General features: G+C 34.1%; 127 protein-coding genes, 7 tRNA genes, 1 rRNA gene and 1 pseudogene (2 of these 136 only partly in view). 54 read left to right on the top strand and 82 right to left on the bottom strand.

Annotated elements, in window-relative coordinates; all coding sequences use genetic code 11:
• Together R1F52_05135 and R1F52_05130 are read right to left on the bottom strand one after the other, a co-directional pair.
• Positions 1–283 (bottom strand): annotated as a pseudogene (locus R1F52_05135) (DDE-type integrase/transposase/recombinase) (it extends 185 nt beyond the left edge of the window).
• A gap of 284 nt (positions 284–567) precedes the next feature.
• A complete protein-coding gene (locus R1F52_05130) occupies positions 568–939 on the bottom strand; it encodes a hypothetical protein (GenBank protein WOV92500.1) in 372 nt (123 codons plus the stop codon).
• Positions 940–1,138: 199 nt separating this feature from the next.
• Between R1F52_05130 and R1F52_05125 the strand changes: the two genes are divergently transcribed.
• Genes R1F52_05125 through R1F52_05110 form a run of 4 tightly spaced genes read left to right on the top strand, consistent with a single transcriptional unit; the run spans position 1,139 to position 3,624 of the window.
• Positions 1,139–1,564, top strand: coding sequence for a hypothetical protein (locus tag R1F52_05125; protein WOV92499.1), 426 nt, complete (start codon positions 1,139–1,141; stop codon positions 1,562–1,564).
• Positions 1,565–1,571: 7 nt separating this feature from the next.
• Entirely contained in the window at positions 1,572–1,880 is a 309-nt protein-coding gene (locus R1F52_05120) for a hypothetical protein (protein ID WOV92498.1), read from the top strand.
• A gap of 18 nt (positions 1,881–1,898) precedes the next feature.
• Complete coding sequence (locus tag R1F52_05115; GenBank protein WOV92497.1) at positions 1,899–3,218, top strand: cation:proton antiporter; 1,320 nt, start codon at positions 1,899–1,901, stop codon at positions 3,216–3,218.
• The gene (locus R1F52_05110; protein WOV92496.1) at positions 3,172–3,624 is read left to right on the top strand and encodes a hypothetical protein; all 453 of its coding nucleotides are present in this window, start codon (positions 3,172–3,174) and stop codon (positions 3,622–3,624) included. The genes R1F52_05115 and R1F52_05110 overlap by 47 nt, the downstream gene beginning before the upstream one ends.
• A 2-nt stretch (positions 3,625–3,626) precedes the next feature.
• Here R1F52_05110 and R1F52_05105 read toward each other — a convergent pair.
• Both R1F52_05105 and R1F52_05100 read right to left on the bottom strand, forming a co-directional pair.
• Positions 3,627–3,700 (bottom strand) — tRNA-Gly (locus R1F52_05105).
• Between the two features lie 53 nt (positions 3,701–3,753).
• Positions 3,754–4,260 (bottom strand): 50S ribosomal protein L16, encoded by a 507-nt coding sequence (locus R1F52_05100; protein WOV93871.1) that lies wholly within the window; start codon positions 4,258–4,260, stop codon positions 3,754–3,756.
• A gap of 84 nt (positions 4,261–4,344) precedes the next feature.
• On the opposite strand from R1F52_05100, the gene endA reads away from it, so the two are divergent.
• Positions 4,345–4,887, top strand: coding sequence for a tRNA-intron lyase (gene endA / locus R1F52_05095; protein ID WOV92495.1), 543 nt, complete (start codon positions 4,345–4,347; stop codon positions 4,885–4,887).
• Between the two features lie 15 nt (positions 4,888–4,902).
• Here the strand turns inward: endA and R1F52_05090 are convergent, their stop codons facing one another.
• On the bottom strand, positions 4,903–5,574 hold the full coding sequence (locus R1F52_05090) for a DNA repair helicase (protein ID WOV92494.1): 672 nt from the start codon (positions 5,572–5,574) through the stop codon (positions 4,903–4,905).
• Positions 5,575–5,933: 359 nt separating this feature from the next.
• Here R1F52_05090 and R1F52_05085 point away from each other — a divergent pair, with 359 nt between their 5' ends.
• A complete protein-coding gene (locus R1F52_05085; GenBank protein ID WOV92493.1) occupies positions 5,934–6,563 on the top strand; it encodes an SIMPL domain-containing protein in 630 nt (209 codons plus the stop codon).
• A 4-nt stretch (positions 6,564–6,567) separates the two neighbouring features.
• Here the strand turns inward: R1F52_05085 and R1F52_05080 are convergent.
• Positions 6,568–6,643, bottom strand: a tRNA-Glu gene (locus R1F52_05080).
• 79 nt (positions 6,644–6,722) lie between these two features.
• Between R1F52_05080 and R1F52_05075 the strand changes: the two genes are divergently transcribed.
• Together R1F52_05075 and R1F52_05070 are read left to right on the top strand one after the other, a co-directional pair.
• Positions 6,723–8,156: a hypothetical protein gene (locus R1F52_05075; protein WOV92492.1), complete on the top strand. Its 1,434-nt coding sequence runs from the start codon at positions 6,723–6,725 to the stop codon at positions 8,154–8,156.
• Positions 8,157–8,949: 793 nt separating this feature from the next.
• Positions 8,950–9,258 (top strand): hypothetical protein, encoded by a 309-nt coding sequence (locus tag R1F52_05070; protein WOV92491.1) that lies wholly within the window; start codon positions 8,950–8,952, stop codon positions 9,256–9,258.
• Here the strand turns inward: R1F52_05070 and R1F52_05065 are convergent.
• A complete protein-coding gene (locus tag R1F52_05065; GenBank protein ID WOV92490.1) occupies positions 9,255–9,896 on the bottom strand; it encodes a phosphatase PAP2 family protein in 642 nt (213 codons plus the stop codon). The two genes, R1F52_05070 and R1F52_05065, sit on opposite strands and share 4 nt — an antisense overlap.
• Positions 9,897–9,989: 93 nt before the next feature.
• Between R1F52_05065 and pgk the strand changes: the two genes are divergently transcribed.
• A complete protein-coding gene (pgk, locus tag R1F52_05060) occupies positions 9,990–11,198 on the top strand; it encodes a phosphoglycerate kinase (GenBank protein WOV92489.1) in 1,209 nt (402 codons plus the stop codon).
• Here the strand turns inward: pgk and R1F52_05055 are convergent.
• From R1F52_05055 to hemL, 9 genes are read right to left on the bottom strand one after another with little or no spacing between them, the layout of a single operon-like run.
• Positions 11,188–11,529: a hypothetical protein gene (locus tag R1F52_05055; GenBank protein WOV92488.1), complete on the bottom strand. Its 342-nt coding sequence runs from the start codon at positions 11,527–11,529 to the stop codon at positions 11,188–11,190. The two genes, pgk and R1F52_05055, sit on opposite strands and share 11 nt — an antisense overlap.
• 1 nt (position 11,530) lies before the next feature.
• Complete coding sequence (locus R1F52_05050; protein ID WOV92487.1) at positions 11,531–11,962, bottom strand: iron-sulfur cluster assembly scaffold protein; 432 nt, start codon at positions 11,960–11,962, stop codon at positions 11,531–11,533.
• A complete protein-coding gene (locus tag R1F52_05045) occupies positions 11,959–13,200 on the bottom strand; it encodes a cysteine desulfurase (protein ID WOV92486.1) in 1,242 nt (413 codons plus the stop codon). Before R1F52_05045 ends, R1F52_05050 begins: the two co-directional genes overlap by 4 nt.
• A gap of 9 nt (positions 13,201–13,209) precedes the next feature.
• A complete protein-coding gene (sufD, locus tag R1F52_05040; GenBank protein ID WOV92485.1) occupies positions 13,210–14,370 on the bottom strand; it encodes a Fe-S cluster assembly protein SufD in 1,161 nt (386 codons plus the stop codon).
• A 3-nt stretch (positions 14,371–14,373) separates the two neighbouring features.
• Complete coding sequence (locus tag R1F52_05035) at positions 14,374–14,610, bottom strand: hypothetical protein (GenBank protein ID WOV92484.1); 237 nt, start codon at positions 14,608–14,610, stop codon at positions 14,374–14,376.
• A 51-nt stretch (positions 14,611–14,661) separates the two neighbouring features.
• Positions 14,662–16,026, bottom strand: coding sequence for a Fe-S cluster assembly protein SufB (sufB, locus tag R1F52_05030; protein ID WOV92483.1), 1,365 nt, complete (start codon positions 16,024–16,026; stop codon positions 14,662–14,664).
• Positions 16,027–16,080: 54 nt separating this feature from the next.
• A complete protein-coding gene (locus tag R1F52_05025) occupies positions 16,081–16,875 on the bottom strand; it encodes a uroporphyrinogen-III synthase (protein ID WOV92482.1) in 795 nt (264 codons plus the stop codon).
• Positions 16,865–18,541: a hydroxymethylbilane synthase gene (gene hemC / locus R1F52_05020; protein WOV92481.1), complete on the bottom strand. Its 1,677-nt coding sequence runs from the start codon at positions 18,539–18,541 to the stop codon at positions 16,865–16,867. The genes R1F52_05025 and hemC overlap by 11 nt, the downstream gene beginning before the upstream one ends.
• Complete coding sequence (hemL, locus tag R1F52_05015) at positions 18,538–19,812, bottom strand: glutamate-1-semialdehyde 2,1-aminomutase (protein WOV92480.1); 1,275 nt, start codon at positions 19,810–19,812, stop codon at positions 18,538–18,540. The genes hemC and hemL overlap by 4 nt, the downstream gene beginning before the upstream one ends.
• A 440-nt stretch (positions 19,813–20,252) precedes the next feature.
• Between hemL and R1F52_05010 the strand changes: the two genes are divergently transcribed.
• From R1F52_05010 to R1F52_04985, 6 genes are all read left to right on the top strand, one after another.
• The gene (locus tag R1F52_05010; protein WOV92479.1) at positions 20,253–20,447 is read left to right on the top strand and encodes a hypothetical protein; all 195 of its coding nucleotides are present in this window, start codon (positions 20,253–20,255) and stop codon (positions 20,445–20,447) included.
• A gap of 55 nt (positions 20,448–20,502) precedes the next feature.
• Positions 20,503–20,775, top strand: a complete 273-nt coding sequence (locus tag R1F52_05005; protein ID WOV92478.1) for a hypothetical protein — start codon at positions 20,503–20,505, stop codon at positions 20,773–20,775.
• 373 nt (positions 20,776–21,148) lie between these two features.
• On the top strand, positions 21,149–22,603 hold the full coding sequence (locus R1F52_05000) for a phenylalanine--tRNA ligase subunit alpha (GenBank protein WOV92477.1): 1,455 nt from the start codon (positions 21,149–21,151) through the stop codon (positions 22,601–22,603).
• Complete coding sequence (gene pheT, locus R1F52_04995) at positions 22,591–24,216, top strand: phenylalanine--tRNA ligase subunit beta (protein WOV92476.1); 1,626 nt, start codon at positions 22,591–22,593, stop codon at positions 24,214–24,216. The genes R1F52_05000 and pheT overlap by 13 nt, the downstream gene beginning before the upstream one ends.
• A 246-nt stretch (positions 24,217–24,462) precedes the next feature.
• The gene (locus R1F52_04990) at positions 24,463–24,882 is read left to right on the top strand and encodes an EVE domain-containing protein (protein WOV92475.1); all 420 of its coding nucleotides are present in this window, start codon (positions 24,463–24,465) and stop codon (positions 24,880–24,882) included.
• A 35-nt stretch (positions 24,883–24,917) separates the two neighbouring features.
• Positions 24,918–25,463 carry a hypothetical protein gene (locus R1F52_04985; protein WOV92474.1) on the top strand — a complete coding sequence of 182 codons (546 nt, stop codon included), beginning with the start codon at positions 24,918–24,920 and terminating at the stop codon, positions 25,461–25,463.
• Here the strand turns inward: R1F52_04985 and R1F52_04980 are convergent.
• Entirely contained in the window at positions 25,447–26,079 is a 633-nt protein-coding gene (locus R1F52_04980) for a hypothetical protein (GenBank protein WOV92473.1), read from the bottom strand. The two genes, R1F52_04985 and R1F52_04980, sit on opposite strands and share 17 nt — an antisense overlap.
• A 97-nt stretch (positions 26,080–26,176) precedes the next feature.
• On the opposite strand from R1F52_04980, the gene R1F52_04975 reads away from it, so the two are divergent.
• Positions 26,177–28,441 carry an aconitate hydratase gene (locus R1F52_04975; GenBank protein WOV92472.1) on the top strand — a complete coding sequence of 755 codons (2,265 nt, stop codon included), beginning with the start codon at positions 26,177–26,179 and terminating at the stop codon, positions 28,439–28,441.
• Positions 28,442–28,448: 7 nt separating this feature from the next.
• Here R1F52_04975 and R1F52_04970 read toward each other — a convergent pair.
• Positions 28,449–28,598, bottom strand: a tRNA-Trp gene (locus R1F52_04970).
• 88 nt (positions 28,599–28,686) lie between these two features.
• Here R1F52_04970 and R1F52_04965 point away from each other — a divergent pair.
• From R1F52_04965 to pdxT, 3 genes are all read left to right on the top strand, one after another.
• The gene (locus R1F52_04965; protein WOV92471.1) at positions 28,687–29,217 is read left to right on the top strand and encodes a hypothetical protein; all 531 of its coding nucleotides are present in this window, start codon (positions 28,687–28,689) and stop codon (positions 29,215–29,217) included.
• 103 nt (positions 29,218–29,320) lie between these two features.
• The gene (pdxS, locus tag R1F52_04960) at positions 29,321–30,292 is read left to right on the top strand and encodes a pyridoxal 5'-phosphate synthase lyase subunit PdxS (GenBank protein WOV92470.1); all 972 of its coding nucleotides are present in this window, start codon (positions 29,321–29,323) and stop codon (positions 30,290–30,292) included.
• The gene (pdxT, locus tag R1F52_04955; GenBank protein ID WOV92469.1) at positions 30,285–30,899 is read left to right on the top strand and encodes a pyridoxal 5'-phosphate synthase glutaminase subunit PdxT; all 615 of its coding nucleotides are present in this window, start codon (positions 30,285–30,287) and stop codon (positions 30,897–30,899) included. The genes pdxS and pdxT overlap by 8 nt, the downstream gene beginning before the upstream one ends.
• Here the strand turns inward: pdxT and R1F52_04950 are convergent.
• From R1F52_04950 to R1F52_04935, 4 genes are read right to left on the bottom strand one after another with little or no spacing between them, the layout of a single operon-like run.
• A complete protein-coding gene (locus tag R1F52_04950; GenBank protein ID WOV92468.1) occupies positions 30,896–33,271 on the bottom strand; it encodes a valine--tRNA ligase in 2,376 nt (791 codons plus the stop codon). The genes pdxT and R1F52_04950 overlap by 4 nt on opposite strands.
• Complete coding sequence (locus tag R1F52_04945) at positions 33,219–34,034, bottom strand: 6-carboxytetrahydropterin synthase (protein ID WOV92467.1); 816 nt, start codon at positions 34,032–34,034, stop codon at positions 33,219–33,221. Before R1F52_04945 ends, R1F52_04950 begins: the two co-directional genes overlap by 53 nt.
• Before the next feature lie 31 nt (positions 34,035–34,065).
• Positions 34,066–34,353 (bottom strand): 4a-hydroxytetrahydrobiopterin dehydratase, encoded by a 288-nt coding sequence (locus tag R1F52_04940; GenBank protein WOV92466.1) that lies wholly within the window; start codon positions 34,351–34,353, stop codon positions 34,066–34,068.
• Positions 34,354–34,362: 9 nt separating this feature from the next.
• Positions 34,363–34,872 carry a hypothetical protein gene (locus tag R1F52_04935; protein ID WOV92465.1) on the bottom strand — a complete coding sequence of 170 codons (510 nt, stop codon included), beginning with the start codon at positions 34,870–34,872 and terminating at the stop codon, positions 34,363–34,365.
• A 273-nt stretch (positions 34,873–35,145) separates the two neighbouring features.
• Here R1F52_04935 and R1F52_04930 point away from each other — a divergent pair.
• The 3 genes from R1F52_04930 to R1F52_04920 all read left to right on the top strand — a co-directional run bounded on the left by R1F52_04930 (position 35,146) and on the right by R1F52_04920 (position 36,554).
• Positions 35,146–35,219 (top strand) — tRNA-Ala (locus tag R1F52_04930).
• A gap of 46 nt (positions 35,220–35,265) precedes the next feature.
• Entirely contained in the window at positions 35,266–36,246 is a 981-nt protein-coding gene (gene hemB, locus R1F52_04925) for a porphobilinogen synthase (protein ID WOV92464.1), read from the top strand.
• Positions 36,243–36,554: a hypothetical protein gene (locus R1F52_04920; GenBank protein ID WOV92463.1), complete on the top strand. Its 312-nt coding sequence runs from the start codon at positions 36,243–36,245 to the stop codon at positions 36,552–36,554. The genes hemB and R1F52_04920 overlap by 4 nt, the downstream gene beginning before the upstream one ends.
• On the opposite strand, the gene R1F52_04915 is transcribed toward R1F52_04920, so the two are convergent.
• Entirely contained in the window at positions 36,555–37,175 is a 621-nt protein-coding gene (locus R1F52_04915) for a hypothetical protein (protein WOV92462.1), read from the bottom strand.
• A 101-nt stretch (positions 37,176–37,276) separates the two neighbouring features.
• Between R1F52_04915 and R1F52_04910 the strand changes: the two genes are divergently transcribed.
• Together R1F52_04910 and R1F52_04905 are read left to right on the top strand one after the other, a co-directional pair.
• Positions 37,277–38,386, top strand: a complete 1,110-nt coding sequence (locus R1F52_04910) for a tryptophan--tRNA ligase (protein ID WOV92461.1) — start codon at positions 37,277–37,279, stop codon at positions 38,384–38,386.
• Positions 38,387–38,388: 2 nt separating this feature from the next.
• Positions 38,389–38,667, top strand: coding sequence for a hypothetical protein (locus R1F52_04905; protein ID WOV92460.1), 279 nt, complete (start codon positions 38,389–38,391; stop codon positions 38,665–38,667).
• Here the strand turns inward: R1F52_04905 and R1F52_04900 are convergent, their stop codons facing one another.
• The 9 genes from R1F52_04900 to R1F52_04860 all read right to left on the bottom strand — a co-directional run bounded on the left by R1F52_04900 (position 38,668) and on the right by R1F52_04860 (position 45,146).
• Positions 38,668–38,997 (bottom strand): hypothetical protein, encoded by a 330-nt coding sequence (locus R1F52_04900; protein WOV92459.1) that lies wholly within the window; start codon positions 38,995–38,997, stop codon positions 38,668–38,670.
• Between the two features lie 77 nt (positions 38,998–39,074).
• Complete coding sequence (locus R1F52_04895; protein WOV92458.1) at positions 39,075–39,536, bottom strand: pantetheine-phosphate adenylyltransferase; 462 nt, start codon at positions 39,534–39,536, stop codon at positions 39,075–39,077.
• A 38-nt stretch (positions 39,537–39,574) separates the two neighbouring features.
• Positions 39,575–40,597 carry a hypothetical protein gene (locus R1F52_04890; GenBank protein WOV92457.1) on the bottom strand — a complete coding sequence of 341 codons (1,023 nt, stop codon included), beginning with the start codon at positions 40,595–40,597 and terminating at the stop codon, positions 39,575–39,577.
• Between the two features lie 441 nt (positions 40,598–41,038).
• The gene (hemA, locus tag R1F52_04885; protein ID WOV92456.1) at positions 41,039–42,304 is read right to left on the bottom strand and encodes a glutamyl-tRNA reductase; all 1,266 of its coding nucleotides are present in this window, start codon (positions 42,302–42,304) and stop codon (positions 41,039–41,041) included.
• Positions 42,301–42,951: a bifunctional precorrin-2 dehydrogenase/sirohydrochlorin ferrochelatase gene (locus R1F52_04880; protein ID WOV93870.1), complete on the bottom strand. Its 651-nt coding sequence runs from the start codon at positions 42,949–42,951 to the stop codon at positions 42,301–42,303. Before R1F52_04880 ends, hemA begins: the two co-directional genes overlap by 4 nt.
• A gap of 168 nt (positions 42,952–43,119) precedes the next feature.
• Positions 43,120–43,347: a hypothetical protein gene (locus tag R1F52_04875; protein ID WOV92455.1), complete on the bottom strand. Its 228-nt coding sequence runs from the start codon at positions 43,345–43,347 to the stop codon at positions 43,120–43,122.
• Between the two features lie 150 nt (positions 43,348–43,497).
• On the bottom strand, positions 43,498–43,620 hold the full coding sequence (locus R1F52_04870) for a hypothetical protein (protein WOV92454.1): 123 nt from the start codon (positions 43,618–43,620) through the stop codon (positions 43,498–43,500).
• Between the two features lie 95 nt (positions 43,621–43,715).
• Positions 43,716–44,687 (bottom strand): hypothetical protein, encoded by a 972-nt coding sequence (locus R1F52_04865; GenBank protein ID WOV92453.1) that lies wholly within the window; start codon positions 44,685–44,687, stop codon positions 43,716–43,718.
• A gap of 207 nt (positions 44,688–44,894) precedes the next feature.
• The gene (locus tag R1F52_04860; protein ID WOV92452.1) at positions 44,895–45,146 is read right to left on the bottom strand and encodes a hypothetical protein; all 252 of its coding nucleotides are present in this window, start codon (positions 45,144–45,146) and stop codon (positions 44,895–44,897) included.
• Between the two features lie 549 nt (positions 45,147–45,695).
• Between R1F52_04860 and R1F52_04855 the strand changes: the two genes are divergently transcribed.
• Positions 45,696–46,697 carry an Lrp/AsnC family transcriptional regulator gene (locus R1F52_04855; GenBank protein WOV92451.1) on the top strand — a complete coding sequence of 334 codons (1,002 nt, stop codon included), beginning with the start codon at positions 45,696–45,698 and terminating at the stop codon, positions 46,695–46,697.
• On the opposite strand, the gene R1F52_04850 is transcribed toward R1F52_04855, so the two are convergent.
• From R1F52_04850 to R1F52_04820, 7 genes are all read right to left on the bottom strand, one after another.
• The gene (locus tag R1F52_04850; protein WOV92450.1) at positions 46,690–47,682 is read right to left on the bottom strand and encodes an aldo/keto reductase; all 993 of its coding nucleotides are present in this window, start codon (positions 47,680–47,682) and stop codon (positions 46,690–46,692) included. The two genes, R1F52_04855 and R1F52_04850, sit on opposite strands and share 8 nt — an antisense overlap.
• Complete coding sequence (locus R1F52_04845) at positions 47,679–48,212, bottom strand: DUF1802 family protein (protein WOV92449.1); 534 nt, start codon at positions 48,210–48,212, stop codon at positions 47,679–47,681. The genes R1F52_04850 and R1F52_04845 overlap by 4 nt, the downstream gene beginning before the upstream one ends.
• A gap of 6 nt (positions 48,213–48,218) precedes the next feature.
• Positions 48,219–48,890 (bottom strand): chlorite dismutase family protein, encoded by a 672-nt coding sequence (locus tag R1F52_04840; protein ID WOV92448.1) that lies wholly within the window; start codon positions 48,888–48,890, stop codon positions 48,219–48,221.
• 31 nt (positions 48,891–48,921) lie between these two features.
• Positions 48,922–49,689, bottom strand: coding sequence for a Fe-S cluster assembly ATPase SufC (gene sufC, locus R1F52_04835; protein ID WOV92447.1), 768 nt, complete (start codon positions 49,687–49,689; stop codon positions 48,922–48,924).
• A gap of 62 nt (positions 49,690–49,751) precedes the next feature.
• Positions 49,752–50,684: a transcription factor IIB gene (locus R1F52_04830; GenBank protein WOV92446.1), complete on the bottom strand. Its 933-nt coding sequence runs from the start codon at positions 50,682–50,684 to the stop codon at positions 49,752–49,754.
• A gap of 148 nt (positions 50,685–50,832) precedes the next feature.
• Positions 50,833–51,120, bottom strand: coding sequence for a signal recognition particle subunit SRP19/SEC65 family protein (locus tag R1F52_04825; GenBank protein WOV92445.1), 288 nt, complete (start codon positions 51,118–51,120; stop codon positions 50,833–50,835).
• A 7-nt stretch (positions 51,121–51,127) separates the two neighbouring features.
• Positions 51,128–51,502, bottom strand: a complete 375-nt coding sequence (locus R1F52_04820; protein WOV92444.1) for a 30S ribosomal protein S8e — start codon at positions 51,500–51,502, stop codon at positions 51,128–51,130.
• A gap of 140 nt (positions 51,503–51,642) precedes the next feature.
• Here R1F52_04820 and R1F52_04815 point away from each other — a divergent pair, with 140 nt between their 5' ends.
• Together R1F52_04815 and R1F52_04810 are read left to right on the top strand one after the other, a co-directional pair.
• Complete coding sequence (locus R1F52_04815) at positions 51,643–52,635, top strand: homoserine dehydrogenase (protein WOV92443.1); 993 nt, start codon at positions 51,643–51,645, stop codon at positions 52,633–52,635.
• Entirely contained in the window at positions 52,632–53,111 is a 480-nt protein-coding gene (locus R1F52_04810) for a PUA domain-containing protein (GenBank protein ID WOV92442.1), read from the top strand. Before R1F52_04815 ends, R1F52_04810 begins: the two co-directional genes overlap by 4 nt.
• Here R1F52_04810 and R1F52_04805 read toward each other — a convergent pair.
• Positions 53,108–53,704 carry a proteasome subunit beta gene (locus R1F52_04805; protein ID WOV92441.1) on the bottom strand — a complete coding sequence of 199 codons (597 nt, stop codon included), beginning with the start codon at positions 53,702–53,704 and terminating at the stop codon, positions 53,108–53,110. The genes R1F52_04810 and R1F52_04805 overlap by 4 nt on opposite strands.
• A gap of 159 nt (positions 53,705–53,863) precedes the next feature.
• Here R1F52_04805 and R1F52_04800 point away from each other — a divergent pair.
• Positions 53,864–53,971, top strand: a tRNA-Gln gene (locus R1F52_04800).
• A 2-nt stretch (positions 53,972–53,973) separates the two neighbouring features.
• Here R1F52_04800 and R1F52_04795 read toward each other — a convergent pair.
• The 8 genes from R1F52_04795 to R1F52_04760 all read right to left on the bottom strand — a co-directional run bounded on the left by R1F52_04795 (position 53,974) and on the right by R1F52_04760 (position 63,296).
• Positions 53,974–54,561, bottom strand: a complete 588-nt coding sequence (locus R1F52_04795; GenBank protein ID WOV92440.1) for a 30S ribosomal protein S7 — start codon at positions 54,559–54,561, stop codon at positions 53,974–53,976.
• A complete protein-coding gene (locus R1F52_04790) occupies positions 54,558–54,995 on the bottom strand; it encodes a 30S ribosomal protein S12 (protein WOV92439.1) in 438 nt (145 codons plus the stop codon). Before R1F52_04790 ends, R1F52_04795 begins: the two co-directional genes overlap by 4 nt.
• Complete coding sequence (locus R1F52_04785; protein WOV92438.1) at positions 54,995–55,462, bottom strand: NusA-like transcription termination signal-binding factor; 468 nt, start codon at positions 55,460–55,462, stop codon at positions 54,995–54,997. The genes R1F52_04790 and R1F52_04785 overlap by 1 nt, the downstream gene beginning before the upstream one ends.
• A 36-nt stretch (positions 55,463–55,498) precedes the next feature.
• Entirely contained in the window at positions 55,499–55,807 is a 309-nt protein-coding gene (locus R1F52_04780) for a ribosomal L7Ae/L30e/S12e/Gadd45 family protein (protein ID WOV92437.1), read from the bottom strand.
• An 81-nt stretch (positions 55,808–55,888) separates the two neighbouring features.
• The gene (locus tag R1F52_04775; protein ID WOV92436.1) at positions 55,889–57,478 is read right to left on the bottom strand and encodes a hypothetical protein; all 1,590 of its coding nucleotides are present in this window, start codon (positions 57,476–57,478) and stop codon (positions 55,889–55,891) included.
• Positions 57,479–57,481: 3 nt separating this feature from the next.
• The gene (locus R1F52_04770) at positions 57,482–59,683 is read right to left on the bottom strand and encodes a DNA-directed RNA polymerase subunit A' (protein WOV92435.1); all 2,202 of its coding nucleotides are present in this window, start codon (positions 59,681–59,683) and stop codon (positions 57,482–57,484) included.
• Positions 59,683–63,033 (bottom strand): DNA-directed RNA polymerase subunit B, encoded by a 3,351-nt coding sequence (locus tag R1F52_04765; protein WOV92434.1) that lies wholly within the window; start codon positions 63,031–63,033, stop codon positions 59,683–59,685. The genes R1F52_04770 and R1F52_04765 overlap by 1 nt, the downstream gene beginning before the upstream one ends.
• On the bottom strand, positions 63,030–63,296 hold the full coding sequence (locus R1F52_04760) for a DNA-directed RNA polymerase subunit H (protein ID WOV92433.1): 267 nt from the start codon (positions 63,294–63,296) through the stop codon (positions 63,030–63,032). Before R1F52_04760 ends, R1F52_04765 begins: the two co-directional genes overlap by 4 nt.
• Before the next feature lie 253 nt (positions 63,297–63,549).
• Between R1F52_04760 and R1F52_04755 the strand changes: the two genes are divergently transcribed.
• The 4 genes from R1F52_04755 (at position 63,550) to R1F52_04740 (ending at position 65,251) form a co-directional block, all read left to right on the top strand.
• Positions 63,550–63,684 (top strand): hypothetical protein, encoded by a 135-nt coding sequence (locus R1F52_04755; GenBank protein ID WOV92432.1) that lies wholly within the window; start codon positions 63,550–63,552, stop codon positions 63,682–63,684.
• A gap of 37 nt (positions 63,685–63,721) precedes the next feature.
• Positions 63,722–64,144, top strand: coding sequence for a hypothetical protein (locus R1F52_04750; GenBank protein ID WOV92431.1), 423 nt, complete (start codon positions 63,722–63,724; stop codon positions 64,142–64,144).
• A gap of 93 nt (positions 64,145–64,237) precedes the next feature.
• Positions 64,238–64,405, top strand: coding sequence for a hypothetical protein (locus R1F52_04745; protein ID WOV92430.1), 168 nt, complete (start codon positions 64,238–64,240; stop codon positions 64,403–64,405).
• Between the two features lie 60 nt (positions 64,406–64,465).
• A complete protein-coding gene (locus tag R1F52_04740) occupies positions 64,466–65,251 on the top strand; it encodes a hypothetical protein (GenBank protein ID WOV92429.1) in 786 nt (261 codons plus the stop codon).
• Here the strand turns inward: R1F52_04740 and R1F52_04735 are convergent.
• Genes R1F52_04735 through larC form a run of 3 tightly spaced genes read right to left on the bottom strand, consistent with a single transcriptional unit; the run spans position 65,248 to position 68,396 of the window.
• Positions 65,248–66,402, bottom strand: a complete 1,155-nt coding sequence (locus R1F52_04735; GenBank protein WOV92428.1) for a cysteine desulfurase family protein — start codon at positions 66,400–66,402, stop codon at positions 65,248–65,250. The two genes, R1F52_04740 and R1F52_04735, sit on opposite strands and share 4 nt — an antisense overlap.
• A gap of 2 nt (positions 66,403–66,404) precedes the next feature.
• Positions 66,405–67,196, bottom strand: coding sequence for an ATP-dependent sacrificial sulfur transferase LarE (gene larE, locus R1F52_04730; protein WOV92427.1), 792 nt, complete (start codon positions 67,194–67,196; stop codon positions 66,405–66,407).
• Positions 67,197–68,396, bottom strand: a complete 1,200-nt coding sequence (gene larC, locus R1F52_04725) for a nickel pincer cofactor biosynthesis protein LarC (protein WOV92426.1) — start codon at positions 68,394–68,396, stop codon at positions 67,197–67,199.
• Positions 68,397–68,514: 118 nt separating this feature from the next.
• Between larC and R1F52_04720 the strand changes: the two genes are divergently transcribed.
• Positions 68,515–69,429 (top strand): malate dehydrogenase, encoded by a 915-nt coding sequence (locus tag R1F52_04720; GenBank protein ID WOV92425.1) that lies wholly within the window; start codon positions 68,515–68,517, stop codon positions 69,427–69,429.
• A 31-nt stretch (positions 69,430–69,460) separates the two neighbouring features.
• Complete coding sequence (larB, locus tag R1F52_04715; GenBank protein WOV92424.1) at positions 69,461–70,225, top strand: nickel pincer cofactor biosynthesis protein LarB; 765 nt, start codon at positions 69,461–69,463, stop codon at positions 70,223–70,225.
• On the opposite strand, the gene R1F52_04710 is transcribed toward larB, so the two are convergent.
• On the bottom strand, positions 70,217–70,939 hold the full coding sequence (locus tag R1F52_04710; GenBank protein ID WOV92423.1) for a VIT1/CCC1 transporter family protein: 723 nt from the start codon (positions 70,937–70,939) through the stop codon (positions 70,217–70,219). The two genes, larB and R1F52_04710, sit on opposite strands and share 9 nt — an antisense overlap.
• Before the next feature lie 53 nt (positions 70,940–70,992).
• Between R1F52_04710 and R1F52_04705 the strand changes: the two genes are divergently transcribed.
• The gene (locus R1F52_04705; protein WOV92422.1) at positions 70,993–71,223 is read left to right on the top strand and encodes a hypothetical protein; all 231 of its coding nucleotides are present in this window, start codon (positions 70,993–70,995) and stop codon (positions 71,221–71,223) included.
• 42 nt (positions 71,224–71,265) lie between these two features.
• Entirely contained in the window at positions 71,266–72,570 is a 1,305-nt protein-coding gene (locus R1F52_04700) for a radical SAM protein (GenBank protein WOV92421.1), read from the top strand.
• Positions 72,571–72,635: 65 nt separating this feature from the next.
• Here R1F52_04700 and R1F52_04695 read toward each other — a convergent pair whose 3' ends face one another.
• Positions 72,636–73,454, bottom strand: coding sequence for a PEFG-CTERM sorting domain-containing protein (locus R1F52_04695; GenBank protein ID WOV92420.1), 819 nt, complete (start codon positions 73,452–73,454; stop codon positions 72,636–72,638).
• Positions 73,455–73,564: 110 nt separating this feature from the next.
• On the opposite strand from R1F52_04695, the gene R1F52_04690 reads away from it, so the two are divergent.
• The 7 genes from R1F52_04690 to R1F52_04660 all read left to right on the top strand — a co-directional run bounded on the left by R1F52_04690 (position 73,565) and on the right by R1F52_04660 (position 79,706).
• Positions 73,565–74,176, top strand: coding sequence for a 30S ribosomal protein S3ae (locus tag R1F52_04690; GenBank protein WOV92419.1), 612 nt, complete (start codon positions 73,565–73,567; stop codon positions 74,174–74,176).
• Positions 74,177–74,181: 5 nt separating this feature from the next.
• Positions 74,182–74,604: an RNA-binding domain-containing protein gene (locus R1F52_04685; protein ID WOV92418.1), complete on the top strand. Its 423-nt coding sequence runs from the start codon at positions 74,182–74,184 to the stop codon at positions 74,602–74,604.
• A gap of 162 nt (positions 74,605–74,766) precedes the next feature.
• Positions 74,767–76,215, top strand: a complete 1,449-nt coding sequence (locus R1F52_04680; GenBank protein ID WOV92417.1) for an NAD(P)/FAD-dependent oxidoreductase — start codon at positions 74,767–74,769, stop codon at positions 76,213–76,215.
• Positions 76,216–76,254: 39 nt separating this feature from the next.
• Positions 76,255–77,052 (top strand): MoxR family ATPase, encoded by a 798-nt coding sequence (locus R1F52_04675; GenBank protein ID WOV92416.1) that lies wholly within the window; start codon positions 76,255–76,257, stop codon positions 77,050–77,052.
• Positions 77,053–78,618 (top strand): VWA domain-containing protein, encoded by a 1,566-nt coding sequence (locus R1F52_04670; protein WOV92415.1) that lies wholly within the window; start codon positions 77,053–77,055, stop codon positions 78,616–78,618.
• A gap of 32 nt (positions 78,619–78,650) precedes the next feature.
• The gene (locus R1F52_04665; GenBank protein ID WOV93869.1) at positions 78,651–79,067 is read left to right on the top strand and encodes an ACP synthase; all 417 of its coding nucleotides are present in this window, start codon (positions 78,651–78,653) and stop codon (positions 79,065–79,067) included.
• A gap of 75 nt (positions 79,068–79,142) precedes the next feature.
• A complete protein-coding gene (locus tag R1F52_04660) occupies positions 79,143–79,706 on the top strand; it encodes a TATA-box-binding protein (protein WOV92414.1) in 564 nt (187 codons plus the stop codon).
• On the opposite strand, the gene R1F52_04655 is transcribed toward R1F52_04660, so the two are convergent.
• The 4 genes from R1F52_04655 to R1F52_04640 form a co-directional block, all read right to left on the bottom strand.
• Positions 79,703–80,395, bottom strand: a complete 693-nt coding sequence (locus tag R1F52_04655; protein WOV92413.1) for a hypothetical protein — start codon at positions 80,393–80,395, stop codon at positions 79,703–79,705. The genes R1F52_04660 and R1F52_04655 overlap by 4 nt on opposite strands.
• 296 nt (positions 80,396–80,691) lie before the next feature.
• Positions 80,692–81,342 carry a fructose-6-phosphate aldolase gene (fsa, locus tag R1F52_04650; GenBank protein WOV92412.1) on the bottom strand — a complete coding sequence of 217 codons (651 nt, stop codon included), beginning with the start codon at positions 81,340–81,342 and terminating at the stop codon, positions 80,692–80,694.
• A complete protein-coding gene (locus R1F52_04645) occupies positions 81,339–82,313 on the bottom strand; it encodes a transketolase family protein (GenBank protein WOV92411.1) in 975 nt (324 codons plus the stop codon). Before R1F52_04645 ends, fsa begins: the two co-directional genes overlap by 4 nt.
• A 2-nt stretch (positions 82,314–82,315) precedes the next feature.
• Positions 82,316–83,974 carry a ribulose-phosphate 3-epimerase gene (locus tag R1F52_04640; protein WOV92410.1) on the bottom strand — a complete coding sequence of 553 codons (1,659 nt, stop codon included), beginning with the start codon at positions 83,972–83,974 and terminating at the stop codon, positions 82,316–82,318.
• A 99-nt stretch (positions 83,975–84,073) separates the two neighbouring features.
• Between R1F52_04640 and R1F52_04635 the strand changes: the two genes are divergently transcribed.
• Complete coding sequence (locus R1F52_04635) at positions 84,074–84,433, top strand: hypothetical protein (GenBank protein WOV92409.1); 360 nt, start codon at positions 84,074–84,076, stop codon at positions 84,431–84,433.
• Between the two features lie 43 nt (positions 84,434–84,476).
• The gene (locus R1F52_04630) at positions 84,477–85,913 is read left to right on the top strand and encodes a leucyl aminopeptidase (GenBank protein ID WOV92408.1); all 1,437 of its coding nucleotides are present in this window, start codon (positions 84,477–84,479) and stop codon (positions 85,911–85,913) included.
• A 169-nt stretch (positions 85,914–86,082) separates the two neighbouring features.
• Here R1F52_04630 and rrf read toward each other — a convergent pair.
• The 3 genes from rrf to R1F52_04615 form a co-directional block, all read right to left on the bottom strand.
• Positions 86,083–86,202 (bottom strand): 5S ribosomal RNA (rrf, locus tag R1F52_04625).
• 87 nt (positions 86,203–86,289) lie between these two features.
• The gene (locus R1F52_04620; protein ID WOV92407.1) at positions 86,290–87,444 is read right to left on the bottom strand and encodes a divalent cation transporter; all 1,155 of its coding nucleotides are present in this window, start codon (positions 87,442–87,444) and stop codon (positions 86,290–86,292) included.
• Complete coding sequence (locus R1F52_04615; protein WOV93868.1) at positions 87,434–88,453, bottom strand: multicopper oxidase domain-containing protein; 1,020 nt, start codon at positions 88,451–88,453, stop codon at positions 87,434–87,436. The genes R1F52_04620 and R1F52_04615 overlap by 11 nt, the downstream gene beginning before the upstream one ends.
• A 128-nt stretch (positions 88,454–88,581) precedes the next feature.
• Between R1F52_04615 and R1F52_04610 the strand changes: the two genes are divergently transcribed.
• Positions 88,582–89,082, top strand: coding sequence for a hypothetical protein (locus R1F52_04610; GenBank protein WOV92406.1), 501 nt, complete (start codon positions 88,582–88,584; stop codon positions 89,080–89,082).
• Here the strand turns inward: R1F52_04610 and R1F52_04605 are convergent.
• Complete coding sequence (locus tag R1F52_04605) at positions 89,079–89,375, bottom strand: hypothetical protein (protein WOV92405.1); 297 nt, start codon at positions 89,373–89,375, stop codon at positions 89,079–89,081. The genes R1F52_04610 and R1F52_04605 overlap by 4 nt on opposite strands.
• A gap of 117 nt (positions 89,376–89,492) precedes the next feature.
• Here R1F52_04605 and R1F52_04600 point away from each other — a divergent pair, with 117 nt between their 5' ends.
• Together R1F52_04600 and R1F52_04595 are read left to right on the top strand one after the other, a co-directional pair.
• Positions 89,493–90,161: a 30S ribosomal protein S13 gene (locus tag R1F52_04600; protein WOV92404.1), complete on the top strand. Its 669-nt coding sequence runs from the start codon at positions 89,493–89,495 to the stop codon at positions 90,159–90,161.
• Positions 90,107–90,937 carry a 30S ribosomal protein S4 gene (locus R1F52_04595; GenBank protein WOV92403.1) on the top strand — a complete coding sequence of 277 codons (831 nt, stop codon included), beginning with the start codon at positions 90,107–90,109 and terminating at the stop codon, positions 90,935–90,937. Before R1F52_04600 ends, R1F52_04595 begins: the two co-directional genes overlap by 55 nt.
• 14 nt (positions 90,938–90,951) lie before the next feature.
• Here R1F52_04595 and R1F52_04590 read toward each other — a convergent pair whose 3' ends face one another.
• The 10 genes from R1F52_04590 to R1F52_04545 form a co-directional block, all read right to left on the bottom strand.
• Entirely contained in the window at positions 90,952–91,464 is a 513-nt protein-coding gene (locus tag R1F52_04590; protein ID WOV93867.1) for an acetyl-CoA carboxylase biotin carboxyl carrier protein subunit, read from the bottom strand.
• On the bottom strand, positions 91,464–92,942 hold the full coding sequence (locus R1F52_04585) for a biotin carboxylase N-terminal domain-containing protein (GenBank protein ID WOV92402.1): 1,479 nt from the start codon (positions 92,940–92,942) through the stop codon (positions 91,464–91,466). Before R1F52_04585 ends, R1F52_04590 begins: the two co-directional genes overlap by 1 nt.
• 6 nt (positions 92,943–92,948) lie before the next feature.
• Complete coding sequence (locus R1F52_04580) at positions 92,949–94,496, bottom strand: acyl-CoA carboxylase subunit beta (protein ID WOV92401.1); 1,548 nt, start codon at positions 94,494–94,496, stop codon at positions 92,949–92,951.
• 33 nt (positions 94,497–94,529) lie between these two features.
• The gene (locus R1F52_04575; GenBank protein WOV92400.1) at positions 94,530–94,964 is read right to left on the bottom strand and encodes a hypothetical protein; all 435 of its coding nucleotides are present in this window, start codon (positions 94,962–94,964) and stop codon (positions 94,530–94,532) included.
• A gap of 37 nt (positions 94,965–95,001) precedes the next feature.
• A complete protein-coding gene (locus R1F52_04570) occupies positions 95,002–95,418 on the bottom strand; it encodes a DoxX family protein (GenBank protein WOV92399.1) in 417 nt (138 codons plus the stop codon).
• 127 nt (positions 95,419–95,545) lie between these two features.
• Entirely contained in the window at positions 95,546–96,073 is a 528-nt protein-coding gene (locus R1F52_04565) for a GNAT family N-acetyltransferase (GenBank protein ID WOV92398.1), read from the bottom strand.
• Positions 96,060–96,230 carry a hypothetical protein gene (locus R1F52_04560; GenBank protein WOV92397.1) on the bottom strand — a complete coding sequence of 57 codons (171 nt, stop codon included), beginning with the start codon at positions 96,228–96,230 and terminating at the stop codon, positions 96,060–96,062. The genes R1F52_04565 and R1F52_04560 overlap by 14 nt, the downstream gene beginning before the upstream one ends.
• A 147-nt stretch (positions 96,231–96,377) precedes the next feature.
• Complete coding sequence (locus R1F52_04555) at positions 96,378–96,545, bottom strand: hypothetical protein (GenBank protein ID WOV92396.1); 168 nt, start codon at positions 96,543–96,545, stop codon at positions 96,378–96,380.
• Positions 96,546–96,595: 50 nt separating this feature from the next.
• Entirely contained in the window at positions 96,596–98,056 is a 1,461-nt protein-coding gene (locus R1F52_04550) for an AAA family ATPase (GenBank protein WOV92395.1), read from the bottom strand.
• A 4-nt stretch (positions 98,057–98,060) separates the two neighbouring features.
• Positions 98,061–99,170, bottom strand: coding sequence for a hypothetical protein (locus R1F52_04545; GenBank protein ID WOV92394.1), 1,110 nt, complete (start codon positions 99,168–99,170; stop codon positions 98,061–98,063).
• A gap of 104 nt (positions 99,171–99,274) precedes the next feature.
• Between R1F52_04545 and R1F52_04540 the strand changes: the two genes are divergently transcribed.
• Positions 99,275–100,069 carry an inositol monophosphatase family protein gene (locus tag R1F52_04540; GenBank protein ID WOV92393.1) on the top strand — a complete coding sequence of 265 codons (795 nt, stop codon included), beginning with the start codon at positions 99,275–99,277 and terminating at the stop codon, positions 100,067–100,069.
• Here R1F52_04540 and R1F52_04535 read toward each other — a convergent pair.
• Together R1F52_04535 and R1F52_04530 are read right to left on the bottom strand one after the other, a co-directional pair.
• Complete coding sequence (locus tag R1F52_04535; protein WOV92392.1) at positions 100,062–101,930, bottom strand: FAD-dependent oxidoreductase; 1,869 nt, start codon at positions 101,928–101,930, stop codon at positions 100,062–100,064. The genes R1F52_04540 and R1F52_04535 overlap by 8 nt on opposite strands.
• 83 nt (positions 101,931–102,013) lie before the next feature.
• Positions 102,014–102,091: transfer RNA gene (locus tag R1F52_04530), tRNA-Asp, on the bottom strand.
• Positions 102,092–102,244: 153 nt separating this feature from the next.
• Here R1F52_04530 and R1F52_04525 point away from each other — a divergent pair.
• The 3 genes from R1F52_04525 (at position 102,245) to R1F52_04515 (ending at position 104,252) form a co-directional block, all read left to right on the top strand.
• Positions 102,245–102,318: transfer RNA gene (locus R1F52_04525), tRNA-Lys, on the top strand.
• A gap of 189 nt (positions 102,319–102,507) precedes the next feature.
• Entirely contained in the window at positions 102,508–103,377 is an 870-nt protein-coding gene (locus tag R1F52_04520; protein ID WOV92391.1) for a DNA methyltransferase, read from the top strand.
• Positions 103,374–104,252, top strand: a complete 879-nt coding sequence (locus R1F52_04515) for a DNA adenine methylase (GenBank protein WOV92390.1) — start codon at positions 103,374–103,376, stop codon at positions 104,250–104,252. The genes R1F52_04520 and R1F52_04515 overlap by 4 nt, the downstream gene beginning before the upstream one ends.
• Before the next feature lie 153 nt (positions 104,253–104,405).
• Here the strand turns inward: R1F52_04515 and R1F52_04510 are convergent, their stop codons facing one another.
• From R1F52_04510 to R1F52_04485, 6 genes are all read right to left on the bottom strand, one after another.
• The gene (locus R1F52_04510; GenBank protein ID WOV92389.1) at positions 104,406–105,740 is read right to left on the bottom strand and encodes a hypothetical protein; all 1,335 of its coding nucleotides are present in this window, start codon (positions 105,738–105,740) and stop codon (positions 104,406–104,408) included.
• 676 nt (positions 105,741–106,416) lie between these two features.
• Positions 106,417–106,584, bottom strand: a complete 168-nt coding sequence (locus R1F52_04505; protein WOV92388.1) for a hypothetical protein — start codon at positions 106,582–106,584, stop codon at positions 106,417–106,419.
• Between the two features lie 287 nt (positions 106,585–106,871).
• Positions 106,872–108,914, bottom strand: coding sequence for a DUF262 domain-containing HNH endonuclease family protein (locus R1F52_04500; protein WOV92387.1), 2,043 nt, complete (start codon positions 108,912–108,914; stop codon positions 106,872–106,874).
• Positions 108,915–109,184: 270 nt separating this feature from the next.
• Entirely contained in the window at positions 109,185–109,355 is a 171-nt protein-coding gene (locus tag R1F52_04495; protein ID WOV92386.1) for a hypothetical protein, read from the bottom strand.
• 388 nt (positions 109,356–109,743) lie between these two features.
• On the bottom strand, positions 109,744–110,769 hold the full coding sequence (locus R1F52_04490; GenBank protein ID WOV92385.1) for a hypothetical protein: 1,026 nt from the start codon (positions 110,767–110,769) through the stop codon (positions 109,744–109,746).
• 503 nt (positions 110,770–111,272) lie between these two features.
• Entirely contained in the window at positions 111,273–112,082 is an 810-nt protein-coding gene (locus R1F52_04485; GenBank protein WOV92384.1) for a type IV toxin-antitoxin system AbiEi family antitoxin, read from the bottom strand.
• Positions 112,083–112,314: 232 nt separating this feature from the next.
• Between R1F52_04485 and R1F52_04480 the strand changes: the two genes are divergently transcribed.
• Entirely contained in the window at positions 112,315–113,526 is a 1,212-nt protein-coding gene (locus R1F52_04480; protein ID WOV92383.1) for a PQQ-dependent sugar dehydrogenase, read from the top strand.
• Positions 113,527–113,694: 168 nt separating this feature from the next.
• Here R1F52_04480 and R1F52_04475 read toward each other — a convergent pair whose 3' ends face one another.
• Positions 113,695–113,871, bottom strand: coding sequence for an AbrB/MazE/SpoVT family DNA-binding domain-containing protein (locus tag R1F52_04475; protein WOV92382.1), 177 nt, complete (start codon positions 113,869–113,871; stop codon positions 113,695–113,697).
• Positions 113,872–114,036: 165 nt separating this feature from the next.
• Here R1F52_04475 and R1F52_04470 point away from each other — a divergent pair, with 165 nt between their 5' ends.
• A complete protein-coding gene (locus R1F52_04470; protein WOV92381.1) occupies positions 114,037–114,180 on the top strand; it encodes a hypothetical protein in 144 nt (47 codons plus the stop codon).
• Positions 114,181–114,223: 43 nt separating this feature from the next.
• Here the strand turns inward: R1F52_04470 and R1F52_04465 are convergent, their stop codons facing one another.
• Together R1F52_04465 and R1F52_04460 are read right to left on the bottom strand one after the other, a co-directional pair.
• Entirely contained in the window at positions 114,224–114,592 is a 369-nt protein-coding gene (locus tag R1F52_04465; GenBank protein ID WOV92380.1) for a hypothetical protein, read from the bottom strand.
• A 222-nt stretch (positions 114,593–114,814) separates the two neighbouring features.
• Positions 114,815–115,343 carry the 3' portion of an AbiV family abortive infection protein gene (locus R1F52_04460; GenBank protein WOV92379.1) on the bottom strand. 245 nt of this gene lie beyond the right edge of the window, so 529 of the gene's 774 nt are visible here — the last part of the coding sequence; its start codon lies off the right edge, out of view; the stop codon is at positions 114,815–114,817.

Here is a 115,343-nt window from a genome sequence, read left to right as displayed (position 1 = left end):
TAATTTCACGATCTCTAAATGTTCCGTTAAATCGTTCCGTCTTGTTATTATTCATATCGTGTTTAAGGTGTATATGTCTATGATGTTTTATATCTTTACTAGATACACATTTAGATGATTTAGAGTATGCATGGAATCCATCTGTAATAAAATGTTCGGGAGATTTACCTATTGCACTTTTAGTCTTTGATAAAAGAATGTCTGCATTATGTCTAAACTTGGTTTTTGCCATATCAAATACTAACCAATATCTAGTTTGATCATCAATGGAAGTAAACAAGTAATGTTTTCTGCCTTATACTTTAAGCCAAACCTCATTAGCTCTAATAATAGTACGATTATCAGTTCTAGGAACTATGTCTTTGAGATATTTAAATCCCATATTGGAATAATCAATAATCCATCTGTATATGGTCATGTGGCTAACTTAACTCCCATCATCTCATAATGATTAGATATATCTCTTATACCCATACCTGTAAAACACATTTGAATAGCACCTGTCATAGTAGAGTTATCATACAGTTTTTTCTCAAAGCCAAAATTAGCAATAAATCTACGAGTGCGTTAAAGACACTTGAATCGTTGTTGTTTGCCTTGTTTAGTAGTATGATAACTATCTTTTCTCATATTGCCTGAACTACAATATTTACATAGGTTTAGTTTTGATCGTTCCATAATTTTGAACTCGTTGTTTTTATAACCTCTGTTTATCTTTATCATATCTAGTATAACATGAATATGCTTACAATTTGATTTACGATAAAGATGATCTAAACAAGTGCAAATCAGACCATTACCTGTCCTGGATACTGTATAGACCTTGTTTGAGTCTGTTTGAGATTTAACCTTGAACATCATCGTATCAATCTGTGAAGCATAGTTAGGCTCTACCATTATTTGTTTGGCTTGTTGTTTTCGTGTTGGTATTGTATCCATATATCTCTCTATCCCTATATCTTACTAACCTTTTTAATCTCTAAATCTATATATAGAGATATATAACCACACTAATTATGGGTAAAATGAATGTTGTATTAACTGATGACTTGGAAGAGAGATTTAGAAAAGCTGTGTTTAAAGCACATGGAATGAAAAAAGGGAACATTTCATTATCATTGGANAGAGCTTTGAATGAATGGATAAAAGCAAAAGGGAAAAAATAATGTCAGATACTTATGAATATCAGAGAGAAAAATATCTGCCAGATACTTTAAAAGAATATTTTAAAACAGAAAAAGAAAATTTAAAAAAATCCAGAGATATTATAGAATCATTCACAGCTCCAACAGGATCGAGTATTGGCGAGCAAGCCTTAATGAAAATGTTTAAAAGTTTGGCAAAAGCCGTTTTTTCAGATATTAATATAGATACTTTTGAAAAATTTGCTGTTTCTCATTGGTATTTAAAAGATAAATATGTAAAAAATATACTAAAAACATTAGATGGTACGGGTTCAGACATTAATCAATTAAAAGAAATAGCTATGAATTATAAAGAGAGAGAGCCCATTTTGGATTGGGTAGACAAATATGTAAATCATGTCAAAACCACAGAGGAGTAGATAGAATATGGAACGTAATTATGTAATATTTAAACAACTAGAAAAAATTATGAATGTGAATAGAGATATAAGTGATCATTTTGAGGGATCAATTCGTCAATTATTTGAATATGGTAAAAAACACAATATTATGATTCCTCAAAAAGAATCCCTAGCACAGATATTATATAATTTACAATTTCTTTGTAAGGAAGAATCCAGAATGATTGACGAATTTAACAATACGACTAGATACATAAATCAAAATCCTACAAAAACGATTATGACAAAACACCCAAAGATGTTAGAACCGATTAAATCAACTCTTTTAAATTAAGATAAAGAGTAAAAGTGAATGCAAAATTTTCTACTGCAAACACAAAGTGAAATTTCCAGTACAGTTACCTCAGTGTTTGGCAATATAGTAGAACAGTTGCAGCCAGAGTTACCCCACACAGGATTTGTAACAAATCTAGCAGTAATTATGATAGTTGCAGCAATCACTACATTAGCATTTTTTAAAATTAGACAGCCATTGATAATTGGGTATTTGTTTGCAGGTATGATCATCGGCCCCCTATCTCCATTATGGTCGTGGTTAATACCAAATAGCGAAAATTTATCTACAGAAGGAGTAGGATTTTTGACAGATATTTCTGCCATGAATTTATTTGCAGAAATTGGCGTTATATTATTATTATTTGTAATCGGAATTGAGTTTCCTTATGCAAAAATTAAATCCATTGGAAGAATGGCAGTCGGTGTTGGAACAATAGGTCTATTTTCAACATTAGGCGCAGTGTTTTATGTTGCAACTCTACTTGGATTAGGATTTATGGATGCATTATTCATTGGTGCGGCGCTGTCAATTAGTAGTACTGCCATAATTGTAAAATTATTAGAAGAAAGTGGAAGAATAAAAAAAGAGTCATCTATAATGATACTAGGAGTTTTAATAATTGAAGATATAATCGCAGTAATTTTGATTTCATCATTACAATCATTTGCTCTAGTAGGCTCTGTGGCAATTGAGAGCGTAGCTGTTGTGATAATCATAGCGGCAAGTCTAATTATAGGAACATTCACCATAGGAACCAAAATAATTCCACGATTAATAGACAGAGTTGCTAGTGCAGAGAATCGTGAGATATTGTTGCTAAGCGTATTAGGAGTGTGTTTCGGTTATGCACTATTAGCAAATATTGTAGGATTATCAGTTGCCATAGGTGCGTTTCTAGCAGGCGTACTTGTTGCAGAATCCCGATCTGCAGAAGTTGCAAAAGTGCTATCTAGTCCAATCAAAGATATGTTTGTGGCAATATTTTTCATATCCGTAGGTGCACTTATGGATATAAGTCAGATATATGATTATATCGTAATTGCGATTATTCTCATTGCAGTTACAATTGCAGTAAAATTTGGAGGAAGTTTGTGTGGGAATTTAATATTTGGTCGAGAGCGTTCCAAGGCTATGCATTCAGCGTTTGTTTTATCTGCGCCAAGAGGAGAATTCTCTATTGTAATAATTAAAGCAGGTATAGACATCGGTGCAATCAGTGCGTTTCTATTCCCACTAATCGGCGTGATAACAATAATCACATCATTTATCACTCCACTAATATTCAAACTTGCAGATAAAGCCATACCAAAAATTACAGGAGTGGAAAATGAATGAATATAATTATCTACTAAGTAAGGTTCATGAAAAAACCACGATGGTAGATTTTGAAAATAAAAAGGTACCATGTATAATATTAGACAAAAAGAAATTTGCAGAAATAATGAATGTTATGGCAGGAAAACCTGCCATAGTCGATACCAATCTGAACATATTGCAAGATGATTTAGGACATGTTTTCGTCGATGTCCAAATGACATTTTCAGTAGGAAATATAAAAGAACAAGTACTATTAAACGCAAACAAATCTTTAGATTTTTTTGAAGCCTTAGCCGATACAACAATACTTGCACTAGCTCCAGATTATGGAAATGGTGAAGAGAATATATTCATGATACAATTACCGCGTCCAGAAAAAATCAAAGAATCGTTGGATAGAATTAAAAAAGCATTAGTAATTTAAAATGCAGTTGCCGGGATTCGGACCCGGGTCACGAACTTGGCAAGCTCGAATAATAACCAAACTATACTACAACTGCATAATAAAATGAAAACTCCAAGTGTTATTAAATATAATTATTTAAAAGAAAAACTAGTTCTTTACAGGTACTTCAAATATCTTGATTGTTGGGGTTCCAGGAAGTTTTACACAAGCACCAGTGAGTGCTTTTCTTGCAGCGTCTACATGTTCTTTTTTGACATACATTTCCATAATACATTGACCACGATTAACACGAGCCCCTAAACTTACAGCTTTGCCAAACGCACGTCTCATACCTTCCTGTAATCTATCTGCACCGGCAGTTGCAATCATCTTATTTTCACGCAACAATACATGTGGATAGATTCGTAATTTAGAAAAATAACCTTGTTCTCCAGTAGTTTTCTCCAACGTCTTATTTGCAGCAAGTCTAGTAGATTCTATAGCCATATGACGAATTTGTAATTGTTCATTGATTAATAATTGTACACAATATTCAAATGTACCTTTACTATTCCCACCAGTAAATTTTGCAATTTTAATTTGTGGTTTTCCTTTTATATACTTGCGTCTTGAATAAACTTGGCCGTTACCTCTTCGATAATTTGCTCCGTGCATACAAAATATAGACATACTCCCATATTTTAACGAATAGTGATTATAGAAAAATTACCTTATATTATATAATTAATCAAGCAGATCATGCAGTCAGAAGACTCGAAAGTAAATGGTATCTTGAAGAATAACAAAATTATAATTAGTGATATAGAGATGCAGAAGAATTTACAACAACGTGGTTTTGGTAAAATTATTGATGGAAAAATATTCAAATTGGAAGTATATGAGGCACTATATCTGATATATAGAAAAACATTAAAAGTTACATCACGTAATGTAGAAATCAATTTTGATTCTATGATGAAAAAATGTGTTAGTGACGATAAAGAAATATTGATTAAATTCTTAATTTACAGAGATCTACGTACACGTGGATATATAGTACAAGATGGTTTTGGGGCAGGAATTGATTTTCGTGTGTATGAGCAAGGTGAGATGGGGAAATCTTCATCAAAATATGTGGTATTTGCTTTCAGCGAAGGATCTCAAGAAAAAATTGGTATATTAAAAGATAAAATTAAAAACATAACTCAGATGGGAAAAGAGGCCATAATAGCTATGATAGACAGGAGAGGAGAATTGATTTATTACAAAGTGTCACCTATGAATTTCCATCACAATAAATAAAAAATAATTATTTGTTTAATAATTATTAGTAAGCCATTCTTGAGAATATTGAAGTTTATTTTGTTCGATGGCATCTACTATATCAAATACAGTAATGTATCGTGTTTGATTGGCCCATAAATTTTCAAAATTATCAATTTTAGTTTGAACCCTAGTTTTATCATCCCAAGATGTAAACACATCAAGGGATTCAAAATCGTGGTGTGATGGGTCAAATATACGATTAGATGTTCCTGTAAAGGCCACCACATCAGTATCATCACGAAAAATTCCAATTTTTTCTCCAAATGTTTCATACACCTCATCAGAGTCAGGTATAGCGATTTTTATACGTAGTTTGCCAGTTTTGAGCATATCTTGTACTGGCTTTTCATTTTGACTAAGTTTAGAATGCAATGGAAAAGGAATTTTAGCATGTAAGGATTTAGAACGATCTTGAGATATGATTTTTACCAGAGCGTTAAGATTTTTTGTACTCATACGGTGTCCGGTTACAAGACGAATAGTTGGACGATTTTTTACATTTTTATTATTAAAATAATATGAAGCAAAGCGGGTGACTTGAATAAATTCTACAGCTCTATCAAATTTAGTGCAAGTATCCAAACAAGGAATAAAAAACTCATCGACAAGATTATTCTTGTCTGATCTATATTCATTCTTGAGGTTAAGATCACGTAGACCCAATGATAATTTAATGTTGAATTAGTATTTAAAGAAATTAGACTAATAATTTTATAATTAGAGACAAAATAGTACATAAAGAAATGAAAGTAAATATTAAAGTGTATGATTTATTTGAAAAATTGTAGACACATAGTTTTTAACCCGATTTCAATTTTATGATTCTAAGTTATTCATTTTACTTAGTATGATGATAATAGGATAAGATTTTATAGTAAATATAATGACACTTGTTATGCAAAAATGGATCATTGTTGGAACCTCAATAATAGCAATTGCACTCTTTACCATGGCAGTAATATTCATTCAATCAGATACAAAAATAGCTGGCAGAATCAGATGTTAAAGATCACACAATAGAAGTGATCGGAACTGCTACAACAGAAATTAAACCAGATAGATTATTCATAACATTGGGTGTTGAGACAATCGATACGACATCTACAGATGCATTAAATCAAAATAATAAACAAATGGAATCAACTATAAACGCAATAAAAGAAATAGGAATTCAAGAAAGCGAGTTTAGTACATCACAGTTCAACATATACCCAAAATATGATTATGATCAAAGAATTGGAGACAGTATATTGATTGGATATAAAGTTACGAATACCATACAAATTGATACAGAAAAGACACATCTAGTCTCAGAGATAATAGATGTGGCAGTAGATGCAGGAGCAAATAATTTTAAACAATTATCATTTGGTATATCACCTCAAGTAGTAGCCGATATACAATATGATCTTATTTCAGAGGCGGCATTAGACGCAAAACGAAAAGGATCTAAAATTGCTCAATCACTAGGTGTAGATATTATAGGTGTAAAATATGCTTCACTATATCAAGATGTACCTTATCAAAATCCAAGTGTATTTTATGCTGAGGCACGTAGTGCCACACCAATATTTTCAGATAATCAAGAAATCATAGTTAGCATAAACGTAATATTTTTGACAGAAAAGTGGCCAGTGAACTATCAAAAGTGAAATGTGCTCCCGCCGGGATTTGAACCCGGGATCACAGCCTTGAGAGGGCTGTATGCTTGACCGGACTACACCACAGGAGCTTGATTGAAATTAACATCATCATAATTTAAAGGATTAAGAATTGGAATTATAAAAAATATCTTTAAACATATTGAATATATGTATACAACTAGAAAAACAAATTGTTACTATCGAGATCGTTTAGATTTTCTTCTACCAGATTTACGTGATGGACGTTTACGTTTTGGTGCTGCTTTGGTTTTACTAGAAGATTTACGTGATGGACGTTTACGTTTTGGTGCTGCTTTGGTTTTTTTACCGCCAGAAGAACGTCTTGGTTTACCAGTTCCTTTTCTACGTGATGGACGTTTACGTTTTGGTGCTGCTTTGGTTTTACTAGAAGATTTACGTGATGGACGTTTACGTTTTGGTGCTGCTTTGGTTTTTTTACCGCCAGAAGAACGTCTTGGTTTACCAGTTCCTTTTCTACGTGATGGACGTTTACGTTTTGGTGCTGCTTTGGTTTTACTAGAAGATTTACGTGATGGACGTTTACGTTTTGGTGCTGCTTTGGTTTTTTTACCGCCAGAAGAACGTCTTGGTTTACCAGTTCCTTTTCTACGTGATGGACGTTTACGTTTTGGTGCTGCTTTGGTTTTTTTACCGCCAGAAGAACGTCTTGGTTTACCAGTTCCTTTTCTACGTGATGGACGTTTACGTTTTGGTGCTGCTTTGGTTTTTTTACCGCCAGAAGAACGTCTTGGTTTACCAGTTCCTTTTCTACGTGATGGACGTTTACGTTTTGGTGCTGCTTTGGTTTTTTTACCGCCAGAAGAACGTCTTGGTTTACCAGTTCCTTTTCTACGTGATGGACGTTTACGTTTTGGTGCTGCTTTGGTTTTTTTACCGCCAGAAGAACGTCTTGGTTTACCAGTTCCTTTTCTACGTGATGGACGTTTACGTTTTGGTGCTGCTTTGGTTTTACTAGAAGATTTACGTGATGGACGTTTACGTTTTGGTGCTGCTTTGGTTTTACTAGAAGATTTACGTGATGGACGTTTACGTTTTGGTGCTGCTTTGGTTTTACTAGAAGATTTACGTGATGGACGTTTACGTTTTGGTGCTGCTTTGGTTTTACTAGAAGATTTACGTGATGGACGTTTACGTTTTGGTGCTGCTTTGGTTTTACTAGAAGATTTACGTGATGGACGTTTACGTTTTGGTGCTGCTTTGGTTTTACTAGAAGATTTACGTGATGGACGTTTACGTTTTGGTGCTGCTTTGGTTTTACTAGAAGATTTACGTGATGGACGTTTACGTTTTGGTGCTGCTTTGGTTTTACTAGAAGATTTACGTGATGGACGTTTACGTTTTGGTGCTGCTTTGGTTTTACTAGAAGATTTACGTGATGGACGTTTACGTTTTGGTGCTGCTTTGGTTTTACTAGAAGATTTACGTGATGGACGTTTACGTTTTGGTGCTGCTTTGGTTTTTTTACCACTAGTTCTTCGTTTTGATTTACGTTTAGTTTTAGTCTTGGTGGATTTTTTAGATTTCGTTTTCTTTGTAGTAGAATTTGGTGATTTAATATGATGTTCCTTGTTGAATAAAATTCTCTGTGCTATTAATTCCAATTTATCTTTCATTGAGTCATCTTGTTTAGTAAGGTTCAAGAATTGTTGTTTGCGTCGTTCGAAATCCTTAGAACTGGAAGATATTAAACGCTGTATAATGGGTTGTTGTTTTAAATGCTGATGTACGCTAGCAGTTAATTTGAGAATGGATTGTTGATGTTGTGTGATTATAGGAGATAATTTGCTCAATCTCCGATCATATGATTTAATTTCAGATACAAGAGTAGATATCTTATCAGATGATGAGATTAGACGTTTTGCCACGACTTGCATTTCATTGAGATTACTTGATTGTTTTGCGTTTTGTTCAATATCACGCATAATTTTCTTTTCAATATTAAGACGAGAATTTGCTAATTTTATTAGATCTTCGATACTTTTCTTTTTTGCTTTATCTTGATTTAAAATTTGAGTTAAACCATGTAGTGACATCTCTGTCGCATCTAATTTTTTTTGTAAAGATATCATTGATGAAATTGATTTGTCATGTAGATTTTGAGCAGAATTCATCTGCCTAGAGAAATCTCGTTTAATATTACTAAGTTTTACACGACGCTGTTTTAATTCAGTAATTAAACGTGATGAAATTGTAACCATTTAAAAAAATGTATATAACATGAGGGATAAGATAGTATTATTACAATTATTTGACACAATAGTTAAAAAAGTAAAGCAATTATAGAGTTTTTGATAAAATTTACAACATAAATCTTATGAAAAGTTAATATCAAAATAGACATAAATAAAATATTATGAATAATGATACACATCCTTCAAAAATTCCTGTAGATAAAACATTTGACATAAAAGACGAATTGGAGGCAGAAAAAATTGCCAATGAGATGGTAGAAAAAGGATTTGATGTAGCATATAAAATATTGATGCCAAAGGAGAGAAAAATAGTGAAAAGAATTGGATATGCAGTAACTACTAGTGTGAATTACGGATTACGCAAATCAGGAAAGAATCGTGATGTGCGTTACTGGACATATCATGAAGATGAAAATCATTATGCAATTGTTTTTGCATCATCAACATTAGCAGAAAAATTTGGTCTCTAGAGTTTGGCTTTGTAAGAGATTACCCCTGCAAGCAGCATACCTATAATCATGCCGCCAATGACATCAGTAGGATAATGTTGCGAGATGTAGACTCTACTGATTGACATTAAAATTGGATAAATTAGAATCAAGTATGAACCACGTGGGAAATATTTTGATGCGATGTATCCTAAAACAACTGCCAAAGCCATAGCACGTGCGGCGTGACCAGATGGGAAGGATGCGTCTGCACCACTACCACAAAATAATGAAAAAGTATCACGTGAAGGAGTCATTTGAAATGGATTTTCAGCGAATTCTTCACTAGGACGATCTCTATCGACACCGCATTTTATGTAACCAGTTACAATTGTAGTTGAAACCATTAATATTAAAAGCACAGCTCCAATTCGTCTAGTTCGTCGTATTATTAAGAGAACTATACTGAATCCCAACATGTAGTATATCGTACCAATTTCAGTTACAAGCAACATGAATCCGTCTAGGATGTCATTACCAAAAAAATTTTGAAAATAAGTTATTGAAGCTTGATCAAATTGATCAAAAAATCCAAAATACACAAAAGTTGTAAGAATCAAAAACCCAAAACTGAGAAGAACGAATAGTCTAGAACGTATATCAAAAATCCAATTTTGCATATCAATATTAAATAAAAATTCTCACTAATAATCTAATCAGTATAAAGTAGACAAGGTATAACGATTTTAACAGGGCAGTAGTTACTACAAATATTGAAAATACTGACCATAAAAGATTTTGATATAGAGGGGAAAACAGTATTTTTGAGGGTAGATATGAACTGCCCAATTGACTCAGAGACCATGGAAATAACTGGTTCTAGAAGAATTGAGGAGGCAACAGAGAGCATTCTAGCTCTCAAAGGGGCAAAAATAGTAGTCGCATCACATCAGGGCAGGGTCGGGAATAAAGACTATACCGGAATGGACAAGCACGCAAAACTATTAGAGAAATTTCTAAACAGAAAGATCAAGTATGTGGAAGATGTAATGTCTCCAACTGCAAGAGAGGCAATTAAAAATCTTCAGAATAATGACATTCTTTTACTCGATAATCTTCGATTATGTGCAGAAGAAAATTATGAATTTTCTCCCGAAGATGCAACAAAGACAATACTAGTGCAAAGACTAGTGAATTTATTTGATTTGTGTGTGTTGGATTCATTTTCCACTGCGCACAGAGCCCACCCATCAATAATTGGGTTTTCACAAAATTTACCCGCATGTGCAGGAAAAATTGTGGAGCGTGAAACTAAACAATTGAATGAAATAATGACAATAACAAAAAATCCTCACGTTATTGTGTTAGGAGGATCAAAAGTTGTTGATAGATTAGAGGCTTTAAAACAATTAATTAAAAATAAAAGAGCAGACCATATTTTACTTACAGGAATAATTGGAAATGTGTTTATGCGTGCACAGGGAAGAATAAAATCGTCATTGGGAATAGCGCGTGAAGAAGAAGTAGTATTCATGGCACATAAATTAATAGGAGAATACCCAGATGTTTTCTCAACACCAGTAGATGTAGCAATTGAACGTGAAGGTAAAAGAATAGATATCGATGTGAGAGATTTAGGCTCAAATGATAAAATATTAGATATTGGTCCAAAAACTATTAATCATTATTCACGAATCATAGTAGGGGCCGCAACTGTATTCATTAGTGGTCCAGCAGGTTTATTTGAAAAAGAGAAATTTGAATTTGGAACTAGGGAATTATTACAAGCGGTGGCAAATTCAATGGCCACAACTATTGTAAGTGGAGGACATTTGTCATCTGCACTCAAAAAATACAAGTTGACAGATAGAATAAATCATGTTAGCACAGCAGGTGGGGCATTGGTATTATATTTGACAGGAGAAACGCTACCGATGATAAAATCATTAGAAGAGTCTGCGAAAAAATATTCTAAAGATTAGATTTACACGATGTGTTGGGACATGGTAATTTTTCTGTTGAATGTACATGAATTATAGAATTACATGAATCACAACTAGATTCAATCAACGGTGTGAATAATTTAAACCACATAGTAGTGAAATTTTGGGCTATTATTCGAAATAACTTTGTGTTTGCAAGAATTTTAAAATGCTTTTCCATATCATCTGCTGTAGTAGAGGAAGATATTAGGTTTAATTCTTTTAGTGAGGATAAAATATCATCATTTGTGAACTTGGAATCAACATCATTGAATTTTTCATAAATTATTTTTCTAATTGATAAAAGAACATCAGGATAGTTTGCAGACATACTAGTATAAACTAGACGCCTCTTGTTTTAAAGTATCTACATTAGTAGTATCTTTGACAAGATGAGTATAAAGCGCGTATTTGAGTACCTTGAGGGATAACAAAGCACATTTTATACGCACTGCCTGTAGATGTTCCAAACCTAATTCAGACAAGATATCATCTTTGGCTAATTTTTTTACAAAATCAATCTTTTTGCCCTTTACCATATCGGTCAAGACAGATGAGCAGGCCATACAGATCGCACAGCCTTTGCCATGAAAGGTGATATCAGATACAGTATCCTTGTCAAATTTCATATCAATGTCAATACTATCCCCACACAAGGGATTACTATCATGATAAGTAACATCGGGATTTTCTATTTTACCAAAATTTAATGGATTTCTAGAATAATCTATAATCATTTCATGATAAATATCAGTTCCACTCATAACTTGAATATCACTGCAACCTTATTTAGAGCATTAATCAGCACATCAATTTCATCAGTAGTATTATAAATATAAAAACTAGCCCTTGATGTTGCAGTTACATCTAATTTTTCCATCAAAACTTGAGCACAGTGATGACCAGATCTAATAGCAATTCCTTCAGTATCCATTATTTGTGCAACATCATGTGGATGTACATCTCCAAAATTAAATGATACAACACCACCATGTTTTGATATATCTTGTGTCCCATAGACATGAAGATGTTTAATTTCAGCCATTTTATCTAGGGTATATTTTGTAAGTTGGATTTCATGTTCTCGAACATTAGACATGCCAATTTTATTCAAATAGTCTATAGCAGTGCCGAAACCTATTACATCAGCAATATTTGGAGTTCCCGCCTCAAACTTGTATGGTAAATCATTCCACGTGGTGTTTTGCTTGTGCACCTCACGTATCATATCACCACCACCATGGAATGGATCCATAGTTTCCAAAATTTGTTTACGTACATGTAACACACCTATTCCGGTTGGACCGAGCATCTTGTGCGCAGAAAATGTGAAAAAATCAGCACCCAATGAATCAATATCTATAGTCATGTGTGGTACTGCTTGTGCTCCATCAACAAGTACAAGGGAACCGGCAGATTTACATTTACTAATTATCGTCTCTGCATCACTTATTGTTCCTAAAACATTTGACATAAAGCTGAATGCGACCAATTTAACACGTCCAGTTGCAAGAAGTGTATCTAGTTTGTCCAATTCCAATTGACCATCATCATTAATATCAATATACTCTAATGTAGCACCTTTTTCTTGTGCTAATATCTGCCAGGGAACAATATTACTATGATGTTCATATTCAGTAGTAATTATAATATCATTTTTTTGTATGTGTTTACGCCCCCATGCATATGCTACAAGATTAATTCCTTCAGTGGTACCTCGTACAAAAATAATTTCTTGACGATCAGATATATTTAGAAAGCTTGCGATTTTATCACGAACAGATTCATACGCTGCTGTCGCCTCTTCTGCAATAGAATACACAGCACGATGAATATTTGAGTTGTATGTTTGATAATAATTAGTAATACTATCAATTACTTGTTGAGGTTTTTGAGTGGTGGAGGCATTATCAAGATAAACAAGTAGTTTGTTGTCATTACCTACGCGTCGTTCCAAGATTGGAAAGTCTTTACGAATATTATCAAGTGCGATATCGTTCATCGGGGTCGCCTATCGATACTTGTAGTGTTGATCAATCTCTGTATCTTCATCATATCTAGTCTCTTCAATTTCAATGAATTTACGAAGTTCCTTATCATCATTTATCAACAATTCTTTGCCCTCCCATTTAGAGTCAATCAAATATGCAATCCATGCCCTTACCTGATAAGACATTTTTCTAGACAGTGGTTCTAAAAATCCTTCAACAATGGTCTTCTCTGCAGTTGCTTTATCAAGACACCTAGTTGCAAGATAGAATATCTGTTCTTCATCAATCTGAGCTACGGATGCGGCGTGTGTGGCTTTGACATCATTAGTAAGTATTTCAAGACCCGGAATGGAATCAGATTTCGCTTCACTGTCAAGTAGAATACTTCTACCAGACAGATACGAATTTGATTTTGTCGCATTTTCATTTATTCGAATCATACCTTTAAAGAGAGATCTAGATTTATTACGTAAAATGGATTTTTCAATCACTTTTCCATCTGTATGAGGACTAGAATGATTCATAACGGTTTGCATATCAAAACACTGTTTGCCATCTCCAAATACTACCTCTGAATCATTCGCATTTGCCCCTGGTTCAATAAGGTGATAATTTGTTCTATATCTTGATAAAATTGATCCGAATAACCCCAAATACCAATTTACAAGACCGTCTTGATGTATTCTAGTATGACGAGTAGAAAAATTTACTGAACTTTTATCCATCATTTGTAGGGTAGTAGAATCAAGTTTGGCAGCAGCACCCACATTCACGTGTAGCATTTCAAGATAAGACTGTTGAGCAGTATTTGTAGGAGAGTATAACTCCTGAACAACCCTTGCACTAGAAGAATTATCTACATTAATTACATTCTTAGATATAGAAGACAATTCATCTGAAGACATACAACTTAGAATAAAAATAGATTCATCTATTTGAACATTTTTTGGTATGTGAATAAAGATTCCAGTGTTAAATGCAGCATTATTGAGTGCTGTAAATTTATCCTCAGACGAATTCTCAGAATTTAATATGGTTTGTAGTAGATTAGATTTAGTGGACATGACATCATTAAGAGAAGATATGATTACACCTTTATCTTTCAGTGATGAATCAAGTTTTGATCGTACAATATTAGTTCCAATTTGAACAATATGATTTGAATTTTCCAATTCTTTCATTCGTCAATCCAAAAATGGCGGAATTGTAGAATCAGTATTTATTCCAAGATATACCTTATCTGAGTTTAATCGTTTAGCATCAGTGTATTTGTTATATAGTGGAGAGACCTCAAGGGGTAAATCATGATATATAGCAAGAGATTTAAATCTATACTGTCTGAGCCAATCAGGTTCTTGTCTATTTGAAGATATTGCATCGATGTGATTTAGATCAAGTTTTGAGAGTGTTTGTTGTGACATTAAAACGTCCAAGTATTATCCAACGGAGCCGTCCATTTCCATCTTTATCAGTCAATTCGACTCTACGGCGTATTCCATTGGAAGTTCTTTGGTAAACGGTTCCATGAACCCATTCACAATTAATGTTAGGGCATCTTCCTCAGAAAATCCTCTGGTCATCAAGTAAAAGATTTGCTCATCCCCAATTTTCCCCACAGTTGCCTCGTGAGTAATGGTAGCATCTTGTTGATTAATCTCCATGTATGGGTAAGTGTCAGTCTTTGAGGTATCATCTAGTAATAGAGCATCACAACGTATCGTAGATTTTACACCAGTTGCCCCTTTTGCAACCCGTAATAGCCCACGATATGTAGAGCGACCATTCAGTTTGCTTACAGATTTAGAGGTCACTTTGGATGTTGTATTTGGTGCCAAGTGTACCATTTTAGCTCCAGTATCTTGATGTTGATTTTTGCCTGCAAATGCAACAGACAGAGTCTCACCATATGCTCTTTGACCCATAAGATAGATGCCAGGGTATTTCATAGTAAGTTTGCTGCCAATATTACCATCAATCCACTCTACAGTAGCGCCTTCATAGGCATAAGCACGTTTAGTGACCAAATTATACACATCATTACTCCAATTTTGTATAGTGGTATAACGAAGTTTGGCATCTTTGTGTGCTACTAGTTCCACTACAGCAGAATGCAAAGACTCGGATGAATATACAGGTGCTGTACAGCCTTCAATATAGTGACATTCTGCGCCCTCATCAATTATAATTAATGTTCTCTCAAATTGGCCAATGTTTTCAGCATTAATTCTAAAGTATGCTTGAAGTGGCATGTCTATTTTGACTCCTGGTGGGACATAGATGAATGAACCACCACTCCACACTGCGCTATTCAATGCTGCAAATTTGTTATCTTCAGGAGGTATAATTTTAGCAAAATATTTTCTAAATAATTCAGGATGTTCTTTGAGTGCAGTATCAGTATCTAAAAAGATCACACCTTGTTTTGCTAAATCTTCACGAAGACTATGATAAACTACTTCAGATTCATACTGTGCTCCCACACCGGCAAGGAATTTCTTTTCAGCTTCTGGAATACCTAGTTTCTCAAAAGTTTTTTTCACATCATTAGGGACATCATTCCAATCTTTTTCAGTTTTTTCAGATGCTTTTGCATAGTAGTAAATATTTTGAAAATCAATTTGATTCAAATCTCCACCCCATTCTGGCATAGGTCGTTTCATAAAGGAATCATAAGAACGCAATCTAAAGTCTAGCATCCATTCAGGCTCTTCTTTCATCTTACTAATCTCAATGACCGTATCTTTACTAAGACCCTTCTTGCTAAGATGTACATACATTTCTGTAGAGTCTTTAAAATCATATTTGGAATAATCCATGTTTAGGTCTTTTGTACTCATTATACTTAATAGATAAATTCCTACAAATATAAAGAAATTGAAAAATAGGTATAGCTAAAACATGCTAGTCAAGGTATTCATAGCACCAGAAATAGTATGAACTTGTGCCACGGTACATGGAATACACTTCTTTTCAAGTTCGGTTTTAGTGAATGGTCCAATGGCCACCACTTTGATCATTGTAAATTTTTCAACAAGAGTATCTGACGCATACTCTTTTGACATTACATCAAAGAATGCCCTTACCGAAGAGGCACTAGTGTATATAATTCCATTAATGTTATCGGACGCAAACAGAGGTCTGAACTCTTCCCACTCAACAGTATCATTTACTGGTTGTGGATTATACATGTGCATCTCTGTTACATGAATACCAATTTTTTCCAAAAGTTGTTTTAAGAAAGGTTTTGACGCACCGCTTCTTGGTATGATTGCATGTTTTCCAACTGCTCCAACACTAGTTAGTATCTCCCCTATACCCACAGAAGAATAAGTATTGGGTACTAGTTTGACACGGATTCCGTGATCCTCAAGAATTTCTTTGGTCTTCGGACCTACGGCAACGACACTAGTATTAGCTACTGCCAAGACTAATTTATCGTATAAATTCACAGATTTTGCAGTATCAAATAATATCTTGACCGCATTAGAACTCATGAATATAGAATAATCCGGATTTACTAATTTTATTTTTTCAATAAATTCAGCAACAATTTCATCACCCTTGCTTACAAGTTTAATGGTAGGAAGAGCGATGGGTTTTGCATTATTTTGTTTCATGGTAGAGATAAACGCGGATGCGTCTTGACTAGATCTAGTTATTACTATGATTTTATCATTAAGAGTCATGACGCCAGCCTATTACTGAGGAGAGATTTACTACTTTGCCAACAATAATTATACATGGTGCTTTGAATTTAGATTCCACACATTTAGTAGCGATGTCATTAATGGTGCCTGTTATCATTTTATGATTATTGGTGGTACCGTCTTGTATGACAGCCACCGGAGTATCCATAGGCAGACCGCCTTGAGCCAAGTTGCTACAAATATTAGCAATTCTAGACAATCCCATCATAATTACAATGGTATCTACAGAGTTTGCAAGATTCTTCCACTTTACTGCTTCTGCACCCTTGTTTGGATCTTCATGTCCAGTGACAAATACTACAGAGGAGGCATATTTTCTATGAGTTAGTGGAATACCAGAATATGTAGCTGCGCCAATACCAGATGTAATACCAGGAATGATTTCAAATGGGATACCATTATCCTTGAGATATTCTGCCTCCTCACCACCGCGACCAAATATTATAGGATCACCACCCTTTAGACGTAGAACAGATTTACCAGAATTGGCATGTTTTAGCATGGTATGATTAGTATCATCTTGATGTGTGGTGTCATCACCGACAAATCTTCCCACATAGAATTTTTCAGTGGTGTCAGGGATCATGTCAATAATATCAGGATTGACCAATCTATCATACAAAACTACATCTACGGTCTTGATTAATTCTGCAGCATAGAGTGTTAATAGTTTAGAATCTCCAGGACCTGCACCTACAAGATACACCTTACCTATTGTTGTTCCATTTTTCAACCTCCTTCTCCAACCTATTGCAAATTTATCTGCTCCCATTTCAACAACTCTATCACCTAATTTCTTACCAATTTCATAAGACATACTAGGATCACCGGACATGTTGTCCTGTATTAGATCTTTGCCATCAGCAGAAAAAACAGCAGTATGAATATTCAATGTAGAGCCATTCACTTGAGCATACACGCCTACAGGAAATCTGCAACCAGAGTCTACAGATTCAGAGAATGAGCGCTCAGCATCAATGGCACACCTAGTGTTATGATCCTCGATTGTATGTAAAATGTCAGATATTTCATCATTGTCTTTTCTGCAAATTAATGCAAGAGCGCCTTGACCAGATGATGGAACAAAAGTAGTAATATCAAGGGGAGTGTATGTCACATCAAGATTTAATCTAGTAATTCCTGCCTGAGCCAAAACCACAGCAGAATAATCCCCAGATACTTTGCCGATGCGTGTCTCTATATTTCCACGTATAGGCTTGACTTGCACGTCGGGGCGTTTGCGTAAAATTTGTACTGCTCTACGTAGACTACTAGTACCAATAATAGAGTTGGACGGAATATCATCAAGGGTGACACCATTTGTAGAGATCAATACATCATTTGCCGCCTCTCTAATAGGCACACATGCAATGAATAATTCAGAGTCTATTTGTGATGGAACATCTTTCATACTATGTATTGCAAAGTCTATCGTACCGTTCAACACTTGATTGTCAATCTCTTTTTCAAATATTCCCCTCTGATTCATAGCAAATAATGGTTTTGCGTCTGAATCCCCACTAGTCTTGATTGTTTTAATCTCAAATTCAACATTAGAGTTTACAGATTTCAGTTGTCCAAGTGTAGAATTTGTTTGTGCTAAAGACAATTGGCTGCCGCGTGTTCCTACAAGAAAACTAGTCATGACAAATTTCTCAGAGCAGCCTCATGCGCAGTCGTTGCAATATTCATGTCTGACTGTGTGTGTGCAGATGACAAGAATGATACCTCAAATTGTGAAGGGGCAATAAAAAGTCCATTTTTTAAAAGTGATGAAAAAAAGTCATTGAATCGTTTATGATCTGATAGTATAACGCTAGAATAGTCTCGCACTGGATGATTTGTGAAAAAAATCTGAAATAAGGATTGTATAGAATTTATTTGATGTGGTATCTTCAAATCACTTGCCAGATCGTCCAGAGTATGAGACAAAATAGAGCATTTCTTGTTTAGTTCAGTGTACAGTCTATTGCCCATCTTATTCATTATACCAATAGATGCAATTGCCGCAGATACAGATACAGGGTTTCCAGCGAATGTACTTGCCTCATACACTTTACCAGATGGGGCCAACATATCCATGATTGCACGCTTTCCACCAACAGCAGATATTGCAAATCCGTTACCTAACGCCTTACCAAGTGTTGTAAGATCAGGTTTTATGTTGAATAATTGCTGTGCTCCACCAAAAGACACTCTAAATCCAGTTATAATTTCATCAAAGATTAGTATGATACCATTATCTCGAGTTATTTTACGTACCATATTTAGAAAGTTTTTCTCAGGAAGAATCAAACCCATATTTGCAAGAATCGGTTCAATTATCACACATGCAATATCATCATTTTTTTTGATAATTTTCTCCAATTGCTCAACATCATTGTATGGTACAACTAGGGTGTTTTTCGCAGTGTCATTAGGAACTCCAAGTGATACTGGAATTCCAATATTTGCATGACCAGAACCAGATTTTACCAAAACAGAATCATGGGCACCATGATAGCATCCTTCAAATTTTATAATTTTAGATTTTTGGGTATATCCTCTTGCAAGACGAATGGCAGTCATGGTAGCCTCACCACCGGTGTTTACAAGTCGTATCTTTTCCATTGATGGAAATCGTTGTTTAATTAGAGTTGCAAGGTTTGTTTCCATATCTGTAGGGGCACCAAACATTGTACCATTTTTCAATTGTCTGCCCACAGCAGACATAATTTCAGTTCTACCATGGCCTAAGAGTAAAGCTCCGTAGCTATTACAAAAATCAACATATTTGTTGCCGTCTACATCCCAAAGGTTTCCTCGGTGTGCACGTTTGACGAAGAATGGATATGGTTCAAAATATCTAACTGGACTATTTACACCTGAAGGAATAACTTGTTTGGCTTTCTCAAATAGTTTTCTTGATTTAGACATGTTTGTCATATTTCCAAGTTCAATATAAGCAAAAGTGTAGTATCAGATATATCATATACAATTTAGAAATTTGAATAAATTCGTATTTAATGAAATGATGCACAAGAATTCACATATTATTTCAGTGGGTATTGTCAAGTTATAGTAACTTGTGAATGCACCATATTCTAAATCGGTCCTTTTAATTTTGATATTATATTCAAGACTTTTGAGCAATATGTGAGGACAATCAGAGATAGAAAGATTCATATGGTTTTACTCAAAAAAGGATTCTCGTACACTAAGTATATATTCACAATTTTTTACAGAATTATAACTTGGAATCACAGGGTATAGATAATTATACATGCAGTTCTGAGTGCCACTCATTTATGGCTTTAAAAGATTTTAGTACTAATCTGACTTTAGAAAGTTTAATATGGTTATGATGTGACTAGTCAATGATAAAAATGTGTGAAGTAACTTTTGTAATTGATTGTAAAGGAGATAAAGCATGTAAGGAAATTCGAAAATATATGAGTGATGAGGGATTTAAAATTAAAACAAAACCAATTGCTTGGTTAGGTGATCATACTGGTGTAAAAAAATTTGCGTCAAAAAAAGCAGCAAAAGAGGAAGCTGAATATTTTAATTAACAAATACCATAAAAAATTATGGCAAGTACATTTGAACTTTTAATCTAGCTAAATCATGAACAGAAATAAGTTAATATCGATATCTTGTAATACTGCTAAAAATAGAAATACAATAATTCAAACACTTGAGGATAATACTTCACAACGTCTGGTCTTTTTACATAGTCTTAAAGATAAAAATCATTCTGAAAACATCATTTTTAAGATATCTAGTAAATCCAACAAACTATTTAAACAAATTTGTCAATTACGTGAAAAAAATATTTGTATATTTGACACAATTTCGTTAAAAAAATCCAATGAAACAGCTGACATGGAGTTCAACTGATAAAATTAGACAAATGACATCCACCATTGGTGATGTTCCTATGTCAGTATGGTTAGAATTATCAGATAAATGGGAGTCTTTGATTCAACAAATTTCAACACCGCCACCATCAATATGACATGATAGTCACGATATGTTTGATTTAAAATTATTTAGTCACTATTGATTCCCACGAACTCCAACCTTTCCTTTCTTGTTAATCCCAAATACAATTCTCTCTGGTTAATACTTGCTAATATGATTATAAAATAAATAATTGAAACAATATACTGTATCTAAAAATGTATATTTTATAAGTTATAAACAAAGTCCCTATAACTTGACAATACCATCAAGAGAACCATTTAAAAAAAAGTGTGTTAGATTATGAATATTGGAACTTACATTACATTGGATAGAGAAAAAGATACTAGACGCACTTCAAGAACTAAGGAAAACTAGGGCAGAGTCCTCGCAGAGTGATGATACGCTAGGTAATGATTCAACATCGAATATTTGTAGCATGAATACACTACAGGTGAAAACAAAACTTTCTGAAGATCAAATTAGAAGAGGCATAGAATGGTTAAAGATGAAAGATCTTGTAAAGATAGAAAAAATTTCATCAATAATTATTCAACTAGATAAAAATGGAATAGACGCGATAACACATGGATTACCTGAGAGAAAATTATATGATATTTTATCCAAAGGAGTCACAACCATACCAAAATTACAAAAAGAGTTGAATCAGGATTGCAATCCAAGTATTGGTCAGGCCAAACGTAATGGTTGGATAGACATGAGCGAGGGAACCGTCTCACTAGTAGAAGAAAAATTCGCAATCCCAGAAGAAGATATACTAAAACAGATTGGGAATGATTCCATCACACCAGAAGAAATACAAGATAAAGAGACGTATAATTCTCTAAAAAAACGACCAGGCTACATAATTGAAAAGACTCGTGATGTAATTGCAATTGATATAACTGAACAAGGATTACAAATCAACGTAAAGAATATTGATGAGAACAGTATTGATGTTGAGGCAGGTAAGACTACAATTTATGCTGCAAAGACACACATACTCAAAGATACGATTAATGAGATAAGAGAAATTTTCACATTATTAGGATTCTCTGAAGTGATTGGAGATTTAAAACAATCAAGTTTCTGGAATTTTGACGCGTTGTTCACTCCGCAGGATCATCCTGCAAGAGAGATGCAAGATACATTCTATGTAGATTCCGTTCCGAAATTGAATGCAGATGATAATATAATTAAAAGAGTGTCAAAAGAGCATGAAGAAAAATGGAATTATTCATGGAAGATGCAGCAGGCACAAAGGATGGTATTACGTACGCATACAACATGTATCACAATAAGACATTCAGCTGAAACAGGTATTACTAATGGACGGGTATTTTCACATGGACGTGTATTTAGAAATGAAAAAGCCAGTGATAAGCATTTGGCAGAATTTAATCAGGTTGAAGGTGTTATAGTAGGAAATGACTGCTCGTTACGTGAATTGATGGGAATACAACGGGAATTTTATCGTAGAATTGGAATTACAAAAATTAAATTTTGGCCTACTTTCTTTCCATATACAGAACCATCACTACAAAGTATGGTGTATAATGACAAACTTGGTAAATGGATAGAGTTATTCGGAATGGGAATAATACGACCAGAGGTAACAAAACCATTGGGGATTAATAGTACAGTTTTAGCATGGGGTGGAGGTATAGAGAGAATCGCTATGTTAAAACACGGCATAAATGATGTACGCGAATTCTACAACAATGATTCTGACTGGATCAGGGGAGCAACAAAATGCCCGTTGTAGATTTACGCATAGATAGAATTATTCAGTTATTGAATGGTGATGCAGATAAAAAATTGATTCTAAACACATTACCATTTCTAGGTCTAGATATAGAGTCAGAGACTGACACAGAGGTTCGTATAGAGTATAGCCCAAATCGTCCAGATTATGCTACAGAATTTGGAATTGTTGCAGGATTGGAGGGACTGCTAGGATTCAAGAAGGGAATGATTCCACTTGTTATAGAATCTGGTAAAGAGTATATCATAAAAGTTGCAAAAGAGGTTGTTCCATTAAGACCACACATCACAGGAATTATTGCAACTGGAGGAAAATTAAATGATCAGGACATTAAACAGCTAGTAAATATGCAAGAGGATCTACATGAAGGAATTGGACGTAAAAGATCAAAATCATCTATAGGAATACATGATCTAGATAAAATTAAATTTCCACTAAGTTATGTTGCAGTATCAAGAGAGCATAAATTCATTCCATTAAATGCAGATTCTGCATGTACAATAAGCCAAATATTAGCAGAGACCAAGACAGGAAAAGATTATTCACATTTGTTAGAAAAAGATATGGTTCCATTAATTATTGACTCGGATGATAAAACAGTATCATTACCTCCAGTGATAAATGCAGCAGAAACTACTGTAACTATATCTACAAAAAATCTATTTGTAGAGGTTACAGGGGTTGAGGAAAAAACTGGGATTGATATTGCAAGTGTAATTGCAATTACACTACAAAACATGGGTTTTGAATTACACGCAGTAGACATTACTGGACAGACAAATGATAACATGCTAGCAGAAACGAGCAAGATTCATGTACAGAATAGTATGATAAATCATGCTTTGGGGACAGAGTTACAGAATTCAGTAATAATTGATGCATTGAAGAAATGCAGATTGGATGCAAAGTCCCAAGATAATGAAATCATATGTATCATACCAAGATATCGTTTTGATATTATTAATGAGATGGACATAGTCGAGGAGGTTATGTTGGGGTATGGTATTGAAAAACTCGAATCTAAACTAGTTCCATCAAGTGTCATAGGTCAAAAAAATTCACAGTTAGAGATGTGCGATACACTTGAGAGAATCATGATAGGGTTGGGATATACTGAGGTACTCAACTCTAGTCTTACAAGTCCATTAAAAAATGATACATCTGAATCAGTAAAATTGTTAAATTCAAAAAATACTGAACATATCATTCTGCGCAATACAATACTAGCAGGTTTAATTAAGAATTTATCAAAAAATATTCATGAGACATACCCACAAAAAATATTTGAGATTGGTAGAGTATTTCTAGCTAAAAATATAGAACAGGATAGACTAGCTTGTGTTTTGGCATACAAAAATGCAGATTATTCGCAGATGAAATCAGTCCTAAATGGATTACTTTGCGACGGATTAGGAGAATCATGTTCAACACCGAAAACCATGCATAAATTCTTTGAGAATGGTAAGACAGCAAAGATCATCATTAATGAAAAAGAGATAGGAATTATAGGTCAGATTAGTATACAGATTCAACAAGAGTATAAAATCAGAGTACCAGTGGTAGGATTTGAGATACAATTAGATCCATTTTACAAAAAATTATCAAAAAATTAACAAATTATTAATATATCAATTGATATTACATCATAATTACCTCAAGAGCAATACACGCAGACGGATCTGTATGAGTTGATCGTCTTGATTTCTATGATTACTGATTCACCCAGACGTGTTACAATCGAGGTGACCCCGGTCAAAGATCTCAGGGAGGTTGTGGCTAATACCAATGATTCTGTGCGAGTCAGGTCCGGGGAACATTATTTCAGAATGAATAAAATTAGATGCAATGATATCATACACATGGTACGATATTGGCTCGCAAAGCAGGAACCTGACGGTCCTAGAGGATACAGTATAGATGAATTAAAAAAAGATAATACAACTGTTTGGGATAACGTACACAATAATCTTGCACTAAAACATATGAAACAAATGAAAAAAGGAGATTCAATACTATATTACCATACGGGTAAAGAGAGACAAATTGTGGGAATTATGTCTATAACAAGTAAACCATATTCTAATCCAGATGAGATAAATCCAAGATTTATTGTTGTTGATGTAAAATATAAACAAAAATTCAAAAACCCAGTTACCTTACATGAGATAAAAAATATTGGGGGTGAATTTACAAAATGGGAGTTGTTGCGAATATCACGTCTTTCAGTAATGCCCGTATCAGAAAATATTTGGAATAAAATATTAAAATTATCAAAGTGAGTCATTGAATAGTTATGTTGTTACATTTTATTTTCATGGTAAAAAAAGAAGAATTGGAATTACGTAAAGATGAATTTGTATATATTGAAAAGATGGCAAAATTTTTCAAATTTTGGATAAAAAAAGAATTTGAGATTGACATGGATGTAAAGGCAGATATGATGATCACAGATTCTAGAAGTTTTTTGCGCAGACTAGACACACATACTATAATTGAGGATCATAGAAGTAGGGGAGAGGGCATATTTCATTTCTATCTGACACATTTCCGACCAATTTGGACAGATTGTACATGTGAGGGATATCACGCCGAGAATTTTGGTATGGTGGTATGGTCAAGAAAGAAAGAATTTGATGAGAAACATATGATTAATAACTCTAGTATCGTATCTCACGAACTTGCACATGAACTTTTACGACAAAAGAAACATGGCAAGTATGTAGAGGACGTTCATGATGTCTGGACACGTCATCTATTCGGAGGATTAGAGTATATAGGATATGATGAAAAATTTAACATCACACAAGAGAACCCCATGTTCCTAACACTAGATACAAAAGAGATTAACACTTTATGGTAGAATAGATATTTTTATCAAAAAACGCAGTTTTGAATTCTAGTTTATTTTCTGTATCATTAATTCTAGATTTACTGAGATCTTGAAGAGTCTCCATGGATTCTTTAGTAAATCCCACTGAGGAGCCAAAGACAGCATCTAGTAATTGTGTACCATGATCACCTAATTTCACATCATTAGTGATGTCATAAAATTTCACAATTTCTTTTTTGCTAATTGGTTTTCCTTTTGATTTATTGAAGGCAATTGCAATATACATACTATTATTTTTTACAGCAATGGGAATTCTATGATTTTTTTCAGATTGACCTGGAATTGTTTCATTAAGTAGAATTTCACATTTATGATACATGCTAGATATGTATGCAAAGAAACGATATGTGGCATATTTGCCGTCATCATCATTTTCACATTCTACAAAAATTTTATGTAATATCTTTAGTGCGTCATCATTCATACTTTGTAATCTACTCTCAATTCTTCCCTTTTCAAGAAGATCAGAGTTGCACTCTTGGGCAACTAATTTGAGGATAAAATCAGGCAAATTGTAATTATTTAGTATAGTGATGTAAGAACTTCCTTGTGACATACCAAACTTGGGAAAACCAGCTTTTACCATATAATATTGGACAATGTGTAGAGCCTAATTATATGTAGGTAATTTTATGAAGAAATGGTATAGCAGAAAATAAATTTTAGTGAATAAATTAGTAATTATGCAGATACAAACTACATCAGATTTAGTGCTAGACACATACAGAAAAATTCGTATACAAGCATCAGAGTATAAAAAAAATGTAAACAGACCACTAACTCTGACTGAAAAGATACTAGCAGGCCATATACAGAATATGACAAATAGTGAGTATAGTGGAGGTGTAGATTACATCTTTTTAAAACCAGATAGAGTAGCTCTGCAAGATGTTACTGGACAGATGGTAATGCTCCAATTTATGCAAACAGGTATGAAACAAGTTGCAGTTCCTACAACTACACACTGCGACCATTTGATAAGAGCTCAAATTGGAAGTGATGAGGATACCAAATTATCATTAAATGAAAATAATGAAGTGTTTAAATTTTTAGAATCTGCGTGTGCAAAGTATGGAGTGGGTTTTTGGAAACCTGGTGCAGGTATCATACACCAAGTTGTGTTGGAAAATTATGCTTTTCCAGGTGGATTAATGATTGGAACTGATTCACATACGCCAAATGCTGGAGGTTTAGGTATGTTGGCAATAGGAGTAGGAGGAGTTGATGCAGCAGAGGTGATGGCAGGGCTATCATGGGAGTTGTTGTATCCTAGAAAAATAGGAGTTCATCTAAAGGGAAAATTGAATGGATGGACAGCCCCTAAAGATATAATATTGAAAGTAGCCGGTGAGCTGACAGTATCTGGAGGAACAAATGCAATAATCGAGTATTTTGGTGAGGGAGCAGAGTCAATCAGCTGTACTGGTAAGGCGACCATTACAAATATGGGTGCAGAGATTGGCGCCACATGTTCGATATTTCCGTATGATTCTAGAATGGAGATTTATTTACGCAGTACAAATAGAGGTCAGATTGCAGATATAGCGAATAAAAATAAAGATATTTTGTCTGCAGATGTAGAGGTACTAGGAGATCCTCACAAATACTTTGATAAAGTGTTAGAGATAGACTTATCAAAACTAGAACCACACATAGTAGGTCCTCATACACCGGATCTGGCAAGACCCATATCACAGATGGCCTCTGACGTAATTAAAAATGGGTATATTGATAAAATATCAAGTACGTTAATTGGTAGTTGTACAAATTCCTCATACGAAGATATGTCAAGGGTTGTGTCTATAGTACAACAGGCAAAAGACAATAATCTAAAGATAAAGACGCCGCTTCTAGTCACACCAGGTTCAGAACAAATTCGAGCTACGATACAGCGTGACGGTCACATTGATTTATTGGAGGATATTGGTGCAACAGTACTTGCAAATGCTTGTGGTCCATGTATAGGACAGTGGAGCAGACCCAATATGGAAAATAAACCAAATACAATTCTAACATCATTTAATCGGAATTTCCCAGGTAGAAATGATGGGAGTAGTGATACCATGAATTTCATTGCAAGTCCAGAAATCATAGTTGCTTTTGCATTATCAGGTAGCATGTCATTCAATCCACTCAAAGATACAATTACCACACCAGATGGAAAGCAGATACGTCTTGATGAACCAAAAGAGGCCCCTGAGGTGCCAGAGAAGGGATTTGTGTATGGTAAAGAGACGTATGTGAAACCGTCGGATAATTACGAATCTGTAGAGATAATTATTAATAAAAATAGCAGTAGATTACAAGTTTTAGAACCATTTGAAAAATGGGATGGAAAAGATTTTCAAGATTTAAAATTAATGGTAAAAGTACAGGGAAAATGTACTACAGATTATATATCACCGGCAGGCGCGTGGCTATCATTTAGAGGTCATTTGGATAAACTAAGCGATAATGTATTGTTGGGAGTAGTAAATGCTTTCAATCGCGATACTGGATGTGGTAAAAATGCACTAAGTGGAAAGATACAACCAATAACAGAAATATCTAGAATCTATAAAAAAGAAGGTCAGGGTTGGATAATAATAGGAGACAAAAACTATGGTGAAGGAAGTAGTAGAGAACATGCAGCTATGACACCAAGATATCTTGGATGTAAAGTAGTTGTGGCAAAGAGTTTTGCAAGAATTCATGAAACAAATCTAAAAAAACAAGGCATACTTGCATTAACATTTGAGGATCCCAAAGATTATGATAAAATTTTAGAAGACGATACAATTAGTATCATAAAATTAACAGAGTTTATGCCAAAGAAGAGCATAACGTGTATCATAAATCATGCAGATGATACCACTGATGAAATTAAACTAAATCACTCATATAATGAATCTCATATAGATTGGTTCAAGGCAGGTTCTGCTTTGAATATTCTCAAAGAAAATAATTAAAATTACGTGGGGCCGACCGGAATTGAACCGGCGATCTACGGGTCACTGCAACTCCAAACTTACATCATTTGGTATCAGAAGTTTGGTATTTTGACCTTTGGAGCCCTTAGCGGTGAACTTGTCTCACTGTCGCCCTGCCAGGCTAGGCTACGACCCCACAACATCTTAACTCTATGAGCAGAATTTTAACCTATTTTATTATAATTTGACAACAACGCTAAATCAATTAAGGACTATATGATATAATGAATATAATGAAACCTGCAAGATTACTCTTTTATGCGATACCGGGAATTATATCTTTGATTATATTATTTCCACTAATCACAAAGACAGAAATTCCATTTTCTGCAGTAAATTCATACGATACTATAGAATTTGAATTGACTAGATTTCACATTGATGCATCACCATTTGACGTGATTAATCGTGTAACTATAGAGAAGACAGAATTACTAAAGATACAAAACGATGGAAGTGTAACATATTCAGTAGTAAGTGCAGATTTACAAGAAGAGAAGAGTATTAAAATTGATTCAGACAAAATGCTGTTCTTGGCCGGATTAATTAAAGAGACAGGGTTTATTCACATACCTGAAGATAATTTTAACATCAAAGAAGATGTTGAGAAGTATATGAAAACAACACTAAAGGTGACGCTGAATCAAAAAGACATACGAATAAGTTGGCCAGATCAAGAGGCAACAGATGAATTTATTCCACCTATAATTACCATGGTAGAGGCAGAATTGCAGGGTATAATTGATGAGATATAATATTATAATAAATCCTATCGAATTCCATTCATTGCAATATACATCACATCATTATACTCTAAATATCATATTAGAATAAATAACAATACAGCACAGAGGATTCATGATCTCATTATCTGGAGAAATTGAGAATGTTCACGGAGTAATAAGAGAGAGAGAAAACACACATCAAATAACACGTGGTACATCTACATTGAAGAGAGGTTTTGCACATATGCTCAAGAATGGAGTGGTTATGGATGTGACCACAGTAGAGCAGGCAAAGATTGCAGAGAGAGCCGGAGTTGTTGCAGTAATGGTGTTAGATAAACTCCCATCAGATGTTAGAAAAATAGGCGGTGTTGCACGAACAGCAAGTATAGATGTTATACGTGAAATTATGGATTCGGTAACTATTCCAGTTATGGCAAAGTGTAGAATAGGTCACACCTATGAGGCCAAAGTACTAGATGCAACAGGAGTAGACATGATTGATGAGTCTGAAGTATTAACACCGGCAGATCAGGCCCATCATATTTGGAAATGGGATTTTACCACACCATTTGTAAATGGAGCCAGATCACTTGGAGAGGCACTGCGCAGAATAGAAGAAGGAGCTGCAATGATCAGAACAAAAGGAGAGCCGGGGACAGGAGATGTGGCAGAAGCAATACTTCACATAAATTTGGTAAACTCTCAATTAAGACAGATAAAATCAATATATGATTCGGGGGACAATCAGGGATTAATTAAATTAGCAAGGGAGTTAAAAGTATCATACGAGCTAGTATCTGAAACTGCTCAACTTGGACGATTACCTGTAGTAAATTTTGCAGCAGGTGGTATTGCGACCCCTGCAGATGCAGCACATCTAATGTCACTAGGTTGTGATGGAATATTTGTAGGATCTGGTATATTCAAAGCAGAAGACGCACAGGAGCGAGCTAATGCCATAGTATTGGCAACTACATTTTGGATGTATCCGGACAAGGTACTAGAGGCACAAGTTATGGTCAATGAGAAAAAATCCATACTGGGCGAATCTGCAGACAGTTTACAATTCAAAATGCAAGAACGAGGGGATTTACATGACTAGTCTGAATATCGGTGTTATCGGAATACAGGGAGATGTATATGAAAATGTGATTGCAACAAAGATGGCACTAGATAATATGAAACAACAAGGAGATGCATATGCAGTATTTGACAAAGAAGGGGTATCAAATTTAGATGGTATAATTATTCCAGGTGGTGAAAGTACTACTATAGGAAAATTATCAGAGAGAGATGGTATGTTGGAAGAGATTAAATCAAAAATTGAGTCAAAGACACCTACATTTGGAATTTGTGCAGGATTGGTATTACTTGGCAAACAAGTATACAATCATACTGTAGGTGATACAAAACAAACATTATTTGGAAATCTAGACGTAGATATTGAGAGAAATGCATTTGGAAGACAACAAAATTCATTTGAAACAGAGATTGAGATGAATGATATTCAAATTGAGAAATTTAATGCTGTTTTTATTCGTGCTCCCGTTGTATCAAAATTAGGATCTAAAACTAGCATCATATCAAAATGGAACGATAAAATAATTGCTGTGAAACAGAATCACATCATTGCTACAGCATTTCATCCAGAACTAAGTCACAGTGTAGCAATGCACGAGTATTTTATAAAAATGATACAAGAATCTTAGATTTGGAGATTATGCATCTGAATAAGATCAGTTGCAAATATGTGTAATGTATCAGGAATTACACACTGAATAGACTCTTTCAAAGAGACGTTTTGTGATTTTTTTGTATTCCAAACTTTCGAGTTGAATTCGACTAGATGTTTGGTGTATCGTTTCATATCATCTGAATCGAAAACAGTAGGATGTAATTGTTTATGAATACTAGTTTTAGAATAGAGCTTTTGCCACAGATACTCTGTTATGAATGGAGTTAGAGGAGCTAGTAATTTCAAAATTGTTTTCAATACTAGATGTAATGTAGATATTGCAGAATCACGTTGAGATGATTCAAAATTATCACCATATGCCCTAGCCTTTACCATTTCAATATAGTGCGCAGCAAAGATATTGCGTGTAAATTCACGTATGGCAACTGCAGGTATGAAAAAGTTATACTCAGAATAACCTTTTTGACACTCAGAGATTAGAGAATTTAGTTCAGAGATGATCCATTTGTCACTTGGTTCCAATTTTGTAGAATCTACCTGTGGAAACGCAGAGATTAATCGTGCAACATTCCAAAGTTTACTGAGGAACTTTTTTGAAGAATCCATTTTTTGTTCAGAGCATCTAAAATCATACCCATGAGTCACCTCACTTGCACTCCAAAATCTAAAAGTATCAGCTCCAATACGCTCAATTACTGGTAGCGGATCGAGAACATTGCCTTTACTCTTACTCATTTTTAATCCACGCTCATCAAGACCATATCCCATTATCCACGCCGATGACCACGGTGTGTTATTAGTAATATGATTACAACGCAAGAGGGTATAGTAAAGCCAGGTCCGTACAATATCTTTAGCCTGTGGTCGTATGGATGCAGGATATGTTTTTTTAAAAAATTCCTCATCACGCCCAAATTTAGATATGAATAAGGGGGATACTGAGGAGTCCATCCAGGTATCAAGGGTACGGGTCTCCCCCTCAAACTCTACACCATCACACTCAGAGCATTTTTCTGCAGGACATTTATCAAGCCAAGGTCTATAATATTTTCCAGGTTTTGGTACAAAAGGATGTGAACATTTTTTACAATACCAAACAGGAATTTCTGTTGCATAATATCGGCGACGTGAAATTGGCCAATCAATAGATATAGAATCAAACCAGTTTTGTAAAATTATGCGATGCATGGGGGGATAAAATGAAATGGTATCACTAGATTTACGCAGATCATCTATAGAGTCTTGTTGTTTAAGATAATACTCTTCCATAGGAATTATTTCAATTGGGTTTTTACTTCTCTCAGATACTGGAGTTCTATGATTAATATCTTGAATTTCTGTAAGAAAATTTGCATCTTGTAAATCTTGAATTATTTTTGCCCTAGCCTGTTTTGGTCGTAGCCCTTCATACACTCCTGCCTCTTTGGTCATTTTTCCATCAAGACCTATTGCAATAATTACAGGCAATCTCAACTCTCTGAACAATGCTACATCATTTTGATCACCAAAACTACACACCATCACAGCACCAGATCCAAAATCTTCTTTTGCAGAAGGATGAGGTATGATACTGACTTTACGATTAATGAGGGGAATAGTGATTTTTTTACCTAAAAGATGGGCATAGCGTTGATCTTTTGGATTTACAATAACTGCCTGACATGCACAAAGTAATTCAGGTCTAGTACTTGCAATTATTATATCATCTTTCGAGTCTACAAGTGAAAATCTCATGTGGACTAGTTTTGTCTGCATCTCAATATGAATAATTTCTGCATCAGCTATGGTAGTTCCAGATACCCAATCATAATTATTGGGTCTGTTTGCCAGATAGATACGATCATCATTCCACATTTGAATAAATGTAGATTGGGTAAACTTGCGATATTCTTCCGAGTCTGTTTGGTAGTAATTTTCAAAATCTCCACTTATACCTAAATTTTTCAAAATTTGAAGCATTTCAGACTCTAGATCGTCTAACGTTGTTTTGCACAAGTCAATAAACTCTTTACGATCAGTATCATGCATTCGGATATCATGTTTTTTTTCAGTGTAAAGTTCAACAGGTAAACCATTACAATCAATTCCTATCGGAAAGTAGACATTTTTACCAGACATTCTAGCAGTTCTTGCAATCATATCTATTTGTGCATAATGAGCTGCTGTGCCAACATGCCATGGACGACCTGATGGATAAGGTGGCGGGGTATCTATTACAAAATTATCACCGTCAGATTCAAATTGATAAATCCCAGAATTGTTCCACTCCTCTAGAATTGCTTTTTCAAGTTTTGGATCCCATGTTTTTGATTCAATTGTTGGGTTCAATTCACTACCTTTGAGTGATTTTAGATACAATATGAGCACCCTTGTTGTAACCCTCATAGATATACACACCCACAGATTCTACGTTTTTTGGTAAAGCAGGTGTTAATAGCTGAAGTAATTCGGAGGAGAGATTCTCTACCGTCGCCTCGCCTTCAAGCAGATAGGTTGTATTTTTAGGAATTTGAAGATCAAATTTTCCTTTAGGTCCATCAAAGCCAATTTTATAATGATCGGAATCCTCAGAGAGCAAATATTTTCTACTGATGAAAAATTTATGATCCAACATGGATATGGTAGATTTTATTATTTTCTTTGCCTCACCAAAATCCATCAGCAAACCATTATTCATTTTACCTGCAAGTTCAATCATAACTAATGATGTATGACCATGCAATATTGAACACTTGTTCACTAGAGGAAGAATATGTGCATAATCAAATGCAAATGACGGATCTTCAAGAAAAATAGAACCAATATCAGCATCTTCCTGATGTGTAACAATTTCATTCATCTCGTTGAGATGAGCAGTACGACTCGGAGATCCTATAGCCATTATATTAATATCAGATCGGTTTTTCCGAATTTTCTGATATTTTATCAGATCTTGTTCAGAATCAATCACTTCGATGTAACCGGATTTCGTTTTAAAATCTACAAGAACGGTTTTCCCAAGCACATCTAATTTTACGTCATATTCATAACTCTGATTGGTAAATGACAATAATTTTGCAATAGATAGTTCTGTACGACTTTTAAGATGATTACCTTTTCCATCTATATACTTGTAATCAGAATCCAATATTGAGGGAGTATTAGACAACTAGAATATTTGGCTTGATTTGTATATAAATTTAGGATGAAACAAGCGAATCTAAAATTTTTGCAAGATTAATATCATTCATTGTAACTCCTCCCACATCATGAGTTACAAGATTCACTATTACTTTATTATAAACATTAGACCATTCGGGATGATGATTCATAGTATCTATGTGTGGAACAGCATCACTCATAAATTTAAAGGCGGCTGTAAAATCTACAAATTCAAATTCTTTGTGTAATTTTCCATCAATAATTGACCAACTATTCAGTTCAGTAAGATAATCATCAACTTCTTGAATTGTTAATTTTTGTGTCATGATTAATGATTATTTCCATTGCTCAAGTATAGATAAAGATACAACATTAGTAATGGTCATGCCTTTTCTATTAATATAACGACGCATTTCATCACAGTATTTATTTACACTTTGATGACCGCGTGTACTGGAGACTTCTAGCATCAAAAGATTATCGGCATAAGGAAAATTGAATTTCAAAGGTTCAGAACAAAATGTACTCATAAATCCTAGACTTGCATTACTAATATGATCACGTTTAATTATTGTCTGAGCGATTTGGTTCAAGTCATCGTTAGACTCATTATATTCTAAATAATATACAGTAACAAAATTCATTGTACCGTCAACATTCCGTTCAAACAAGTTATCGTCAATATTAAATATAAAAGAAGTATCACTCTGAATGTGTTGCTTCATTAGTTCAAGTGTTTTGTTGTAATCATAAAACTTTGCAAGAAGATAATGATTTGAGAGGTTTGGATAATAAGAGTGAATTTCTTTTGGAAATGTGGCAGTGGCAAAATAGATATTTTTCATATTTGGCAAGTTTAGCCAAGAGTTTTTGAGATTTACCGAGTTGTGATCGTGTAGGTATGGAGTACAGAGATAACCCCCGGTCATAGATTGTAAAATAGACACAAAAGCAACTTTACAAAATCAATATTTAACTTTTTTAACCAATTAAACAAGAAATGACATCAATTATACACGAAACACGCTAGTAGATGTGAATTATGATTATACCCAAATTATACACCACAGACATTTGTGGTGTTAATTTAAATCGTGATTATCTCAATCAGTTTTGATGGGCTGATAGTTCAGACTGGTAGAATACTCGCCTTGCACGCGAGGGGTCAGGGGTTCAAATCCCCTTCAGTCCATTATAATCTAGTTTGGATTATATTTGAATGACACTGCAATGGGGTAATGTCATTTCCTCAAAAACGACTTCGAAGATTAAGAAGTAGTAAAGCAATGCGTAGACTAGTTCAAGAGACTAGACTCTCTACAAATGATTTGGTATGTCCCATATTTGTTCAGGAAGACATACAAGATAAAATCCCAATTGATTCCATGCCAGAATTATACAGACTACCATTAAATCAACTTGCAGAAGAGATTAAAGAAATTATTTCTCTAAAGATACCAGCAGTGATGGTGTTTGGAATACCAAGTAAAAAAGATAACGATGGTACATCTGCATTTGCAAAAGACGGCATAGTACAAAGAGCAATAACAGAGATTAGAAAAGCAGCTGGAGATAAATTAATTATAATGGCAGATGTATGTCTATGTCAATATACAACATCAGGACATTGTGGTATAATTAATAATGAAATGATTGATAACGACACTAGCATAAAGACACTAGGAAAGATTGCAACAAGNTTCACTCAGGCCGGAGCAGACATAGTATCGCCATCAGCTATGATGGATGGACAAGTTGGAATAATAAGAGAACAGTTGGACAATAACGGACTCTTTCAAGTGGGAATCATGCCACATTCAGCAAAACATCAGTCTTCATTTTATTCCCCATTCAGAGATGCTGCAGAATGTGCACCGAAGAGTGGCGATAGAAAGACCTACCAAGTCCCATTTACGAATCAACGAGAGGCATTAGCAGAGGTACAGCAAGATGTGGAAGAGGGTGCAGATATTGTCATGATTAAACCGGCACTGGCATATTTGGATTTGATATCAAAATCTAGAGAAATGTTCAATATTCCAATAGCAGCATATAGTGTGTCTGGCGAATACGCACTAGTAAAGGCAGCAGCACAGAAGAATTGGATCAATCAAAAAGATATAACATTAGAGATACTGTATGGAATAAAAAGAGCAGGAGCAGATATAATTATTACATATTTTGCAAAAACCGCGGCCAAATACATTAATGAATCATGAGAGACGAAAGCAGATTTGAGATAGAAAGAGCATTTGATCTACTACCTCACGTTATTGGAGCGAGTTGGACAGTTGCATGGTATCGATTTAATAAAATTAAAAACCCAAGTGTGATCGAATTTCGAGAAAAAACTATTGAATATTTTGAAATGTTGGAACCAGTTTTTAATTCATACAAGGGCATGAAGAATTTTGACGATTTGAACGATTACATAATTAAAAGAAGAGAAAAAACTATTGTAGATATACGAAATGGGGATAACATAGAAATTGAAAAACGTTACGACAGATACATAGATTATGGGTAATTAGAATCTCCATAATCGTGGTCTAACAAATTTTAATTTATGATCTTGAATTAAAGTAATCCAATTTATACATAAAAAGAAGATTACAACACATATTCCAAGTATATCTATCACTATAATTCCTAAAATTCTATCTTCAAATAATTGTATAAACGGTACCAGTACTATATTACTAACACTTATCAGAATATAATAAGAAATTAATCTACCACACCAAAATCCAAAATATATGCTAGGGCCTTTAGCTTTCATAATTCCATATGCCACAAATAACATATTACTTGGCAGCGGTGTTGCTGCAAATAGAAAAGATACAATAGCATATCCAAAACGTTTCTTTTCAAAATATTTACCAATGGCATCAATGCTAAGTTTATGATCACTGCCAGCTAGTTTACGCAGGTGTACACTCAGCTCTTTTAATGCAAATCTACCTATTGTAGCTCCTGTAGCTCCGACAAGAGACAAAACAATTGGACTGAGGGTAGGATCCAACACATAGAATGATGCCAAGACTATCCAGGTTGGAGGCACTAGGAGTGGGGCAGCATTCAATAAAATTAAAAGGAAAAAAATTCCGGCGTAAGATAAATCACCAATCAAATCTATAATATCTATCATTAGTAAATTCTATATGATTAATGGTATATTTATCACAAGTGGAGATACAATAAGGACATTACAGATAAGGCTTTTTAGAGATTATTCTAGTACAAATCTATATGTCGAGTAAAGATTTCATTGTTACGCCATGGCACGTTGAAGGAGATATTGATTATACCAAATTAATAAAGAGATTTGGCACTGAAAAAATTTCAAAACAACTGCTAGCTAGAATAAAAAAAATTGCAAGGGAGGATCATTTTATGCTAAGACGAGGAATATTTTTTTCACACAGAGATATGACTCTGCTACTAGACGAATATGAAGCTGGAAAGAAATTTTTCATGTACACCGGAAGAGGACCGTCTGGAAATACGCATATCGGACATTTGATTCCATGGGTTTTTGCAAAATGGTTGCAAGATAAATTTGATGTAAATATGTATTTTCAAATAACAGACGACGAAAAATTCTACTCCAAGCAAAATCTAACACTAGAGCAGACAAATAAATTTGCATATGAAAATGCACTTGATTTTATTGCACTAGGATTTGATCCTAAAAAAACAAAAATTATAATCAATACTGAAAATATACAATTATTATATCCGATTGCCGCCAAAGTTGCAAAGAAATTAAATTTTTCAAACACAAAAGCAGTATTTGGATTTACCAACGAGACCAACATAGGTATGATATTCTATACAGCACTGCAATCTGCGCCATGTTTTTTGGAACCAGAAAAACGNTGTATCATTCCTCTAGGCGTAGATCAAAATCCACACTTTAGACTAACAAGGGATATTCCGCCAAAAATCAATATGCACAAACCTGCATTGATTCATAATATTATGATACCATCACTACAAGGACCAAATGGAAAAATGTCTGCATCAAGTGCGAATAGTACTATTTACACGACAGATTTACCTAGTGTAGTTGAGAAAAAGATAAACAAGTATGCATTCTCAGGGGGACAACCAAATGTAGAGTTGCACAGAAAAATTGGCGGTAATCCAGAGATCGATGTTTCATATCAGTATTTGAGACTCTTTTTTGAACCAGATGATACTAAATTGGCCAAGATTCACGATGAATATAAAACTGGAAAGATGCTAACCGGAGAAATTAAGGCAATACTGATAGATAAAATGAACAAGTATCTAGAAATTCATAGAGAAAAACGTGAAAAGGCAAGAGACATCATAGACAAATTTGTTATGAGATAGTAATGATTCGAATATTATGTCAGGACAAATATGAAACGCAAAAACTATTTGGCTTGATTAACACTGTGGACAAAGACGAATCATTATTAGTACAAGTTTTGGATGTTTTTGATGATGAGGTAATATTACAAATAAAAGATGAATCAGCCCATAGTGTATTATTTAAAAATAAAACTGAAGCAGAACGTTTTGTAGATTTTATTCAATCAATAACTGAGAAAGAACATAAAATAACAAATGTTGAAATCATACAAGATGTAATTGAGATAACAAAACAATAATCAAACTAGGGATTTGTCATGTTCTATTTGGATTAATTCCAACACTTTGATAAAATAGAGACGTGTTGAATATGGCATGTCATCAAAATTATCATTTACAACAGTAGCAAAATACTTTAGAGATCTTTTGGATAAATCTAGATTAAATTTTTGAGGTAGTATTGGATCTTGTACAAATCCAATTTTATTTTGCAACCACGGAGGGGCAATTTCTTGAGTCTCTTTAATGATTTTTTCATACCAGAAAGAAAGGTTTTCAGGTTGAAGTCCATCTTGTAGGTGTTCAACATTAGATTCTAGACGTTTTAGTGTATTGTTGAGAATTTCCACATTTATGATAAATAAATATTGTTTTTATCAAGGAAGATCAAAAAGAGATAATCTACTTGTCAATATGCATCATATAATTATAAAATATGACCAGATTCATCAATCTCTAAATCATGTATACGGGAAGTAGAGATTCGTTTACCATCATCGGCAAGAACCATTGGAACTGTGATAATCTCTACTTTGGACAATCCCCGTTGTTGGCGTAAATTATTAAGTTGATCACCTACAGAGCGAGTCTCGCCACTTACGATTAGTGCTTGTACATCACCGTTCAATACAGTTGGACCAAATGTATCTTTCAGCATGGATATATCATATGAAATGTCAGACCAGGTCTCTGTGATGATATCAACTAGATTGTCATATCGTTTTTCATATAATTTTGGGCTTTTCCCATTTTGTTGTGCCATTTGATCCCCAACTAGACCAATAATCACATGAGTTGATATCTCAAACGCTTTTTTTAACAACTCCATATGACCTTTATGAATAATATCAAAGGTACCGCCAAGTGCAACATTTGTATATTTTTTCACAAATAGATGTTGTACAATTATACATAAATTACTATTGTCTATTCAATTAAAACCAAAGATACAGAAATGGCAGAGTATATAGGAATATTGTTATCGTCCCATACATACACCTCAATATAGTAGAGATCAGGTGCTCGTGGAGTCCATATTGCAGATGCGATAATTTCATCACCATATATGGTTCCATTAGACTGACCAACATGCTCGACAAAAGGATTCTCACCAGATCTCTTCACTTGGATAAAATAATTATATTTTATTTCATGATTTTCACTCTCCAAGGGTGTCAGAGTATTTTGAACTATAATCGATTCATTGATTTTACCCAAAATCAAGATATTTTCTTCCAAGTCGTATAGTAGAGTAGAGCCGACTAGGACAGTGTCAGCCATAGCAGCTGGATGTATAGCATTTGAGCGAATTGTATATGAATTATACTCAAAAGACTCTGCAACTAAACTAAACTCAGATACTGATGAATCATATTCAGAATAAATTTCAAAAGCATTATTTGTGTTCGGTTCGATGGCATCAAGGGATATAGTTTCTACATTAATTACTATTCCAGATTTATCAAAACTTGTAAGATGTATTTTGACATTTGTGGTAATTACATCACCAGAATTACTAATTATACCTTTGAATGCAGAATTAAAATCAGTAAACTGGTCTACAAGAGTTAATGTTAACATCTGTGGTTTAGTTACAACAGCTCCAAATCCTAGGATAGTAGATTGTGTTGATTGAATTTGTTTCAGATTTGATTGTATTATATATGGAGATTTGGAATTTGAGGGTATTACATCAAGTACAGTATCTACAACAACAGATTCTATTGGGCCCACAGAGTTGTCATACAAATCAAATTTAATTTTTACATTAGTGATTGGGATATTCTTTTTATTCTCCACTTCACCAACTAGGGATATTGTACCATTAGGATTTATTTTCATAAAAGGCTCAGATACTACTACGCCTAGATCAAAATTAGTTTGATATGAAGGGAGAATCAATAATGGAGCAAGTAATAGTCCAAATAGAACATATGATAATTTAATCATAGAATAGATATGTAAGTGAGGTTAATCAAAATGAAAATAATAAAAACTAAACAAATTAGCTAGTAGTTTTTACTCTAATAGATACTTGTGAATGTGATTATTTTTTCTTAATCGCAGTTATTGCAATCCAGTAAACTAAACCAGGAGTTAAACCGACCATCAAAGGTATCCATACTGCTATAGATTCTGTGCCTGCCATAAATTTATTCTTAAAGCTGATGTATTTAATTCTATCTGAATAATTATCCATAGAATGATGTCATAATACTACCCACAACATACCAATATACATAGAATAATAAGATTATGGAAATTATATAATTAGAATCGAAAATATGAAAAAAACTAGATTATAAAGCGATTTGAAAATATTCAAAAGAATGACAAATATTAGAGAAATGTGACATGTGAATAAATTTCGAAATATATCATGACAACTAATTATTTAGTTGTAAAAGTACTAGATTGTATTTTTTGATTAAATAGTTTACAAATTAGATTAACTAAATCACTGTCATTATTTTCAGACGCATCCCTTAGATGACCAACTGGAGCTGACATTATTCCTTCAGAAATAGATTCTGACATTTTTTCTAAAATTTTTATTTTGTTAGGATCATCTTCTCCCAAAGATTTTAAAGCTTTACTTAATTCACGCACGCGTATATCATCGAGCTTTTTGAAAAAGTCGTGAATGGTAGGTTCCATATCATTTCTACGTAGTGCAGACTCGATATCTGTTGTTTGTTGCAAAATTAGTTCATTTGCAAGTTTTGTTTTTTGAGTTTTATGTTTTGCATTTTTATTTACCATCTCAGATATTTGATTTAAATTCATTAATCTCACTCCATTCAAAGTAGCAACTTTTTCATCTACAGTTCTAGGATTTGAGAGATCCATTATCATTATACTGTCTTTTTCATTCATGATTTTGACTATTCGCTCATAAGTGACTAAGAAATATGGAGCAGAGGTCGCTACAAATAACACATCATATTTTTTAAATTGTGTTAAAATTTGTTCAAACGGTACTGCAGTACCACCAATAGCAGTACAAAACATTTCAGCTCTTGGCAATGTTCGACTAGTAACATCAAACTCATAATTTCGCTTCAAGAAAGATTTGGCCACAAGGGTAGAGACCTCACCGGTTCCAATGAGTAGGATTTTTTTCGATTTCATATCTGTAATATTATCTTCAACTAATTTAACAGCCATAGAACCTACAGACATACCACCCTGATTCAATTGAGTTTGATTACGTATTGCGGTCCCAGATTTAATTGCTTTATCAAACAAGAGATTAAGTTTATGTCCAGATGTTTTAGAGTCACGTGCAATAGTGATAGAGTCTTTAATTTGACCTAAAATTTGTTCTTCACCAATTACCATAGAATCAAGACCGGTCACTAAACTTAGCAGATGATAACACGCCTCGGAATCATAAGATATGTTCATGTTTTCCTCAAAATCTTTTGATGACATGTCTGTCAATGATGCCCATGTATTAACAAGAGATGTGACATCAATATTATTTCCAGTTCCAAACAATTCAACCCTATTACATGTCTGAACAATTACACATTCAGATAATCCTGCATTTTCTTGGAATTGTTTACTTGCATTAATGACATTATGAAATGTAAATTGTTCTAAAATGTGAATATGTGAATCTTTAAATGTTATTCGTGCATTAATTATTGTCATTTCCAATCACCAAGTAAACGCCTCATACGTTCCTGTGCCCCAGATAAATTATGTTTTACTAATAGTTGTTTTATTTCAGAATCATTCATTATTGTATATAGAAATTTTTTACGATCTTGTTGTTTATTGATAATATTTTTGGCCGCACGACGTGATATATCTTGAAGGTGAATCATATCTATATCTTCAGATGTGACAACCTCATTGAATATCTTTTGTGCTCGCATACGAATATCTCTAGCGACAGTNGGACTTTTCCCACCAGTAGAGACTGCGATTTGGACTGTATTGTGTAAATTAATCACAGAGGGGTGTGAAAAATCACTAATATTGGGATCGTCAGACGCATATCCATAACAATTCATTCGTTTTGCATGAGATACTATTTTCTTATTTAGTTCTTTATCATTTGTTGTCGCCATTATCAATATTGGATCATACTTGTCAAGAAATGTTACATTCTCTAAGCGATGTTGTTCAAATTTTATAGAACCATCATCAATTAATTTTTGAATGTGTTCGGTCTTGGTTGCAGATATAACTAAAATGGAACAATTTTGAGTGAGCAGAGTGTTGATTTTCCCAAGTCCCTCTGCACCAGAACCCACAATAATTACTAGACGATTTTTAAGGTGTAGATTTACAATTATGATTTCTTGATGACTCTTTTCTATTTATACATCATTTCATTATACATGTACACAAGAGTGCTGTGAAGGTATCGAGGGATCGTGTAAAATTTAGATATAGGAACATATGTTAATATTAATATGTTAAACTTTATACCCATATTTTTTCAACAAAAACGTATACTCCTATGAGGTTATTCGAATATAGTCTATTCCTGTATCTTCACTACTACTTTGTAAAGTTTTGATTTTTATCTCAAAGTTATCATCTAGATATCTTGAGATGTTTATAGATTCAGATTCCCAGACATCTGTATTCTGACTGTTATCTGCACCCCACTTTGCAATTTCAGTCCAACTTCCATTATACACCTCAATGGATAGGTATTCACCTCTATCCAATGAACTATCCACAAATTGTGACACCTCTAGAGTTGCAGATGAAAGAGAGGACAAGTCAATGGTCTCGCTAGTTAGGATGCATTTAATATCAGAGTTGTTTGCAGCAATAAAGCTAGTTTCACCTTTTGGTAAATCCTCACCCCAGGAAGAGACAACACTCCATCAATCATAACCGGATTTTGACCAATTGTCTAGATCATCAAAGTTGTCCTCAAATGATAAAGATGTTGGGGGTCTTATACAAAAGATACACATCTGCCCCGGTAGTATCATTTGGATTATCATTTACAATATTTTCAATATAATAGAGTCCAGACTCGAAAGTTCTTGTGCAAGCATCATTTCCATTTACAAAATGAAGAGTAGTAAAACTACCATTACTAGAGGGGTTTTCTATCTACTGCACACACCATTAAACCATAAACTCTTGTTTCTCTGTCAGGATCATAAGGTGAATTGGTATTAGTTATTTTTCCATGTAAAGTAAAAAGTGAAGAGGTGGATGCATAGGCCTTTGGTAGTATTGAATCCAAGAAAGATTGTTTTTCTAGATTTGAATCTTCAGTAGATGTTGAATTTGCAAGGAGTTCTTTGAGTCTAACAAGTATATCATGTATCACATCATCATCATCATATCCCATTTGTTCTATATCTTCACTAATTCGTTCTATTTCTTCTCTAATTTGATCATCTGTTATTATCACAACTACATTAGAGTTATCTACCACTTCATTTGGATCTTCATCACGTGTAAAATGATTAGGATAACTACCTTGTGGAGGGGGATTTTGTCTTTGTGGAGGATATAATCTGTCAAAATCTTCTTTGAGTAGTGTTTCTTCTGCACCAATAACTAATCGAATTGCAGTAGAACCAGTTAGACCGCCGCCAAAGATTACAGCTTCGCCTTCTTCTACAGCTCTTATAGTCCAATTCATGGTTAATATTTCATTTGGATATAGATCATGTGGCATTGGTCCTTTGATAAAAAATCCACCATGATCAAATGATTGAATATTTGATGGGGGATTTAGAACTTCAAAGTTTCCACTTAAAGACATACCAGTAACAAAAGATGCTGGAGCAGGTGATCTTGAAGTATTATTAACAACTAAGACAACTTCAGCTGTTTCCCCTAATGTGGGGAGATTAGAGAGTGTGAGAGTTAAAACACGTGACCATCCCTCATCAATTGAAGATGATGAAGTGATGGGTTCATTGTTAGATGTAACTGGAATACCTTCTGTCTCCACTCTATCAGAGACAGAAATGGATTCTTCTAAAGCGATAACTGCAGTTACAGTGATTATAGCTAGTGCAATTATTGCAATGAATATTGGTTTATTTTTCAACAACATCATAATATGAAATTACTTTGTTATAAACAGAATCCAAAATATTTATAGTGAATAAACTCATCCCAATATTTATTTTTTTAAATTTAATTATTTTTTAAACTAATTATAAAATATTAATTAAAATACTATGACCAATAATCAGGTTTTATAAGGATACTATTTACATTTAGTATATACAGATATTATAAAATCATCAACATGTTAACCCGTTTCTAAACCAGCTCTAGAACCACTAACACCAATATTCTGTTTATAATTATTAAATTTATCATTACCACAATAAAAACAATTGGTAGATGGATTAATGTTTGACAATTTATCCAAAATCTCAACATTTTCTCTGAATAGTAATTGCAGTAACAAACTCATAGGTTCATTAATTGATTTTATTTTCTCTAAATTTATAATCAAGTGAAAAATTAATTTATAATCAACATGTTTTTCTTCTTTCATCTCTTTTAATTTTGTAATATAATTTCAGAGTATATTGTTGAAGATAAGAAACTCCATTTGAAACAAAAAAATGCACTAGGCGCATCTTAACAATATATAGAAAGAGATACCGAGGAAGACTTTACAAACGACTTGACGAATCTATTACTCCTCACCTCATAAACAGATTAGACGAATTGGAAGAATTTTCAAAAACTGTAAGATATGTAGAGATGGATTTAAAGATGGTAAAAAAAATTGTGTGTGGTAGAATTGACACTTGTGTGGACAAGACTCAAATCTGATATATTAATCATTTTTGAACGCCAAGAAAATAAAAAACGTTTCAAAATCTGCGTTGATTAAAAAAGGAATTAGGCAACATAGGCTAATGATGTGAATTCATAGATTTTGAAATTCATGGTTCAAAATTCCACCACTCTAACTGAACACCCTTGTGAAACCATACGAGTTTTGAAGAGTAATCTATGATGATACATAATTGTCCCTCGATAATTTCAGAACCTACACAAGCTACATTTTTAATCTCACAGTTATTGTATATGCATATTGCCTAATCTAGACACACTCGATAGACAGATTCTAGATACGATTCAAAAAGAATTTCCACTCTCAAGTAGACCATATCACGATATTGCTAAAACGTTTGAAGTGTCTGCAGAAGAGATTATGAAGAAAATTACACATCTAAAAGAGATTGGTGTGATAAGACAACTCAGTGCAATATTTGATACACGAAAACTTGGATATACTAGTTCACTTGTAGCAATGAAAGTAGAATCAGATAAAATTGAGGAGATTGCGAAAATTATCAATAAACATCCAGGTGTGAGTCATAATTATGAAAGAATACATGAATTTAACTTGTGGTTTACACTTGCAGTCCCACCTGGTGTAGAATTGAAATTAGAGGTAGATAATTTAAGTAAAATAGATGGGGTGATTTCAATACGAATGCTACCTACGATAAAGATGTTCAAAATTGGAGTAAAATTAGACATGGTAGACAAACAAAAGATTGAACCAACAGAACAAAAACAGGAATTTAATAATTCAGCGTTTGATCCAACAGAGAAAGAGAAAGAATTTGTGAGGGAATTACAAAAAGATCTCAAAGTAGTAGAGAGACCATTTGCGTCTGCTGTAAACGCATTAAATATGACAGAAAATGAAATATTTGCAAAATTAAAAGAATATCAGAGAGCAGGAGTAATGAGAAGATATGCTGCAATACTACGACACAGAGATATTGGATTTGTAGCAAATGGTATGATTGTATGGAAAGTACCAGAGGATAAAATTGATATGGTGGGGGAGATATTAGGTTCTTTCTCGCAGGTAAGTCATTGTTATCAGAGACCTGTATACTCGGACTGGAAGTATAATGTTTTCTCGATGATACACTGTAAAACACAGGACGAGGCCAAACAAGTGGCAAAAGAGATTCAGAAATTCGTAAATGTAGAAGAGTATACCATATTATTTAGTGCCAGAGAGTTTAAAAAAACACGTGTAGAATACTTTGTAGATACACCAAAAATCACTACGTAATTGAAGATTTCAATTCATAGGTGGGCCAAGAATTGAATAATGTGTCAATTTCAGACATATCAGAGGAATTTATATAATTTCCATCAGACATGGCAACAAATTGTTCAATTTCCTCTACACTAATTACTGTGGGAAAGACTGAGGCAATACCTGTTTTGGATAAAATGAATTTAATTGCAAGTTCTGTAATTGTCAAATCATTATTATCAGCAATCGTACGTAATTGTTCTACTTTGAGAAGAGAAGATTTTATCCATTCGCCCTTGCGTACAGAACGATGATCTTTTTCATCAATTTTTGTCTCGGCAGTTACCTTACCAGTAAGTATTCCAGATGCATCCGGTACACGTACCAAGATTCCAACATTATTTTCTGCACCCCTACTCAGCAATTGATTACCAGGGTTTTGCTCTAAAATGTTATAGACAGTCTGTACCGCACTAATCACACTACGTGACATTGACTCTAGACCTTCCTGTAACCACCCTATGGCAGGACCTAACGCAATCTGACATGTCCTTACACGGTTCTGCTCAATCAAATCTTCAAGCGTATTAAATATAGAATCATCACGAATGTGTCCAATCTTTGGATTGTGAAGACCATACACATCCACATAATCTGTCTGTAGTCTCTCCAGACTAGAATTCAAAGCATTTTTTGTAAAATCAGTGTTAAATTTTTGTGGTAGTTCGGTATGACCGACTTGGGTAACATTGGAAAAATCATAGCCATACTTTGTAGATAGTACCATGTCACCTCTCATACCGGAAAGAGCATTCCCTAACAGTGTCTCACTTTTACCGCGTCCATACATATCTGCTGTCTCAAAAAAATTAATCCCCAAATCACATGCACGTTTAATCATATGATTAGATTCATCTTCAGAGATTTTTTTACCCCACCAATCAAGTGCAATACTCCAAGCTCCAAAACCAATTTCAGAGACTTTGATGTTAGATTTTCCTAATTTGTTGTACTTCATGGTATCAAACTGACAAACTTGGTATATAATTCATTAAAAGAATCATCATTTATTATAGGAATTTGGTCATCAAAATGATTTTCAATATTTATCCATGAACGGCATCCCTTGTATTCAGGCAAATATGGAATTATTACTGGAGTTATACGATACACACGCAGCAATAAAACTTTGAACAGATTCTCAGGTTTCCATTTGGCTCTCATATTTACAAATTCATCACTCCATATATGAAAATCAGAAAATGCAAGAGCCTGAACTTGTGTTATGTCAGCGTGGGATACTACTTTGGCACATAATGTAATAGAGATTTTACCTTCGTTCGGATTAGTAGTGTCCAAATAGTGACTGAATTGTGGTTTCACAAAAGTCGATTGTTGATGCTCAAATGTAGGAAATAATAAAAATTTATCAGACACTATTTGAAATCCAGAAGGTGTGTCTAGCAGACCGCCTTTGCGTAATAGAATGCTTTGAGAACCATCTCCAAGAGCTCGTACAACTCCTGCCCATTCTTTTAATGATTTCATGTTGAATCAGCCCATACTTTTGATGAGTGGAATTACATCTTTAAGCACACAAGTAATCATAGGTGTGTCTACCTGTACATATTCAGACACTTTTGTTTCACGTAAATCCATGATCAAATCTTGAAATGCGACCAAGTCGTCAGTTTCAAAGGCAAGCATAAAGTCTTGATCATGTATTCCAAAAGAATAGGTAGTATTCAAAAGGATTTGAGGATATTTTTGCCCTATTTCGATATGTTCTTTCATGTATTTTTGACGTTGATCAGATGGGAGCAGATACCAAGAACGAGTCTTGATGAAAGGATAAACTATAACATACTTTAGTGATTTCTCCCCGCTCATAAATGCAGGTTTTAAATTATTTTGCGCATATTTTGAATCTCTAGATGATGACAGATAGGTACGTGAGGGGACAATGTATTTGCCAAATACTGTAAGATATAATTTTGATATAACATCTTGAATAGTTTCAACGTCTGGTGCTGAAAGCCACAACATAAAGTCACCATCATCACGTATACCAACGGTAGAGTAGGTACGAAACTGCACATTACAATTACTAAGAACATTTTGTACTTCATGTGCAGATTCCTCTTTTGCTAAATCTGCCATCCAACGCCATTTTGTATCAAGTTTAAATAGATTAAAACTAAAATAAGCAGGATTATTATTTGTCATATTGAATGATTTTATACGATCTTTAAAATTCTTACTTTAAATTGGTGATCCACTCATAGCCTTTCTGTTCTAATTCATCGGCAAGTGTAGAATCACCACTCTTAATCACAGCGCCGTCTGAAAATACATGCACATGATCTAGTTTATCAAGAAATTTCAAAATTCGTGCATAATGAGTAATTATAATTACTGTAGAATTTTTATCTGCCACATTACTGATTGATTTTGCCACTGCCTGTACAGCATCAATATCAAGCCCAGAATCGGGCTCATCTAAAATAGATATTCGTGGTTTCAATACAGCCATCTGTAATACTTCGGCACGCTTTTTCTCACCACCTGAAAATCCTTCATTCAAATAACGTTTTAAAAATTCATCGCGTAATCCAACTTGATTTAATTTCTCTTTAAGATATTTGTGAAATTCTCTAACAGTAATGAATACTTCTCTATCATCACCTTGAAGTTCTTTACTTATAGCATTATATGAAGTTCTTATAAAGTGAGAAAATCCTACGCCGGACACTTCTGTTGGATATTGAAATCCTAGAAACAATCCCTTTTTAGCTCGTTGATCTGCAGTTAATTTTAAAATACTCTGTCCATCTAGAAGAATGTCACCTTGTGTAACTATATACTTTGGATGAGCAAGTAGTGTATATGCAAGTGTGCTTTTTCCAGAACCGTTCGGACCCATTATAGCATGAATTTGGCCCGGACCAGTTTTTAGATTTACACCTTTAAGAATCTCTTTATCATTTATAGTTACATGAAGATCTTTTATTTCAAGTGTTGTCATACATGCTCTAATCTAAATTTCTATAATATAATAGAGTTGAATTTTAGCTATTCCTAATAGAATTATGCCAAAACCGGACGCAGAATAATCTTTACTTTGTTGTTGTCTAGAATTTCTTTACATCTAGTACGTATAGTAGTCTCGGTAATTTTTGCCACATCAGAGACACTACGCTGAAGCAGATGTTGGCCAAATAGGTTAGATGCTATATAAAGATAGGCAGCAGCTACTCCGTTTGGATCTTTGCCATCTACCACTCTACTATTTTCTGTCTTCTCGGCAATCTCCATAGCAAGGCGAGCAACACGGGTATTGGCCTTTGTATAATTTACAAGTTTTGATATGTACATTTTCATTGTCATTGGAGCAGTCATTGGAACAGAACTTTGCAACATTATTTCTCTATGATATCGGGAGGAGAGATTTGTGAGTCTCTTCAATTCATTATTGGTACACATTGTTTTACAAATATCACTCATACCATACACAATATTACATTGTTTACATGCCATATAGATTACAGTAGTGGATATACATATTACAACTTTATTTTTAACTTGAAGTTCATCTAATTTACGATAAATTAAAGATGCAGTTTCAGATACATTTTTTGGTAAACCAAGAAGTGTGCATGATTTATCTATTTTAGATAAAACCGCAGTGAGTCTTTTATCTTTGGATGTAGCTATTTTTGCACGATTGTCAAGTTTTTGTACAAAGTTAAATCGCTGTGCAAATTCTGAGTTTATTGGTTTACCGCTAAAATCACGTTTACTAGAATCAATAACTGTAGAGACACCAAGATCATGTTTGGTGTAGGACAAAACACCGCTAGCACGTATACTACTAATGCCACCATCCATGTCAGCGGATTTGGCATCAGAGCCGGCATATACCAATCTCTCAGTTACTATACCACAGTTTGAGCAGATAGACTCACCATTATGGATATCACTAATTATAGAAGAATTACACTCGATGCATTTTGAACTCATCGTAAATTCGCCCAATTAGTTTTTTTAATTATAGAAATAAAGTGTTTATTTGACAAGTAGAATAATTATGATTAATGATCTATTATATCCTACTGTCAAAATTACTTTATTCTCTAGTGTGATCAAATATACCAACACGTATGGAGGGTTACTTTTTCACAGATACTAGATTTGATGCAATATCTCTAATTACCTTGGACTTGGGCGATCCCTTTTCAAGAATGAGATATCCTGAGCGCACAAATGCGCGTCGTGGATACCTTACGTTATCATTAGACTCAATTATTTTAAAACCGGCAGATTCAGCTGCATTGGATAATTCTTTCAATGACGGATCATAAACAGATAGATCTTTATTAACACGTCTACCTATACGTCGTGAAAATGTTTTATTGAAATAATCCAACCAGATTACAATATGTTCATAATCTTTCATGATAAAATCATACTAAAACTGCATTAACTGTGCCATGTTGACCGGGTTTTGAGACAACTTTACATTTACCATCTTGTGTATCTAAAATAGCACCACGGGTTATAATACCACGTCGTTGATAATCATTATTTGTAGTGTTTTCTAATACTTTTAGAATTTTTGTTTTTTTAACACCATCTTTAGTTGCAAGATTTACAAAATCTGTAGATTTTAATGCAGTTTTTATATTTTTACCCCGTACAGTTCTTGTAACAGTTGCTTGTGCAGATTTTACAGTCTCTGCAGGATAACGATCAATTTCATGTTTACGTCTTGTACGTAATGGATGACGCCTCCCNCCAGTTATTTTACTAGTATGAAGATTCTCTATGGATTTTCTCATGTGTTGTTTTAAAATTACTCTAATTTATACAAATCGTGGATTATCCATTTTAATCAAATCACAGAAAACCATATTTTCATTATATCGAAGAAATGTACGATATATCATATTTTAAATAATTCCATCATATTAGGCAGTGTATGAGGATAATACTGTGTGGGTTTGGAGTCGTAGGGCAGAGCCTAGTGACTCTGCTAGATGCTAGGGCCGATGAGATGTACTCTCAGTATGGACTGAAAAACAGGTTGGTTGGAGTATTCGATTCTGGTGGTGGCACCACAGACACGATGGGTTTGAGTCTGAAAAAATTACTAGAGGATAAAAAAAGCAAGGGCACTGTATCACAGGGAAAAGAAAGTGGCACATCGCTGATTGAAAATATCAGTGCAGATGTTTTAATTGAGACTACACCTAGCAACTATAAAGATGCACAACCAGGATTATCACATATCACAACTGCTCTTAAAAAAAGAATGCATGTAATATCAGTAAATAAAGGTCCACTTGCATTAGCATTTCCATCATTGTTGGAATTGGCAGTTTACAATCACGTGTTGTTTAAATTTAGCGGAACTGTTGGTGGCGGAACACCAATCTTAGATTATGCAAAGAGTAGTTTGCAAGGTGAGAGCATAGAGTCGTTTAATGGAATACTTAATGGAACCACAAATTATATTTTATCAAATATGAGAGATGGAATGTCACCAGAAGATGCAATACAAGATGCAAGAGGAAAAGGATACATGGAGGCAGATGAAGCATTGGACTTGGACGGACTTGATGCAGCTGCTAAACTAGTAATCATGGCAAATTGGATAATGGGAACAAAGGCGACACTATCTGATGTAGATTGTACAGGAATTAGAAATGTAACACAGGTCCAAGTCGATTCTGCAAAAAAATCAAAAAAGGCGATAAAATTAATTGCATCGTGTAATGGAGGATTAAAAGTGTCGCCAAAAGAGATTGATAATGATGATCCACTGTGTGTAAATGGCACTCTTAACGCTGTGTCTTTTACGTCAAGTCATTCTGGCACCCAGACAATAATCGGTAGAGGTGCAGGGGGTACAGAGACTGCAAGTGCCATCTTGCGTGATTTAATCGATATTAAAAAAGAGATGACTCGATGAAGTCAAATTTGATAACAAAGAGTCAGTCAAATGTTATACTAGAGCAAATTAAGAGAGAGTGGAAATTAGACATTCCAAAGATCAAAAATCTCAAAGAGCATCAAATCACAGATGATTCAAAGTTGATTAGTGGTAAAGAATTCATGGCTTTAGTCATAGATGGCAGATACATACCATTTTTATCAGATAAAGGCAGTCTTGTACGATTTCCTAGTGTGACGGTAGATTCAGGGGCGATAAAGTTCATGTGTAATGGGGCAGATGTCATGAGACCTGGAATCAAAGAAAACACAGAATTTGACAAAGATGAAATTGTTTGTATAAAGGAAGAATCACATGGAAAATTTCTAGCAGTTGGATTATCTATCATATCAAGTGAGGAGATGAAAGTTATGAGTAAAGGAAGAGTATTGAGGAATATTCATCATATCTCTGATCAATATTGGGAAAGCGCAAAATCTCTAGTAAACATCTAAGCTGCTAGTGTTTGCATTTTGGAGCCCTCGGCATTTATAACAAGAGTATCAATTCCATCTCCACTAAATGAATCACGCATTGTTGCACATTTGACAGAACGAATAGCCAAATCTAGTGCATCGTCTTGTGACATATTTTCCTTAAAGGAAGGATCTAATACGCCCAAAGCCATCTCTGCGCCTGTTCCGACAGCTGCATAGTCATCGGGTAAAACGAATCCTAACGGATCAAGTGTATATATTGATGGCTTGGTCACTACACCGCCTACAATAACTTGGGTAAGTAGTGGGAAGAAACGACGTTCATACATCATGTTGGACATCATTTTAGCAATAGTATTTTGTGGAATATCACGTTGTAATTCTAATAACCGAATCTTTGCAAGAGCGGATATTTGAAGTGTTAATAATTGCATGTCTGCTACAAGTCCTGCGCATGCCGCACCTACTTTGGGGGTTATCTGAAAAGTTTTTTTTGTGGTTTTACTTACTAGAAAATTACCATAGGCAACTCGTTTCTCACTTGCAAAAACAACTCCAGAATCATAAGTGATACCAACAGCAGTAGCACCTGGCATATACATATAAGACATAATTCGTCTAATATTTTACATAATATATGAGTTATTGAAAATATATTCTAAATTTTATGATACCATCTATCAAGATTATGAATGATTAATCATATTCAAAAAAATAGAATCAAAAATTCCACACAAGTTATATTCTTAAGACAAGAAAACTTGCCTAGTAGCCCGATAGTCTAGCGGTCAAATGATACATCAGATCAAGGATTCCGCGCTCTGGATCTCACGAGTGGATACGCGGGGACGGCAGTTCGAATCTGCCTCGGGCTACCAGTTTATCTTGATGCTTGAGCAATACGTTCAAGCTCGTGTTTCTTTTTTACAGAAGGGGCATCAGGGTTATTGCTAGCGGCCATGGTCAAATGTTCTGCAAGATATTCTTCAATAGCCTTTGGATTTGAAAATGTTGCCTCTTTAACACCATCGGCAATGAACCTTAATGCAAGATCTACACGACGTAGTGGAGCAATATCTACAGATACATGGTAGGCAGTGCCACCATAAACAATTCTTGTTGTATCTTCGTTTGGTGCAGAATTTTCAACAGCTCTTACCAGTACCTCAACTGGGTTTTTACCAGTCTTTAGATAAATTATATCAAAGGCAACTTGAATTATATTAAATATAGATATTTTTTTACCTGCCATCATACCAGTGTTTTTAGCATAACGTTTACCAAAATGCATCATTTTATTGGCCAATCGTTCCACAATGTGTACATCAATTTTATTGAATCGCTTTAGTGCAGAACGTCCAAATGACATTGGATAAATGGTCTCTTTGGTACATATGACATCAGACAGACTATTATCTAGAGTTTTAATCTCACTAGTATCCCATTTTCTAAATAACAACATGGTCATCTTCGTGGTTTCTCCTTTTTACCAATTACAAGCTCATGAAGTGAAGTATCATTAACTTTGAATACCTTAAACCTAACACCAGGTATATCACCCATTGCCCCTCCTTGTGTTGCACCCATACCTTCAAGATGAACTTCGTCGTGTTCATCGATAAAGTTCATTGCTCCGTCACGAGGAAGAAACGCAGTAACAGTTTTACCATTTTTAATTAATTGTACACGGACACATTTTCTAACAGCAGAGTTTGGCTGTTTCGCCTCAATACCTACTTTTTCTAACACAATTCCACGTGCCTGAGGAGAACCGGCAAATGGATTTGATTTACAATCCAATCCGAGTCGTCTACGTTTGTATACAGAGATGGACCATCTTTGACGTTTACGTTTGGTCTTCAAAACACGACCTGCAAAGAGGCCAAGAGGTGATTTTGCCATTATTCTTCATCCTCCATAATATCTAGAGATGTATCTATTGCAATATGATTGATTCCAAAATGTCTAGCTGCCATGAGTCTGGCTTTTTTGATATGACGGCCTTCCATGCCTACTACTAGACCTTTATTTTGTGCATCTACCGTAGCTATTGCTTGCATGGAGCCATCGAGCCTTTCATTCACTACTACTTTATGTACATATTTTGAACCCAAGATATTCTTGATAAAAATTTCAGGAGATTTATTATATTCAACCAATTCAACATTTCTCTTTATAGAGTGTATTAATTTCTTTATTGTAACACCACCCTTGCCAATAGCAAGACCAAGATCTTTATTATTTACCACGAAAATGATTCTGTCACGCTCTGTGTCATCGATACAATCATAGGCAGTTATGTGAGTTATTCTTTGAAACGCCGATAACAACCCCAACTGATCAGAAGTTAATTTTATAGATTGTGTCATATGAGTAAATTACACCTTGGCTGTATAGAGTAATTATTACTCATTAGCTTCACCTAGAATAGCATGAACACTAGATTCGTTTGTAGTTAAAAGAGATACAGTAGATACATGAAATTGCAGTCCACAAAGACGTCCTAATGCAACTGACGTACCCTTGTAGTCTAAAATGGGAATTTTACTTTTTTTAACCATTTCATTTAGTTTAACTCTTATTTTCTCAGGTACAGATGTAGACACAATTACAAATTTGGATTTATCAAGAGATGATAAAACTTGTTTAGTACCGAGTATGTATTGATCTTCTTTTATAGCATCACGTAATGCTTTCTCTAACAATTTTGCCAATTATAAAATAATTTTTACGTATGATTTATATCTTTACGAGTAAATTGAATGAAATATTTTGTGTGTTATACATCTAGAGGGTTATTTTGACTTTGAAACTTGCATGTAGAGATCCACGGTTCCACTACCAATTGGAATGTTATTTCCCACGATCACATTTTCAGTAACACCTTTGAGAGTTTCTATAGATCCACCTAAAGCAGCATGAGCAATGGTAGGTACGGTAATCTCAAATGCTGCACGTGCAAGAATACTATCTTTGGTACCTGCAACGCCGTGTCTGCCGATCTGTTGCATGTAACCGCGTGAACACATTAAATCAGCTACCAACATGATATAACGAATATCTACCTCCAAACCTTGATCTGCAAGCGTGGTGTTTAATTCATAAATTAATGCATTACGTGCAGCCTCGATTCCAAGAGTTGCTCCAATTTCAGAAACATTGTTTGTACGTACATTACATCGATCTATACCTTTAACCTCTAGTAATTTTGATATGTTGGAACCAGTTGTCTGTATTACCCATTCATTATCTTTTTGTATCAAAGTTACACGTTCAATATCTTGTACTCCCTTTACAATTGTATTCAACACTTTATTTCGTAGTGCAATTACAGTCGGTACGTCAGATTCTTCAGCTATGACAAGCAACAAGACGTTATCATGTCTATCAATTTTGAATTTTTTATTAGAAGATAGAGCATTTTCAACATCTTCAGCGGTACATCCACGCTCAGATAGACGATTCTCATTCAAATCTAATTTGATATTTGTAGAATAATTTGTGTCAGCACTACTTATCAAGGAAGATACTTTGGTTTGTAAAACATTTCTAGCAACATCGATTGCATCGGTACGAGAAGTTTTGATTCTAGAGTCAAGATATATGTCCATGGTAGGGGTCACAGGCTTTTTTCTAGCATCCACTAATTCAATGAGTCGTGGTAATCCTAGAGTTACATTTCGTTCACGAATTCCTGCAAAGTGGAATGTACGTAATGTCATCTGAGTTCCAGGTTCACCAATCGACTGAGCAGTGACAATTCCAACTGCTTGTCCAGGTTCAGCTTGTGCTTTGTTGTACAAGTCTAATCCTTTTTTACATACTTTTTCGGTTCCTGATTTACTCAGTTCACCTACAAGTAGTGCATCAACAACTAATTGTTTCAATCTAGCATTAAAAGTAGCAGTATATTTTTTTGTCAATTCATTAATATCTGCAGATTTAGCTTTGGCTCCAACATCAACAATTTTTTCAGATTCTATAAGACGATTTACATTAAAGGCCTCACCATGATCACTTTTTGCGACATCAATGCCATCTTCCCCATAGAGAAATTGTACGATGTGTCCATGAGGATCACGGACAGTTTTATCATACTCTAAACGAATATGCTCTAGTGCGTTAATCAGTCTTCTTTGCATATATCCACTTTGCTGAGTACGTACAGCGGTGTCTACTAGACCTTCACGGCCTCCCATAGCGTGGAAGAAGAATTCTAGTGCAGACAGACCATCACGATAATTAGATTTTACAAATCCATGTGCGTTTGGATTATCATCATGTTCTTTAAAATATGAGAGGGCACGGTTGTTATAACCTACAAGAAGTCTCTCACCACGTCTAGATTGTTGTCCAAGGGAGCCGGCCATCTGACCAATATTCAAGGATTAGCCACGGGCACCTGTTGTTGCCATTATTCTACCGGCGTTGCTATGATCAAAATTCTTGTCAGCTGTACTTCCAGCTAAATCACGAGCTTTGGATAACTCATTGACTATATACGCCTCTAGAGTTTCATCTGGAGATAGTCCACGTGTAAGTTTTAGTGTACCTTTCTTTGCTTGTGCAATTAAATCATATATTTGATCATAAGTAGAGTCAATACCATCTAGAATCTCTTTACGTATTTTTTCAGATAATTCTAGATCAGCATAACCATAACTAAATCCATAATGAGTGATAAATTGTTTTACTATAATTAATATAGAATTTAGGAATTTTTTAGCATCAGAGTTACCATAATCTTTAGTTATACGGTGAAGTACACTTTCAGGTTCTTCAGCACCGATTGATGATTTATCAATAACTCCACTAAGAAGAATACCATTTTTAATTACTACATCTTTTTGAGGACCTTTTGTTCCTTTAGACCACTTTGATGTAATGACATAGTTAAAGTCGGATGGAAGAAATAAAGAGAATAACTGTTTACCAGTATATGCAGGATTACCTTGTTTATCAGTAGAATCAGGTTTAGGAAGTGGACCATCATAACCACCGAGCATTGCATAATTTGAAAATTCTTCTAGTCCAAGTGTAGTACCATCTTTAGTTAACAGATATGATCCAGTGATGAAATCACGCAGACCACCAATAATTGGACCACCATATCGTGGGGAAATTAATTGATCTTGTACACGCATCAAGAGTATGGCCTCTGCTCTGGCCTCTTCACTCTGTGGCACATGTAGATTCATCTCATCTCCATCAAAATCTGCATTATAAGGAGGACAGACTGATGGATGGAGTCTGAATGTCTTACCAGGCAATACATGTACATAATGAGCCATGATTGACATTTGGTGAAGAGAGGGTTGTCGGTTAAACATTACAATGTCACCATTGTTCAAATGACGCTCTACAAGGTAACCAATATCAAGTGTATCTGCAATTACAGAACGATCTTCTACAAAATCAAGACGAATTTTTACTCCGTCTGGACGCACGATATAGTTTACTCCGGGAAATATAGCAGGGCCGTTAACTACTAGTTGTTTCATTCTTTCAATATTCCATTCAGTAACAACCTCAGGAATAGTAAGTTTCATGGCTACAATTTTTGGCACACCCACTTCCGAGAGATTTAGATTTGGATCAGGAGAAATTACAGTTCTACTGGAGAAATCTACACGTTTTCCAGACAATGAACCACGAAAGCGTCCCTCTTTGCCTTTGAGTCTTTGAGTTAGTGTTTTCAGTGGTCTACCAGAACGATGATGAGCTTGAGGGATTCCAGACACTTCATTATCAAAGTAAGTTGTTATATGATATTGTAAAAGATCTACTAGATCCTGTACAATTAGTGGTGGAGTTCCTGCCTCTTTACTCTCCTTGAGTCTTTGATTAACACGAATGATATCTACCATCTTGTGTGTTAAATCATCTTCAGAACGAATACCAGTTTCCAATACAATTGATGGGCGCACTGTAACTGGTGGAACAGGTAAAGTTTGTAGGATAAACCATTCTGGGCGTGCAGTTGTAGGATCATATCCCAATAATTTTAGATTTTCATCTAATATCTGAGTGAATCTAGATCGTACAGTTATTGGTAAGAGTCTATGTTCATTTCCCTCTTCACGTTCAATGAATATTGTAGGTTTTGTAAAGATCAATTCACGTTGTATTTTACCACAATGTGGACAGTCTTTGGATTTTCTAGATTTCTCTAGAATCATTTCTGGAATACGTTTTTGAGAGACAATAGTATATGCTGCCTCTTTCTTTAAAATCTTGGAAAAATTTTCCAATTCTGATGGACTTACTTTTAGACGTGAGCATGACCAACATGTAGATAATAATAATTTATGAATATTTTCAATAAATGCAATGTGTAGTACGGGTTCGGCAAGTTCAATGTGTCCAAAGTGTCCAGGACATCTAGCAGCAGTATTACCGCACGAAAGACATTTTTGTCCTGGTTCTAAAACACCAAGACGACCATCCATCAATCCACCTTGAACTGAGATACCATCTTCATCATATGTTTCCGGAGCTGTAATTTCAGCAACAGAATATTTGCGTATTTCAGTTGGGGACCAAACAGAAAATTTTATCGCACGAATAAATTTGATAGTTTGTACGGACATTAAATCTTCTCCTGAATTATCAATCTAGGCGCAACGTTGAGACTTTGCATTTCTTGTAGCAATAATTTAAATGCATATGCAACAGATACAGAAGATACTTTGGATTTATCACCACAGACTCTGCAGACATACTTGCGTTGTTTTACATCATGGTATGCAACTAGACCACATCTCTCACAGACATAAATGTCAGATTTGTCTGATTCATCAAGTAATCGATCTTTGAGTATCATAGATGCACCATAGGCAATTATACAGTCACGTTCCATTTCGCCAAATCGAAGACCACCGCCTCGTGCTCTACCTTCGGTAGGTTGCTTTGTTAACATTTGTACTTGACCTCTAGCTCTGGCATGAATCTTGTCAGCTACCATGTGATGCAATTTTTGATAATATACAACTCCGATGAATACCTCAACTGGGAATTGTTTACCTGTTCTTCCATCATACATTACTTCTTTACCAGAATATTTGAAACCAGAAACTTCCATTATTTTACGGACCTCATCCATCTTTTCACCAACAAATGCAGAACCATCAAATTGACTACCTCGGAGTGCAGCTGCCTTACCAGTGATAGATTCCATAAACATACCAACAGTCATTCTAGAGGGAAACGCATGTGGATTTATTAATACATCTGGTGATAATCCTTCTGCAGTGTATGGAAGATCTTCGGCTTTGGCCAGTATTCCAAGTACACCTTTTTGTCCATGTCTTGCTGCAAATTTGTCTCCAATTTCTGGTGCTCGCATATCACGAACACGTACTTTGTACATTTTGCCACCTTCATTTGACTGAGTCATGATTACAGTATCTACAACACCAGTTTCAGAAGGTCTTACACCAACTGAAGTATCACGGCGAGTTGTTTGACCAGGAGTCTCAAATTCGTTAAACTCACCCATAAATCTAGGTGGGCTAGTCTTGCCAATCAAAATATCACCACCAACAACATTAGATTCTTTTGATACTACACCGTCAGCTTCTAACAGATGATATGCACGCTCTCCTTTGTAACCACGAATATCATCCTCTACGCTTGGAATTTCAAATGTGTCACGCTTTCCACCAGGATATTGCTTGGCCTCTGCATCATAAATTCGATAAAAGAAAGATCTTGCCAATCCACGATCGATTGATGACTGACTAAGAACGATGGCATCTTCAATATTATATCCATCAAATGGAAGTACAGCTACTACACAATTTTGACCAGCAGGACAATCTTCTAGACCTAAAAGTCCCATAGCCTTTGTAGTTACCATTGGAGTTTGAGGATATACCATAAAGTGTTGACGAACATATGTACTAGTACTCATCATTGGACTTGAAAATCCAAGACTCTGTTTTGCCATAGCAGCCTCATAAGTATTTCTTGGAGATTGATTATGTTCAGGGTATGGAATTATAGAAGCTCCGGCTCCAAGAATTGCCGATGGGAATATTTCCATATGTGTATAACCAGAAGCATCTTTTTCATCAAGTGTTACTAGACAATTCTCTTCTTCGTTTGCATCAATCAATTCAATTATACCATTGTTTAAAAGATTTGTCCATTGAATTACACGTTTGGTGATTTTTGTTAAATGGACTTGTGTTAATAGAGGTTGACCATTTTCAAGAATAATCAAGGGTCGCATAACACGACCTGCGTTACAACTTATGTATACACGTCGGGTAGATTTTGACTCTTCAGATTCACTAAATGCAATGCTGATATGTGGATGTATTTTACCTGTTCTGCGCATATCACGTAAGGATTCAACAAGTTTGATACCATCTTTATAATATCCAATGAATCGTCCATCTACAAAAATTCTTGCAGAGTTTTTCTTTACATCATCAGTAGAATCGGTCAACCCCACTACACCAATCTCATAGATTTTTTCTATGATAGTCTGAGATGGTACATTAATTGATATTAATGCAGATAGTGCCAAGTTTTTTACTAGACCACAGTTTGAGCCTTCTGGTGTTTCACTAGGACAAATTCTGCCAAAGTGTGTTGCGTGTAGATCACGTGCTTCAAAATTAGGTTGTGTACGACTCAGTGGTGATTGTATTCGTCTCAGATGACTTATTGTTGAAAGGTAGTTTATTCTATCTAAAAGCTGAGTTACACCAACTCGACCTCGTCCCCAATTTCCTGTTGCAATTGCATTGTTGAGTTTATCTGTAACTATGCCAGGTCTAACAGCGGCAGCTACTGCATTGATTCCTCGTTTTTGACCAGAACGTTCTAGTTGATATTTCATATCACGGATTAAATTTCGAAACGCAGTTCGGAAAATATCACCCAACATTTGACCGGCAAATTTAATCACTTTATTACCATAATGATCTTTGTCATCAGGAATTATCCAACCAAGTTTTAATTCTAATAATTTACATACAGCCTCACCCAAAAATAGAGCTTTTTCTTTACGGTTCTCTGGACGTTTACCCAAGTGTGGTAACAATCCCCAATCAAGTAGAGTCTCTGCACGTTTTATTTGAAATTCTTCCAACATTCCTGGCGCAATTCTTTTACTAATGTATACAATCGCATCTTTGGATGTCAAAACATTGCTTGCCTTTTCAAATGATCCCTCTAAGGATTCTTGTATTTCATCTACAAGAGATACAGATGTGGCAATATCACGATTTGATTCCATGCCAAGTGCACGCATCAGAGTTACTACAGGAATATCAACAGGTGAGCCTGGGATTCTACCTACAATTAGACCATCATCTTTCATAATTAATTCTAATTTAGCCCTATAACCTACGATTGAAGAGTATACTTTGGCTTTATAAACAACTTTGTTGGATATCATCTCCTTGTCTACTATAATTTTATTGTAAGAGAGATCCTCTAATCCTACTACAACTCTCTCAGATCCATTTATGATGAAATAACCTCCAGGATCATGAGAGTCTTCACTATAATCAATTAATTTATCATCAGTTAAACTATTCAAAATACATGCATGTGACTTTATCATTATTGGTACCTCTCCAATATTGATGAATTTATTTTCTAAAACTTTACCATCCTCTACAACACTAGCTTCCATCATAAGTGGAGCAGCATATGTAATATTTCGAAGACGTGCTTCGGCAGGAATTATACTAGTGATTGAGCCGTCCAATTCAATCATACGTGGAGGTTGAAGTTTTATTTTACCCAACTTGATACGATATGGATAATCTGTATTTTCAATTTCAATATGATCAGCCTCATCAATTATACTTTGTAACCCTACATCTAAAAATTCATTAAATGAGTTTAGATGTTGACGTGCGATACCCTCTTTGGATAAAATATCCTGTATAATTGGCCAACGTTTGTTTGATGGATGACTCATGGAACTTCCACCGCATATCTATAGTACAAGCTTTGACCAGCAGTAGCGCTTTTGTGCGTTATTTTTATTAAATCACCGGGTCTTACACCAAGACTAACTATAGCAGGATCATTGGCATAAATTAATGGTAATTCTGTAGCTTTACAATTATACTGTTTCAATACAGCTTTTGCCTCTTCTAAAGTAAGAATTTCATGTTTTGGAACATAAACATGATCTGGTACAATTATTGGGTTTTTCTTAACCGTGCAAAACACCTTCATTGTGATTAATAATAATAAACAATATTGATGAACCAAAGAAATGGTAATATATATTTACCATGAGTTTATCAGACGGCTACGATACATTTAGCAATTTAAAACACAATGACCAATCATACACGACACAGATATGCCCATAAAGGCAGATTAGCTATTTATCTGATTTCCGATACAGAGGATTAAAAATAATCGAGAGTACTTGGGTATATGGACATATTAAATTTTTAAATATATACGAAATAATTAAATCATCATGAATAAAGAATTGTATGGTATAGTTTTTGGAATAGTAGTGTTATTTTTAGTGGCATCAGTACCTGCAAGCACTGCACAAATAGGATCAAATATTCCAATTACAGTTAATACTGATAAATCAGTGTACAGCTGATGGAGACAAAGCCAAGGGGGTTTTCGTGGTTTATCCTTTGGAAGTTAATACTGATAAATCAGTGTACAGTTATGGAGACAGCATAGTCATACAAGGTATGATACAAAATATCAGAGTAGGACAAGTGGTAACACTAGTTGTAACTAATCAACAGGGAAATATAATCACAGTCAATCAACTCAGTGTAAGTAAAGATAAATCTTTTTCTACAGAAATACAAACCTTGGGACCATTGTGGGAAAAAGATAGTGTATATACCATCAAAGTACAATACGGTCCAGAAATTAAAAACAAAATAGATGTCATAGTTGGAAATGTGGTAAAAGACACAAATATTCAGTGTGAAGATTATGAATTTCTAGCATCAGGATATTGTATAAAATTTAATATTAGTAATGGGACAGTAACTGGTGCCGTCATAGATGGAGAGAAAAATATTCTTACGATTATGATAGAGTGAACAAATAATGGAATATTAATAATTAATCCACATACAGATGTATTAAGAGATGTACAAGGAGTGATGATTAATGGTGATGAGTCTGCCTACAGTATGCTGGATGAGACGCAAATTCAGATTGATTTCTCAAAAAACTCACAAAAAATAGAGATATACGCAACTTCAGTTGTTCCTGAATTCGGTGCAATCATACCATTGATACTAGTTGTTGGTATAATAGGATGTATTGTGATTTCATCTAGATTGAAAATTATTAGATGAATAATATAATAAAGAAATTTTGATAAATAGATATAATGTATAATATTTCTAAATACACGTATGAGATTAACAATTTTATTAATTATAATAGTAGGATTTGGAACATCGTCTGCTTTTGCACAATCTAGCATAGACATACAGACAGACAAACCCATTTATGAAAAAGGGGAATTTATAACACTGGTAGGCAAGGTGCAACCATTTATTTCAGGTACGCCAATTCTGACAAAGTTGTTAGATCAGGGTGAATCTCTGTTACAAATTTGGCAAGAAATACCTGCAAAGGATGGAAGTTTTACAATACAGATCAAACAAGCAGATAACTGGGATACAAGTACCCCATTTACTATTCAGTCAAGTTATGGTAAGAGTAAAACTGCAATACAATTTTTGATAATAGAGGCACAAGTTATGAAAGATGTGTTGGGAATAAAAGAAGTTGCAGCGGGAAATTCAGGAACATTTGATCTAGAGTATACCATTAATGGAGGAACCATTACTGATGCAAAGATACTATTCGATGAGTTATCTTTAGACATTTACATAAATGCAGAGAAGAAAGGAGTGTTGGAAGTTTCTATTCCAAATAGTGCAATGATGTCACAAGATCACACAGGTAAAACTATTCCATATATTGTACTAGTAGACGGATTTCAAGTTGACGTAGAAGAGAAAGCGTCAACAGATACTGATCGCACATTAATAATTCCATTCACGGATGAATCACAGCGTGTACAAATAATCGGTACATACGTCATACCAGAATTTGGTGCAACTAGCATAATGGTTTTGTTGGAGCTGATAATCGCTAGCATAATAGTTGTTAATCGTACAAAAATAATTTAAAATCCATATTTTTCACGATATGGCGATACACGTCGTAGATCATTTACAGTACTAATTAGTATATCAGATGCTTTTTCCATCTCCTCAAGTGTATTCAAAGAACTCACTGTCAGACGTAATGAACCTAAGATCTGTTCATATGATAAATTCATAGCTTTTAAAACATGAGATTCTTGTTGAGATATCAAAGAACATGCAGAGCCAGTAGATGCAGATATATGATTTTCATCTAATTTGACAATAAAATCTTCACCATTTAATCCTAAAAATGTAAAATGAGAATTGTTTGGGAGTCGTTGTGTAGGATGACCGTTATACTCTATGTGTTTTAGTGTGCTTTGAATTTTATCATTTAATTTATTGCGCATAGACATCATTGCTTGTATATTTTTTGACATATTTTCCATAGCAATTTTACAGGCAGTTCCAAAACCGACTATACCTGATACATTTTCTGTACCAGAGCGCATACCATTTTCTTGACCACCACCTAAAATTAATGGTAAAATTTCTAGATCATTTTGTACATACAACGCGCCAACGCCTTTGGGACCGTGAATTTTGTGTGAAGATATTGACATTAAATTAATACATAAATCATGTACATCTATTGGGATTTTCCCAAGAGCTTGTGTAGCATCAGTGTGAAATGATACATTATATCTTTTACATAATTTTCCAATATCTCTAATATTTTGTACGGTTCCAACTTCATTATTTGCAAACATTACACTCACAAGACACGTATCATCACGTATGGCATCATGTATCATCTCTGTGTTAATAATTCCGTATTCATCTACAGGCAGATATGTAACATCAAAACCAATAGATTCGAGTTTTTTACAAGGTTGTAAAACAGATTCATGCTCGATACTACTTGTAACAACATGTCTCTTTTTACCCCCAGAAACAATATTGAATACCATATTGTTGGATTCTGTGCCACCAGAAGTGAATAAAATTTCGTCATGGGTTGAACCTATTAATTTTGAAATTTGTTCACGCGCATCAAATATTGCTCTTCTCGATACACGACCAGATCTATGAATTGAAGATGGATTTCCATACTCTTGTGTAAAGTATGGTCGCATCGCGTCAAGTACATCAGGATGAATAGCTGTAGATGCGGCGTTATCTAGGTAAATCATTTCTAAACCACATTTACATTTCCAGTACTGTACCCTTTAGAATTAAAAGAGACTGTTTTGAACCCAAGCATCTTCAGTTTAGTCGATATAATATTTTTTTTAGCATCACTTAGTAGACATAGATCATCAAAATCCATATCTATTCGTGCGTTACCACCAAGATCACGTACACGTAATTGCTTTACCTGAACAACTTGTTTAATCATAGTCTCGCCAAGATCAATACGTAACAATTGTTCATTATTAATTCTCTGACCCCACGGAATTCGTGATGCAAGACACGAGTTTGATGGTCTATCATGAATAGATAATCCAACTTGTTTGGCAGTTGTTCGTACATCTTTTTTTGTAAAACCAGTGTCAAGTAGTGGACTCTGAATCAAACCATCTTTCATGGCAGCAATTCCTGGACGATACTCTTGCATATCGTCTACATTAGTGCCATCTACAATCACATCAATATGATTTTCGTCTGCAACAGTACGTAAATGTGTAGCAAGTTCAGTTCTACAATGAAAACAACGAGTATTATCATTAATTACAAAATTTTCGTTTTCTAATTCATCATACTCTATAATAATTTGTTTAATTCCAATCTCTTTACAGATTCTTTTTGAAGATTTCAGCTCTTCTTGTGAGAGTGTTTTATAATCAGCAGTAACAGCTATGGAATTATTCCCAAGAGTAGTGTGGGCCGCGTATGCGACCAAAGCACTATCCACACCTCCAGATAGAGACACCATGCAGGAATTTTTGTCTTTAAACCAACTTGTAAGGACATTTAGTTTTGTCATTTATTTATTTCCAAGTTGTGTGAGAATCATTTCATTAATATCTATTAGTGGCATGTTTAATTTTTTAGCAATCTTTGCAACATCATCAAATTCTGGTTTCATATGACCGTCAAATACTTTGCATTGTATTGTAAATGTTTCACCATTAATTATTACATCAACTGACTGTACATCACGCAGATGCACAAATCTTTCAGAGGATTTAACACGTACACCTAGTGTACGAGTCTCAGAGAGCAGTAGTTCTAAAAGTTTCTCAGTGTTCGATGGCATACACAAAACAGTCACCAAGTGTGTGGGTCTACTTTTTTTCGTAATTCCTGCGGCAATGGTAACATCTACTGCCCCATTACTCATGAGGGTATCAATCAGATGACCCAGCAATTCACCAGATACATCATCAAGATTAGTTTCAAGAATATTGATAGAATCATGATTATCAGTAATGTTTCCACGAACAAGTTTCAGTACATTAGATACTCCATCTAAATCACGAGAGCCTGCTCCATATCCAACGGTATCTACATTCATTGTGGGATAAAATTTTTGATGAAGAGTTGCAAGATTTACAAGCAGTGCAGCACCTGTAGGAGTAGTCAGTTCCACATCTACAGGACCGCCCACAATATTTGTAGAGGTTTGAGAAAAAATTTCAAGAATTGCACTAGCAGGATTAGACATTACTCCATGTGAAAAAGTAACAGATTTTCCACCCACAGCTACAGGTGTTGATATCACGACATCTCCAAATATACCTAAATCATCAAGTGCAATGGCACATCCTACAATATCTACAATAGTATCAATGCTAGAGGCCTCATGAAGATGAACAGAATCAGGTGAGACGCCATGTATTTTAGATTCGGCATTGATTAGATGAATAATACAAGATTTAGTAAATTGTTTTGCAGAATCAGAGAGTTGTAGAGATTCAATTGCCTGTGTAATACAAGTAATCATATCCTTTCCGCTACGTGAATCTGTATCATTAGTAATATCTAATTTTAAACTAGTTGCTTGAATTCCTCCTTTATTCACTTTGACGAATTCGATATCATTAATAGAAGAATTTGGCAAAAAGGTGACAGCGTGTTTAACACCATGAATAATCTTAGATGAATCAGCCCCCAAGTGTACAAGAGAGCATAGCAACATATCGCCGGATATGCCTGCAATTTGAGCATCAATTACAAGAACCATGTGTAGAATAATTTAAAAATACATATAAGTTATAATCGATTCAAAGTGTATTTCATTAGTAATTTCATTAGTAATTTCATTACATTAGATTTAATTATTCAGTATCAAGTATATTTGTATGATAACTATCATAGGTAGTGGAAAAGTGGGCGGAGATGCTGCCATGTTTTGTGCGTTAAAAAAACTAGATAAAGAGATTTTACTTTTAGATATTGCAAAGGGACTACCACAGGGTGAGGCAATGGATATTAATCATATGCTATCTGAGTATGGCATAGATTGTAACGTTAAAGGATCAAATAATTATGAAGATATGAAAGGTTCAGATGTTGTTGTAATAGTTGCAGGATCTGGAAGAAAGCCTGGAATGACTAGAATGGATTTGTTAAAAATTAATGCAGGAATAGTAAAAGATATCACAATTAATATAAAAAAATATGCTAGTGATTCTATAATAATTCCAGTTACAAATCCACTAGATCCTATCACACACATTACCTACAAGACATCAGGTTTTGATAAAAGTAGAGTGTTTGGAATGGGTGGCATGCTAGACTTGTCTAGATTCAAGCAATTCATTCATGAATCTACGAATTATTCTAGGGGTGTGATAGAGGCACTAGTAATTGGAGAGCACGGTGAGAATATGCTTCCACTAATTAGATTTGCAACGGTAGCGGGGATACCACTACAAGATCTCATTGCAGATGACAAACAGAAACAAATTATTCAGGATACAAAAAATGTGGCAGCGAAGATCATCGAGTTGAAAGGAGTGACAGTACATGCACCCGGAAATGCAATATCTGCAATGATTGAGGCCATCATACATGACAAAAAACGAGTAATACCAGTATCAGCATATCTTAATGGAGAGTATGGGTATTCTGATGTCTGTGTCGGAGTGCCAGCGGTGATTGGAAGAAATGGTATTGAGAAGATCATAACACTGAATTTAAACGAGGAAGAGAAAGGTATTATGAATGCGGCAGTAGAGAATGTAAAGAAATCACTTAATGGCATAGACCTTTAGATATTTATCAAATAAAGATTAACAACAATGTATGGAATTACAAGAGATTTTAGAGTCTATCCAAAAAAAACAGATTACCATTACACATGCTAAAAAATTACTTGATCTTTATGCCTTACAGAAAATTGAAAATATAGCGCAAGTTGATATTGGACGTAGTAGACGCAGAGGAATTCCAGAAGTAATATTTGCAGAGAATAAAAAATATGATGAAATTAAAAAAATCGTGATCAAAGTATTAGAAAAATCAGATAACGTGATCATATCTAGATTAAAAAAGAAAGATTATACAAAAATAATTGAATATGCAAAAAAAAATAAAAAGAAAATAGATATTGGAAAAAATACAACTAGTATAATTATTTATAATAAAAAATCAAAACGGTTTGTAGGTACTGTTGGAATAATTACAGCAGGTACATCAGATATTGGTATTGGAGAGGAGGCAAGATTAATGTGTACAGCAATGAAATGCAAATGCATTTGTAATTATGATGTGGGAGTTGCAGGTCTACAGCGAATATTTCCAGTACTAAAAGAGATGATATCGAATAACGTAAAGTGTATAATAGTCATAGCAGGTATGGAAGGGGCCTTAGCCACAGTAGTATCAACACTATCTAGTGTTCCGGTGATCGGTGTACCTGCATCAGTAGGATACGGGTATGGAGAGAAGGGTGTGGCAGCTCTTGCATCAATGTTACAGAGCTGTGCCCTTGGGCTTGCGGTTGTAAATATTGATAATGGTATAGGCGCAGGTGCTATTGCATCACAAATTGCAAAGAAATCAGATTGATACTATACCTAGATTTGTCAGTTCGGTTCCAATACCAAATCCAATTAACGCAATACCAGTACCAAGACCGGCCATCTCAATTCCGCCTTTGAGTATACTAGTCTTTGTTATTTTAGACTTGACAGCTCCAACAAAGAAAGATACAGATAGACTAATGCCAACAGCTATTAAAAGTGGAGATAGACCTGTACCAAAAAAGAAAGGTATTATTGGTAATATACCACCAACGAGAAAAGATACAAACATACGAATAGCACTTTTGATAGGACTACCTATAATATCTAAATTAAGATGCAACTCTTCTGCAAGCATTGTATCAAGCCAGACTTTTTTATCAGATGTGATTTTATTTACAATCATATCCAAATCATTACCAGAAAAACCTTTTGCTTTATAGATATCTACAATTTCTTTACGTTCAATATCAGGTTTATTTTCAATTTCCCACATTTCACGTTTTATCTCGGATTGGAGTAATTCTCGCTGTGATTTTACTGCAAGATAATTTTGAACTGCCATCGCCTTGGCTCCAGTAAACATTCCTACAAGACATGCAAGAACAACTATATCCGAAGATACATTTGCACCACCTACGCCAGCTGCAATTCCAAGTGAGGTATTAATTCCATCACCGAATCCAAATACAAAATCCCTAATACTACTAGACTCGGACATGTGCGGTTCAATGTGTCTGGGTTCTGTAATTTCAGGCATATTATAACAAAGTCAGTAAAATCATATATACCATACTTAGAGTAAGCAGAATAATGTCTGGAAAACGCATAGTGCTCACCGCAGATCGTAGTTTGATGACAAATTATAGAGGAAATTTTCTTTATGGTTTCATTGCATGTGGGCCCTACGAAGTATTACCTGAATGGGTGTTTGACAAAGTATTTTGTCCACCAGTGGAGACAGATAAAATTACCGGTGAGGCCAAAGTAGCTCAAGTAGGATTACGAAGAGTAGAGAGTGCATTATTGCAAGGATATGATTGAAAGGAGATATTTGTATCAAATCCAGATTATCTAGACAGATGTGTGGGAGAGGATACAAAGGTTGTAGGAATAAATGTGATGGATCCATTAGGAATGGCGCCTGTCACTACTACCATGTCTCCTGAAAAATTATCCTATGTTGCTATGAAATTCAAAAGAATGTGTGCAAATATTATTCAATTAAAAAAGAAATATAATTTCAAAGTTGTAGTTGGAGGAAATGGAGCATGGGAGCTTGCAAGGACAGATAGAATGAAGGTTCACGGAATTGACACAGTAGTAGTAGGTGAAGCAGATGAACTAGCATTGGATTTATTTAATGATTTAGAGTCAGGAGATGCTCCAGAACTGTTGCACTGTTTTGTAAAGAACATACAAGATATTCCAGTAATTGAAGGTCCTACAGTAAATTCATTGATTGAGGCAATGCGTGGTTGTGGTAGGGGTTGTGATTTTTGTGATGTGAATAAAAGATCAAAGAAAGATTTACCACTAGACAGACTGCAAAAAGAGGCAAAAATCAATCTCAATTATGGTTTTGACTCGATATGGATTCATTCAGATGAGATGTTACTGTATGGATGTGATAACAAAGATTTTCAACCAAACCGAGACGCGATTACAGAATTATGGAGAGGTCTGAAGAGTCTGGGGGCAAATTTCGTAGGGACAACACATATGACATTCTCAGCCGTAGCTGCAAATCCACAACTATTACAAGACATCTCTACGATAAATAATCAGCATGAAAATAACAGATGGCTTGCAACAAATCTTGGAATAGAGACAGTGTCTCCATCTTTGGTAAAAAAACATCTAGGAGTCAAGACTAAACCATTTTCAACAGATGAGTGGGGTAGTGTAGTTAGAGAAGGTGCAAAAATATTAAATCAAAACAATTGGTTTCCGGCAGCTACGATAATTATTGGTTGGCCAGATGAGACTCCAGATGATGTATCATATACTTTGGATATGCTGCAAGACTTTAGAGCCACGGATTTCAGAGGACTAGTTGCGCCATTACTATATCAAGATTTTAGTGAAAAAAATTCAATGCATTTTGGTAATCTAAATGAAGCACAGTTTACACTCTTTTGGAAATGTTGGGAGAATAATTTGCGTGTAATTAATGACATCATTCCAATCATATTACGAAACAAAACCTATGGTCCTCCCATGAAGGTATTCATGTACGGTATCATCAAAGCAGGTACATGGGCAATTATGAGATACTTGAGAGGATTGTGTAAAGATCTGTTTAATGGCCGCACACCAGATGAAATTATGGCAAAATATGCTAGGAGTCGTTCTGTTAGTGCTCCAAAGATTGAGACAAAGAAACTCTAAGTCAGAAAATTTTAGATGCAGATAGTTTATTGTCGTATATAAAAATAGAAAAAAAATGTAATGTACTAAATTGAAGATGGTATTGTTAGTCTAGATTTGAATGATAGACCAATAATAGATATAATTGCTATTGCTAATACAATAATTGCAATTGTACCAAATTCAGGTACAACAAAGGTTCCAATAATTTCAATCTCTGTATCTCCAGCTAAGAAAGGAATTCGTAAAACTCTGTTTAAACTAGTAGTAGAAATTTCTTCAAATTCACGCTCTTCTCCGTCGATAAGTACAATAAAGTCATCATATGTGCCAGTTGCATCTAATACATTTCTTGGTATAGTGATTGTCAATTCTCCATCATCATCAGCTGTGATTGTTACGATCAAAGATGTATCTGCAGTATTTGCTAATACATTGTTAATGCTACCACCAGTGATTTCAAAGGATATAACTTCACTAGTATCAGATACACGCATTTCATTGTCTCGCAATGGAGGTAATGTAGGATTTATTTCAGTAGACCCAGTACTATCACCAATAAAGAAAGATGTTTTAGCTTTTAGACTTCCATATTGAGATTCGATTACATATTCACCATCAGTCCAGATTGGATTTAGTGCAATACTTGCAGAGTATGCACCGTTGGAACTTGGTGAAAGTTGATCTATATATACAAGATTACCATTTGGTGCGAATACTTGTAGAGTAATCGCACCGTCAAATAAAGTGCTGGCAATTCCAGACACTGTTACACGATCTCCACCAACATATTCATTTGCGTCAGTAGTTATTGTAAGAGGTAGATTTTGTCCATATGCAGGAACAAAAGCTAGACCCGATACTAAAATTACAGATAGGATAATTGCGGTAAAGCGATTTTTCATTATTTCTTAAAAAAGTATAAGCATATTTAAACTTAGAGTATGATATGTACTAAAATATAGCATTATAGGTAAGCCTACCCTTATATTTTAGAATATTCACATTTTAGAAATTGGCTAGAAGAAAAGGACGTGTAAAGGACAAATGGAGAGAGAAACGCTGGGTCACCATACAAGCGCCAGATGCATTCAACAATATAGATATCGGTTATGTACCCATAACTAGTGACAAAGGAGCAATTGGCAGAGTGTTAGAGGTAACGTTACACGACATAGTCAAAGGAGATATTTCACAAAATCAATACAAGATCTATTTTCAAATATCAAAGGTAGAAGGTGAAATTGCATATACTATCTTTAAGCAATATGAATATGCAAAAGAGTTTCTACGTAGTTTGGTTAGACGTGGATCTTCCAAAGTAAATTTTATTTTAGAATGTGAAACCAAAGATGGTTATATTTTCAGAATCAAAGTGATATTGTTAACACATAGACCATTAAACACATCAAGAAAACATGCTTTACGTTTAATTGCAAAAGAAATTATGGAAAAAACAATTCCAGGTATGACTATAGATCAATTTGTTCAAGCTGCGTGTTATGGAAAAATAAATTCAGACATTATGGCAGCTGCTAAAAAAATAATTAGAATTCGTCATGTTGGATTAGAAAAAGTAAAATTAATTCGAACCGCAGATGCAGAAATTGCTCTACTCAAAGCATAACAATAATGATTGAAAAAATTATCATAGAAATTACAGTTATTACACATGCTACAGAGAATAGACAAAATATTTACAACCATATACAAGAAAATTTGGGAGTATCAGAGAGTGAATTAACTGTACAAGATCTTATAGGACATCACGATAACCCCATACAATTAGTCAGATATGAGTTGAAAAATAAACGTGCTTGGCACATACTAGATATTATAAAATCAAACATATCCAAGGATGACATGGAGATGATATTTGAGATGAATGACATACAGGGTCAATCTGCTCTGTACTTGCGTTTAGACAAGCAAAAAATAGTTGAGGATAAAATAGTAATTAGTGAAACAGGTTCAGTTCGAATAAAAATTCACATTCCAGTATATACCAAGAAAGACATGTTAGAGACATACAGAGATAAATTATTCACTAATTAGACTTATAGCATTCAGATTACTCTGAAAAAACAAGGGAATGAGGATCCAGCCGCTCCAGTCCGAGCATCTATGCCTTGAGGAACCCGCGACGAACTGACCCAGAAATTATTTAAAACAAATAACCAATATGGTTTTAAATACAGAAAATATAATTTTTGTAACATGGCAGAGTATGATGTAATTGTAGCAGGCGGAGGTCTAGCAGGTACAATTGTGGCACAGTCTGTTTTACATCACAATCAAAATCTCAAAGTACTGGTAGTAAATCGAAGCCCTGCCAATATGCCCGGACAGAAGAGTGTACATGGATGGGTTTGTGGTGATGCTGTAAGTAAGGAAGCCGTAGATTACATGACAGATAGAATAAAGATTGAATGGACAAAGCCTGAGATCGAACATTATGTAAAAGGGGTTATGGCATTCTCTCCGAATAGAGAGACATCCATACCATTTGATGGTGAAGGATACATGTTGAATAGACAGGTACTACCACAGATGCAAAATGAACGTGCAATAAAAAGAGGGGCAGAAATAATACATGGTGTAAATCTTACAGGATTGCTATATGATAATAATCAAATTGTTGGTGTAAAGGGATTGAAAAATAAAGAACCATACAAAAAAACAGCCAAGGTAGTAGTAGATACAACTGGTATGACATCCATGTTGAGAAACGGTATAGAAAATACCAGAAAAATTGAGAAGAAAATAAATCGACAGGACGTAGAATCAACTGGTAGACATATAATGTATTTTGAACCAAAGGATAAAAATCTAACATATTTTGATCCAGATTATTGTATAATACATCTAAATCAAGATATTGCACCTGGAGGATATGGTTGGGTGTTTCCAAAGTCAGAGAACAAAGTAAATATCGGATTGGGTGTAGAGAAGACCCTACTAGAAGAGAGAAACAAAAGACTCGGAAAGAAAGATAATGTTTCAACATTAATTGAAGAGTATGTATCTAGAAATACATCCATAACAAATCCAAAATTATCTCAAGATCCAGAAGATTCGAATAATGCAACTGGTAACTTTCAGGTATCAGTGCGTAGACAAAATGATTGTATGGTTGCAAATGGATTCATACTCGTAGGTGATTCGGCGTGGATGCCAAAACCACTAGACGCAGGAGGTATCGGTCCGGCCATAGTGGCAGGAACAATTGCAGGTAAATGTGTAGTTGAGGCAATAGAATCTAACGATGTGACCGAAGTAGGATTGTGGAATTATAACAAAAAATTCATCAACGAATATGGGTATAAAACGACTGGATTGGAGATATTTCGTAGACTAATACAGAAACTCACAAATAAAGAGATCGATTATGGTATGAAACATTTCTTAAATGATCTTGATGTAGAGGCAATATCAAAGGGAGAGCACCCTAACTTTAGTGGTATTGGAAAAATCCAAGCACTCATGCACGGATTACTCAGCAAAACTCTTGCCGATGGTTTGAGATTTACAACAAAACAGAATAAAAAATTGACCACTCATTACTATAATTATCCAGAATCACCAGATGGATTTGAAATGTGGAATATTGAATTACATAAAATTCTTGATGAATCCAATGAAAGATTGGGTAAATTTAGAAATTAAATCATACATTAAATAATGACATAAATAATTTAGAATTAGTTGGCAGACATATCTTATTTAGATTGGAACGATTCAATAGGAGTGTTAGATATTGCGTATAAATCTAAAATTTTCGTATTAATTATTGGGCCAAAAGGAACAGGTAAAACAGCACTAGTTCGAGAATTCATCAAATTCAAAAATGTTGGTATGGAATCTATTAATTTTTCTTTAAGAACAAGAGAGAGTCATTTGATTGGATCAAAAACTCTTGATAATGGACAAATTGGATTTGATGAGGGAATACTGATTAAATCTATGAAATCTGGTAACGTACTATACCTCGATGAATTAAATGCCGCAGAGGCAGATGTCTTACTAAGACTCGATGAGGCACTAGATGATAGTAGGCAGATGATACTCAAAGAATCTAGTGGTGAAATAATTAAAGCGTCCAAAGAATGGTTTGTTGTAGCTACAATAAATCCACTCACACATATTGGTACCAAAGAACTCCCACCACAATTAATTAGCAGATTTCCAATAAGAATCAGATTAGAATATCCACCAGAAGATGTAGAAATGGAGATTGTACAGAAACATGTGCCACACATATCAGACAAATCCGCCTTGCAACAAGGTATCAAACTTGCAAATACATTACGAGATGCCGCATCGGTAGAAGAGATTGATTATTCACCAAGTATTAGAGAGACCATAGCATTCGGCAAGATGTTAGAGCAAGGAGTATCTCCAAAAAAAGCAGCAGTGATAACATTTGGAAATGTATATTCACAATGGGGAGATATCGAGTATCAAAAAGTAAGTGATATAATAACATCTATGTTTGTGAGTTAAATGCAGATATCATATCTACGTGATGATTCGTTAATAGAGATTACAACATTTCTTGCACGTAGATGGGCATTTAATAAAAATGTCAAAGTAGAATTTGCAAATATCAATAGACCAAAAACACACTTGCAAAATGCCATCATAACATTACCATCAATTGAAAAATATTCAGGAGATGATTTTGACAAGTATAGACAATTGAGAACAACTCTCTGGTACGAGTCCATGAGGATCTACTACTGCGACAAGATATTAAGCGATGATCATGTGTTTGGATTTATCCTAAATACAATAGAGACACGGCGTATAGAGATGCTTGGAAGAAAGATATGGAGAGGAATGGACAGGGAATTGATTGTAAATTATGAGCGCATTTGGAGAAATAGACCATTGTTATCCTCAGTGTATGGAAGAGCCCGAATAGTAGAGGCTTTTTATCAATATTTTTTATTAAATGATTTCAAGGGAGATATTCCAGCAAATGATGTTGTGAAAATTAAAAAAGCAACTATACTTGCAAAAAATATACTAAATAAATCACTAGAGAATAATTATGGTACTGAGTGGATTAGTAAAAAAATTGTGGAGATTATAAAAATCCTTCAAATTGATTCACTACTTACCATTTCAATTCCATTGTTCAAAAGAGGACAGAATATACCAATGAATGAAGAAGAGGTGTTAAATGCATTAAAAAAAATCTCACAGAATAGAGAGTATTTTAGTAAAATTGAACCAAAAAAAGCACTAGAAGGAAAAGAGATAAAGAATGAATTTAACGCAATAATCCACGAGAATCGTAAAAATGAATCCAAAGGTGTTGGAAATAAGATTATAGGGATTAGCACACCGAATCATAAAAATGTAAATGAGATGTCAATCTATGACAATGATTTTATATCAAGTTTAAAAATCAAATTTCGCTCTTGGAGAACAGGTTGGAGAGAAGAACATGTACAGGATTACGGTGATGAATTTGATGCAGAGTCTTACATTGAAGACTCTAAACCATTTTTAAAAGATTTTAGAAAAATTATAAAAACACGAATTATGATTCTTCTTGATCATTCCTCAAGCATAGCATCAAATCAAATCAAGTATAAAAAAACCACACTATCTCTATGTGAGGTACTAGCATATCTGAGGATTAAATTTTCCATATACGCATTCAACACAGAGAATAGGGCAGTTATGTGCTGGTCTATAAAAGACGAGGGGGTAAAATGGAATAATACCTGTGCAAAAAGACTTGCATCGGTGCAGGCAAATGGTGGCACCCCTTTGGCAGACGTGTATAATAAAATGCATCATCTTGTATCGACGAAAAAACCTGATATTTTACTTACATTAACAGATGGAGAACCATCTGACCCTGATGCAGTTAGACGTATGACTAGTTTATTTAAAAATATTGGAACAAGTATGATATCAATTGGGCTTGGTTCAGATATTATACGTTCAATGAATATTGCAAATAATTTAAAACAATTAGGATATGAAAAATCACTGGCAGTGTATAATCTAAATGATATTCCAAAAAAAATATTGGGTATATTAAATTCACCATGAAATGTATTTCAGTATGTTAACCATTTGCAAATCTGATAATAGATGGAAAGAAAATAATAGAATTGAGAACTTGGAATACAAATTATCGTGGTAAATTATTAATTCACGCTCCACAAAAAATTAGAACACAAGATTGTAAGAGATTAAAAATTAAAAAAAGAATGCAAACAGGTTTTATTATAGGATACGTAGAATTGTACACTACAAAAAAATATCCAACTAAAATAAAACTGAAAGAAGATTATAAAAAACATTTAGCAAATATGACTAGTAATAAAAATAAATATGGATTTCTATTTCAAAATCCACATCGCTTAAGAATACCAATACCATACAAAGGGGCACTGGGAATATTTGATGTGTCTGTCGATGAGAAAAATACTTTGGCAGATATGAAAAGAGAGATAATTGAGGAAGAATACAGATATCAGTGGATAAATCATCATTAATGCTAAATTGTATAATTCTCGGAATATTGGAATTATAGGTTTATGTATTTATAGGGTATTTAAATAACACACTATGTGAGACAGACAAAACCTATTGTTAGTATCGAGAATGTAGTAGCTTCGGCATCAGTAAATCAAAAAATAAATCTTAATGAAATCACTAAAAAATTTCCAGACACAGAATATCACCCTGATCAATTCCCAGGGCTTGTATTTCGATTGAAATCCCCTAGAACAGCCACTCTTATATTCAGAACAGGTAAGATGGTGTGTACTGGAGCAAAATCTGAAGAAATGGCAATAAAAGCTGTAAGAACAGTGGTGAATAAACTCAGAAGTGAAAAGGTTTCAATTAAAAAGGATGCAGTAATTGTGGTTCAGAATATTGTAGCGGCCATAAATTTGGGTGGAAAGATTCATCTAGAAAAGGCAGCAAGAACTCTTCCAAGAAGTATGTATGAACCAGAGCAATTTCCAGGTCTAATTCATCGTATGTTGGAACCGAAGACAGTCATACTCTTATTCGCATCAGGTAAACTAGTATGTACAGGTGCCAAGAAAGAACCCGATGTGTATCGTTCAGTAAATAATTTGCATGCACTACTTGAAGAAAAAGATTTAATGATTTATGAAAATTAATTTACAAAATCAAAATTAAGAGTATAACGTGTTGAATCAATCAATGCTGTTGCTGTATAAACACCAGAACCACTCCAATCAGAACCACCGGCAATTAACAAAGTGGAAAATACATCATCATACACATCAACAACTTCACTCCAAACTACTGTATCTTGTGTAGTAATTGTAATTGTAACAGTAGGAGTAGTAGCTACACCATAAATGGATATTATATCACCTTTATTGTATGTACGTTGATCAAGTGAGAGAGGTAACTTTTCACTCGTAGTAACAACAGGTAAAGTACCAACAGGTAAAGTACCAACAGTATTATTCAAAATAACAACTCCTAATATTCCAATTACGCAAAGTATGCCTAGTACAATTCCAATCTTTACAAATGGTAATTTAGACTTTGTTTTATGAATTTGTATTGTTAGGTTTTCTGCTTGTGTCATACTTTGTGGGATAGGTTTTGATATTTTTGGTTGCAGAGGCGGCGGTGTAGAGGGAATTGACGATTCAGTAAAGTAGGGATCCACATATCCACCAATATACTGTTTTGCTAATTTTGCTACATAATCACGTTCTGATATAGATAATATTTCATTTTGTTGACAAGCCCTTTGAATTTTAAGCAGTATGTTCGTGTCTCCTTTTTGTAATTGGATCAATTTATCAACGTAAGGTAAAAGTAGATCAGACATGATTTAATCAAAATGGCATAATATTAATAGAATTTGATCACCAGTAGATATATTATATATAACCTAAAATGTCAGATCTTTAAATTTTGAGTGATTTTGCTTTGCTAATGACTGATTTTGTATAATTACGAGCAGTGGCATCAGAGACACCCATAAGTTTTGCGCGCATGTATAAATGGCGTTCATGGTGGTTTTGTCTATACAAACGTAGTAGATAATTAAGACGGTGTGAACGAATAGCATCTTTTCGCATAATACACACAGTGAGAAATGATTTAAAAGAATAGGTTATTATGTTATAGAGTAGAATTTGTTTTTTTCCAATCACTCAAAAATGCATCAAGACCAAGATCAGTCAAAGGGTGTTTTAACATTTTTCCAAGAACTGCAGGTGGAAGTGTTACTACATCAGCACCAATTTTTGCAGCCTCAATTACATGCAATGGATGACGAATACTAGCAACAAGAATTTGTGTATTGAAATTATAATTAGTAAATATTGTTTTTATATCCCTTATCAGTTGCATACCGTCAAATCCAATATCATCGAGTCGACCGATAAAGGGGGACACGTATTTTGCTCCAGCTTTTGCAGCCAACAGAGCTTGATTAGCTGAAAAAATCAAAGTTATATTCACAGGAATGGATTTTTCTACAAAAGATGTACATGCCCGTAAACCATCTGAAGTCATAGGACACTTTACTACAACGTTAGAACCATACTCGCATAGTTTGAAACCTTCTTCCATCATTCCATCATAATTTGTAGATACCACCTCAAGACTTACATCTCCTTTTATTATACGAGAAATTTCTTTCATGGCATCCTTTGGATCCCCTTGTTCTTTTGCAAGTAGAGAGGGATTTGTTGTAATTCCATCTAAAAGACCCATATCATTATACTTTCTAATTTCATCAAGATTTGCAGTGTCTAGAAAAATTTTCATCGTTTTTTTACCTGAATATCTTGGACTGCTTTGGCTATATTAAAAGATGTGATTCCATGTTTCTCCAATAAGAGTGGGATCTCAGAGTCTCGTGCAGATTCTCCAAATGAATCTCTTATCCCTATTCGAGTTATCGGTACCGGATAAGATTCGGATACGGATTCGGCCACTGCAGAACCTAGACCACCCATAATGTTGTGCTCCTCACATGTTACAATTGCACCTGTCTCTTTTGCATACGACTCGAGGGATGCAGAATCAATAGGTTTGATTGAGAAGCAATCTACAACCTTGCAAGATATATTCTGTTTTGAGAGACTGGCAGCTGCCTCTAAAGCCATGTGAACTGTAATTCCAGAGCATAAAATAGTACAATCAGAACCATCACGTACAGTTATACATTTTCCAACTGTAAATTCCTGAGATTTGTCATGAATTATTGGTGTTTTAGATCGTGCCATTCTCATATAGTATGGACCATAATTAGTAGTCATTATACGGGTAAGGGCAGATACAGATACAGAGTCTGCAGGAATTAAAACTTGAATATTTGGAATACTACGCATTATCGCGACGTCTTCAGTTTGTTGGTGAGAACCACCATCAGCGCCAACTGTTAATCCTCCATGTGATACAACCATCTTTACATCAAGACCTTTTTTATCTGGTCGTGTCGGATATGCTACGGAATTTCTAATTTGATCCACGCATCGTCCGGGAAGAAATATGGCGTATGTACTTGCAAATGCAGTTTTACCAGACATGGCAAGACCTGCGGCAACAGATATCATATTCGCTTCTGCAATTCCTACATTAAAGAAACGGTTGGGGAATTTTTTACCAAATTGAGATGTCTTTAGTGAATCTGTGGTATCTGCTCCCAAGACCACTACATTCGGATACTTGTCCCCCATCTCTACTAGAGTATCAGAATAAGCAGTTCTCATATCACCGTATTCTACGTCTGTCATAATTAGGCCATATCCTCAAGTATAGTACGTAATTGATCTTGTTTTGCACCAATCTCGTGTAGATTAATCCATTTCTCAACAAGTGTATCTCCTCCAAGTTTTTTAGCATAATTTAACAAATTACGCCTGCGTGCAATCAAAACTGCGTCACGGAATTTACGAATTGTTTTAGATACATCAGATTGCCCAACAATGGCACTGCCCCCAACAAAGATTCTACTACCATCATCAAAACACATACCAATATTATCTAGATTCACACCTCCATCAATCTCAACATAACCTGCAAAATTATTTTCTTGTAATTGTTTCATAAGATTTTGTGTTTTCATGTGAGTAGATTCTATAAATGATTGTCCAGATTTACCTGGAACTACAGACATAACAATTAACTGATCTAATTTTGAAATAAACGGAATTGCCCATAAAGGTAATTCAGTATCAGGATTTATTGCAAGACCGGCGCTGATTTGATGCTGTGTTAAATAATCAAATATTTCTCCAAAACTAGATGCGTCACAGACTTCTGCATGTACAGTAATTATATCACTTCCAACAGAGACATAGTCTTTCACATGTTTTAGAGGATCATTTATCATGAGATGAACATCAAATGGTGTATCAGTTATTGGCCGTAATTTACTAATGGTATCATGGTCAAAAGTTTTGTTGGGAACAAAGACCCCATCCATAACGTCAAGATGAATATAATCTGCCTTTCCCTCTACACATCTTTCTACCTCACGTTCAAGATTAGACATATCTCCAGCTATTATAGAGGGGGCAATCATGAATTGGGAATCCAATTCTAAATTAATTATAGGTGCAATATCAGGTGCAGGTGCCTTGCCATGCCATTTTGGATTATGCTCCATATGCTCTATCTCTTTCCCCTTTATTGTTCTAGCAATGATTATAGTTGGGACATTCTTTGTGCTACGAGCCTGTAATATAGCTCGATTCAATTGTTCAGTTTTATGACCATCCACTTCTAAAACATTCCAACCAAAGGATTTCCACTTCATACCCGTCTTCCATTTTTCAGGATCTCTCATCGTGGATAATCTCATATCAAGTAGTTCAGTATCTAATGGCATAATTTTTTCAGTGTAAGAATCCTGTTGTAAAAAATTTCTATCTAGTATTAGAGTTAGATTATCAATTTTATATTTTGAAGCAGTCATAGCAGCTTCCCAAACCTGTCCTTCATCAGATTCACCATCGCCCATTATGGTATAGATATGCTGATCCTTTCCATCAAGTTTAGCTGCTAGTGCACAACCAATAGAAAATGACAGTCCAATTCCTAACGAGCCACCACAAAACTCTACACCAGGACATTTCAAATCAGGATGACCTTGTAACTTGCTACCAAATTGTCTCAAAGTATCCAACTCTGATGGCTCAAAGTATTTTGCAATGGCCATATTTGAAAACAGACCTGGTGACGCATGACCTTTTGATAGAATCAATTTATCACGATCTTCCCAGTTTGGATTTTTTGGATCAAACTTTAAATGATTAGTAAATATGCATCCTAGAATCTCTGCCATTGAGAAAGAACCACCAGGGTGCCCAGAGCCTGCAGCTGTGGTACCACGTATGACTAATTTTCGAGCCTTGAGAATATGTTTTTTAATAGAATAATAATTCAAACCCATATAGATTCGATATTAAATTTTAGAATATTAAGCTTGATAGAAATTTTCAGGTCATACCGAAAGGTAAAAAATTTAATTATAGTGAATTAATATACACATATGCAAGAATTCACCATATTATTTGACAATGATTGTTTCTTGTGTACAAAATTTGCTAAAGGAATAGATGTCTTATCAAGAGGGAAGATAACGCTTGTAGGACATTATACAGATGAGGCAAAAATATGGCACAAAAGAATTAATGATTTGGATGTACTAGAGATGTTTTGGTTTATAGATAAAACTACAGCGTATGGAGGACGTGCAGGAATAATTCCTTTGATGAAATGTATCATATTACAAAAGGGTAATGGAAAGAGACAAAAATTTCCCAACCCGTCTAGTTGTAAAAATGCCAATGCAGTATTCTGGCGTTCAGCTAGTCTAATTACAAATAAAAAGATAAAGAAATTGATATAAAATTACTCAAATACTTATAGTATTATGATTGACAGTAATGTACATGCAAGTAACATTAGAATCAAAGAATCCGTTTAAAATAAAAACACAGGCATTGTGTCTTTTAATAGCAGACGACACAAAAATGGTAAAAGGTTCACCGGATATTGTAAAGAGCGGTATAAAGGACGTACATCATGAAAAAATTACAACTATTCATACAAAAACATCGGCACAAAGAATTATTCTTGCTAGTATCAAAGGTCATGAAAAAGATAATGACATCATAAGACATGTATCAGGTCTAGTTGCAAAAAAAATAAAAGAGTTGGAATTAAACGAATTTGTTTTTGTATTACCAAGTCAATTAAAAAAACAACACGTAATCATACAAAATATAATCGAGGGGGTAATTCCTGCCATGTATACATTTAGTAAATATAAAACAAGGAAACAAAATTTACCTACAAAATTCAAAATTATAGCACAGAGAAATAAATTAAATCAACAAGCAGTAAAACACGCAAAAATTATCTCTGAATGTGTTGTATTTACCAAAGAATTATGCAATTTACCCCCAAGTGAATGCACACCTGCGGTATTGGCAGATTATGCAAAAAAAATTGCAAAAACAAATAGTTTGAAAATAAACATACTTGGAAAAGCACAATTAATCAAAGGTAAATTTGGAGGAATAGTAGCCGTAGGGCAAGGAAGTAAAAACGAGCCGAAACTGATAACTTTGGAATATAATGGAGCTGGAAAACAAAGACCAATTGTACTCGTAGGTAAAGCTGTCACATTTGACACTGGTGGAATATCATTGAAACCGGGTGAGAAAATGGAGGAAATGAAATTTGATAAATGTGGTGGATGTGTCGTTTTAGGAATAGTAAAAGCAGTTGCCGAACTCAAACTAGGCTTGAACATAGTTGGAATCGTCCCATCAGTTGAAAACATGCCTGATGGGCAAGCATACAGACCAGGGGATATTGTAACATTATTCAGTGGTAAAACTGCTGAAATTCTAAACACAGATGCAGAAGGTAGACTAATTCTAGCAGATGCATTATCATATGGGGAAAAGAAATACTCCCCCAGAGCAATAATAGATTTTGCCACTCTAACTGGAGCATGTATAGTAGCACTGGGAAATAATGTTGCAGGGCTAGTATCAAATAACGACAGTCTTGCTGAAAAAATTCTAGATGCATCACAAGTTACTTGTGAAAAGTTGTGGAGATTACCAATAGATGATGACTATATGGATATGGTAAAATCAGATTTTGCAGATATTAGAAACATGGGAATTGGCAGAGCTGCAGGAACAATTACTGCTGCAGCATTTTTGAAAAATGCGATAAACAAAACACCGTGGGCACATATTGACATTGCAGGTACTGCATGGACACAGGGAGCTACAAAATACAAATCTTATAATCCAAAAGGCGCAACAGCATATGGTGTAAGATTAATTTTAAAATATTTATCAAATGTATGACTAGTAGCCCCTACTATTTCGATCAGGTTTTGAAATGTTTGAATTTCGAAATCCATGTTTTTCCATCATGTGATTGAGGAATCTAATATCATTATCAAATCCCTCTCCACAAACAACACACTTTTGCAATATAGTAATTCAAATTATACTGTATATTATATTTATGAAAAAACGCCAGTACTGCTGCTTCCCAAGAGCTCTCGCACCTTAGTAACACAACAGCGACATTGGGTTTGACTTCCAGGTTCGGAATGAGACTGGGTCGCACCCCAACGCTATGACCGGCTTGATTTATTTGAGAAAATCGTATCTATTAATGTCAGCTAGGAATGGTATGAAAGAATTGAATCAAAATCAGACATCAATCATGAAATATTCAGATAACAATACTAGTGATGTATAATATGATAAATCCCAAAATCAGTCCACCAACAGTAGAGGGCGAAGATAGGGATTTGTCATCTTCGCGTATCCACGATAACACAGAGTAGGATACCTGAAATAGTGCACCGGCACCTATGGCCAGAAACATTACAGATAGAAATGGTAGAAATGTAAATCCCCCAATCCATGTACCAAATACAGCGGGAATTCCTGCAAGAACTCCCAAACCCACGAGCAAAAGTATTGATGATTTACGTTTTGCAATAGGTGACGCTATGGCAATTCCTTCAGTAGCATTATGAATTGCAAATCCAGCAATGAGAAATGTACTAAGAGATATTGAGCCTAATGCTACAGATGCACCTATAGCAAGACCTTCGCCAAAATTATGTATTCCAATTCCAATCGCTATTAATAATGCTAGTATGAATGGACTTGAACTTATTTTACGTAGACGCCCTCCCAAATAATGAAGAATTAGAAATGAAGAGATTAGACTAATAGCAATCAACATAGTACCATCAAAAATATCAGCAATATTTTCATCGACGACTTTACCAGCTTCGGCAACAGAGTCAATTCCCAAAAATATTAGTAGACCAACTGTAAGTGCTAAAAAGAAGCGATAGTATGAAGAGTTCATTTTCTTAATGAACGGTAGCCACAATAATCCAATCATTATGGGTATTATACCCACATAAATCCCAATAAGACCAAGACGAACAAAGAGATCTTTTGACGGTTCCAACAACGGAGATGCCGCATCCACTGCTGAGGAGAAACGTGTGCCATCTTGAATGGTAACACCAATTTCATATGGCTCCCCCTCATTCCACTGNAACGGTATTCTTAAAATTGCAGTCTCAAAACGCTCCAAGTATCCGTTAGGTTCAATTGCCGCAGGTTGAATGCGATCATTTACATCTGCCATCACCACATTAAGAGGGACAGGTCCGGTATTTCGTATAGTTGCAATGATTTCTGTATCCTCAAATGCTATTCTATCAAAAGTAATATCAGGTAAAGGTGTACCAATATCATTCAAAAGTGAGCCCGGTCCCAATATGTAAAATACAAAAAATACAAGTGCGATGAGTGGTCCCAATCCACCAAGAATTAATTTAGGTTTTGAAAAGTTAGGTTCCATAGTCGCTATCCGCATTACCTTTAACTAGGAATAAGCCAGCCCATCCTTTTTCAGAAAATTCTACCTTGTGTGCGTGAAATAAATATTTGCCAGGGTAATCATAGGAAAATTCCATAATTCCTCGCTCAGTTTGAGATAAGGTTATCATATCAGTATATTCAGATGGTACAGTACTAGTTCCTGTTGGATAATAAAAATAGAGATTCCCATGTAGATGAAAATTGTTTATGGGATCAAATTCCACCATATTCACAACATAAATTCGAACAAGATCACCTACATTGATCTGTATTGGATGATGTTGATAATAAAATGGAACAGTGTTTGCAGCATAAATATTATTTTCAGTATCAAAGTCTGTATCAAAACCATTCAATACCATAACCATTTCATCAGCAGGTTCTCGAGGCTCTTTTGGATTTACGATATAAACACCATACAAACCATGTAAAATGTGCTCTTCAAGTGGCATAACATGACAATGATATGGATGAACACCGACGGGATCTGCTATCCATTCGTATGTAAATTGTCCACCATTAGCACCTACTGGTTCAAACACACCGTCAAATTGAGCTTCGTGTATTCCATGAAAATGCATGGTGTGTGGTTTTGATCCATTATTAATGAAATGTATACGTACTAGATCACCTTCTGTCACTCTAATGGTAGGGCCAGGAACAGTTCCGTTGAATGTCCAAACATTATAAAATATTCCAGGGGAGATCTCTTGAATCAAATGATCTTCGGCTATTATAGTAAATTCCCGTAGTGTTGTACCATCAGGCAGTGTAGATACTGTACCATAATTGAAATTGCGAAGATATTGATTTGGATCAAACTCTACAGTAGATGTAGAATATTGCGGATTTAGTATATCCCCATACGTCGTTATCACCTCACCATTATGAGTAATGAATGTACTAGTATCATGGCTAGTCCCCATTACACTAGATACAGAAAAGTATAGAATTGAGCTTGCAACGGCTATTACTAGTACCATTCCCATTAGAGAACCAATCTTCAATGAATAATGACTCTGCGCGGTATATTTAAAATTTAGTATATGCTAACAAATTTAGTCTTATCTAATATTAAAAGAATAATATTTTAACCATGAAATGGCACCAATGATACATGAGAAAAATTATGTTATATCTGTTAGTCACAATGTGTCTATGTGGCTCTGGCATAGCAGTCATATTTTATGGTGTAAGTATAATAGTAAATGATTTAGTAGTAATTAATCAAGATGTAAATGCTAGAGATAATATCGAGATCAAAGCAGAACTAGATCCAATGATTAATGAGATTGGCGTAATAGTAATAGACTCGCCTACATTTGTGAAAAATGCATTATACAGTTCATTGTATGATCCATTTGATAATGTAATAGTTACAGAATTAATTTCCGAGGTTCCAATAGAGAAGAGTTTCGACATAAATACAAAAGGAGAGTATAGACTAGTTGTTGAAAACACAGCAGATCAAATCATAAATGTCATAGGAGTAATCACATACTATCCAGATGATAACGATATATCAGTTAGCATAGTGGGAGTGTATTTATTAATTGGCGGATTGGCAAGTTTGGTAGTAATTGGAATTATTACAATACGAAATATGAAAAAACGTTAGTTTAGAAAACTATCCATCTCAGTTAAACCATCAATGGTACTATCAAAATTCATATTTTTCTCAAAAAACTTTGTAAGTTTATCTATATCGGCAGACACTATTACATCATTAGCAGATTCATCAAAGGAGATAAATCCATCTTTGATTAATGGTTCTAGACGTGTTTTAATCTCATTCACATCAAGATTCAATTGATCAGAAATTACACTAATTGGTTTTGGAGAGTCTTCAAGCATGGCAAGAATTTCGGTGATTTTGGGATCAAATAGACGATTAATATCATCTTCATTCATGGATATCATACCAATACATTAGACTTAAACATTATTGATGAGTGAATCATCATCTCAAACAAAGAAAACATCTAATTCAAGCATGGTTTTTATCTAGGTATTTTTTAGTTGGAATACTTGAGTATTAGTGGATATGAACATATTATTAGAATAGTTGGCAACGACATTATCGGAGAGAAGAAATTACTGATCGGATTACAGCAGATAAAGGGCGTAGGCAGAGCATTTGCAAATGCAATTTTAGATAAATTAGAAATGAGTTCAGATTCGAATATTGGCAATATGACAGAAAAACAGGTAAAAGACATAGAAGGTATATTGGAGGATCCAATAAAGGCAGGTTTCCCAATATGGTTTCTAAACAGACAACAAAATCTTGAGACTGGAAATGATTTACATCTAATCACATCGGATGTTCCATTTACAATTAGAAATGATGTAGAGCGTGAAAAATTAATAGGTAGTTGGAGAGGATATAGACACATGTTTGGATTAAAAGTTCGTGGACAACGAACTCGTACAACCGGAAGAAAAGGCGGAGCTGTCGGAGTTGCAAAGGGTGGTAAAATAATGCCAGCAAAGACAGGAGATGCACCACTGAAAGTGCAACAGAGGCAGGTAGTGCAGAAGGCGCAACACCGGCAAAGACTGGAGATGCACCAGCTGCAGGATCAACCAAAGCTCCACCACCAGCTGCAAAACCAGAAGAGAAGAAAAAGGAGTGAGTGTGATTGGGAGATCCAAAGTATTCTAGACGTATTTGGAAAAAACCAAAGCGTCCATTGAATTATGATTTAAAGATGGATGAACTCAAACTATTAGGTACATTTGGATTAAAGACAAAGAGAGAGTTGTGGAAGGCACGAACAGAATTATCACGAGTGAGAAAACAGGCACGATCACTATTAGCTTTGAGAAAAGAGATTAGAGAAGAAAAGGAACCAATATTCATGAAATCACTAATAAAAATAAAACTAGTAGATAGTGAATCGACATTAGATAATGTATTAAATTTACAAATAACAAATCTTCTTGAGAGAAGACTACAAACCATTGCACACAAAAAATTAGAATTCACTACAGCATATCAGGCACGACAGGCAATTACACATTGTCATGTTATGATTGATGACAGAATCATAGATGTTCCATCATATATTGTAAAGAGAGATGAGGAAGATAAAATACACTTTGCGTCTGGTTCTAATTTACAAAAAAATATTGGCAAGATGAAAACAAAACGTAAGGTAGAGCCCCCAAGTGAAGAAGGTGACACCCCATATGTATCGGTGCCAGCAAAATCTGCTCAAGTTGCAACAGGGGTAAGGCCTACAACAAAGACAGATGCTAAAATGGTAGAAAAAAAAGATACCACTCTAGTATCTAAAAAAGAAGATGGTGCTAGAGAATCTAAAAAAGAAGATATGAATGAAAAATCTAAAAAAGAAGATGGTGCTAGAGAATCTAAAAAAGAAGATATGAATGAAAAATCTAAAAAAGAAGATGGTGCTAGAGAATCTAAAAAAGAAGATATGAATGAAAAATCTAAAAAAGAAGACTAGACCAATTAAAATAATTATTCAATGATAGCAATAGTGTCGCCTTTAGCCACAGTATCACCTTCTTTAATTTTAAGACTAGTCACTTTACCATCACGAATTGATTTTATTTTGACTTGCATCTTCATAGATTCCAAGACACACACAGTATCATCAGTCTTTACATCATCGCCTTCAGATATTGCAATTGAGACAACTTTGCCAGGAATCTGGCTGTGCAGATTTTGTTTTCCTCTAGAACCACCACTGGTTTCAGAATTTTTATACACAATATCATCAAGGTGATTATTTAGTAAAACAGAGATGGGGATTCCATCTATGTTTAAGGTCATATTAGCAGTTGTAGTTTGTACAAACCGTACATGATGATACTTGTTGTCTAGTAGAATATCCATACCGTCAGAAGTAATTGATTGTATTTGCAAATTGATTTTTCTATCATTAATTTGTAAAATATAATTGCCATTACCAAGATTAGATAATAGTCTACCTGCAAATTCTCCATCTTGTGCATCAATTTTAAAATTCATCAAAGTGGATATCTCCAAGTATCTTGAGCAGATTCAGCAACACGACTCTTTAGGTATTCATTATGAATGATACATGCAGCTAGTGCAGGGGTAATAACATCTTTCACATCATTATTGATATCCTGTTTGAGTCTATTCAGTATATCATGACAATCTAAAAAGTCAGTAGACATGTTGCCAGTTTTAAACTCTTCAGTTTTCAGAATAGTTTTGTATAGTGGTATTGATGTCTCTACACCATCAATACGAAAATCGACAAGTGCTTGCAGCATACGTAATCTAGACTCTTCAAATGTATCTCCCCAACTGCACAATTTTGCCATAAGAGAGTCATAGAATGGAGACACGTTACATCCAGAGTATAGATACGTATCACAACGTATTCCAGGTCCTGATGGAATCTCAACTTTGGGAAGTATACCGGTGGAGGGGGCAAAATCCAAGAATGTGTCTTCGGCATTTATTCTGCACTCCATTGCAAAGCCATTTGGTTTTAATTGATCTTGTGTGAATGGAAGTTTTTCACCATTTGCTATATCGAATTGTAATTTTACTAGATCCAATCCAGATACTAATTCAGTTACCGGATGTTCTACCTGAAGACGTGCGTTTATCTCTATAAAGTAAAACGTGCCATCATCTATACGTAGAAACTCTGCTGTTCCAAGATTCTCATAATTGACAGCTTCGGCAGCCTTTATGGCCAATTGACCTACTTGATTTCGAATTGTCTCATCCACTACTGGCGATGGTGACATTTCAATGAGTTTTTGATTTCTTCGTTGAATAGAGCACTCTCTCTCAAATATATGAACACCATTTCCGTGACTGTCTCGGGCAAGTTGAAATTCAATATGTCTGATATTTTCTAAATATTTTTCAACAAGAATTGCAGATTTTCCAAAAGCAGATATAGATTCATCAGTTACGATTTTAAATTGTTCTAAAAGTTCAGCATCGCTACGAACTAGTCGTATGCCTCTACCACCTCCACCATAAACGGATTTCAATAAAACAGGATATTGTATGTCATTGGCAATTTGCACAGCTTCGTCTGCATCCTTTACAAGATCAAGACTGCCCGGTACTGTAGGAACACCGGCTTTTGCCATTACCGATTTACAGCGCATTTTATCCCCACACAAGGTCATAGAATCAGCACTGGGTCCTACAAATGTGATTTTATTTTTTTCACACATTTTTACAAAATCTGCATTCTCAGAGAGAAAACCATATCCGGGATGCACAGAGTCTGCCCCAGAGGATAAAATTACTTGGATGATTTTTTCCTGATCCAGATAACTTTTAGATGGTATACCAGGTCCTATATGATAAGCCTCTGTTGCATGTTTCACATGAAGTGAGTTTGTGTCCTCATCTGAATATACTGCTACTGTCTTTATTCCCAATGCTTTACATGTTTTAATAACACGCAGAGCAATCTCTCCTCTGTTTGCAATTAGTAACTTTTCAATCATGATTCATCACAAATTGATGTTTCCGTGTTTACGTGGTATCGATTTAATTCGTTTATTCTCAAGCATGGTAAGGGCCTTGATCAACATTGGTCTAGTTTCAGCAGGATCTATAACAGTATCTATAGAACCGTGAGATGCAGCAACGTATGGATTATCAAATTTGTCTGTAAAGTCATCCATTAATTCTTTGAGAAGTTTGGTAGAGTCTTTAGCATTTTTCAAATCTTTTCTATTAATAATTTTGACTGCAGCTTCGGCACCCAATACTGCACATCTTGCAGTAGGCCATGCATAATTTACATCGGTTCTTAGATTTTTACTGGCCATGGCAATATAGGCGCCACCATAAGCTTTCCCAATGACTAGTGTAATCTTTGGAACAGTAGCCTCACAGTATGAAAATAATAATTTACTACCATGACGAATTATTCCACTATGCTCTTGATCAGAGCCGGGCATGTAGCCAGGTGTATCTACAAGAGTAATTATCGGAATGTTGTACGCATCGCAGAATCTAATGAATCTTGATGCTTTATTTGAGGAATTGATATCAAGGGCTCCGGCCAGTACCATAGGTTGATTTGCCACGATACCCACTACCCTACCATTCAATCTGGCAAAACACACTATAATATTTTCAGCAAAATTCTCATGAATTTCAAAGAATTCGTGATTATCCACGATGGATTCTATGATTTTTTTCATATCATAGGGCTCTGTGATAACATCAGGAATCACATTTATCAAGTTATTATCCAGTCTATTCGGATCATCACCGGTCTTTACCACCGAGGGCAACTCGGTATTATTTTGTGGCAAATATGATAGTAATTTTTTGATATAATCCATACAGTCATATTCATTTTCAGCGATAAAATGAGCTACACCACTTTTTGTACTGTGTGTTCGCACGCCACCTAAATCTTGCGCAGAAATTTCTTCTCCTAAAACAGTTTTTACTACATCAGGTCCTGTTACAAACATTGTAGCTAATTTATCCACCATTATTACAAAGTCAGTCATTGCAGGAGAATAAACTGAACCTCCCGCAGACGGACCAATGCTTGCAGTAATTTGTGGAACAATTCCAGATGCAAGTTGATTATGATAAAAGATATCTGCAAAACCATCAAGACTAAGTATACCTTCTTGAATTCGTGCACCACCTGAATCCATTATACCAACTATGGGACAACCAGTACGTATTGCATGACTCATTAATTTAGTAATTTTTTGTGCGCCCGTTTTGCTCAGTGTGCCACCTAGAATAGTAAAGTCATAAGCATAAACAAATACGCGTCTTGTTGCAATTGTACCATAACCGCCTACAACACCGTCACCATAAAATTTCTTTTTTTGCATATCAAACTCATGATAATGATGGGTCGTTAACGAGTTAACCTCTACAAAACTCTCAGAGTCTAAAAGGAGATCAATACGTTCACGAGCTGTGAGTTTGCCTTTATTATGTTGGGCTTTAATTCTGTCATCTCCACCACCTTGTAAAGATTCATTGGATTTTTCAGAGCGTTCTTGAAGTTCTTTAGAATGCACAGTGATTTAACAGAATAATTTATCACATATTAATTATACACGCAGTTTGTCTCGGCCACCTTTGGCGGTTCGAAAGACATTCATTCCTTTATGAAAATTTTGATATAGATTTTCTATTATCTTGAGATCTTCTTTAATACGCTGAACCTCTAAAGAGTCAGAATCTGGAGTTGATGCTAATTTTTTCTGGGTCTCCGCTAGAATTATGTCAAGACCACGTTCATAATTTGATGTACCCTCAAATTCAGGCGTCAAAATATGTTTAGGAGAGTATGTAGGAGTTTGATTACTAGGCGTGGTGACTTTGTGTGCAATTTCGGCAATCTCTTCAGGAGTATACGCTTTGGGCTTTGGAGGCTCTTCGGCTACTTCTACATCTGTGGATTTGGGTTTTTTATCATCAACTTTGGGCTCTGATTTTATATCTTCAGGTTTTGTCTCTTTTGCATCAGGTGTAGAATCTGACATGATATTACGTGAAAATGGTTAAATTTTAACTTTTGAATTATTGTAGTGGTCGTGGTATCTTTTGTATAATATGAGATATAGACACTCTGCCAGGACCTGCTATCATAATGACTAGAGAACTGGCAAGTAGGATTAGATCAAATTCATAGCCCATATCACCAGTAAGTGATGTTACACCTTTTATCATGAATATAGCCCCTAGCATAATTATTGATAATAACGCTCCAGAGAGTCTAGTCAGTACACCAATGAATAATAGTATGCCAGGAATTAGTTCTGCTAGTGCTATTGGAATTTGTAATTCCGGTTGCAGACCCATTCGTGGTAGGACCTCGGCAAAACCCGGTGAGAATTTGGCCATACCATGTATAATGAATATAATACCGATTGATGCTCTCATGCCAAAGAATACAATATCTGTAAGTTTTCCCTGACCTACAAGAGAGTCGCTCATGTAAAGTCGGCGATTTTATTTGAATATATAGTATTAGATTGAGATGTGTTCACTCGAGCTCTAACGGGAAAGATAAATGCCAAAAAAGATCAAATTTAAAATATTACGAGGGTGTTGATTTGTTTAATTATAATTTTTTATACATCCAAATGAGTCTTTGATTAGATTTTTTCGAAGATTTGAAATTAAATTGATTATAGATAGATATGTGATCTAAATCAGTTTGTAATACAATGTATCTACACGCAATTTTTTTTCCAATCATTAATGCTAATCCTGTAATGTATTGTATAATATGAGAACCAATACCCATACTGCGAAACTTCTTATCGACGCCAAATTGTCCTAATAATATAGCAGGATATGTTTTGATATATTCAGCTTCATGTACTATTTCAGAATCATTGAGTTCATTTTTTCGTATAACAGACATAGATAAAGAGAAACATCCCACTAGTGTATTATTGTAATATACAACCCATGTTGAAGCAAGATTATTTTTCTGAAAATTCTGTACCTTTGATGAATGAAAAAAATCATTTACAGATAATGGATTAGATTTATTTGATTCAGTAAGATCTAGTGATTGTAAATTATCAGAATTATTTAATTCCCGAATTTTTAAATCAATTTTGTCAATTTTATTGTGATTCATAAACGAGATTTTTTTTGTACTGCTCTTGATAAAATTCAACGGCTTCTTTTAGAATAGCCTTTTCTTTTGCAGACAATTTTCTTTGATCATATTCTAAGAAATTTTTTAAATCTTCGCCCTCTAAAGTAAATATATCTAGATATGCAGAACACGTCATTACAATGGTATCTATATTTTTATATATATATAGTTACAAGTGAACTCAGCTGAAATATGACAGTTGGGAGAACAAATTGTATGTCTAGTTAATATCAGCAGATAACAATAGAATACAAATTACTAGTATTAAAAATAATTAATTTTATTATATTTCATCGACAGCATTTTTCTTGCACTGTTCTTGATAAAAAGCATCCGCTTCCTTTAACATATTTTTTTCTTCAGTGGATAATTCTCTTTTATCATATTCTAAGAAATTTTTCAAATCTTCACCCTCCAAAGTAAAGACATCTGGATATGCAGAACGAGCCATTGCAATAGTATCTGCATTTTTATATATAAAGGTTTCAAGGAAAAAAACAATCACTTTACTTGTTTTAGAAATTTATTTTGAACTTTGATACGATAATTATCATACGAATCTTTATCAAGACATGTCTTACATATGCACATTTGAGACACTAATTCTAAATCGCAATCATCTGCATATTCACATTTTGGACATCCTGCCGGTTCACCACATACAGTACACGGAAAATTTTTAATTTTTGCACAATCCAGATGCTTTACACCAAGTTCCTTTGCCCACATACCAAGCTCCCCTACAGCAATTTCTTTATTACATACAGTACACACGCCTGCAAATTTCATAGGTATTTTACGCCAGCTCATCCTTCTCAGCTCCTTGTTTATGATTTCTGCATATTCTTCATCTAGATCAAGTTGAATGATTTCATTTTTGATATTATACATAATATATGGCATATACAAAGTAGCAAATACACTAGTAGATACATGGAATTTTGGTGCAAGATACGCAAACAATTTTCTCACACTAGCTGCCCTCCATCGTAATTTACTCAGTAGGCTCCATGATAAATTATACTTGGAGTATGATATTGAAAGATTTGGGATGTACATCTTTAATAATATATTATCAAGATAACGCAATAGCCTCCACTCTTGATGTCTCATTATTCTTCCATACAGTACATCGGCATCAGACAAGGCACCAAGGATTATTTTCAACTGCTCAGAGGACAGTGACGATGTCATGATAACACTAGAGTAAAATGCAGAGATTTTTGTTCGTGGATCGGTCTTGATTAGTGATAATATATCACGTGCATCAGAGAGTGTTTTGGCTTTGAAGAATAATTCTACTCCTTGCTCGATACCAAGACTGTCAGAGGACTTTGTCATGTCGGGAGAGAATCCAGTCTTGAATGTTTGTGCTATATTGAGTAGTGAGCGAATATCACCTCGTGATTTGGTTATAGTGCGAATAGTTGTACCGGGGCCAAGAGAGACACCCTCAGATTTCAACACGTGTGAGAGATACACTTGGAGAAGACGTGGCGGAATGGGTTTGAAAGTTATAGTCTGTACAACTTTATTCAAATTCTTCATTTTATCTGAATCATTAAAATTTGCAGCGAGAATTATTCTCACAGTCGGCTCTTTGAGAATTTTTATCAACTCCTCGACTCCACCAAAATTGGATTTGCCATGAATTCCATCAACCTCATCAATGAATATCAGCGGAGTTCCCATGATGGTATTCCCATCCATGACAGGGTCTAGTAATTCACGAATACCTGCCTTATTCCTAATGTCACTAGCGTTCATTCCAATGATATCATAGTCAAACTCTTGTGCAAGCAGTTGAGATATGGTTGTCTTGCCAATACCGGGAGGGCCAACTAAAAGTAGTGGTTTAATTCCAGGGTGCCAAGTGGTAGCCCATTTCAATACACCGGCCCGTGCTTTTTCATTTCCTACCATGTCAGATATGAGACGTGGTCTAAACTTATCAGACCACATCAATTCAGACACCAGCTAGTTTTGCATCAAAGGTATCCCACATGTTACTTTTTTGTAATTTGTTATACCAATATCTATTATAATGCTCAACAGTTAGGAACAGAAAATCAAGAAATGGAGTGTGTGTAAAATCATCTGGGAGCAGTTCCAATGCAAGACGGGCCTCATCAAGATATGTCATACTATGATTAATGGTGGATTGAAAACCTTGTTTCACACTGTTTGAGCAACGTGTATAGTATAATGGCCACGATGGTATCTTTACATATCCATTTTTTATGGAATCCTCAATCTCATTACCACAGCCTACACATTCAGATGCTCGTGCCATTCCAAGATAGAATATTTCACCAAGACTGGTATTGTCAAGTGCCATATTTCTTCCAGCTGTGCCCATAACTGCTCTGTATTTTTTATATGACAAATTCATGTCCTCAAGTGTTAGCCATTTCTTTGATTTCAACTCTACATCAATATTCTGTCCCAATCTTGCATCGACAAATCCATCTTCAAATGATTCCAATACTGTCTGTCCTCCTCGGGCAATTTTCTCTCTTGCTATTTTTAGAATGTATGGATTTAACAATTTATAGTCATCAAGATAGTCTAGATCTTCATCTTTATCGACTATTCTATCCATAGGCTCACTCAGATCAATTGCAATAATGTGTCCGTCTACCATATCCTGACGCAGTGATTTATCAGTGGAGTCATTGGATGCTGCATCAAATAAGGCATTGAATATTGGAAATGTCATCTTTACAAAATTCGAGTCTAATATGCGCAACACTCTATCTTTTAAAATGTTAACATCTTCCAACTTTGACTTTATAATAGGAATTTCAGAGTCTTCCAACATGAATACAGAGTCACCTACCTCTTTGGCAAATTCTTGTTGGGTAGATTTTGGATTATTGTCAGACTTTATCTGAGATAATAAATCGTTGGTAAATCGTTGGGCGAAATCTGGAAAATTATTTTCTGCCTCTTCCTTGTATTGTTTAAATAATTTATAGCCCTTTGATTTTATTAGCCCTTGCTTTAGAATTTGTTTACCAGGTTTGGTACTGAGTAGTGCATTCTTACTAACTACAGATTGATCCTTACCACTCATAGATATAGATAGAATTGTTATTAGTGTATTTATGTATTGAAATTATTATTCTCAAATCATTCCATCATGATGAATTTAAATTACGAAATTATATCAGGGGAGTAATGGAGATTATAGAGATTCTCAAGAATGCATCACAACTAGTATATCAGAATGTAAAAGGAATAGCAGGCACGACAAATGCAGGTGGCGATTTCGGCATTGGTGCAGGCGGAGACGTGTCTAGAAATATCGACATGATTGCAGAGAAGACAGTAATTGATTATGTGAAGAGTAGTGGTTTTAGTTGTAGAATATTGGGTGAGGAGTGCGGTGAGATACAGATAGGTGATGAGCCGCAGGGCAGCATAATCATGGATGCAATAGACGGCTCCACCAATGCTGTACGCGGAGTTCCATTCTTTTGTTGTTCACTTGCATTTGCACGCGGTGATCATATCAGTGATGTTACAGATGGAGTTGTAACGGATTTGGTCAGAGGTGATACCTATTGGGCATCACGCAACAAGGGGGCATACAAGAATGATGATAGAATTCATGTTGGAAATACTGAACAGTTGTATCGAGTAATTCTATTAAACATATCCGGTTCCACAACAGAGGATTCTAAAAAATTACAGCCATTATTTGAGAATACTTATACACGTCACTTTGGAGCAAATGCATTAGAGATGGCTCTGTTGGCCTGTGGTGTTGCAGATGGATTTGTAGACTTGAGGGGAAAAATTAGAGTTCATGATTTAGCCGCAGGATTTATAATTCTAAAAGAGGCGGGGGGAATAATTCATGATACAAATCAAAAGTCCCTAGATGGAGTAATAAATTACTCTACTCGAATATCATTCATTGCAGCGGCAAACGATGATATCATGAAAGAAATCATACAATACATCAGTTAATTCCAGAAAGATGGGTCACATCCTGTGGGAAAAATTGCCCAATTGACCAATCCAGACCAACACGAATTTTCTTCTCCATAGTAGGAAGGGTAGACAGATAGTAGTGTTTCCACAAAAACCAAGCAATCAGTCCTCTAAACTCATGACCTAGTAGAATGGCAACACCATCTCTGCCTCCGAGTTTGGCCATAGTCCCCTTTGTATCATAAATGAATTTGGATAAAGAATCAGATTTCTCGATTATGCCAATGATATTGTCAGATACGGTTTTAGCCTCTCTTATTGCATGTTGTGCAGTTGGAGGATATGGAGTGTTGTTACGTGAATCAATGATCATTGCACAGTCACCCAAGGCAAACACATTCTTATTTTTTGGCAGTCTGAGGTAATCATCTACAATTAACCTACCATTCTTGTGGTGTTCAGTATCAAGATTACTTATTGTAGAGTTCATGGCGTTACCACCTGCCCAGATCAATGTCTTGCACGGTATTATAGTACCATCACTTAGTGTAGCAGAGTTTTCATCAGCATCTGTAAGTTTGGTTTTTGTGTAAATTTTCACACCGGCTTTCTCTAATGTTTTTTTCGCATAAATTCCAAGATTTCCAATTTCTGGAAGAATACCGTCATTGGCAGATATCAATACTACTTTGATGTAATCATAATTGATATTTCTATAATATTTTTTTACAACTTCACGTACGAAATGATTTAATTCGCCTACCATCTCTACACCAGAGAAACCACCGCCGACCACAACAAATGTCGTTAAATGTTTTTGAACCTCTTTATCACTTTCTTGATCTGCCTTTTCTAAATTTGATATTATATGATTTCGAATGAATAATGCATCAGATAGTGTCTTTATTGTCAATGCGTGTTTTTTTACATTTTGACTCCAAAATTTTGTCTCACTACCCATAGCAACTACCAAATAATCAAAATTAATGGTATTAATCTTACCGTCATTGGTCTTTGCGGTAATCATTTTATCATTCAGTGATATGTCACTCACTGATGCCTGATAGAATCTGGCCCTCTTGCAAAAATTTCTCAGCGGTGTTGCGATATGTCTTGGCTCGATTATTCCAGTTGCCATCTCTGGTAGCATTGGAGTATGTAGGAAAAAATTAGTTTCACTAATCATACTGATATGTATCTGCGGGTTGTGATCAAATTTGTTTTGTAGATGATTTAATACTCCGACACCAGCATAGCCGCCACCTAGAATTACAATATTTGTGGTAAATGAGTTTGAATCGTGTATATTTTGCATATGAATAAGGTATACGTCTAATCGTGAAAATTCAATGTCGCATTCTTGGCATCGGTAATTTGCACCAAATTTCGTTGTAAGGATGGATGCTGTGTAACCTAAAACTGCTCCCCAAATAAGATGAATGATTAGTGTAGTTAGAATTTGCTCAACAGTAATTTGAGCAGACATGACATCTGCAGTTAAATTCATAGAGATGATGTTTGGAATTAATAGAAACTGATACACAGGTATGGTGAATACTACTTCAACTATGATACCGGCAAGTAAACCAAATATGATTCCATTTCGTAATCGAGAGATGTCTAGCAATTTAGTTAGATATAGTATGAGACCGACAACTGTACCAATCGCTATTGCAACCAAAAGATGAATTATAATACCGACTGTTTGAATAGTAGAGCCGACAACACTAGCAGCTGCAAGCCAAAATGTATCGCTACTCCCCTGAAGAATACTTAGAGTACTAGGTGGAATAACCATAATTGTCGCTCCAATGATTGAGCCAATTACAATAAAGAATACTTCTTTGCGTAATGAAAAATTAACTATTGATGTAGTGGTATGATTTGTGGATTTCATACAATTTAGTAATCATTGGGATTTAAAAATATAGATTATCAGTTTGTGTATAAGATCATTGGTATCATAATTTAATAAAATAATGGCGCCCTCGGCGGGATTTGAACACGCGTCTCAGCCGTGACAGGGCCGAATTCTAGACCGGGCTATACTACAAGGGCTTAATTTCATAATTTGTGGTTATTATTTTAAAGCTTGCGAACGAATTAGGGTGAAAAATTGTGATTTGTAAAGTGATTATTGATGTAAAGTGAAGTGTTGTGAAATATGATCTATAAACGCCTAAATTATACAAATAGAAAAAATGTTGTTATGGGTCTATAGCGCAGCCAGGTAGCGGACCGGCCTTTTAAGCCGGCTGTCGAGGGTCCGAATCCCTCTAGACCCGCTATATTTGATTCTGTAAGATCTTGGAGTGTTATTCATAGAACCATAGAGAAGAGATAGTTGAAAATCCGATAATGTTACAAAATCTAAATTAGAAAATCACCTTGTCTGACAAAATATAATTTCATCAAAATAATAATTTTTGATCGCATTTTACAAATATTAATAGGTATAAAACGTATATAATCAGATGGCAGTAGTTGGCAAAAAACAAACAGCAAGAACAAGTTCGAAAAATAACCTAAATAATTTAACAGGTAAAGAGTGGTTGTATTTTTTATGTTCTGTTTTTGCCACTAGCTATTCAACTAAGGGTGTAAATGGGTTTTCGCATGAATTGAGAAAAGCACATCCATCTCCCAAACCTCCAATATTATTAAAAGAAATTATTGAATTTTTTACAAAAAAAAATCAATGGGTTCTAAATCCATTTATGGGAGTTGGTGGCACTTTGTTGGGATGTTCACTAGCAAATAGAAAAGCAGTAGGAATAGATCTTGAATCTAAATATATACAAATTTATAAAAAAGTTTGTAAAAAAGAACAGGTTACGCAACAATTTACTCATTCTGGAGATGCACGTAATTTAACAAATATTTTACAAAAATTAAAGAAAAAGCAATCAAAAATTCCTAAACAATTTGATCTAATTGTTACTGATCCCCCATACTCAAATATGATGATAAAAAAACGCTCTATTGGATTAAAAAATGGAAAATCACAAACACCATTTTCATCTTCAAAAAAAGATATTGGAAATTTATCATATAATGAATTCCTTGATGAATTAAAAATCATAATTTTAGAATCTTTAAAATACTTGAAAGATAAGAAATATCTAATCTTATTCACAAAAGATATGCAACCAAAAAAAACACATCATAATTTACTACATGCAGATATTGTAATGAAACTATCTGAAATTGAGAATCTAAGTTTTCGGGGATATAAAATTTGGTTTGATAAAACACAAAATCTTTATCCATTAGGGTATCCCTATACTTTCGTGGCAAATCAATTTCATCAATTCATATTAGTTTTTAGGAAAGAACCACAATGAGATATATTGGTAATAAAACAGAGTTACTAGATTTTATTGAAAAACCATTGATTGATAATAATATAACAAATGGCGTATTTTGTGATATTTTTGCAGGAACCACAAATGTTTCTAAATATTTTAAAAAGAAAAACTATAATATAATATCAAACGATAATATGAGTTATTCTTACGTTTTCCAGAAAACTTACGTCGAAAACAATCTTCTAACATTAAAATTTTCAAATTTAAGTGATCAAATTTCTAATCCATCATTGCCAAAAATAATAAAATATTTGAATGAATTACATGGTATTGAAGGTTTTATTTTCAAAAATTTTTCAAAAAATCATTTAAATGAATCTATATGGCAGCGAAATTATTTTTCTGTGACTAATGCTAAAAGAATTGATGCTCTAAGAGAAAAAATTGAAGAATGGGAAGAAAAGGGGTGTCTGACAGAAATTGAATATTATGTTCTGTTATGTGCAATAATTGAAAGAATACCATATGTGTCTAACATATCTGGAACATATGGTGCTTTTCTAAAAATTAACAATCCTAGAATGTTTAAACCTTTTACAATCGAGGTTCCAAAATTAATAGTTAATAATTCTACAAACGTATGTTATAATGAAGATTCCAATAATTTAATAAAGAACATTGAAATGGATATTTTGTATATTGATCCACCATATAATCATAGGCAGTACCCAGCAAACTACCATATTTGGGAAAGCGTGAGTGTATGGGATAAAACGATCACAAATACAAAAACAGGATTACGAGATTATGAAAAGCAAAAGTCATTATTTTGTTCTAAGACAAAATGTGCTCAAACATTTGAAAATCTCATCAAAAATGCTAAATCTAAATATATTTTATTTCAGCTATAATTCAGAGGGAATTATGTCATTGGACACTATAAAAAATATTCTTTCGTCTAGAGGTAAAATTAAGCATTATAGAAAAGAATACAGGCGATACAAAAGTCATTCAAATACTAAAGTAAATAATAATCTTGAGGAATGGCTCTTCTTTGTTAAAACTTATGATTGAAAACATTGTTTGAACCAGTCTGGGCAGTCTTTTGAAAACATAAAAGTACCATCAGTTTTTAATTGGAGTAGAATGGAATTATCATCTAATTCTTTCTGTGATAATTCATTACCATGACAAATCACTCTTCTTTCATAACTATGTCCTTCATATTTGGAACAATAAATGTTTTCTACATCGTCAAAATCAGATAGCTGATCAACTCCACTTCTTTTTTTAAATACATTGCTAGATTTTTCTGCTTCGATAACGTATAAAATTTGTTCAGTTTTATCCATAAATATTAAATCTGGTTTAGATGTTTTTTTCTTTATGGATTCTAATGTCCCATCTGGAAATTCAAAATAGCCTTGTTCACTGCCAGCATGATTATCATAAATTACTTTACAGTTGTTGTAATCCAATATATTATGAACAAGTATACTTACTATTTTTTCGTTGCATTTACTGTACTCCCAATATTCTTCTTTGATGCTAATACAATCAATGGTTAATCCATCTAGTTCTATACCTAATGGAGTAGCTAATTTTATGAACTTACTGCTCTTGTTTCTAACCATATCTTGTGTTAGACCATGGTTTTTTACTATGATTTTAGTTATATCTGGTGATGTAATTTTTACTAATTTTGCTAATGCTGTAACTGCACCAATATTTGGATCATGTCCTAACTTTTTAGATTTTTCAAGTTTTGCAGTTATGGAAACGGTGGTATTATTTTGTTTGAACAATTGTATTGGTACATTGTCTTTTCTTTTTGTAGAAATTTTATTTTTTGAGTTCATTAAATCATTTAGACTATCAAATTTGGCATATTGTTCTATATTTTCTAAACCTAGAATATTTATATCTAAAGTTTTCATTGAACGCACACCAAAAACAAAAGTATTTGGAATTGTGTCATATTTTTGTCGTATATTGTATAACATAATTTTTTTAGATTTTTCCATGATGGGAAATGAATCAACAAACACAAATTTTGAAAGCCTTTGATATACAGATACATTTCGTGATTCTGCAGGAGTTGTTTTGGTTTCTTCAATTACATATATTGGACGATCGTCATTGTTTGGTTCTACTGCTTTTTTAAAAACCAGATAATCTACAAAGCTTCCTTGTTTTGCTTGGATGAGTTTTATTATAATACAACAAGATATTCCCACTATGGAATACTTGAATTGGAATTTACAATTTTCTATAACTGGTTTAATCTTTAAATTCTCAAATTTGTCTTTTATGTATTTCTCTTTTAATAATTCTTTTAGGATTATCGCTACAACTTTATTCTTTGGTTTTTCTTCAGTGAGTATCCAAATTATATCCATGCTATAATTATATATCTGAATTTTTAGAATATTGTATCCAAAGTTTGACAACAAAGTGCAAGATTTAAACACATGTTGTTTGTAATTTGTGTCGAGGATCAAATAATGCAACTTGAAAAAATTGGAAAGATGCTAAGTAATTCTAATAGAATAAAAATAATTAAAATTGTTGGAGAAAATAGGACGACGACCGCGTTCGACTGTTATAACACTTTTAGAGGGAAATATGATTCTAAAATAAGAAGAGAAACTATTTATCGTGAACTTGAGCGCCTGCACGAATCTGATATCCTCATAAAAAAATATGATTTGAATGATAAGAAGTTGATTTACTCACTCAAATTTAAAAAATTTTCATTGGATTTTATTAATATGAAAATTAAATTTCTGCAATAATTAAAATTCAATAATTTTCAAATTATAGGAGATATTTTATGTTGTATTATGCATAGAAAACATTCAGATGTTTGTTCTACTGTTATTTCCAAATAAATATCCTATAATGCCAGATATAGTTATATAAATTATTGTTTCAAAAATTCTAATATTGGAAGGAACAAATTCTATTGCTTGTAAAATTACCATAATAAATGAACCACCACAAATCAAAAACACAAATGCCATAAGATATTTTTGAAAAACAGTTACTTGTACTGCACGTCTATTTTTTATAATCTCACACGCCCCATCCTATCATGCGCTTACATCTAGGACAAGCTGATGTATATTTTTTAATTACTAGGTTACAATATGGACAACGATAAATTTCTGTACCTGGATCAAATATTGCTTTTAGCAAAACTGCCCCCAAAATTAATGCCCCTATTGCAGCAACCCATGACATATATTTTTTAGTTTATCAATTTATTATAAGTTTGATCTTATTGGAGTATGTGTTCAGATCCAATGTCTAACAATTCAAAATTTCTCAATATTTACGTACAACATTTTAGGGAACATGAATAGATACTTGGAGAATGATTCGGTGATTAGCAATTTGAGTGTTAATACATAATAGCATTCTATGCTAGTTTAACTTGAGTAATTATATCGGTTCTGTAACATTTTGGGGTGCTATTCATAGAACCACAGAGAAGAAACAGTTGAAACACCTGATAATGTTACAAAATCTCATTTGTGTTTATTGTTATATAGATGCCGTAAATTAATAATAGCTTTGTCTATATCATTTTCTGTAAAAATTGTAAATTTAAGCTCTGCCATATTATAATAACGTCCAACATTAGATACATCTATTACAAATGAAGATGGTTTTAGTATTTTATCATTTATTTTAATATGATATGCTAAGTAAATTTTATTTTTCAGCGCCATGATTCCACAGAAACCAATTCTCTTATCATCTTCTGAAATAATAGTGAAAGATCCATACACTTTTGTCATATTGAATTGTATGTAGTTAAATGATGATAAAATTCTTTCTTTAAGTTTGTTCCAGAGATCTGTAATTTCTTTTCCCTCAAGATAATCATCTTCAAAAGTGTCATCCAATTCATTCGTCGAAGTTCTGTTTGGTTCCTCAGGACATTTCCATATTTTAATAGAGTCCTCTATCAAATTTTTTGTGCGTTCACTAATAGATGTCCGATTCCAGTTTTCATAATTACATAATGATTTAGTAATTTTAAGATGACTCTTCTCATATTCTTTTTTCTTTTCAGCAAATATAATATTACCAATTTTTTGATTATGACCTGTAAGTGTAAGGTTTCCAATTGTGTGAAGATATTTTTCATGAGTGTCTTTCCAGGTATTTCCCAAATAACGTTCCCATTCTTCAGTGAGCGTTTGTGGCATAATATGTTCAATTTGAAGTGACTCAGAATCAACAATTTCATTATTACCCTCATGTTCAAGTCGAAAAAGTATATATCTACACAATGTTATATTGGAATATAATTGGACGCGTTCTAATTTTTCTCGAAATGTAGAATCTCTAGGGAACTCTCTAGCTAGTGATCTATTAATCATAATCGTCTTTTCTATGCTTTTCACATAATCTGTTTCTATAATTTTATTTAATAACTCAGGAAATCGTTTATTGGCACCTTTTGAAAGAGTATTACAAACAAAACCTCGAACAAGATAACTATCAACTAGTGACAAGATAGATACTACGTCATTAAACGAAATTTTTTCATCAGCATGATCTACTAAAACTTTGAGTAACAATGAATGTGCTACATTGGTTCCTTGGTCACGTATATTAGCAATATATTTTTCGAGTGTATCAGAATCATTATTTCCATAGATTATCATAGCATAATATTTTGAATATTTATAAATATTTTTTATTTCAATATCCATAATTAAATCTTTTGTATACTCTTTAAATTCATCATACGTATTTTTTTTTGAGATTAATAATTTTTTCTGAACCATCAAATAATTTCTTATAAACTCATCAAAATCGTCATCGTTTCCACTAAATAACATTTCCATTGGTCTCCAAAATTCTTTGTAAATTTTTTTTTGTTTTTTTGTATCATATCTCATTAAAACATAATTCCTTATGAGATCAGTGGTTGAAAAATCTAATCCTGTGGAATTCAAACCTTCAAAAATTTCTTGTGGCTTATCACCACCATTTTTATCTATCACTATACTTACAATATTCAGATTATGAATTCCATTCCAAACTGTATCTAGAATTCCAGTATTGTTTGAAAATTGTTGTCTGAAAAACTCAAAATTAGTAGTAATATTATTAGAGTATTTTATTTTATCATTATTTAGTATACTCTTGAATGTTTCATCATCATTGTCCGTTAAAACTAATTTATAGTATTCTTCAGTATTTTCGTGATTTCTATTAAACAATAACGAATCAATTTTTTGAGATGTGATATCTGTTTTAGTTTTATCGAGAAAATCTTTCATGGCTGCTAACAATAGCATTAATGTGGTTAGACGTTGTTGACCATCAATAATCTGATATGGGGTAATTTCTACCGATGCATGTTCTGCACTGCCAACATATGCTACAGAACCCATAAAATGTGACCCCTTGTCAGCTTTTCCTATTTTTAAAATATCATCAAACATACGTTTGCATTGTTTGTGAGTCCAATTGTATGTTCGTTGATAGATTGGAATAGAAAATTGGCAACCACTATCTATAAGTTCATGAAATTTTTTATTATCTGCATCCATAATTAATAATACAATTAAAGGTTTATAAATTAGTCAAACGTAATGGGTAGTTATGATATATGAGATAGAGGATCCACTCCAAAATATATCACGTTTAGAAATATAAGAAGATGTTATTATGATCGAATCAGAAACCATTTCAAAAAATAAATTTAGTTGATATAAAACACCGCATAACGGCACAAAGTATTATAGTAATTCTAAGTGTAGTTGTAGAAGGACTGATACAATTGAATTCTACAGCTTTAATTTTTTAAATATACCGGAAAATTATGAATCAGGATTAATTCTTACTGTACCAGCTCTAGCTTTTTTCATTTCAAAATTATTTGAGCATAAAAAAAAATTCAATAAAAAATCAAAGGAAATAGCATTATCAAGCATTACAAGTGTTCCCTCATCTATCATAATTACAAATTTTTTGCTGTTGCCATTGATCAATACCATTAATCCTTACAATTCTTTGTTAATCACTACCACTGTAATTATTGTTTTCATAGTAGATACGGCTGTGTCTAAATGTCTTTCATATAAAAAAATAATGGAGTGGTTTAGTAAGCACCCGATAAATCTCTACCATCAATTGTAGACCAGAACCCACTGTGAGTCCGAGCCGAAGTTATATTGTAATCAGCTAGACCTACTATATTTTAATAAATATTCTTTCATCTAACAGTACATAGGTAAGAGATTTAAATGAAACTCTATACGTATCCAAATTTTAGAGAGGGTAAAAATAAAAACTTAAGATTTAAAAATGTCTACATAAATTTATTACATATTATTGATGAGAGAAATATCTGTGTTTTCCACATATTAGTCATATTGGCTATCTGAATAACCAAGAAAATGTTGGATAAATTTTATTGCCATTAATTGTAAATAATGATTGTCGATGTAATAGATTAATTGCGTCTTCTTTGGTAAATTTTTTTGTATCTACAAGTTTTTGGATAAACATATCTTTTTTTATCGGTTTTAGAGATTTATGAAAATATGATAATAGAGATTCAAAATCATGTGTTATAGGAATATTTTTATCATGCATAATTTTTTTTATTTTGGCTAGTGATGCTATATTTTTCATAACTTCGTGTGGTATGACACTTTCACATAATAATTTTTCAAGTATATACTCTTGTTCCATGCTCATGATACGAGGAATGACATCTACATAATGTACTAAATCCTCAAGATTCTTGTTAATTTTGGTCTGAATGACAATAATATCATTACATGAAGGATTCTTTGTTTGATTTTGTAATTTATTTGAAATATTTTTTTGTAGTTTGTCTCTTAAAGATTTAATTTCTTTTTGTAGTTTGTCTTTTAAAGATTTAATTTCTTTATTAAGATCTTGTGATTTATTAACATACTGTTGGATTTCATCGATTTCGTATATTGAATATTCGTTAATATCGTGAAGGTAATAATCTTCAGATTCGCTTATGTCAGATTCATTCTTGTTTTCTATCAAACGCCCATATGCTCGTTGTAGATTTGCTTGAATACTTGTTAGGCTGTTATAAAGAATCTCTTTGGAATCATTTTGATGATTTGGAATAATTGGTTTAATTTTAGCAACTATATCATTAATTTTCCTAATAATATCATGTAAATGTGAATCATAATTCTCTGCACCTACAATATAGTAGTGATTACTTTTGCCCCTATTGACGCATTTGACTAATCCCAGATTAAGTAATGTTGTAATCTCCTTATCTACTGTGGCATGCGCTTTTGTATTTTTATTTTTAAGCGCATCTCTTATTTGGCTCTGGTTTATACCCGGTAATTTTAAAATTAAATGTATTATGAAATCTTGACGATCAATTGATGAATTTGTTCGTGTCAATGTACATAAAATTTAATGGTCAAATATAGGTCATTTGTATTATAGATTTAAATTAACACAGTTTGAACAAGGTGAAAGTTTAGTAGGCGGTTTATAGAATTGGCCTATAATCTATATTCAAAAATTAGTAGGCAATTCCTCAATTGGTTTTAATAAAATGAAATTCATATAAAATTATGACTAATACCAACATTAGCATTGGTGGTTATGGTGGAACTGGGGACCAAGATGACCTAGACAACCATTCCGACCAATGTAATCCAAACAATGACGAATATGATGGTTATCAAGATTGATAACCACATTTCTTTTTTTTTTTTTTTTTTGATTATTGTTTTTTATAAAATAACAACACATTACGACTTTGTTTATAAATAGACACAATCACAGTGTTTTCACGTAAATTCAGGGCATAAAAATTACAAATTTATTACAAGTTCAATAGAATTCATCGTATAATCTCTTGACCTTAGTTTCTAATGATTTAAAGGATTGAGTATTCATCAATTATCCATCCAATCAAGCAACCTAGTTTTTGATTTATTTATTATTAACTTATAATCTTTTGAAGTCTCAACTTTGGGTGCAATAGTCGTATAATCAAGATAATGATAGGAAGTTTTATTTATTTTATTTTTAATTTCCTCTGAAATATTTTTTTCAATATCAAGAATTGAGAGTAGATATCCTAATCGTTTTAAAACAACATCAATTTTTATCTGTTCTGCCATTTTAACAACTATTCCCCAATCAAGTTCTTCACGTGCATTCCACATAGCCTTGAGAACCTCTACTAATCCTCCACAATATTCAGGATGTGTTAGACCATCTATGATTGTCTTTTCTTTAGAAGAGATATTGAAATAGTTATCTTTGTATATTTTCTCTTGTACAAAACCAAAAAATTTCTTTTCAGATAATGTTATGAATTTATAATTTTGATAGCCAAATTCTAAATCTTGTTTTCTTTTAGTGGTTGCAACGAAAACAGTTTGAGGGATTTGTTCAGTCATATTCCAATAATCCATAGCAGTGTAAAATCCAATATAATAAACATCAATAAGATTTGGTAATAGTATTTGAAAATATTCAGACCAATTCCCCTCTACACCAGCTTTGGCAGGAATTAACAGATATTTGCCACGTTCGATTCGATGTATTCTTCTCTTTTGTACCAATCTATACAAAACATGCCACACAGAAGATGATGAGGTTTTTAGGATATCCTTTGCATCATTAATGGTAAATGATGATAATTCTTTCTCTTCCAAAGTGAGTAATAGTTTCAGTTCTAAATTAATATTTTGTGTCATGATACTTCCTTAAAAGGGAAGTATCGCTACATAAAATATAAATTTTATACTCAATACCAACGATTCCCAACGTGCTTTTATCCTGCTCCGAGATAATAGATCTCTCTGAGATTATCATACAGTATGTCTAATCAGAAACTAGCTAGACAATAGGTAGAATGATTCAGTATCTAATGAAACTGAGATATATTTATCATTGAATATGGATTAAATAATATCATATATGTTTGAAATGTCTTTATCCAAAATCATTTCAAGTATACTAGTAATAATTCTAATTTATACAATCACGACTCAACCAGTATTAGCAGAGTATCAAACAGAAACTATTGTGAATGATTTAAAAGCTCCGTGGTCAGTAGTCTTTACCCCGGATGACAGAATAATAATTTCTGAGAGAGGAGGAAATTTAATAATAATCAATCAATCCCGAACCAGTATAATTAAAATACCTGTACTCGGATTTCCATTCACAACAGAAGGAGGTCTGTTGGGAATAACATCTAGTCCAACATTCCAACAAAATAATTACATCTATATCTACATGACGTATCAAGAAATATTTGACATCAAAAACAAAGTAACAAGATACACCCTCATCAATGATACCATATCAGATGAACAAACAATCATTGATGATATACCAGGGTCAGCCGTACACAACGGAGGACGAATAAAATTCGGACCTGATGGAAAATTATACATCACTACTGGAGATGCACAAAAGCCACAATTATCTCAAGACATAAACTCACTGGCAGGGAAAATTCTACGAATAAATCCTGATGGAACCATACCACAGGACAACCCATTTACAAACTCTCCAGTATACTCGTATGGTCACAGAAATCCTCAAGGGTTAGACTGGAATCATAACGGTACACTACTAATTACAGAGCACGGACCGTCTGGAGAATTTGGCAAAAGAGCACATGATGAGATAAATGTCATACATGCAGGACAGGATTATGGCTGGCCTAGTATATTCACAGACGAATTTGATGATACCATACGTCCAGTATTAGATACCAAAGATGAGACATGGGCACCATCAGGGGCAGTGTTTTACACCTCTGAAAATATAGAATCCTTGAGTGGTAAATTTATTGTTGCAACACTATACGGCAAGCACTTGAGAGTGATAGATGTTGATACTAGTGGGGTAGTAAAATCAAGTATACCAATATTGAATGAGTTCGGCAGATTACGTGATGCTACTATTGGACCAGATGGGGATTTGTACATATTGACAAGTAACAGAGACTCGCGTGGTACTCCACAAGAAGGAGATGACAAACTATTGAGAATTACTCAAGGGGTAGAATTGGACAAATGCAGAGGTGATTGTATTCAGATGCTAAGACTTGGTGGTGAGGAGGTTTGTGTGTTTTTATTACATGTTCAAGTTTTAGAAAATAGAGGATGGATACAAACCTCAGAATAAAATTGAGTATGATAAATTACAAAGTATAATTATACATGTTGAAGAAAGTAATTTACAAGACAGATTTCTCTTTTGTACTAGGCTAGATATTTTTCCCAAATGTTGTCTTTCTTATTATTCCATAATTTTGCAACTGATAATTCAGAATATCGTAAGAGATCATCAAAATCATTCATCATGTGTTTTTTTATGGTTGTAAGCTTTTTGAATCAAGATTTTTTCGTTTTTCGCAGTAAGGATTAATTTATCTCCTTTTTTAATGCCAAGTAGTTTTTGAATTTCTCTAGGTATTGTGATTTGACCTTTTTCTGATACGTAAACTATTTTTAACATAGATTTACTCATTCATAAAATAAGAAGTTTCTTGCCTATAAACAGATAACTTTATGATTCTGTTGCATCTTCGAGTGCCACTCACCAAGCACATTCTCCTACAAATTCAAAATCTATCGAGACAGAAACAACAACAAGATGGTAAGATTTAATGCTGAAATTAGAGATAGTGAAAAAATGTTTCGTGGTCTTAAGAAAATAAATACACCCGTTTTAGAGGGAATGAAAGTGTATTACAATTTCACAAAAAAGCATAGTGCATTGAATGGTATGACACCCGCAGAAGTTGCAGGAATTAAAATCACAGAGAAAAACAAATGAAAAATCATGATTCAGAATTCAGATGTTGGGAAATGAAATCTATCTATTCTATCGTGTTAGGTTTTATGTGCTCAATCAAATGTTTGATGACTAATACTCTAATCTCAGGATCAGATGGTATTTTATCATACCGTGTTGTCTTGTCTGATACTTTAAAATCATTCCAAACTTTTTCAAATTGTTGTTTGGTAATCGAAACTTCCCCATCAACAGAAGTTGTAAATACTACTTCATCTTCTGACACAAATTTATAATAACACAGAAAGTCATTACCAGATTCCGTAGGATGTCCAGTTATTTTATTACTTGATTTAAAATCATAAGCAGTGGGTTTACCATTAAATGTATCGACTTGTACTGGTTCACCATTCGTATCTTTTTTTAATTTATACCAATATTTTTCAAAATTCATAACTTCCCAACATTATCATATTATTTACATTTTGTGAACGGGTCTCGCTATCTTAACAGTACCAGATCGAGATATCTTTATTAATATTGTTTACGTTTAGATCCTGAAGATGTAACAGAACCTAGTATTGTGGCAAAAGATCGTTTGAGGAAAAAAGATAATTATTGAAGGTCGTAACAAGTGGAGGACTGATACAAAATGTAAGTTTGCATGATTATAGTATTATTTAATTTTTGGGGCAAAATTTTTAATAAAATCATTCATTGCTTTGTTACACTGCTCCTGATCCTTGTCCTCAGAATCAGAATCCAATTGCACAATATTACAATTACTACATTTGTCAGTATCCATACAGATTTTGTTACATTTGCTACAATATTTTATATCTGGTACTAACGTAAAATCGGATACAACAAGTCGTTCAACATTAAACATACTCAAATAACGAAACATTTTACTATGATCTATAACAAAATCAGCAAGATGTTCTTTATCAGGTATATCCTCAAAACTAATCCATTTCTTATTGGTTTCATCCCAATTAGAATAAAAACATAATAATTTCAATTTGTGAAAATTACGAGCATAGATATCTAATTTCTTGAATAAATTCGCATAATGTGATGACGTTTGTTGATCATAGGTAATAGCAGTATTTTTCAATCCCTTAATTGTTTGCTCATATTCATCACGAGTCAAAGATTGCTGTGATAATAATTGCTCGGTAAAGTATTTTGTTTTCCCTTTATGA

This window comes from Nitrosopumilaceae archaeon AB1(1) (assembly GCA_033471095.1).
GTDB lineage: Archaea > Thermoproteota > Nitrososphaeria > Nitrososphaerales > Nitrosopumilaceae > Nitrosoabyssus > Nitrosoabyssus spongiisocia.
This window is presented reverse-complemented; position numbering and strand designations above follow the sequence as displayed.

Bases quoted from the DNA above. Each gene is read 5' to 3' on its own strand.
- R1F52_05130 (WOV92500.1), bottom strand. From the start codon at position 939: ATGGATACAATACCAACACGAAAACAACAAGCCAAACAAATAATGGTA.
- R1F52_05125 (WOV92499.1), top strand. From the start codon at position 1,139: ATGGATAAAAGCAAAAGGGAAAAAATAATGTCAGATACTTATGAATAT.
- R1F52_05120 (WOV92498.1), top strand. From the start codon at position 1,572: ATGGAACGTAATTATGTAATATTTAAACAACTAGAAAAAATTATGAAT.
- R1F52_05115 (WOV92497.1), top strand. From the start codon at position 1,899: ATGCAAAATTTTCTACTGCAAACACAAAGTGAAATTTCCAGTACAGTT.
- R1F52_05100 (WOV93871.1), bottom strand. From the start codon at position 4,260: ATGCACGGAGCAAATTATCGAAGAGGTAACGGCCAAGTTTATTCAAGA.
- endA (WOV92495.1), top strand. From the start codon at position 4,345: ATGCAGTCAGAAGACTCGAAAGTAAATGGTATCTTGAAGAATAACAAA.
- R1F52_05075 (WOV92492.1), top strand. From the start codon at position 6,723: ATGTATACAACTAGAAAAACAAATTGTTACTATCGAGATCGTTTAGAT.
- R1F52_05070 (WOV92491.1), top strand. From the start codon at position 8,950: ATGAATAATGATACACATCCTTCAAAAATTCCTGTAGATAAAACATTT.
- R1F52_05065 (WOV92490.1), bottom strand. From the start codon at position 9,896: ATGCAAAATTGGATTTTTGATATACGTTCTAGACTATTCGTTCTTCTC.
- R1F52_05055 (WOV92488.1), bottom strand. From the start codon at position 11,529: ATGTCTGCAAACTATCCTGATGTTCTTTTATCAATTAGAAAAATAATT.
- R1F52_05050 (WOV92487.1), bottom strand. From the start codon at position 11,962: ATGAGTGGAACTGATATTTATCATGAAATGATTATAGATTATTCTAGA.
- R1F52_05045 (WOV92486.1), bottom strand. From the start codon at position 13,200: ATGAACGATATCGCACTTGATAATATTCGTAAAGACTTTCCAATCTTG.
- sufD (WOV92485.1), bottom strand. From the start codon at position 14,370: ATGAAAGAATTGGAAAATTCAAATCATATTGTTCAAATTGGAACTAAT.
- R1F52_05035 (WOV92484.1), bottom strand. From the start codon at position 14,610: ATGTCACAACAAACACTCTCAAAACTTGATCTAAATCACATCGATGCA.
- sufB (WOV92483.1), bottom strand. From the start codon at position 16,026: ATGAGTACAAAAGACCTAAACATGGATTATTCCAAATATGATTTTAAA.
- R1F52_05025 (WOV92482.1), bottom strand. From the start codon at position 16,875: ATGACTCTTAATGATAAAATCATAGTAATAACTAGATCTAGTCAAGAC.
- hemC (WOV92481.1), bottom strand. From the start codon at position 18,541: ATGACTAGTTTTCTTGTAGGAACACGCGGCAGCCAATTGTCTTTAGCA.
- hemL (WOV92480.1), bottom strand. From the start codon at position 19,812: ATGTCTAAATCAAGAAAACTATTTGAGAAAGCCAAACAAGTTATTCCT.
- R1F52_05010 (WOV92479.1), top strand. From the start codon at position 20,253: ATGATAAAAATGTGTGAAGTAACTTTTGTAATTGATTGTAAAGGAGAT.
- R1F52_05005 (WOV92478.1), top strand. From the start codon at position 20,503: ATGAACAGAAATAAGTTAATATCGATATCTTGTAATACTGCTAAAAAT.
- pheT (WOV92476.1), top strand. From the start codon at position 22,591: ATGCCCGTTGTAGATTTACGCATAGATAGAATTATTCAGTTATTGAAT.
- R1F52_04990 (WOV92475.1), top strand. From the start codon at position 24,463: ATGGTACGATATTGGCTCGCAAAGCAGGAACCTGACGGTCCTAGAGGA.
- R1F52_04985 (WOV92474.1), top strand. From the start codon at position 24,918: ATGGTAAAAAAAGAAGAATTGGAATTACGTAAAGATGAATTTGTATAT.
- R1F52_04980 (WOV92473.1), bottom strand. From the start codon at position 26,079: ATGGTAAAAGCTGGTTTTCCCAAGTTTGGTATGTCACAAGGAAGTTCT.
- R1F52_04975 (WOV92472.1), top strand. From the start codon at position 26,177: ATGCAGATACAAACTACATCAGATTTAGTGCTAGACACATACAGAAAA.
- R1F52_04965 (WOV92471.1), top strand. From the start codon at position 28,687: ATGAATATAATGAAACCTGCAAGATTACTCTTTTATGCGATACCGGGA.
- pdxS (WOV92470.1), top strand. From the start codon at position 29,321: ATGATCTCATTATCTGGAGAAATTGAGAATGTTCACGGAGTAATAAGA.
- pdxT (WOV92469.1), top strand. From the start codon at position 30,285: ATGACTAGTCTGAATATCGGTGTTATCGGAATACAGGGAGATGTATAT.
- R1F52_04950 (WOV92468.1), bottom strand. From the start codon at position 33,271: ATGAGGGTTACAACAAGGGTGCTCATATTGTATCTAAAATCACTCAAA.
- R1F52_04940 (WOV92466.1), bottom strand. From the start codon at position 34,353: ATGACACAAAAATTAACAATTCAAGAAGTTGATGATTATCTTACTGAA.
- R1F52_04935 (WOV92465.1), bottom strand. From the start codon at position 34,872: ATGAAAAATATCTATTTTGCCACTGCCACATTTCCAAAAGAAATTCAC.
- R1F52_04920 (WOV92463.1), top strand. From the start codon at position 36,243: ATGAGAGACGAAAGCAGATTTGAGATAGAAAGAGCATTTGATCTACTA.
- R1F52_04915 (WOV92462.1), bottom strand. From the start codon at position 37,175: ATGATAGATATTATAGATTTGATTGGTGATTTATCTTACGCCGGAATT.
- R1F52_04905 (WOV92460.1), top strand. From the start codon at position 38,389: ATGATTCGAATATTATGTCAGGACAAATATGAAACGCAAAAACTATTT.
- R1F52_04890 (WOV92457.1), bottom strand. From the start codon at position 40,597: ATGATTAAATTATCATATGTTCTATTTGGACTATTACTTGCTCCATTA.
- hemA (WOV92456.1), bottom strand. From the start codon at position 42,304: ATGACAATAATTAATGCACGAATAACATTTAAAGATTCACATATTCAC.
- R1F52_04870 (WOV92454.1), bottom strand. From the start codon at position 43,620: ATGATAATCCAAATGATACTACCGGGGCAGATGTGTATCTTTTGTATA.
- R1F52_04860 (WOV92452.1), bottom strand. From the start codon at position 45,146: ATGAAAGAAGAAAAACATGTTGATTATAAATTAATTTTTCACTTGATT.
- R1F52_04850 (WOV92450.1), bottom strand. From the start codon at position 47,682: ATGAAGTACAACAAATTAGGAAAATCTAACATCAAAGTCTCTGAAATT.
- R1F52_04845 (WOV92449.1), bottom strand. From the start codon at position 48,212: ATGAAATCATTAAAAGAATGGGCAGGAGTTGTACGAGCTCTTGGAGAT.
- R1F52_04840 (WOV92448.1), bottom strand. From the start codon at position 48,890: ATGACAAATAATAATCCTGCTTATTTTAGTTTTAATCTATTTAAACTT.
- sufC (WOV92447.1), bottom strand. From the start codon at position 49,689: ATGACAACACTTGAAATAAAAGATCTTCATGTAACTATAAATGATAAA.
- R1F52_04830 (WOV92446.1), bottom strand. From the start codon at position 50,684: ATGAGTTCAAAATGCATCGAGTGTAATTCTTCTATAATTAGTGATATC.
- R1F52_04825 (WOV92445.1), bottom strand. From the start codon at position 51,120: ATGAAAGATTATGAACATATTGTAATCTGGTTGGATTATTTCAATAAA.
- R1F52_04815 (WOV92443.1), top strand. From the start codon at position 51,643: ATGAGGATAATACTGTGTGGGTTTGGAGTCGTAGGGCAGAGCCTAGTG.
- R1F52_04810 (WOV92442.1), top strand. From the start codon at position 52,632: ATGAAGTCAAATTTGATAACAAAGAGTCAGTCAAATGTTATACTAGAG.
- R1F52_04805 (WOV92441.1), bottom strand. From the start codon at position 53,704: ATGTCTTATATGTATATGCCAGGTGCTACTGCTGTTGGTATCACTTAT.
- R1F52_04795 (WOV92440.1), bottom strand. From the start codon at position 54,561: ATGACCATGTTGTTATTTAGAAAATGGGATACTAGTGAGATTAAAACT.
- R1F52_04790 (WOV92439.1), bottom strand. From the start codon at position 54,995: ATGGCAAAATCACCTCTTGGCCTCTTTGCAGGTCGTGTTTTGAAGACC.
- R1F52_04785 (WOV92438.1), bottom strand. From the start codon at position 55,462: ATGACACAATCTATAAAATTAACTTCTGATCAGTTGGGGTTGTTATCG.
- R1F52_04770 (WOV92435.1), bottom strand. From the start codon at position 59,683: ATGTCCGTACAAACTATCAAATTTATTCGTGCGATAAAATTTTCTGTT.
- R1F52_04765 (WOV92434.1), bottom strand. From the start codon at position 63,033: ATGAGTCATCCATCAAACAAACGTTGGCCAATTATACAGGATATTTTA.
- R1F52_04760 (WOV92433.1), bottom strand. From the start codon at position 63,296: ATGAAGGTGTTTTGCACGGTTAAGAAAAACCCAATAATTGTACCAGAT.
- R1F52_04755 (WOV92432.1), top strand. From the start codon at position 63,550: ATGAATAAAGAATTGTATGGTATAGTTTTTGGAATAGTAGTGTTATTT.
- R1F52_04745 (WOV92430.1), top strand. From the start codon at position 64,238: ATGCTGGATGAGACGCAAATTCAGATTGATTTCTCAAAAAACTCACAA.
- R1F52_04740 (WOV92429.1), top strand. From the start codon at position 64,466: ATGAGATTAACAATTTTATTAATTATAATAGTAGGATTTGGAACATCG.
- R1F52_04735 (WOV92428.1), bottom strand. From the start codon at position 66,402: ATGATTTACCTAGATAACGCCGCATCTACAGCTATTCATCCTGATGTA.
- larE (WOV92427.1), bottom strand. From the start codon at position 67,196: ATGACAAAACTAAATGTCCTTACAAGTTGGTTTAAAGACAAAAATTCC.
- larC (WOV92426.1), bottom strand. From the start codon at position 68,396: ATGGTTCTTGTAATTGATGCTCAAATTGCAGGCATATCCGGCGATATG.
- R1F52_04720 (WOV92425.1), top strand. From the start codon at position 68,515: ATGATAACTATCATAGGTAGTGGAAAAGTGGGCGGAGATGCTGCCATG.
- larB (WOV92424.1), top strand. From the start codon at position 69,461: ATGGAATTACAAGAGATTTTAGAGTCTATCCAAAAAAAACAGATTACC.
- R1F52_04710 (WOV92423.1), bottom strand. From the start codon at position 70,939: ATGCCTGAAATTACAGAACCCAGACACATTGAACCGCACATGTCCGAG.
- R1F52_04705 (WOV92422.1), top strand. From the start codon at position 70,993: ATGTCTGGAAAACGCATAGTGCTCACCGCAGATCGTAGTTTGATGACA.
- R1F52_04695 (WOV92420.1), bottom strand. From the start codon at position 73,454: ATGAAAAATCGCTTTACCGCAATTATCCTATCTGTAATTTTAGTATCG.
- R1F52_04685 (WOV92418.1), top strand. From the start codon at position 74,182: ATGATTGAAAAAATTATCATAGAAATTACAGTTATTACACATGCTACA.
- R1F52_04680 (WOV92417.1), top strand. From the start codon at position 74,767: ATGGCAGAGTATGATGTAATTGTAGCAGGCGGAGGTCTAGCAGGTACA.
- R1F52_04670 (WOV92415.1), top strand. From the start codon at position 77,053: ATGCAGATATCATATCTACGTGATGATTCGTTAATAGAGATTACAACA.
- R1F52_04655 (WOV92413.1), bottom strand. From the start codon at position 80,395: ATGTCTGATCTACTTTTACCTTACGTTGATAAATTGATCCAATTACAA.
- fsa (WOV92412.1), bottom strand. From the start codon at position 81,342: ATGAAAATTTTTCTAGACACTGCAAATCTTGATGAAATTAGAAAGTAT.
- R1F52_04645 (WOV92411.1), bottom strand. From the start codon at position 82,313: ATGACAGACGTAGAATACGGTGATATGAGAACTGCTTATTCTGATACT.
- R1F52_04640 (WOV92410.1), bottom strand. From the start codon at position 83,974: ATGGGTTTGAATTATTATTCTATTAAAAAACATATTCTCAAGGCTCGA.
- R1F52_04635 (WOV92409.1), top strand. From the start codon at position 84,074: ATGCAAGAATTCACCATATTATTTGACAATGATTGTTTCTTGTGTACA.
- R1F52_04630 (WOV92408.1), top strand. From the start codon at position 84,477: ATGCAAGTAACATTAGAATCAAAGAATCCGTTTAAAATAAAAACACAG.
- R1F52_04615 (WOV93868.1), bottom strand. From the start codon at position 88,453: ATGGGAATGGTACTAGTAATAGCCGTTGCAAGCTCAATTCTATACTTT.
- R1F52_04610 (WOV92406.1), top strand. From the start codon at position 88,582: ATGAGAAAAATTATGTTATATCTGTTAGTCACAATGTGTCTATGTGGC.
- R1F52_04605 (WOV92405.1), bottom strand. From the start codon at position 89,375: ATGAATGAAGATGATATTAATCGTCTATTTGATCCCAAAATCACCGAA.
- R1F52_04590 (WOV93867.1), bottom strand. From the start codon at position 91,464: ATGAATTTTAAAATTGATGCACAAGATGGAGAATTTGCAGGTAGACTA.
- R1F52_04585 (WOV92402.1), bottom strand. From the start codon at position 92,942: ATGATTGAAAAGTTACTAATTGCAAACAGAGGAGAGATTGCTCTGCGT.
- R1F52_04575 (WOV92400.1), bottom strand. From the start codon at position 94,964: ATGTCAGATTCTACACCTGATGCAAAAGAGACAAAACCTGAAGATATA.
- R1F52_04570 (WOV92399.1), bottom strand. From the start codon at position 95,418: ATGAGCGACTCTCTTGTAGGTCAGGGAAAACTTACAGATATTGTATTC.
- R1F52_04565 (WOV92398.1), bottom strand. From the start codon at position 96,073: ATGAATCACAATAAAATTGACAAAATTGATTTAAAAATTCGGGAATTA.
- R1F52_04560 (WOV92397.1), bottom strand. From the start codon at position 96,230: ATGACGTGTTCTGCATATCTAGATATATTTACTTTAGAGGGCGAAGAT.
- R1F52_04555 (WOV92396.1), bottom strand. From the start codon at position 96,545: ATGGCTCGTTCTGCATATCCAGATGTCTTTACTTTGGAGGGTGAAGAT.
- R1F52_04550 (WOV92395.1), bottom strand. From the start codon at position 98,056: ATGTGGTCTGATAAGTTTAGACCACGTCTCATATCTGACATGGTAGGA.
- R1F52_04545 (WOV92394.1), bottom strand. From the start codon at position 99,170: ATGAGTGGTAAGGATCAATCTGTAGTTAGTAAGAATGCACTACTCAGT.
- R1F52_04540 (WOV92393.1), top strand. From the start codon at position 99,275: ATGGAGATTATAGAGATTCTCAAGAATGCATCACAACTAGTATATCAG.
- R1F52_04535 (WOV92392.1), bottom strand. From the start codon at position 101,930: ATGAAATCCACAAATCATACCACTACATCAATAGTTAATTTTTCATTA.
- R1F52_04520 (WOV92391.1), top strand. From the start codon at position 102,508: ATGGCAGTAGTTGGCAAAAAACAAACAGCAAGAACAAGTTCGAAAAAT.
- R1F52_04515 (WOV92390.1), top strand. From the start codon at position 103,374: ATGAGATATATTGGTAATAAAACAGAGTTACTAGATTTTATTGAAAAA.
- R1F52_04510 (WOV92389.1), bottom strand. From the start codon at position 105,740: ATGGATATAATTTGGATACTCACTGAAGAAAAACCAAAGAATAAAGTT.
- R1F52_04505 (WOV92388.1), bottom strand. From the start codon at position 106,584: ATGTCATGGGTTGCTGCAATAGGGGCATTAATTTTGGGGGCAGTTTTG.
- R1F52_04500 (WOV92387.1), bottom strand. From the start codon at position 108,914: ATGGATGCAGATAATAAAAAATTTCATGAACTTATAGATAGTGGTTGC.
- R1F52_04485 (WOV92384.1), bottom strand. From the start codon at position 112,082: ATGACACAAAATATTAATTTAGAACTGAAACTATTACTCACTTTGGAA.
- R1F52_04480 (WOV92383.1), top strand. From the start codon at position 112,315: ATGTCTTTATCCAAAATCATTTCAAGTATACTAGTAATAATTCTAATT.
- R1F52_04475 (WOV92382.1), bottom strand. From the start codon at position 113,871: ATGAGTAAATCTATGTTAAAAATAGTTTACGTATCAGAAAAAGGTCAA.
- R1F52_04470 (WOV92381.1), top strand. From the start codon at position 114,037: ATGTTTCGTGGTCTTAAGAAAATAAATACACCCGTTTTAGAGGGAATG.
- R1F52_04465 (WOV92380.1), bottom strand. From the start codon at position 114,592: ATGAATTTTGAAAAATATTGGTATAAATTAAAAAAAGATACGAATGGT.